The sequence below is a fragment of the Sulfitobacter delicatus genome, from assembly GCF_900102535.1.
Lineage (GTDB): Bacteria > Pseudomonadota > Alphaproteobacteria > Rhodobacterales > Rhodobacteraceae > Sulfitobacter > Sulfitobacter delicatus.
Map to the genome: position 1 here is coordinate 301,914 of NZ_FNBP01000003.1, position 111,639 is coordinate 413,552.

Below are 111,639 nucleotides of genomic sequence, written 5' to 3' on the forward strand. Positions count from 1 at the left end.
CGCTGGCGGGCGTGGGGCTGAACATCGCCCTCGGCCTCGGCGGGCTGGTCAGCTTTGGCCATGCGGCCTTTTTCGGCCTCGGCGGCTATGCCATGGGCATCCTCGCCGCCCATGCGCAAAGCTACACGCCGCTGATGGAAAGCCCCTTCCTGATCGAAGGCACCAAGTCGATGCCGGTGATCTGGCTGGTGGCGCTTGTGGTCTCGGCCCTCGCGGCGCTGCTGATCGGCGCGCTGTCGCTGCGCACCTCGGGCGTCTATTTCATCATGGTCACGCTCGCCTTCGGCCAGATGCTCTTTTACTTCGCGATCTCCTGGCCCGCCTATGGCGGCGAGGATGGACTGTCGATCTATGTGCGCAACGGCTTTCCGGGGTTGAATACGCTCGACCCGCTGACCTTCTTTGGCATCGCTTTTGTCATTCTCGCGGCGGTCCTGTTCTTTGCGGGCCGTCTCGCCCGCGCGCCCTTCGGGCTGGCGCTTTCGGCGGCGCGGCAGAATGCAGAGCGGGTTGAAAGCGTCGGCCTTGCACCCTTCCGCTTGCGGCTGGTGGCCTTTGTCATTTCGGGCGCTGTGACCGGGCTGGCAGGCGCGCTTTTTGCCGACCTGAACCGCTTTGTCAGCCCGACGATGTTCAGCTGGCAGACCTCTGGGGAGATAATGGTCTTCGTGATCCTCGGCGGGGTGGGGCGGCTCTTTGGCCCGGTGGCCGGGGCTGCGCTGTTTATCTTGCTGGAGCACGTCTTGGGCGGGCTGTCGGAGTTCTGGCACATCTATCTGGGGCTGCTGCTCTTGCTAGTTGTGCTCTTTGCCCGCGGCGGCATGATCGGCCTGATCGCGGGACGGGAGGTGGCTCATGACTGAAGCGCTTTTGGATGTGCGCAATCTGCACAAAAGCTTCGGCGCGTTGAAGGCGACCGATGACGTGTCGATCACGCTGCGCAAGGGCGAGATCCACGCTCTGATCGGGCCCAATGGCGCAGGCAAATCGACGCTGATCAAACAGATCGCGGGCGGGCTGCGCTCGGACAGTGGCACGGTGCATTTTGCCGGGCAGGACGTGACGCCGCTCAGCACCGTACAGCGGGCGCGGGCGGGGCTGGGGCGGACGTTCCAGATTTCCTCGCTGGCGATGGAATATACCGTGCTGCAAAACGCGGTGCTGGGCGCGCTTGGGCAGTCGGGGCGGGTGATGCGGTTTTTCGCCCCGGTGATGCGGCAAGCGGAACTGCGGGACGAGGCGATGCGGGCGTTGGAACTTGTCGGTTTGGCGGAGCACGCCAGCAAGCGCACCGCCGATCTGTCGCATGGCCAACGTCGCCAGTTGGAGGTCGCCGTTGTGCTGACGCTCCGGCCAAAGGTGTTCTTGATGGATGAGCCAATGGCGGGGCTCGGCGCCAGTGGCTCCAAGGAAATGACCGGCTTTCTCGACACGCTGCGGGCCGAGGCGCCGATCCTGCTGGTGGAGCATGACATGGATGCGGTCTTTGCCCTTGCCGATCGGATTTCGGTGCTGGTCTACGGCCAGATCATCGCCAGCGGCACGGCGGCGGAGATCAAGGCCGACCCACAGGTCCGCGTGGCCTATCTGGGCGAGGAGGACGCGGCATGAGCTTGCTGGAACTGAAAGGCATCACCGCCTCTTACGGGCCGACGCAGGCGCTTTTTGGCGTCGATCTGGCGCTCGAGCAAGGCGAGGTCTGCGCGTTGATGGGGCGCAACGGGATGGGCAAATCCTCGACCATCAAGGTGATTTGCCGGATGCTGAAACATGATGGCGGCAGTCTGCATTTCGACGGGCGCGACATCGCGGCGCTGCCCTCGTTCCGCGCGGCCCAAGCGGGGCTTGGACTGGTGCCCGAAGGCCGGCGTTGTTTCGCGCCGCTGACGGTGCATGAAAACCTCATCGCCGCCGCGCGTCCCGGTGACTGGGACGAGGCGCGCGTGGTCGATCTGTTCCCCCGTCTAGGCGAACGCCGCGATCAGGCCGCAGGCTCGCTCTCAGGGGGTGAGCAACAAATGCTGGCGATTGGCCGGGCGCTGATGACCAACCCGAAACTCTTGCTTCTGGACGAGGCGACCGAAGGCTTGGCCCCGGTCGTCCGGCAAGAAATCTGGGCCGCTGTGGCCCAGCTCAAACGTGACAGCGGGCTGGCGCTGCTGGTGGTGGACAAATCCCTCGCCGAGCTGCGCCGCATCGCGGATCACGCCGTCATTCTCGAACGCGGCCGCTCGGTCTGGTCCGGGCCGATGCCCGCGCTCAATGCGCCGGTTGCCGATAAATTTCTGGGTGTCTAACCCGATTGTTAAAAGGAAGATCACATGTCTCATCAAGTCATCCAGCCCGAAGGTTGGGCCCCCGCGAAAGGCTATGCCAACGGTATGCTCAGCGCCGATGGCCATCTCTTTGTCGGCGGCCAGATCGGCTGGACCGCCGAACAGAAGTTCGAATGTCATGACTTCATCGGACAGATGAAACAGGCGTTGCAGAACATCCGCGAGGTCGTCGAAGCCGCGGGTGGCACGCCCGAAGATATCACCCGTCTGACGTGGTATGTCACGGATAAGAAAGAATATCTTGCCGCGCAAAAGGACGTGGGCCGGGCCTACCGCGAGGTGATGGGCAAGCATTTCCCGGCGATGGCCATGGTTGTGGTCGCCGGGTTGGTCGAAGATGAAGCCAAGCTTGAGATCGAAGCCGATGCGGTGATCACGCGCTAACGCGGGTCACACAGCAAAAAAGACGGTCTCGTTCGGCCCCTGTAGGTGAATGTCCAAGCGATAATCACCCGCAGATTGGGGCCGGGCGAGCAGGGTAGCGGCGCGGTTGTCTGCGATCTCGGCCAGAACCGGGTCTTGGGCATTGGCGACATCTTCATCTGCGAAATAGACGCGGGTGTGCAGCCCGATATTGATCCCCCGCGCCACGATCCAAAGCGTGATATGCGGCGCTTGTTGTCCCCCTTGGGGCCATGCAACGGGGCCGGGTTTCACTGTTTTAAAGCGGAACTCACCTGTCTCGGCATCACAGGGGCAGCGGCCAAATCCGCTGAAATGCGGGTCGGCGCCCGGCTGCCCCGCGTGGCGGCCTGCTGCATCTGCCTGCCAGGCCTCGACCAAGGCATCGTGGATCAGATCACCGGCACCGTCAAAGATGCGCCCCGACAGGGTGATGCGCGCCCCTTGGGCCTTGTCGGTGGCCATATCAGCGCCAAGGTCATTCTCATAAAGCCCTGTTAAACCCGCGAAATTCGGTGTGCAGCCGATATGGACGTAAGGCCCTGCGGTCTGGCTGGCGGTTTCGGGATGCTTTGACATCACAGCCCCTCCATACGGTTTTCAAAGAGTGTCTGTTCGCGCCCACGCAGGGTGATATCAAAGCGGTAGGCCAGCGCGTCCATCGGGGCAGTGTTGTCCATGTCCAGCGGTGCGATCAGCCGCTCGACGGCCCGTTTGTCGTCAATCGCCCCGACAATCGGACAGCGCCAAATCAGCGGATCGCCCTCAAAATACATCTGGGTAATCAGCCGCTGCGCAAAGCCCGCGCCGAAGACCGAGAAATGGATATGCGCAGGCCGCCAGTCGTTCGGGCCGTTGGGCCAAGGGTAGGCGCCGGGCATCACGGTGCGAAAGCTGTAGCGCCCCTCGGTATCGGTCATCACCCGGCCACAGCCGCCGAAATTGGGGTCGAGCGGGGCGATATAGCCTTCCTTGGCGTGACGGTAGCGGCCGCCCGCGTTGGCCTGCCAGACCTCCAGCAGCGCGCCTGCGACGGGGCGGCCAAACTGGTCTTGCACCCGGCCATGCACAATGATGCGCGGGCCGATCGCGGATTGGCCGTCTGGGCCGAAGTTGTGCAGCAGATCATTGTCCAGCGGGCCAAGCAGGTCACCGGTGAAAACCGGGCCGCTTTCCTCGCTTGGGGTTGAGGGAAAAGTAATCGGTTCGGCCTGTGGGCTGCGCAGGCGGGAACTGCGATAGGGCGGATGCAGGGCCGCGGGATGGCTTGCAGCGTTGCGCGGCAGATAGGGCCCCGCGTTTTGATCGTCATCTTGCATCTGTGCGTCCTTGCTCTGGTCCCGGATCATGCGTCAGCCTCCGCGCCGGGATCAACCCCTGCGGCGCAGGGCCGGAAGGGCCGATGCAAAGGCCGAGGACACCGCAAAGAGGGCCGCCGCGATGCTCACGATGCTCGGCCCCGTGGGCGTGTCAAATTCCAGCGAGGCCATAAGCCCCCCAAGTGCTGCCACAGCGCCCAGACCCATGGCCCAGATCGCCATGGTTTCTGGCGTCCGGGCAAAGGGACGGGCGGTGGCGGCTGGGATGATCAGCATGGCGGCAATCAGCAGCGCGCCCACGACCTTGATCGCCACGGCCACCATGATCGCCAGCGCCAGCGTGAGGATCAATTGCTCGCGTTTGGGGTTGCCGCCCGAGGCTTGGGCAAGGTCCGGGTTCAGTGTCGCTGCCAGCAGCGCCGACCAGCGCCATGCCAGCAGCAGCGCCACGGCGACGGCACCGCCCCATATTACCGCAAGGTCAAAGCGGGTGACGGCAAGGATCTCGCCAAAGAGATAGGACGACAGGTCGACCCGTTGGCCGGGCAGGAGCGAGACCGCGACAAGCCCAAGCGCCAAGGCCGAATGCGCCATGACGCCCAAAAGCGCATCGGCGCTGACATTGCGGCCCGAGAGCGTGCTAATGACCAGCGCCATTACCAAGGCCACCAAGAGCACGCCCGCAGTGATCGGCAGGTCCGTCGCCAGCGCCAGTGCGACGCCCAGAAGGGCCGCGTGGCTGGTGGCGTCACCAAAATAGGCCATACGGCGCCAGATCACGAAACAGCCCAAGGGTGCTGCGGCCAATGCGACGCCAAGCCCGGCAAGGGCGGCGCGCACAATAAAATCGTCAAGCATTCTCGGTCTCGCGCGTAGTGGTTTTGTCGTGATCTCCATCGCAGGCATCGCCGTGATGGTGGTGGTCGTGATCGTGCCGGTAAAGCGCCAGTGCGCCCTGCGTGCCGGTCCCGAACAGCGCGCGATATTCCGGCGCATCAGCCACGGTTTCCGGCGTGCCCTCGCAACAGACGTGACCGTTAAGACAGAGCACCCGGTCGCTAGCGGCCATGACCACATGCAGATCATGGCTGACCATCAATACGGCGCAGCCCAAGTCTTGGCGCACCTCTTCGATCTGGCGATAAAAGGCTGCAGAGCCGGGCTGGTCGAGACCTTGGGTCGCCTCGTCGAGGATCAGCAGATCGGGTCTTTCGAGCAAGGCACGGGCGAGCAGCACGCGCTGGAACTGGCCGCCGGAGAGGTCGACCATCTGGCGCTCGGCCAGATCCGGTACTCCGGCAGTGGCGAGCGCCGCGCGGATCGCGTCGGGCGTCTGGCGGCGCGGCAGGTTGACGAAACGGCGCACGGTCAGGGGCAGCGTGCCGTCGATCTGCAGTTTTTGCGGTACATAGCCGATGCGCAGACCGGGTTTGCGCGTAACTTTGCCCGCCGCTGGTTTCAGCGCGCCGATCAATGCGCGCAGCAGGCTGGATTTGCCGGAGCCATTCGGTCCGACGATCGTCACGATCTCGCCCGGATCAATTCTGAAATTCACGTCACGCAGAGCGACCTGCCCGTCGTGCCGCAGTGTCAGGCCGCGGGTCTCAATCAGGCTCATGCATCGCTCTCCTGACAGGCGGGGCAGAGGCCTTCGGCCTCGACCACGCTGCGCTCGATCCGGAAACCGGCGGCGCGGGCGGCTTCGCCAAGGCGGCTTTGCGCGGGTTTGGTTTCGGCCTCAGCCACCGAGCGGCAGCCGCGGCAGATGAGGAAGGCCGGGGCGTGGTCTTCGCCCGGTTGTACGCAGCCGACATAGGCGTTCAGCGCTTCGATCTTATGGGCAAGGCCCGCTTTCACCAGAAAATCCAGCGCGCGGTAGGCGACAGGGGGTTGGGTGCCAAGACCCTCTTCTGAGAGGCGGGCGAGCAGGTCATAGGCACCAAGCGCGCGATGCTCGGCCAGCAAAATCTCCAGCGTGCGGCGGCGTACCGGGGTCAGACGCAACCCGCGCGCGGCGCATTGCGCTTCGGCAGCCTGCATGGTGCTGCGCATACAGGCGGCGTGGTCGTGGTCGCTAAACTCGATGGCGCTCATGGGGGACCTCAATTCGTTTCGGTATTGATATATTATAACAGGGGTGTTAGCAAGGTGATATTATAACATTATGAAGGCCCGCCATGTATCGTTTCTCCCTCTCTGCCGCCGCTCTTTCCGCTGTCGCCGCTCCGCTTTGGGCGGATGTGCCTGCCGTCGCCACCGACATCGCCCCGGTGCATGCTTTGGTGTCGCAGGTAATGGAAGGCGTGGGTGAGCCCGCGCTTATCGTGCCGCCACGCGCGTCGCCCCACGGCTATGCCATGCGCCCCTCCGAAGCGCGGGCGTTGAGCGGTGCGGATCTGGTGGTTTGGGTCGGCCCGGCGCTGACGCCTTGGCTGGCCGAGCCCTTGGAGACGTTGGCCGGGGAGGCAAGCCATCTGGCGTTGATGGCGCAGGCCGGAACGCGGGTTTTGGAATTCCGTGAAGGCGCAACATTCGAGCCGCATGATCATGGGGATGAAGAAGAACACGGCGCGGAAGGGCACGATGGCCATGATCACGACGCGCACGACCATGATGCGCACGACCATGATGCGCATGATCATGAGGGCCATGACGATCATGCAGAGGACGATGATCATGAAGACCATGCCGACCACGACGATGATGCTCACGAAGACGAAGCACATGAAGAAGACGCCCATGAAGAGGCGGACGGCCATGCCCACGCCCATGGCGGCGACGATCCCCATGTCTGGCTCGACCCGCGCAACGGGCAGCTTTGGCTGGGCCAGATCGCTGTCGCCCTGGCCGAGCTAGACCCCGAAAATGCCGCAAAGTACCGCGAAAATGCTGCAGCGGCGCAGGCGGAATTGGCCGATCTGGAAGCTGAGATCGCTGAGAAACTTGCCCCGGTCCAAGGCCGCCCCTTCATCGTTTTCCATGACGCCTACCACTATTTCGAGGCGCGTTTTGACATCGAAGCCATCGGGGCCATCAGCGAAAACGACGCCCGTGCACCGGGTGCGGCGCGTGTGGCGGAGCTCCGGGCGTCGGTGCAGGAAAGCGGTGCCAAATGCGTCTTTGCCGAGCCGCAGTTCAACCCCGGTCTGATCGCCGCGGTGAGCGAGGGGCAGGGGGTCAAGACCGGCACGCTGGACCCGATTGGCGCGGAACTGGCGCCGGGGGCCACGCTCTATGCCGAGCTGCTGCGCGGGATGGCCGACAGCATGGCGGAATGCCTGTCGGACTAAGCGCCGACGCTAGACGGGGTTGCTGCGAAACCCGACAATCAGCTGGCGCAGTCCAAAGGCGGCGCCAGCAACGATTGAGGCCAGCGTGACCGGCCCGCTAAAGGCCAGCACTGAAATCGCGGAAATGCCTTGGCCGATGGTGCAGCCCATTGCGATCACCGCGCCGGTCCCCATCAGCCCCGCGCCAAAAATCTGGCGGCGCAACTCGCGCGGGTCTTCGCAGGCTTCCCAGCGGAAATGCCCTTGCCAGAGCGATCCGACAAAAGCGCCGACCCAGACACCCGCAACCGAGCCAATGCCAAAGCTCAGCGGGCGCACCGATCCCTGCATTGCATAGAGCAGCGATTCCCCAACCGGCGCGGCGTAGCTGTGCGACATCAGCGTCTGCGTGCCAAAGCCGTTGCGCGCAAGCCATGCGGTGCCAGCCCAGCCCGAAACCACGGCAAGCCCGGCGACGCTGCCCCAAAGTACCGCCCGCAGGTCGCGCCGAAAATCTCGTACGGCTAACATTAGCGCAATGAGGATCACCCCCAGCCCCATCCCGATCAGCGGGACCGAGCCGCCTGTCAGAGCGGCGAGCACATGGGCGATGCCGTCAGGCGGACCGTTGTTCAGGCTGCGCGGAAACAGCAACAGCCGCGCCGGGGCCAGCGGGCCGCTCAGCACCGCATAGGCGGTGAGCCCCATGACCAGCACGATGACAAAGGCCCGCAAGTCGCCGCCGCCAAGACGCGCCAGCGCGCCAAATCCGCAGGTGCCTGCCAATGCCATGCCATAGCCAAAGAGCAGCCCGCCCCCGATGGCCGGGGCCCAGGCAAAGCTGACACCAAGGTAGAAAGCGCGGTCGATGTTGATGAAGCCCAGAGCCGCCAAGGCAAAGCTGCCCAAGATCGCCACCCCAATGGCCAGCCCCCACATCCGCATGCGGTGGCCTGAGCCGCCGTAGAGCATATCTTCGATCGCGCCCAAGGTGCAAAACCGCCCCAGACGGGCAGCAAGGCCAAGCAACATGCCCCCAAATCCGCCCAGCAGAGCGGCGGTGAGCGGTTGGCCAAAAAGCTCAATCATCTTTGCAGAACAACTCGTAAACCAGTTCGAGCATCTTGCGCGGACGGTCGTCGGCCAGACGGTAGAAGATCGTCTTGCCTTCGCGCCGGGGCTCGACCAATCCTTCGAGCCGCAGCCGCGACAACTGCTGTGACACCGCTGCTTGGCGGCTGGAAAGCAGCGCTTCCAACTCGCTCACGGATTTTTCGCCCGACACCAGATGGCACAGGATCATCAAACGTCCCTCATGGCTGATCGCCTTCAGGAAGTTGGATGCCGTCACGGCATTGGTGAGCATCCGGTCCATGTCCTCATCAGACATATCGGCGGTGATGACGGGCAGGGCGGTCATTCGGTCTTGTCCTTATAGTCGGTCTTGTCCGTTAGCAGACGGTCGAGCAGGGGCCAAAAGAACTCCGGCCCCGGGTAGCCTTCGAGGCGGCCCAGTTCGGCACCCTCTTCGACCACCAGAAACGTCGGAGTAAAGACAACGGCACGGGCGGTGTCGACCGCGTCGCTCACGTCAGAGATGTCGACCCGGCGCAGCGGCGCGAATGCGCCTTCGGCGGTCTTGGGGTAGGCAGGCGCGATCTCTTCGTTCCAGCGCTGACAATAGACACAGCCGGGCTGTTCGACCATCACCAGTTCCACCGCCCAAGCGGGCAGGGCAGTCAGAGCCGCGAGGCTCAGGGCGGATAGTGTGCGGATCATCGGCTTGCCTGATTGACGTTTGGAGAACGCTCAACGTAATTTGAATATGAAATTTGATCAAGCGCTACGCGACATGACGCCGCGCCACGGGGGAAACCATGTTCGATATCACCTATGCAGGCGCCGTGCTTGCTGGTTTGCTCAGCTTCTTTACGCCCTGCATCCTGCCGATGGTGCCCTTCTACCTCAGCTATATGGCGGGGCTGAGCGTGACCGAATTGCGCGGCGCGGGGGCCATCGCGCCCGGCGCGCAGCGGCGGCTGGTGTTGTCGTCGCTTCTGTTTGCACTCGGTGTGACGACGATCTTTGTGCTCTTGGGCATGGGGGCTACGGCTTTGGGGCAGCTCTTTACCCAGTATCTTGAGCCGCTCAGCTGGGTGGCGGCGGCGATCCTTCTGGTGTTCGGTCTGCATTTCCTCGGGGTGATCAAAGTCCCGCTGCTCTACCGGGAGGCGCGGCTTGAGGGCGGCGGCAAGCCCACGTCGATCTGGGGAGCCTACATCATGGGGCTGGCTTTCGGCTTTGGCTGGACGCCCTGTGTGGGTCCGGCGCTGGCGGCCATTCTGATGATCGCGTCTGGCATGGGTGAGGTCTGGCATGGTGGGCTGTTGCTCGCCTTTTATGGGGCGGGGATGACTGCGCCCTTCGTCCTGGCCGCATTCTTTGCCAAACCGTTCCTGAACTGGGCCTCACGCCATATGGCGCTGGTGCAGAAGGTTGAGAAAGTGATGGGCGCGATGTTGATACTTTTTGCTGTGCTGATCGTGACCGGAGGGGTACAATTGATCGCAGATGCGATGATCCGTTGGTTCCCCAGCTTCACCAGCTTGGGCTAACCACATAAGGGAGGACGCTGATATGACTTTCACGAGACTGGTAACCGCGGCACTGGCCGCGACGCTGGCGCTGCCATTGGCTGCGGCAGAGCTGGGCGACGACGGGCTGCACAAGACCCCTTGGATGCGCGAGACCTTCAAAGACCTGCGCGAAGACCTTGATGAGGCCAATGCCGAAGACAAACGCTTGATGCTGATGTTTGAACAGCGCGGCTGCGTCTATTGCACCAAAATGCACGAAGAGGTTTTCCCGACGCCGGTGATCGCCGACTACATTAACGAGAATTACTTTGTCGTGCAGTTGAACCTCCATGGCGACATTGAGGTGACGGATTTCGACGGGGAGACACTGTCGGAAAAGCAGATGGCCCGGAAGTGGGGGATTCTGTTCACACCCACTATGATGTTCCTGCCGCAGGAGGTGCCAGAGGGGGCCACCGCACCGCAGTCCGCAGTGGCGGTGATGCCGGGGGCCTTTGGTGTGGGCACCACGCTGGACATGCTCACTTGGGTGAAGGAAGAGCGCTATACCCTTGAGGGAACAGAAGATTTCCAGCGCTACCACGCGCGGATGATCCAAGAGCGTGACAACGGCAGCACGGATTGACCCCCTTGGCCGGGCGGCGAAATCAGATAGCTATTCAAAAGTTTGAATTTGTTGTTGCGCCCTGCCGCCCGCCTGCCTTAGGGTCTTTGTAACCGGATCACACATCAACGTGATCGGCACTGGGAGGAAGTTTTCGATGATGAAATGGATTGTCGCTGCAATCGTGTCGGGCGCGCCGGTTCTGGCCGCCGCTGAAACCGTGGCACCCGCCGATGTCACCTTTGACGATTATGGCGCGGTGGAGCAATCGCTGACCGGGACACCGGGCGATCCGGCCAATGGCGCGGCCATCGTCGGCAATAAAAAAGCGGGCAACTGTGTGGCCTGCCACCAAATCAGCGCGCTGAGCGATGTGCCTTTCCAAGGTGAGGTTGGGCCGATGCTCGACGGTGCCGGGGACCGCTGGAGCGAAGCTGAACTGCGCGGCATCGTCGCCAACAGCAAGATGACTTTCGAAGGATCGATGATGCCGTCTTACTACAAGACCACCGGCTATATCCGGCCGGGCGATGGCTTCACTGGCAAGGCAGCCGAAGAGCCGCTGCCGCCGCTGCTCGAAGCCCAGCAGATCGAAGATATCGTCGCCTTTTTGGTGACGCTTAAAGAAGAGTAACGCGGACAGCCCGGCGCTCTGATGGGGGTGCTACGGGATGACCGGTGCAAGAAATCGCGGTGCTTGTGTGCCGTGGAATGGAATGACGGCGCGCTGCGCCGCAGACGAACAAGGAGAGTGAGAAATGAACTTCTCAAGACGTGAAACACTGGGCCTCGGCCTTGGCGCCATGGCGCTGACCATTCTGCCAATGGGCGCTTCGGCGGCAACTGTGGACGAGCTGATCGCGGAATTCACCGGCGGGGCCGATATGGCCGACACCGGCGTGACCCTGACCGCCCCTGAAATCGCTGAGAACGGCAACACGGTGCCAATCTCTGTCGAAGCAGAAGGCGCATCCGAGATCATGGTTTTGGCCACTGGCAACCCAACACCGCCCGTTGGCACGTTCAAATTCGGCCCGCTGGCCGGTTCGCGCAGCGCCTCGACCCGCATTCGCTTGGCCACGACTCAAGAAGTCGTCGCCATCGCCAAGCTGGAAGACGGTACATTCGCCCGCACCAGCGCAGAGATCAAAGTCACAATCGGCGGCTGCGGCGGTTAATTCCGCGCGCCCCATATACAGGAGTTTAAAAAATGGCAGAAGGTGTAACCCCTCGCGTCAAGGTCCCGAAAAAAGCTGATGCAGGTGAGGTCATTACGATCAAAACCCTGATCAGCCACCCGATGGAATCGGGTCAGCGTAAGGACAGCGACGGCAATGTCATTCCGCAGTCGATCATCAACCGTTTCACCTGCGAGTTTAACGGTGAGAATGTGATCGACATCAAGATGGAACCGGCAATGTCGACCAACCCCTATTTCGAATTTGACGCCAAAGTGCCAGAGGCCGGCGACTTCAAGTTCACATGGTATGATGACGACGGTTCGATCTACGAAGAGGTCAAATCCGTCGCGGTGGGCTGACCGACAGGTCAGTCACTTCGCGAGTGGTACAGGGAGGAAAGACATGAAATTTAAGGCAATGACCGCTGTGGCGGCGCTTTTGGTGGCCGCCCCCATTATGGGGATGGCGGACGAGGAAGCCGAGCTTGTCGTCAATGGCGAGATTGAGATGGTGACCAAGACCGAGCCGCCTGCGCATCTTGAGGGGGCGTTGCCGGAAATCATGTCTGGCTGGCGTTTCCGCTCGGATGAGACGCAGCAAACCCAGATGGATGACTTCGACAACCCCGGCATGATCTTTGTGGACCAAGCCCAAGCGGCTTGGGACACGGCCGAGGGCAGCGAAGGCAAGTCCTGCGCGTCCTGCCATAATGAGCCCGCTTCTTCGATGGAGGGCGTCCGCGCCGTCTATCCGAAGTGGAATGAAGAAGCAGGCGAAGTGCGCACGCTGGCGATGCAGATCAACGACTGCCGCGAAAACCAGATGGGTGCCGAGCCTTGGAAATACACCGGCAACGAGATGACCGCGATGGAGGCTCTGATCTCTATTGAATCGCGTGGCATGCCGGTGAATGTGGCCATCGACGGCCCTGCCCAGAGCGTTTGGGAAGAGGGCAAGGAGATGTACTACACCCGTTACGGTCAGCTGGAGCTGAGCTGCGCCAATTGTCACGAAGACAATTACGGGAACATGATCCGCGCCGACCACCTGAGCCAAGGCCAGATCAACGGCTTTCCGGTGTATCGTTTGAAAAACGCCAAGCTGAACGGCAGCCATGCCCGTTTCAAAGGCTGTGTGCGCGACACCCGCGCCGAGACTTTCAAGCCCGGGAGCCCCGAGTTCGTGGCGCTTGAGCTTTACGTCGCCAGCCGCGGCAACGGCCTTTCGGTCGAAGCACCTTCGGTGCGCAACTAAATTCAAAGCCGGGCTTACTGCCTGACATGATCCCGCCCCTCAAAAGGGGCGGGGCCTTTCCTTGTTTCTAACAGACGGAGCCTGACATGCTGTCTCGCCGTGATTTTCTGCAAATGTCCATGGCCGCGGCCTCCATCTATGGCGGTTCGGGCTTCGGTAACTGGGCGCGGCTGGCCGCGCAGGACAAGTTTGACCAAGACGCGCTGCTGGAGTTCGAGAAGTTCGGCAATGTCACCTTGATGCACATCACCGACATCCACGCGCAGTTGAAGCCGATCTATTTCCGCGAGCCGTCGGTCAACATCGGTGTGGGCGAGAACCGCGGCAAGGTGCCTCATATCACCGGCGAAGATTTCCGCCGTGCTTACGGCATCGGCGGCGGCACCCCGCTGGACTATGCGCTGACCTATGATGATTTCGTCTCGCAGGCACAGGCTTATGGCAAGGTTGGCGGGCTGGACCGCGTCGCCACCGTGCTGAACGCGATCCGCGCCGACCGCCCCGATGCGCTGCTGCTGGATGGTGGCGACACGTGGCACGGCTCGATGACCTGTCTCAAGACCGAAGGTCAGGACATGGTCAACGTAATGAACGCGCTGAAGCCCGACGCGATGACCTTCCACTGGGAATTCACACTGGGCTCCGAGCGGGTGCAGGAGATCGTCGAAGGGCTGCCCTTTGCCGCCCTTGGCCAGAACATCTTTGACGCGGAATGGGACGAGCCTGCCGAATTGTTCAAGCCTTACGAATTCTTCGAGCGCGGCGGTGTCAAGATCGCCGTCATCGGTCAGGCGTTCCCCTATATGCCGATCGCCAACCCCGGCTGGATGTTCCCGGAATACTCCTTCGGTATTCGCGATGAGCACATGCAGCAGATGGTCGACGAAGTCCGCGCGCAGGGTGCAGAACTCGTCGTCTGCCTGAGCCACAACGGCTTTGACGTCGACAAGAAGATGGCCGGGATCGTCAAAGGGATTGACGTGATCCTGTCGGGCCACACCCATGACGCGCTGCCGGAGCCTGTGCTGATCGGCGAGACCCATATTATCGCCTCCGGCTCGAACGGGAAATTCGTTTCCCGCGTCGATCTGGACGTGCGCGATGGCAAGATGATGGGCATTCGACACAAATTGATCCCGATCTTCTCTGATCTCATCACGCCCGACGCCGAGATCACCAAGCTGATCGACGCACAGCGCGCGCCTTATCTGGACGAGTTGACCCATGTGGTCGGCAAGTCTGACGCGTTGCTCTACCGCCGTGGTAACTTCAACGGCACGTGGGACGACCTGATCTGTGACGCGCTGCTGAGCGAGCGGGACGCCGAGATCGCGCTGAGCCCCGGTGTGCGTTGGGGGCCGTCGATTCTGCCGGGCCAAGACATCACCCGCGAGGACATTTTCAACGTCACCTCGATGACCTATCCAAACGCCTACCGCACGGAAATGACAGGGGAATTCCTGAAAGTCGTGCTGGAAGACGTGGGCGACAACCTGTTCAACCCGGATCCCTATTACCAGCAGGGCGGCGACATGGTGCGCGTCGGCGGCATGGGCTTCAAGATGGACATCGCCAAGCCGCAGGGTGAGCGCATCAGCGAGATGACCTTGCTGAGTTCCGGTGAGCCGATTGATCCGCAGCGCAGCTATGTGGTCGCAGGTTGGGCCTCGGTCAACGAGGGCACCGAAGGGCCGCCGATCTGGGATGTGGTGGAAAGCCATATCTCCAAACTGGGAACGGTTTCCGATGGTGCCCGCACCCCGGTGAAATACGTTCTGCCGAAGTAAGAAAAAGCAGAATGGGGGTTCTCATGAGGGAACAAATTCAATAAACTGAATTTGAACTTTTGAGGGCCACGACATGACTGACGAGAACCAAAATGGGCCATCGCGCCGTGCCTTTCTGACAGGCGCAGGCGCGGTGGCCGCGGGCACACTGGCTGGCAAGGCCAGCGCACAGGATGATCCCGCGATTGCGATTAAACCTTGGATGCAGGAACTGGGCGACGGCGTCGATGTCTCGCCCTACGGCATGCCATCTCCCTATGAGGAAGATGTAAAACGCCGCACCGTGGAATGGCTGACCGCCGACCCGGTAAGCTCGATCAACTTCACCCCGATCCATGCGCTGGATGGCACGATCACGCCCAACGGCATCTGCTTTGAGCGCCATCACTCGGGCGTGGCCAAGGTCGATCCGGCGGAACATCGCTTGATGATCAATGGCTTGGTGGACCGCGAGTTGGTCTTCACCATGGAAGACCTGATGCGCTTCCCGCGCGAGAACCACGTCTACTTCCTTGAGTGCGCGGCGAACTCCGGCATGGAATGGCGCGGTTCGCAGCTCAACGGCGTGCAGTTCACCCACGGCATGATCCACAACGTCCAATACACCGGCATCCCGCTGCGGCTGCTGCTCGAAGAGGCGGGCGTTCAGGCCGAGGGCAAGTGGCTGCTGGCCGAAGGCGCTGACGCTGCCGGTATGAGCCGCTCGATCCCAATGGAAAAGGCGCTGGACGATTGTCTGGTCGCCTTCAAGATGAACGGCGAAGCGCTGCGGCCTGAGCAGGGCTATCCGGTGCGCTTGGTCGTGCCCGGCTGGGAAGGCAACATGTGGGTCAAATGGCTTCGCCGTCTCGAAGTCGGCGATCAGCCTTGGCATCACCGCGAAGAAACCAGCAAATACACCGACTTGCTGGACGATGGCACAGCGCGTCGCTTCACTTGGGAGATGGACGCGAAGTCGGTCGTCACCAGCCCAAGCCCGCAGGCACCGATCACCCATGGCCCGGGGCCGACTGTGCTGACCGGTTTGGCATGGTCTGGCCGCGGCACGATTCCGCGGGTCGATGTGACCATCGACGGCGGCATCACCTGGCATGAGGCGCGGATGAGCGGACCAAGCACGCCCAAGGCGCTGCACCGTTTCTATTACGACTTTGAATGGGACGGCAGCCCGCTGCTGGTGCAAAGCCGTGCGCATGACAGCACCGGCTATGTCCAGCCCACCAAAGACCAGCTGCGCGAAATGCGCGGGCTCAACTCAATCTACCACAACAACGGCATCCAGACCTGGGCTGTTGATGCTGACGGAAAGGCCGAAAATGTCGAGATTTCTTAAACTTGCACTGCTGGCCAGCACGCTGGCCTCACCGCTCGCGGCGGAGCCCTTGGGCCTTGGCCGCCCCGCGACCCCCGAAGAGGTTGCCGTCTGGGACATCGACATTCGCCCCGATGGTCTGGGCCTACCCGAAGGCAGCGGTGACGTGGCCACAGGCGACGGCATCTACACCGAGAAATGCTCGGCCTGTCACGGCGTATTCGGCGAAGGCGCGGGCCGCTGGCCGGTGCTTGCGGGCGGGCAGGGCAGCCTGACCGACGCGCGCCCCGTCAAGACCGTGGGCAGCTACTGGCCCTATCTGTCGACCGTCTTTGACTACGTCCACCGGGCTATGCCCTTTGGTGACGCGCAGTCTTTGACCGATGATGAGGTCTATGCGATCACGGCCTATCTGCTCTATCTCAACGATGAAGTTGATGATGATTTCGTGCTGTCGTCCGAGAACTTTGCCGAGGCGCGTTTGCCCAATGAGGACGGCTTCAAGCCGGATGACCGGATGGAAGTCGAATTCCCCGCGTTCAGCGAAGAGCCTTGCATGACGGACTGTAAGCCTGAGGTTGAGATCACCATGCGCGCTGCCGTATTGGATGTGACACCTGAGGAGACAGCGGCCAAGGAAGCGGCGGAGAAGGCCGAGGCCGAAACCCCTGAGCCCGCGGCGGAAGAAGCGGCGTCTGAAGCGACCACCGAAGAAGCGCCCGCAACCGAAGAAGCGCCCGCAACCGAAGAGGCAGCCGCCCCTGAGGAAGCCCCCGCTGAAGCTCCTGTCGAAGTCGCCGAAGCCCCCGCTGCCGATCCTGCGATGATCAAGGCGGGCTCCAAAGTCTTCCGCAAGTGCAAATCCTGCCACCAGATTGGTGCCAAAGCGAAAAACCGTGTCGGCCCCGTGCTGAACGGCATCGTTGATGGCCCGGCAGGCGCGGTCGATGGGTTCCGCTATTCCAAAGCGATGGAAGCGGCGGCTGAGGAAGGTCTCGTTTGGTCTCACGACGAATTGAGCGCCTTCTTGGCCGATCCCAAAGGCTACATGAAAGGCACCAAAATGTCCTTCCGTGGTGTGCGCAAAGAGGAAGATATCGAAGCGCTGATCGCCTACCTGCGTGACGCGTCGGAGTGATCTGACAGATTAGGGAAAACTGACGTGCCTGCCCCCCTTGAACCCCCATACCGGGGGGACTAATCTCTGGGTAACAGTTTTGCGGGTATGGTCCCGCGAACAGGAACTGAGGCAGGCACGCATGAACGACCCGATCAATACTTACATGAATACGCTCGTCCCAATGGTGGTTGAACAGACCAGCCGGGGCGAGCGTTCTTACGACATTTTCTCGCGGCTGCTGAAAGAACGGATCATCTTCGTCAACGGGCCGATCCACAGCGGGATGAGCCATCTGGTCGTCGCCCAGCTTCTGCACCTTGAGGCGGAAAACCCTTCCAAAGAAATCAGCATGTATATCAACTCGCCCGGTGGCGAGGTGACGGCGGGTCTGTCGATCTATGACACGATGCAATACATCAAGCCCAAGGTTTCCACCCTGATCTGCGGCATGGCGGCCTCCATGGGGTCGGTCATCGCGATTGGTGGCGAGAAGGGGATGCGGTTTGCGCTGCCCAATGCCGAGGTGATGATTCACCAGCCTTCCGGCGGCTCGCAGGGCATGGCCGAAGATATCCTGATCTCGGCGCGCCATATCGAGCGCACCCGTGAGCGGATGTATCAGCTTTACGTCAAACACTCCGGCCAGCCGCTCAAGACGGTGCAAAAGGCATTGGACCGTGATCTGTGGATGACGCCCGAAGAGGCCAAAGAGTGGGGTCATCTTGACGAGATCGTTGAGAGCCGGGGCAAGGCGGATGATGCCGATGCTGCGGGCAAGGGCAAGAAAGACAAGTAATTGACGGACCCGGCGCTGCATATTTTGCGATTGTAGCGCCGGGATCACTGGCCTAAGCTTGAGGCCAAACATCGCGGCCCTAAGTTTAGGGCGGACATACACGACAGACCTGAAAGGTTTGAGATGGCGAATACTTCCGGCAACGACAGCAAGAACACGCTCTACTGCAGCTTCTGCGGCAAGAGCCAGCACGAGGTGCGCAAGCTGATTGCGGGGCCGACCGTGTTCATCTGCGACGAATGCGTCGAGCTGTGCATGGATATTATCCGTGAGGAAACAAAGGCTTCGGGCCTCAAGGCGACTGACGGCGTGCCGACACCCCGCGATATCTGCGGCGTGCTGGACGACTATGTGATCGGTCAGGCCATGGCCAAGCGGGTGCTCTCGGTGGCTGTGCATAACCACTACAAGCGTCTGAACCACGCCCAGAAGGGCGGCGATATCGAACTGGCGAAATCCAACATCTTGCTCATTGGCCCCACCGGCTGCGGCAAGACGCTGTTGGCGCAAACGCTGGCGCGGATCTTGGATGTGCCCTTTACCATGGCCGATGCCACCACGCTGACCGAGGCCGGTTATGTGGGTGAGGATGTTGAGAACATCATCCTCAAGCTGCTGCAATCGTCTGAGTACAACGTCGAGCGGGCGCAGCGCGGCATTGTCTATATTGACGAAGTCGACAAGATCACCCGCAAGTCGGAAAACCCCAGCATCACCCGTGATGTGTCGGGCGAAGGCGTGCAGCAGGCGCTCTTGAAGTTGATGGAAGGCACCGTGGCTTCCGTGCCGCCACAGGGCGGGCGCAAGCATCCGCAGCAGGAATTCCTGCAGGTGGACACCACGAACATCCTCTTTATCTGCGGCGGTGCTTTTGCCGGTCTCGACAAGATCATCGCGACCCGCGGCAAGGGGTCGGCCATGGGCTTTGGCGCCGATGTGCGCGACCAAGACGCACGCGGCATTGGCGAGATCTTTACCGATCTGGAGCCGGAAGATCTGCTCAAGTTCGGTCTGATCCCGGAATTCGTGGGCCGTCTGCCGGTTCTGGCGACGCTCGAAGATCTTGACGAAGACGCGCTGGTGACGATCCTAACCGAGCCGAAGAACGCGTTGGTCAAACAGTACCAGCGTCTGTTTGAGCTGGAGGACACGCAGCTGACCTTTACCGATGACGCGCTGCAGGCGATTGCGAAACGCGCCATTGAGCGCAAGACCGGTGCGCGTGGTCTGCGGTCGATCCTCGAAGACATCCTGCTCGACACGATGTTCGAACTGCCGGGTCTGGAGACTGTGACCGAAGTGGTTGTGAACGAGGAGGCCGTGACCTCTGAGGCCAAGCCGCTGATGATCCACGCGGACAGCGAAAGCAAAGAGCCCGCAACCGCAGGCTAAGACCTGCGACGGGTGAAAGAGAGTAGGGCGGGCCGAAAGGCTCGCCCTTTTTCGTTGAGTTTGGCGGATGCCCTACGGGTTGGCGTAGCGGGGCGTTTCGTGAACTTCCGCAGGGAAGTATCCTGCCATCATGTCCTGCGGCCCTAGCCCAAGGGACAGGCACACCCCGGCCCGCTGCAGTTTTGCCATCTCCGCTCGGTCGAAACGGAACGTTATCTCGTAGATGCTGCGCAGGGCTGGTTCCGGATTGTCGGACTGAAGCACCTCTTGCAAAATGGTCCTCAACTTGCCGCGATAGCCGCGGGACGACAGGCGCCACTCCAGCTTTGCACGCCAGTTCCCATAGCCTTGGTCGATGAAGTGCAGAAGATAGGCACCTTGCTCCCGTCCCAAGATCACATCAATGACAGCCTCATTATCCGGGGTCTGCAAGAAGTGCTGGCGGACCGTGTGGCCGATTAGGCCAGTGCGGGTGACAGACTTGCCATTCCAATGACCGCTCAGCCCACGCCGCTTCTGCATCGCGTCCGCAAGCTCGCCATAGACGGCGCGGCGGCACCAAGGCGGCATCTCGGTGCGGAAATGCATTTGACCTTGGACCTGAAGACACTGGATGCGTTCAGCAGGGCGGATCAGCAGTGCCCTGACGTGCGCGGGCTGGGCCGAGACTTCGTCTTTCAGGCTGCGCCCTTCGAGATAAAGCAACTCATCCGCGTCGAGGTTCAAAAACCAGCCGGGCGGAAGCCGGTCATAGACATATTGCATCGCCGCGTTCTGCCGCAGGGTGAAACGGGCGTCTGGCGCGACATTGGCTTCGGCCCAAAATGCTTGGGTGCAGGGGATCGTCAGGACTTTCTCATGCGATTTGAGGATGTCGATCGCCGGATCGAAAGGGTCATCAAAGCAGAGAGCGAGACGGTCGACGCCCTGAGCAAGATGCCAGTTCACAAAGCGCATAGTGGTCTCAAGCGGCTCGCGCAGAATGGCACCCAGCACTAGCATTTAGCGTGCTCTAATTGGGTTGCTTTGCCTGCCAAGCTGCTCATAGCGCTCAGTCCTTTCTTCGGTGGACTTTGGCTATTGTTGTACGCTTGTTCTGTTTGACGCGCAGGGATTGGCGGCCCCACGCGACAGTTTAATTAACGTTGTTGTCTTCTAGTTACAGTTGAATATCGGGTGCCTCGTACTGCTGCCTCACGCCTTCTCCGGCACAACCTCGAACTTGGCGCCCAAACGAGCAAGGACATCCTTCTGGTCCAATTCCGCCCAAGGCTTCCCACCGCTATCGATAAAGCCCGACTGCGCAAGATCCTCCTGCAACGCGGGCATGTCCAACTCGCCCATCCACAACCGCGACTTGGCCTTGCCCAGCGGCTTCCATGACCGGGTAAGATGGCAGAGCGTCGCGGGGGTGATCCCGGCGAAACTTTGCAAATGCTGTTCCAACCCCCGCGTGGCCGAGGACGGGCGGCGCACGACAATAGCGACTTGCTGTTCGGGGCGGGCGACCATTGCAAGCAGATGCAGGGCCGAGCCCTCTGCCGCGATGATCTGGCGCGCGGCTTTGTAGACTGCGATCTGCTCGCGCAGCCCATGTTTCTCGGGGTGGAAGATCGTATAGCCCTGTTCCGCCAAAGCGGCTTCCAGCGCCTCTTCCCCAATCAGATTGCCGCGCCCCGCAGGGAGTTTGCTGCGGCTGATATAGAGTTTCTCCGGTCCCTCAGGCGCAATGTCTTTCGCAAAGCGCCGCGCGATGGTGTCGCGGAAGGGCTGGGTGCCGGGGATCAGGCTGCCGAGGCCGAAACCTTGGCCGGGCACGATCAGCCGCTCCACACGGGCGGGGGCGTCGAGGCTGACCACAGGCTTGTCGCACCCAAGCAGTTCAACGAAGTCGCGTTGATAGCCCGCAACTTCGCCACCGTTTCGGGCGCGTTTGGGGATAAAGAGAATGCCGTCGATCTCTTCATCGAGATGATCCAGAGCCCAAAGCCGCGAGCTGCTCTCCACCAGAAAATGCCCAAAATGCATCCACAGCACGCCGCCCCAAAGCCACGTGCCAGCACGTTCGGCCACATCACCCTGCGGCATCTCCGGCGGCGTGGTCAGCGCCCGGCCATTGCGCCAGAGCGCTGCCTGAGGGCAGGGGCGTCCGTCGCTTTGCAAAACCCCCGCAGGCTGCACCAGCCCGCCGGTTTGTGGTGGCATAACCAGGGCGTTGTCGAATGTCTTGATCTCGGTCGTCCAACCGCCTTCGGGCACAGGCGGGCGTTCTGCGGGGTCGAAGCTGCAGGCCCAAACACGGCGCGTGCAGAGACCCGGTTCCTTGCGGAAGCCCGCGCTTTCGAGAATACGTTTGCACTCGCGCATCCCTTCGCGGCCATAGGCCTCGGGGTGGAACTCAATCACCACCGCGCGCAGCCCGTCCAGGGAGGCATGACGCAGAAACTCCAACTCGCCGCCCTCAATGTCCATCAACAGCACATCCGGCGCAAAGGCGCGGGTGATTTCGCTGTAGGCGATGGTGGGAACTTGCACTTCGGTTGTGGCGCGGCTGTCGCTGTCGATAAGGGAGGAGCCGAGGAAGGAATTGCGCACGTGGAAAGGCATGGTCTCAGGACGCTCTGGCGCACTGATGACGACCTGATTGTGCACGGCAATGGTGTCTTGCAGCCCGTTCAGTTCGTAGAGGGCGCGGATATGGGGGATGAGGGCAGGGTTGGCCTCAAACGACAGCACAGCCTCGGGCGCGCCGTTGTGCGCGGCGATGGCGCCGACAAGGCCCAGACCGGCGCCCATTTCCATCACCCGGTCCCCGGGGCGGATGACAGCCAGCGCGCCGTCGATCTCTTGCCCCTCGTAGCGGCCTGCGTTGATCCGCTCGATGCGCTTGTCATTAAGAAAAGGCGAATGCGGCACCTGCACACCGTGGCATTCTGCGGCCGCCTGCGGGATCTGTTCTGCCTGTGTCATTGCTGCCCTCTCGTTTTGGCAAACCCTAGCCGCCTGCGCTCTCTGCGCCAAGCACCTTCGCGCCGAGGCTGGACGCCACGGCCCCCATGGTGCATATAACGGACAACAGGAACGGAGACCTCGATGGGCATTCTCAATTCACTTTTGCGCAGCGTGACATGGTGGAACGGCCAGACGTTGAACACCCAGTTTTTCACCTGGCGCAAGGGCAGCAAAGTCGGCGAAGACGCGCAGGGTAACATCTATTACCGCAACGCGGATGACAGCAAACGCTGGGTGATCTTCAATGGTGAGGCCGAGGCAAGCCGGGTGAGCCCCGATTGGCACGGCTGGCTGCACCGCACTTGGGATGAACCGCCGACCGACAAGCCGATGGTGCATAAGCCTTGGGAAAAGGCCCATGTCGAGAATCGCACCGGTACGGCCATGGCCTATGCGCCTGCGGGGTCTTTGCGCCGGGCCGAGCCGGTTGAGCGCAAGGACTACGAAGCGTGGCAGCCTGAGTAAGGCACGGCCAGCACTGTAGATTTCAGAACAGCAGGTAGGGTGATGAGACAGCTATTTCTGGCGACAGCCCTCTTGGCCGCATCGGCCTTTGGGCCGGTGCAGGCGCAGGATGCCGCAGAGGTGGCGAGCGCTTCGGGCGGCGTGTTGCGCGCATTGGATAAGATTTCCGGCGATACCGTCGATCTTGAGGTCGCGACCGGGGCGTCGACGACTTTGGGCAACCTGCAGATTGCACTGGTTGATTGCCGCTATCCCGTGGGCGACCCGGCGGCCAATGCCTATGCGGCGCTTGAGATCACGGAGACGGGCAAGCCCGGCGCGTTGTTCTCCGGCTGGATGATCGCCTCATCCCCCGCACTGAACGCGCTAGAGCATTTCCGCTACGATGTCTGGGTCATTCGCTGCACGACGTCATGAAGGCTTCGCTGGGGCGGGGCTGTGAAATCGGCATGTCCGAGTTTCGCGTCTTCTAGCTGCGCGTGATAAGCGGCGCGGCTGATCTCTATCGCGCCCAAGGACGCCAGATGGTCCGTCAGGAACTGCGTGTCGAACAGGGTAAAGCCCGCACGGTTGAGCCGATCCACCACAGCCGCCAGCGCCATCTTGGATGCGTTGGTCCGGCGCGAGAACATGCTCTCGCCAAAGAACGCCCGGCCTAGTGTGACGCCGTAGACCCCACCGACCAGCGCGTCGACCTCCCAGACCTCCACCGAATGGGCATGGCCTGCGCGGTGCAGGGCGCTGTAGAGGGCGGTGATCTCACTGTTGATCCAGGTGTCGGCGCGGTCGGCGCAGCCCGCGACGACCCCGGCGAAGTCGCGGTTGATGGTGGTGGTGAAGGGGGTGCGCCGCATTGCGCGGGCGAGCGAGCGCGAGAGGTGAAACCCGTCCAGCGGCATCACCCCACGCCTGCGCGGATCGACCCAGAAAATCTCCGGGTCGTCCCGATGTTCGGCCATGGGGAAAATCCCCATGGCATAACCGTGTAGCAAGATTTCGGGCGTCAGCTCCGACATCGGCGCGGCGTCAGGCGTTGCCGAGGTTGGTTTCCAGCCAGTGCTCCAGCCAGTGGATGTTATAGCCACCCGATTGCACATCTTCCTCAGCCAAAAGCGCGTGAAAGAGCGGCACCGTGGTGTCGACACCGTCGACGATCAACTCACCCAAGGCCCGTCCCAGACGCGCCAGCGCCTCGGGCCGGTCGCGGCCATGGACGATGAGCTTGCCGATCAGGCTGTCATAGTAGGGCGGGATCGAATAGCCGTCGTAGAGCGCGCTATCCATCCGTACACCAAGACCGCCCGGCGCGTGATACTGCGTGATCCGGCCCGGGCAGGGCGCGAAGTTCGGCAGTTTCTCGGCGTTGATGCGGACCTCAATAGCGTGGCCGTTGATGGTCAGATCGTCTTGGGTAAAGAACATCGGCAGGCCTTCGGCCACGCGAATCTGTTCGCGCACTAGATCGACGCCAAAGATCGCTTCGGTCACTGGGTGTTCCACCTGAAGACGGGTGTTCATCTCGATGAAATAGAACTCGCCGTTTTCATAGAGGAACTCGATTGTGCCCGCGCCGATGTAGTTGATGTTCGCCACGGCGTCCGCACAGACCTTACCGATCCGGGCGCGCTCTTCTTCGGTGATGGAGGGGCCGGGGGCTTCCTCAAAGACTTTCTGGTGGCGGCGCTGCAGCGAGCAGTCGCGCTCGCCCAAGTGGACTGCATTGCCCTTACCGTCGCCAAAGACCTGAATTTCGATGTGGCGCGGGGTGGTGAGGTATTTCTCGATATAGACTTCGTCATTGCCGAAGTTCGATTTGCCCTCGGCCCGCGCAGTCTGGAAGGCTTTTTCCATGTCCTTGGCGGTCTGGGCGACTTTCATGCCCTTGCCGCCGCCGCCTGCCGTGGCTTTGATGATGACCGGATAGCCGATCTCTTCGCCCAAGCGCTTGGCTTCTTCCAGCGACGCGACGCCGCCTTCGGAGCCGGGCACGCAAGGCACGCCGAGCTTTTTCATCGTGTCCTTGGCGGTGATCTTGTCGCCCATGACGCGGATGTGCTCGGCGGTCGGGCCGATGAAGGTCAAGCCGTGGTCTTCGATGATCTGCACGAAGTTGGCGTTTTCCGACAAGAAACCATAGCCGGGGTGGATCGCTTCGGCCCCGGTGATTTCGCAGGCCGCGATGATCGCCGGGATCGACAGGTAGCTTTGCGTCGAGGAGGGCGGACCGATGCAGACGGATTCGTCGGCCATGCGCACATGCATCGCGTCACTGTCGGCGGTGGAATGCACCGCGACCGTCTGGATGCCCATTTCGCGGGCCGCGCGGATGACGCGCAGGGCGATCTCTCCACGGTTGGCGACTAGGATTTTGCTGAACATGATCTGCCCTTATTCCATGATCACCAGCGGTGCGCCGAACTCAACCGCATCGCCGTCACCGACGAGGATGCGCTTAACGGTGCCAGCGCGGGGGGCGGGAATGTGGTTCATCGTCTTCATGGCTTCGACGATCAGAAGTGTGTCACCTTCGGAGACGGACGCACCGACAGTGATGAAGGGCGGCGCACCGGGCTCACCCTGCAGGTAGACCGTGCCAACCATGGGCGAGGTCACCGCGCCGGGGTGATCCGCAGGATCGGCATCCGCAGAAGCAGGCGCGCTTGCAGGGGCGCTGGCCGGTGCAGCGGCAGGTGCGGCTGCGGCAGGGGCGGCTTGATACTGCTGCTGCGGGGCGGCCATGATCTGCTGCGGCGGCTTGCGGCTGACGCGCACGTTCAGGCTGTCGTCCTCGGCGTAATCGCGTTTGACCTGAAGCTCAGTCAGGTCATTTTCATTCAGCAGCTCGGCGAGGGCCTTGATGAAGGCCACGTCACTGTCATGGGTGTTTTTTGTCATTGGATCCTCGAAGATTTCGACAGGCCAGCAGCCCGTCGCTGCGCGATTGATTGTGCTCGCTTATAGGGCATGGGCAAAGCCATGAAAAGCCAACTGTTGTCTAGGGGCTTAAGGCTTGGCATCTTCGCCGAAACGCGAGGGAGGGCGGAGCGATGAACCTGGCACATTGGCTGGAGCGCCGGGCGGTCTTAGCGCCGGACCGGGCAGCGCTGTTTAACGGTGGGGCTGTTTTTACTAACTATGCAGGCTTTGCCGCGCGCGCCCGTGCCGTGGCAGGGTGGTTGCAAGCGCAGGGCCTGCGGCCCGGCGACCGGGTGGCGATTTTCATGCGCAACGCGCCGGACTATCTGATTGTGCTTTATGGCATTTGGTATGCCGGGGCCGTGGCGGTGCCGATCAATGCCAAGCTGCACGGCAAGGAGGCCGCCTTTATCCTCAGCGATTCCGGCTCGGGTTTTGTGTTCGCCAGCGCGGCGCAGGCGGAGGCTTTGGCCGCGGCGGAAGTGGAGGCCCGCGTGCTTCACGTGCCGGGCGCAGACTATGACAGGGTTCTTTCGGCGCCGCAGGTATCTCAGATCGCCCCCCGCGCGCCTGACGATATGGCGTGGCTCTTCTACACCTCAGGCACCACCGGGCGGCCCAAGGGGGTGCAGATCACCCATGGCATGCTGATGTCGATGGCGCTCTGCTATGAGGCGGATGTGGACCAGACCCATGCAGAGGACGCAGCACTCTATGCCGCCCCAATGAGCCACGGTGCCGGACTTTATGCCCTGATGCATGTGCGCGTCGGCGCGCGGCATGTCTTTCCGCCCTCGGGTGGGTTTGACCCAGTCGAGATCCTCGATCTGGCCGAGGCGTTGGACCGCGTTCATATGTTCGCCGCGCCCACCATGGTCAAACGACTGACGGAATATGCCCAAACGGCAGGGCGCGACGGCAGCGGGTTGCGCACAATCGTCTATGCCGGCGGGCCGATGTACAACGCCGACATCATCGCGGCAGAGGCGCATTTCGGGGCGGTCTTTGTGCAGATCTACGGGCAGGGTGAATGCCCGATGGGAATCACCGTGCTGCCGCGTGCGGATGTGTCGGAGCGCAGCGCCTCCGGGTGGCGGGACCGGCTTGCCTCGGTTGGCTACGCGCAATCGGCTGTGGAACTGCGGATCGGCGATGCCGAGGGCCAGCCGCTGCCCCCCGGCGAGGTGGACGAGATCATGGTGCGCGGGGCGACGGTGATGCCCGGCTATTGGAACAACCCCGAGGCGACCGAGAAGACGTTGCGGGATGGCTGGCTGATGACCGGCGACATGGGGTCGCTGGACGCGCAGGGCTATCTGACGCTGCAAGACCGCAGCAAGGATGTCATCATCACTGGCGGCTCGAACGTCTATCCGCGTGAGGTGGAGGAGGTGCTGTTGTAGCACCCGCAGGTGCGCGAGGTCTCCGTGGTGGGACGCGTGCATTCCGATTGGGGCGAGGAGGTCGTGGCCTTTGTCGTCGGCGACGCGCCCGAGGCGGAACTGGACGCGCTCTGTCTCGCGCAGATTGCGCGGTTCAAACGGCCCAAGACCTATCTGCGGCTGGCGGAGCTGCCCAAGAACAACTACGGCAAGGTGCTGAAGACGGCCCTGCGTGAGAGGCTCTGACGGCGGTCAGATCGCCAGATACTCCGCCCGCAACTCGGCATTGTCGAGCACCTCTGCCGCCGTGCCGTCAAAGACGATGCCCCCGGTGTCGAGGATCACGGCCCGGTCCGCCAGTTTCAACGCGCGCACGGCGTTTTGCTCGACCAAGATCGTGGTGATGCCCTGTGCTTTGATCAGCGCCAGCGTCTTTTCGATCTCGTCCACGATTACTGGGGCAAGCCCTTCGTAGGGTTCATCTAGAAGCAGCACCTTGATGTCCCGCGCTAAGGCCCGCGCAATCGCCAGCATCTGTTGTTCGCCGCCCGAGAGGGTGGTGCCCTCTTGGTTCTTGCGCTCGCCCAGACGGGGGAAGAGGTCATAAAGCCGGTCCAGTGACCAGCCGATGGGCGGGGCGATCTGGGCAAGCTTGAGGTTTTCCTCCACCGTCAGCCCCGCAATGATGCGCCGATCCTCTGGCACCAGCGCCAAGCCCGCCGCCGACGCCTGATGGCTGGCCATATTGTGCAGCGGCTGGTGGTCGAGCCAAATCTCGCCGCGCTTCAGTTCCGGGTCGCTCACCCGCGCAATGGCACGCAGGGTCGAGGTCTTGCCCGCGCCGTTGCGGCCCAAAAGCGCAAGAATCTCGCCCTCATGGACGTTAAAGCTCACCCCCTGCACGATATAGCTTTCGCCGTAATAGGCGTGAATGTCCCAGACCGAGAGGAAGGCCGGGGCGGTTTGGGCGTGGTTGGCGTTTTTGTGAAGCGTGTCGGTGCTCATCAGGGTGTCCTTGCGGTTCGGCGACTGGGGCCAAGAGGGGAGTTGGTATCAGGCGGCGTCTTGGCTCTCGCCCAGATAGGCTTCGCGGACTTTCGGGTGGCCCTTGATCCGGTCCGGCGTGTCTTCGACCAGCGGGGTGCCTTGGGCCAGCACGGTGATGCGTTCGGCGAGCGAAAAGACCACATGCATGTCATGCTCAATGATGGCGATGGTGATGTCGCGCTCATCTTTGATCTGTTTCAGCAGGTCGATGGTGTTGTTGGTATCGGCCCGCGCCATCCCGGCGGTGGGTTCGTCCAAGAGCAGCAAGCGCGGGTCTTGCGCGAGGCACATGGCAATCTCCAACCGCCGCTTGTCGCCGCGTGACATGGCCGCCGCGTGCATGTGGCGTTTGTCGATCATATGCATGTCGCGCAGCATTTCCTCGGCCTTGTCGATCATGTCCTGCTGGCCCACGACCCGCGACCAGCCATTGAGCTGAAACGCCCCATCGCGCTTGGCGAGGCAAGGAATCAGCATGTTCTCCATCACCGTCAGATCGCCAAAGATTTCCGGCGTCTGGAACACGCGGGAGATGCCCATCTGGTTGATCTCATAGGGTTTGCGCCCCAGCACCGATTGCCCGTCGAACATGACAGAGCCGGTGTCGGGAATAAGCTTGCCCACCAGACAGTTTAGCAGCGTGGATTTGCCCGCCCCGTTGGGACCGATGATCGCATGGACAGAGTTCTCCGCCACGCTGAGATTCACATCGCTGAGCGCCTGCAACCCGCCAAAGCGCTTGCCGACATTTTTGACTTCGAGAATGGCCATCAGGGCGCTCCTATTCTGCGGCTTCGTTGCGCTGTTTGGCGGCGTCGGCTTCGACCGAGCCTGCGTTGCTGTCTTTGCGGCGGAAGACACGCCCCAGACGTTGGCCGCCTTCAACCAACCCACCGGGGAGGAAGATCACGACCAGCATGAACAGAAGGCCGAGGGTCAGATGCCAGCCCTTGCCGACGAAGGGGTGGATGATCGCGACCATCGCATCTTCGATCCCGTCGGGCATGAAGGCGAACCAGCCATGCAAGACGTTGTCGTTGATCTTGGCAAAGATGTTTTCAAAGTACTTGATGAAGCCCGCACCCAGCACTGGGCCAATCAAAGTGCCCGCGCCGCCAAGGATCGTCATCAGCACGACTTCGCCAGAGGCGGTCCACTGCATCCGCTCGGCCCCGGCAAGCGGGTCCATCGCAGCCAGCAGACCACCGGCCAGCCCGGCATACATGCCAGAGATGACAAAGGCCGCCAGCGTATAGGGCCGCGTATTCAGACCGGTGTAGTTCATCCGCTGCTGGTTCGACTTCACCGCCCGCAGCATCATGCCAAAGGGCGAACGGAAGATGCGGATCGCCAGATAGAAGGCGAGGATCAGAAAGACCGCGCAGAAGTAGTAGCCAACCGAGAAGGTGAAGGTCCAACTGCCGAAAAACAGCGTGGTCGACGAGTTCATCGCCGCGCCAAAGAGATTGGGGAATGAAGGCGCATCCACGGACTGGAGATACTGCGGATCGGAGGTGTAGATCTGCAAGCCGGTCTCCCCATTGGTGATGGGGGTCAGCACCGAATAGGCGAGGTTGAACGACATCTGCGCAAAGGCCAGTGTCAGGATCGAGAAGTAGATGCCCGACCGCCGGAGGCTAATAAAGCCAATCAGCGCTGAAAACAGCCCCGCCATGATCACCGCCAGCACGAGGGCAGGCACGACGTTGTAGCTCAGCAGTTTGAACATCCAGACAGCAGAGTAGGAACCGACACCGAGAAAGGCTGCGTGACCAAAGGAGAGATAGCCGGTTAGCCCAAAGAGGATGTTGAACCCGATGGCGAAGATGCCAAAGATCACAAAGCGTTGCATCAGGTCCGGATAGCCCGCGTTAAACTGTGCAAGGCCCGAATCCGCCGGGAAGGGATTGAGGATGAAGGGGGCAAAGAGCGTCAGTAAGATCACGACCCCCAAGAGAAGCGTATCGCGTTTTTCCAGTCCGAACATGTCTTATTCCTCCATCACGCCGCGGCGGCCCATCAGACCGCGGGGACGGACCAGCAAGATCACGATGGCCACGACGTAGATGATGATCTGGTCGATACCGTAGATGATGCTTTTGATTTCATTCATGGAGGCGAGGCTTTCGAGGATGCCCAAGAGGAACCCCGCCAGCACAGCGCCGGGTAGCGAGCCCATGCCGCCGACCACCACGACAACGAAGCTCAGCACCAAAAAGTCCATGCCCATGTGATAATTGGGTGAGTTAATCGGCGCGTACATGACGCCTGCCAGACCTGCCACGGCGGCGGCGATGCCGAACATGATGGTAAAGCGGCGGTCAATGTCGATGCCCAAAAGGCCCACTGTCTCACGATCCGCCATACCGGCGCGGACAACCATGCCGAAGGTGGTGAACTGCAAGAAGGCAAAGACCGCGGCGATGATGACGGTAGAGAAGCCGAAATAGACCAAACGCCAGTAGGGGTAGGCCAGCGAGGTGTCCAAGCCCAAGAGCGGCGCGAAGTCGAAGCTGCCTTTGAAGACTTCGGGCGCGGGCGTGGGGATCGGGTTGGCACCGTAGAAATACTTGACCACTTCCTGCAGCACGATGGCGAGGCCGAAGGTCACGAGGATCTGATCCGCATGGGGGCGCTTGTAGAAATGCTTGATCAGCCCGCGTTCCATGACGAAACCGATGAACAGCATCACCGGGATCGCAAAGAGGATCGCCAGTGGCACTGACCAGTCGATGATAGACGCCCCGACCTCCGGCCCGAACCAGTTCTCGACATAGGGGGTTTTTACTTTCAGCGGGTTGCCCAGAAAATCCTTCTGGGTCTCGTCAATCGTCTCGACGCTCAGCGTTAGCAGCCGTTGCAGCGTGACCGAGCAGAAGGCCCCGATCATGAACAGCGCGCCGTGGGCGAAGTTGACGACGCCAAGCGTGCCAAAGATCAAAGTGAGGCCAAGCGCAATCAGCGCATAGGCCGAGCCCTTGTCGAGCCCGTTGAGTATTTGCAGAAGAACAGCGTCCATGGACCCCACCTGTAAGGGATGCGTTCACATGAGGGCGGGCCTCATGTGGTGAAAAGGGGCGCGCTGGGGAGCGCGCCCGCAAGGTTCAGTAGATCAAGCGCCCGGGTTGCACTTGCCCAGCTCGCCACCGGCGAACATTGGGTGGTCGGGGGCATATTCGACCTGCGCACGCGGAGTGACTTCGACGATTTCCAGCGTGTCATATTCGTTGGTCGGGTTTTCCTTGCCCTTCATGACCAGCACGTCTTTAAAACACTGGTGGTCGTCGCCGCGATAGAGCACCGGACCGTTGCCGAGACCGTCGAACTCAAAGTCCTCCAGCGCTTCGACCACACCGCAGGGGTTGAAGGTGCCCGCACGTTCCACCGCATCCGCATAGAGCAGCGTCTGCACATAGCAGGTGTGCGCGGAGTTGGAGGGCGGACGGCCGTACTTCTCACCAAAGGATTTCACAAAGGCTTTGGAACCCTCATCCTGCAGCTGCCAGTTCCAATTCATTGAACCGATCACGCCTTGCACGTTGGCACCGGCACCGGCGGCCATGAGCTCGGAATAGAGCGGCACGACGATCTCGAACTTCTTGCCGTTCACCTCCTTGTCCAGTAAGCCGAACTGAACCGCGTTGGTCAGCGAGTTCACCATGTTCCCGCCGTAGTGGTTTAGGACCAGCACATCGGCACCGGAGTTCAGCACCGGCGCGATGTAGGACGAGAAGTCCGTGCTCGCCAGCGGTGTCAGCACGTTGTTGACGGTCTCCCAACCCATCGCCTCGGTCGCGGCGGCGATGGATTCCTGCTGGGTCCAGCCCCATGTGTAATCCGCCGTCAGGTGGTAGGCGCGGCGGTCTTCGCCGTAGGCGTTCTTCAACACCGGGGCGAGGGCGGCGGCGGACATGTAACCATTAAAGAAGTGGCGGAAACCATTGGCTTTCTTGTCTTTCCCGGTCGTGTCGTTCGAGTGCGTCAGACCGGCCATGAAGATCACGCCCGCTTCCTGACACAGACCCTGCACAGCCACAGCCACGCCCGAGGACGAGCCGCCGTTGATCATCACAGCGCCATCTTTTTCGATCATCGCCTTGGCCGAGGCGCGGGCCGCGTCGGATTTGGTTTGGGTGTCGCCGGTGACATACTCGACCTTCTTGCCCAGAATGCCGTTCCCTTTCAGCGCCTTGGAGCTGAAGGTGTTCATCATGCCGCCGTCGCCCTCACCGTTGAGGTGCTCGACTGCCAGTTCCTGAGCGCGCAGCTCATCCAGACCTTCTTCGGCATAGGGGCCGGTCTGGGGCACGTTGAAGCCCAGCGTGACGGTGCTGCCCGTGGGGGCATTGGTAAAGCCCGCGTGATTTTCGGCGCGCAGATACGTCGGCAGCGCCAGCCCGGCACCGGCAACAGCGCCGGTCTGAATCAGCCCGCGGCGTGTCAGTTTCGTAAACGACATGAAGTCCTCCCAAATTTTTATGAGCCATGGCAACGGAACCTCCCCCCGATGCCACGGCGCGCAAGAATGCAAAGAAACTATGGCGCGGAAACTGAAAACCGATCAATAAGCTGCTTGATCAGAACGATATTTCTGTAAAGATATTCGCAACAATTGCGTGGAGTTTGTAAATAACATGATGTTGCGACGCAGAAAGACGTTGAAACCACGTATGAAAAACAGGGCAGGTCCGCTGCATGCGTGAGACACTGACCGGCAGCCGGATCCGCGAGCGGCGGGTGATGGCGGGGCTGAAACAGGCCGAACTGGCGCAGCAGATCGGCATCTCCGCCAGCTACCTGAACTTGATCGAACACAATCGCCGCAGAATCGGCGGTAAGCTCCTACTGAACATCGCACAGGCGCTGCAGGTCGAGCCGCAAGCGCTGACCGAGGGAGCCGAGGCCGCGCTGATTGCGGCGCTGCGAGAGGCTGCGGGGGATAGCGGATTGGCCGGGCCGGAGGCAGAGCGCGCCGATGAATTTGCCGGGCGTTTTCCGGGCTGGGCCAAGGTCTTGGCCTCTAGCCAGCGCCGGATCGCAGCGCTTGAGCAGACGGTGGAGGCGCTGTCAGACCGTTTGGCCCATGACCCGCAATTGGCGACATCGATGCACGAACTGCTCAGCACCGCCGCAGCGATCCGTTCGACTGCTGCCATTCTGGCCGAGACAGACAGTCTGCAACCCGAGTGGCGGGACCGCTTTCAGGCAAATATTCACCAAGACAGCCGCCGTCTGTCCGACAGTGCGCAGGCCTTGGTGACCTATTTCGACAATGCGGCAGAGACGCGGGAGGTCACGCATTCCCCGCAGGCAGAGGTCGAAGCCTTCCTCGCGGCGCATGACTACCGCTTCGAGCCGCTCGAACAGGCCCGCGCTCCGGAGGAAGCTATCGCCCAGTTGGTGGCGGGGGCGGAAGCGCTGAAGACCAAGGCTGCGCAACATATTGCGACCGGCGTGCTCCAACAGATCGCGCGCGATGCGACGGCCTTGCCGCTCGTGCAGCTAGAGCAGGCTGTGGGGGCGCAGGGGCATGACCCGGCGACGCTTGCACAGGCCCTGAACCAGCCGGTCGGACGGGTGCTGCGCCGTCTAGCGTCCCTGCCGGACCTCGGCGCGGGGCTGGTGGTCTGTGACCGATCCGGCAGCGTGACCTTTGCGAAATCCATCGAAGGCTTCACCGTCCCGCGTTTTGGCGCCTGCTGTCCGCTCTGGCCGCTGTTTGCCGTTTTGGGACAACCGGGGTTGGTGATGAAGTCCCGCGTGGCCCAGATGGGGCGGGGGCAGGCGCAGTTTGACGCGATTGCCACCTGCGAAGTGCAAGCCGCACCCGCCTATAACATACCCCCGCTAAGCCAATCGGTCATGCTGCTGCTGCCAGTGCCCTCAGGCACCACACCTGCGCAGCCTGTGGGAGCGACCTGCCGCATCTGTCCGATCTCGGCGTGTCGGGCACGACGCGAGCCTTCGATCCTGCGCGACGGTATTTAACGGGGCCGGCAGGCAGTTTTTGACAGGGCTGGCAAACCGTTGCATGCTCCCTCTCGTGCGCAGGATCCCGCAACAAGACGGGACGGCTGCGCCGAGGGGGAGACAATTTGCCAATGAGCAAACTCGTAGTGTTGGTGGAGGACGAGGTGAACATCGCCGAGGCCATCCGCTTCTTGCTGTCGCAAGAGGGGTGGCGGGTTGAGACTTTGGCCAATGGGGCGGGGGCGGCGGATGTGATCCGAAAGGCCGCGCCGGATCTGGTGATGCTTGACGTGATGCTGCCGGGCAAGAGCGGCTTTGAGATACTCGATGAGTTGCGCAGCGATCCGGCAACGGGTGATCTGCCGGTGCTCATGCTCACCGCACGCGGGCAAAGCCGCGACCGGGCGATGGCCGAAAAGGCCGGGGTCAGCCGTTTCATGACCAAACCTTTCTCCAATGCCGAGATGCTGGACGCGGTGCGCGACCTGATCGCCAGTTAACCCGCCATGCCCCGGACACCGATCTTTCTCGAAAAGCGCAGCTACCGACAGCGGCGCATGATGGATGCGGTGCGGCTGCTGCCGTTCTTGGGCCTGATGCTCTGGATGGTGCCGCTGCTTTGGCCGGTGCCGGTGGCGGGCGTGGTTGCCGAAGCCGCCCCCGCCATGCCGATGAGCGTGGCGCTGCGCTATCTCTTTGGCGTTTGGTTGCTGCTGATCTTCGCCAGTTGGGCGCTGTGGCGGCGCACGCGGGACATTGTGTCGGGTGAGGCCCGAGACCCGGCGGAAGAGGCGCGCTGATGGTCTCGCTGAACCAGCTTATCGTGGTCTGCCTGATGTATGTGGCGGGGCTGTTCATCGTGGCCTTTGCCGCCGAACGCGCCGCGTTGCGGGGGCGGGGCGGCTGGCTGCTGCGCTCGCCGCTGGTCTATACCCTGTCACTGTCGATCTATTGCACGGCTTGGACGTTCTACGGCGCTGTTGGCTATGCCGCGCGGTCAGGGTTGGAGTATGTCACGATCTACCTTGGGCCCTCGCTGGTGATGATCGGCTGGTGGTGGGGGCTGAGACGGCTCGTGCGGATCGGGCGGAGCCACCGGGTGACGTCGATCGCGGACCTGATCTCGTCGCGCTATGGCAAGTCCAACACGCTGGCGATCGTGGTGACGCTGATGGCCGTGATTGGCGTGACGCCCTATATCGCGTTGCAGTTACAGTCGGTTATCCTGTCTCTGTCGATCTTCGCCGCGCCTGATATGCCGCTGGCCGAGGCGGGGGGCGATGTGATCAACCGGGGCCAAGCCGCGCTTTGGGTCGCGGCGGGGCTGACGATTTTTACGGTGCTGTTTGGCACGCGCAATCTGAACGTGAACGAGCGCCACCACGGTGTTGTCATCGCCATCGCGGTGGAGGCTGTGGTGAAGCTCTTGGCCCTCATCGCCGTCGGTGTCTATGTGATCTGGGGCCTCGCCGGGGGCTTGAGCGAAACGCTGGCGCGGATTGATGCGTCGGACATTGGCCAGTGGGAGGTGCAGGGCAGCCGTTGGGCCGCGCTGACCATGCTTTCGGGCGCGGCGTTGCTGTGTCTGCCGCGCATGTTTCAAGTGATGGTGGTCGAGAATGACGACGAGCGGCAGTTGCAGATCGCCAGCTGGGCCTTCCCGCTTTACCTGATGTTGATGAGTCTTTTCGTCGTGCCCATCGCCGTAGTGGGGTTGGACCTGATGCCCGAAGGCTCCAACCCCGATCTCTTTGTGCTCAGCCTGCCGCTCAGCCAAGGGCAGAACGGGCTGGCGATGCTGTCTTTCTTGGGCGGTTTTTCTTCGGCGACGTCGATGGTCATCGTCGCCACGCTGGCGCTGTCGACGATGGTGAGCAACCATATCGTCATGCCGATCTGGCTGGCGTTCCGGCGCGAGGGGGCGACGCAGTCGGGCGATGTGCGCAATATCGTGATCCTTGCGCGGCGGCTGTCGATCTTCTGCGTTGTGGGGTTGGGCTACCTCTATTACCGCGCCTCGGGGGGCAGCGGTGCGCTGGCAGCGATTGGGACGATCTCGTTCGGCGGGGTGGCGCAGTTTCTGCCGGCGATGTTGGGCGGTGTGCTCTGGCGCGGGGCCACGCGGGCCGGGGCGCTGTGCGGGCTTGGCACGGGCTTTGCGCTGTGGGTCTTTACCATGCTGCTGCCGAGTTTTGGGGCGGATGTGGCCTTGTCCAGCGCCACGCTGGAGCAGGGGCTTTGGGGGCTGGCGTGGCTGCGGCCGGAGGCGCTTTTCGGGATCAATGGGATCGACCCGACGGTTCATGCGGTGGTTTGGAGCCTGTCGCTCAACACGCTGGTGTTTGTCGTCGTGTCCCTCTTTAGCTTCCCCGCGCCGCTGGAGCGTTTACAGGGCGCGCAATTCGTTAATGTCTTTGACCATTCCGGGCCTGCGCGGGGGTGGACAGCCTCAGCAGCAGGCAGCGAAGACTTGATGATCATGGCGCAGCGTATCCTCGGGGCAGCAGAGGCGCAGGCTTTCTTTGCGCGCGAGGCGGCGCGGCAGGGCCATGGCGCGCGCCTGCCTGAACCGACCCCGCGATTCGTACAGGCGCTGGAGCGGGAATTGGCCGCCTCAGTGGGGGCGGCGACGGCCCATGCTATGGTGGCGCAGATCGTGGGCGGCGCCTCCGTTTCGGTGCAAGACCTGCTCGCCGTGGCCGACGAATCGGCGCAGATGCTGGAATACTCTAGCCAGTTGGAGGCCAAGTCGCGGGAACTGACCGAAACCGCCGCCCAATTGCGTACGGCCAATGAAAAGCTCACGCAATTGTCGTTGCAAAAGGACAGTTTCCTCAGCCAGATTAGCCATGAGCTGCGCACGCCAATGACCTCAATCCGCTCGTTCTCGGAAATCCTGCGGGACGCGCCGGGGGTGTCGGATGCGGATAAGAACCGCTACGCCTCGATCATCCACAGCGAGACCATTCGTCTGACCCGGCTGCTGGACGATCTCCTTGACCTATCGGTGCTCGAAAATGGCCAAGTGACGTTGAACCAGCGCGAGGGAAATTTGCGCGATTTGCTGGACTTGGCCGTTACCACCGCACAGGCCGGGGCCGTGCGTCCGCTGGAGGTGATCCGCGACCCTGAGGCCGAAGATATCCCCCTTCACAGCGATCTCGACCGGCTCGCACAGGTCTTTATCAACCTTGTGACCAATGCGCGGAAGTATTGCGCCGCCGCGGAGCCGCAGCTTGTGATCACGCCACGGCTCGGGTCGGAGGGGCTGGTGATCGACTTCGTCGATAATGGCCTTGGCATCGACGCAGGTTCAGAAGCGCTTATCTTCGAGAAATTCTCGCGCATCACGGGCGAGGGGGACGGCGCGGGGCTGGGGCTTGCGATCTGCCGCGAGATCATGCTCCGCCTTGGGGGAGAGATCAGCTTTTTGGGTGATGTGCCCGGCACCGCCTTCCGTGTGGAATTGCCCTTATCTGCAGTGGTGCGCGAAAGAGTGACGGCATAAAGCCGATGGTAACCAATTAACGGCTAAACCTCCCCGAAAGGGCCGCGCAAGGCCGGGTGGAGGCGATGGCAGAAGACCAACTCGATACACAGACGGACGAAACGGCAGTCTCCGCTGGCGCCGCGCCGGCTTTGCTGCGCCGCAAGGCACAGGCGGGGCGCGAGGAGCAGCAGGCGCGCGCGATGTCCTTGCAAAAGGCGATGCGGCTGACATTGGCCAAAGTGGCGGATGACCTGTTTGGCATGGCAATGGCGACATTGGCGGTGCGCGTTGAAACACGCGCGGGCGATGCGTTGGACGGGCTGTTTGACGGCGCGCCATTGATGATGCTTTTGGACGGCCCGAACGGACAGCGCGGCGCGATGACTTTTGATCCGCTTTTGGTTGGCGCGCTGATCCAGCAGCAGACGATGGGCCGCGTGCTGGCCGATCATGGGGGCGGGGACCGGGTGCTGACGGCGACAGACGCTGCAATCTGCGTGCCCTTCTTGGACGATCTGCTCAGGCGCACCAGCGCCTTGCCCGAAGCGCCGGAAGACCGGCAATGGCTTGAAGGCTACAGTTTTGGCACGCGAGCAGAGGATCCCCGCTTGGTGCTGATGGCACTGGAGGCTGCAGAATACCGTGTAATGCATGTTACCATCGACATCGCCGGCGGGGTACGGCAGGGGCAGTTGACGCTCTGCCTGCCGCTCGCGGATGCGGTCGGGGTGGCCCCGAGCGCGGTGGCCGAGGGAGAGGGCGCAGACACCCCGGCGCCGGCGCTGCTGATGGACAACGTGCTGAAACTGAACGCTGACCTCAACATCGCACTGGCCCGGCTGAAAATGCCCCTGCGCGACCTTGGGGCGTTGAAAGCGGGCGATCTGCTGCCGCTGCCGGGCAGTAGTTTCGATGTTGTGACGGTGCTGACGATGAAAGGACGCGGCGTGGCGCAGGGGGCTTTGGGGCAAGTGTCCGGCCAACGCGCTGTCCGGTTGACCCGCAGTGCCGCCCCGCTGACCCAGCCACGCCGTCGCGCCAGCGACCGCGCAGAGTTGGATTTGCCAGAGGTTCAATTTGACCGGCGCGAGGCCGCACAGGCCAATGCGGCGCAGGCTGCTCCCGCGCACGAAGCAACGGCGCCCGCTCTGCCGCCAGACTTGCCAGACTTGCCCGATCTACCAGAGTTGCCCGAATTGCCGGATATGTCGGACCTGCCGGGCTTTGGCGATGGTGATCTGCCTGAACTGTCCGAGCGGGAGGCGGGCTGACCGCCCGCCGGCGACGCCGTTAAGCGTAGCTCTGACCTAGCATGGGACGCATGTTTTCGAGGTCGTAGCCAGCCTTGGCGGCCGCTTCGACGATCTTGTCGCTGTCCATCTCACCTGCCTGGCCCAAGGCCCAAGCGATGGTCGAGCGGGTGCCGGAGGCGCAATAGGCCAGCACCACGTCATCAGTCTCGGCCCCAAGCGCGCGGTTGTTGGCGATAACCTCCGGGGTCATAGTCTGATGCGTGAGCGGCTGTTCGGCAAAGGCGATCCCGGCGGCCTCGGCCGCAGCACGAACGGCGGCAGCCTGATGGCTCGGCGGCACTTCGGCATCGGGGCGGTTGCACAGAATGCGGGTGATGCCCTGCACACGCAGGTCTTCCATGTCGCCCGGATCAATCTGCGGAGCAACGAAATAGCGGGGGGTGATTTGGCGAATATCCATGCAGCGATTTAAGCAGATGCAGCCGCTCTGTCCAGCGCCCCCGGGTGGCGCGGCGCGATCAGGCCAGCGAAATGCCCATGATCACCATCATCAGACCGATGACCGACAAAAACAACGCGCCCATGTTCAGCGGCACGACCTTGCGCAGCACCGCACGCATTGCTTCATCGTCCAGCCCTGCGCGTTTGGCGCGGCTCACCTTGATGATGCACCAGCCAAGCCCCAAAAGCCCAAGCAGGGACAGGGCGGCTCCGAGCCAGACCAGAAGGTCGAAAATTGTTGTATCTGCGCTTTCCATGGCGGCCGGATTACGCCAATCGCGGGTGGGGGGCAAGTCCCGCTTGCGGGCGCGCCGTGCAGCCTGTAGTCAAACCCGCCAGAGCCAGCCAATCCGTGAGGACTTCCCATGAGCGATACCAGCACCAATCCCGACGTTGTCGAATCCGAGGGCGATGCCACCTACCGTGTGACCGCCAATGAGCTGCGCCAGTTCGTGGAGCGGATCGAGCGGCTGGATGCCGAGAAGAAAGACCTCGCAGAGCAGCAGAAAGAAGTCATGTCCGAAGCCAAGGCGCGGGGTTACGACACCAAAGTGCTGCGCAAGGTGATCGCACTGCGCAAACGCGACAAGGACGACATCGCCGAGGAAGAAGCGGTGCTCGACATGTATAAAGAAGCCTTGGGCATGTAAGCCTGCCAAGAGGCCGCCGGTGCAACTTTGCCCGGCTGCCCTTGTAAATTGCGTAGCAGCGCCCATCTGCATGGGGCGCTGCGCGGCCTCCGCAACGCCTGATGGTATGAGGCCGGTGAGACGTTTTTCATGGACATTCTGTTTGTGCTCGGTGGCCTTATTGGGCTGGTCTTGGGCGGTGAGCTTCTGGTGCGCGGCGCGGTGGCGCTGGCCCAGCGTCGGGGCATTTCGCCTCTGGTCATCGGCTTGACCATTGTAGGCTTCGGCACCTCGACCCCCGAGCTTGTGACCTCTGTGCAGGCGGCGTGGATCGGCGCGCCGGATATTGCGCTTGGCAACGTCGTCGGCTCCAACATCGCCAACATCTTTCTGATCCTCGGCCTTGCCGCCGTGATTGCGCCGGTCGTCATAGACCGTGGCAGCTTTTTGCGTGACGGGTCAGTGCTACTGGGCGCGAGCCTGCTTTGCCTTGCGGTCGTATTGGCCGGTGAGGTCAGCCGTATGGCGGGGCTTGTCTGTTTGGTCGGGCTTGGCGGCTATCTAACCTATACGTTTCGGGCCGAGCGGTCCTCGGGTGAGGCTCCGACAGGCGCGCTGCCTTTGCCGGTAGTCCACCCCAGTTCCATAATGGCATTGCTTTGGCTGGTGGGCGGGTTGGCTGTCACGCTGCTGTCGGCCCGGTTTTTGGTGATTGGGGCTGTGCAACTGGCGGAACTCGCCGGGCTGTCCGAGGCGGTGATCGGGTTAACCATTGTCGCGGTCGGCACGTCCATGCCTGAATTGGTGACCTCGGTTATTGCCGCACGGCGGGGGCAGAGCGACATCGCTTTGGGTAACGTCGTTGGCTCGAATATTTTTAACATCCTAGGGGTCTTGGGTGTCACGGCGGCCATCCAGCCGGTGGCGGTCGCGCAGCAGATCGCGACGCTGGACATCTGGGTAATGCTCGCGGCGACAGTGGCGCTGGTGGGCTACGCTTTGCGCGGCGGGCGCGTCACGCGGGGGCAGGGCGCGGTATTTGTTTTGGCCTACGCAGGCTACGTCGCGGCGTTGATCCTTATAGGGGCAGGGGGCGGATAACCGCATCTTAAGACCCCTTTGCCTAAGGTCGCCGCGACAGTCAGTTGGCGCGGAGCGTGGGATGAGAAAATCACAGTTTGGGAAATGGGTCGCAGGCGCTGCGATATGGGCGCTGACCCTTGCGGCGGTGCTGGCGTTACCCGCCTTTGCACAGGTGCAGCCGACAACCGTTGCGGGCAGCGCGGCCAACAAGATCAAACTGGCCGACCGTCAGCGTCTATTGACCGAGCAGATGGGCCGCTCTGTCTGTCTCGTGATGGGGGGCATCGACCCGGGTGCAGAATCGGATAAGGCGCGGGGGTCGGCTGATCTGTTCCATGCCACCATGCTGGCCCTGCGCACAGGCGACGAGAATATGGCGATTCTGCCTGAGGAGGACCCCGGCGTGCTGACCGCTCTTGAAGCAGTGGGGCCGATGTTTGCGACCTACCGCGCGGCGACCCTGCAGGTTGGCGCCGGGGATATGCACAGCGTTCCGGTCTCTCAGGTCATGATGCTCAGCGATCCGCTGCTGGATCTGTCGAATGCGCTGGTCGAACGGGTCCGCGCCGCGCATGGGGGCAAAGCAAACCGGCAACTTGCCGACACGGTAGAACTGGCCCGCCGCCAGACCATGCTGTCGCAAAAGCTCACGAAAGAAATCTGCTTCGTCGCGCTGAATATTGATCGGGACCGGATGCTGCCGCGTTTAACAGAAACGCTGCGCGCCTTTGAGACGGCGCAGAGCGCGTTGGAGCGGGGCAATGCGGCGCAGGGGATCCTCAAACCAACCCCAGCTATGGCTGGCAAGCTGAAGGCGGTGCGGGAACTCTGGACCCCCCTGGCCGAAATTGCCGAACGTGTCGCCACGGGCGGGGCGTTGGAAGAAGCTGCATTGAAGGACATGATCGTGCTTAGCAACAAGCTCCTGTTCAAGACCAAACAGGCCGCGCGCAGCTATGCCAAGCTGTGAGATAACGCCCTTGGACGAGTTGCTCCCGGCTTTTCCCCGCGATGTGGCGCGCAGCCGGGCAAATCCCCTTGCGCGTGGGGTTCAAGGCACATAGAAGGGCGGAAATTTTCGCCCGCGCCGTCAGTCTGCGCGGCCCTAGCCTATGGAGCACACATGCAGGTCAACGAGACGCTGAACGAAGGTCTGAAACGCGGTTACAACATCACCGTTACCGCCGCCGAACTCGAAGCCAAGGTCAACGAGAAGCTGGCCGAAGCGCAGCCCGAAGTCGAAATGAAAGGCTTCCGCAAGGGCAAGGTGCCGATGGCCCTGTTGAAAAAGCAGTTCGGTCAGAAGGTCATGGGCGAAGCGATGCAGGAAAGCATCGATGGCGCCATGAACGAGCATTTTGAAAAGTCCGGCGACCGTCCCGCGATGCAGCCCGAGGTCAAAATGACCAATGAGGACTGGAAAGAAGGCGACGACGTCGAAGTTTCCATGTCCTATGAAAAGCTGCCCGAAATTCCGGAAGTTGATCTGAGCAAGATCGAGCTGGAAAAGATGGTTGTGAAGGCCGATGACGCCGCCGTTGAAGAAGCGCTGGCGAACCTCGCCGAGACCGCGCAGGACTTCAAAGCGCGCAAGAAAGGCTCCAAAGCCAAGGACGGCGATCAGGTCGTGATTGACTTCAAAGGCTCCGTCGACGGCGAAGAGTTCGAAGGTGGCGCTGCCGAAGACTACCCGCTGGTGCTGGGTTCCAACTCCTTCATCCCCGGTTTCGAAGAGCAGCTGGTTGGCGTGAAGGAAGGCGAGGAGAAATCCGTCGTCGTGAACTTCCCCGAAGAGTATCAGGCCGAGCATCTTGCCGGTAAAGAAGCGACCTTCGCTTGCACCGTCAAAGAAGTGAAAGAGCCCGTCGCGGCTGAGGTCAACGACGAGATGGCCAAGAAATTCGGTGCCGAGGATCTCGAAGCGCTGAAAGGCCAGATCGCTGAGCGTCTGGAAGCCGAATATGCCGGTGCTTCGCGCGCTGTCATGAAGCGTAACCTGCTCGACGCGCTGGACAAGCAGGTCAGCTTTGACCTGCCGCCGTCGCTGGTTGATGCCGAAGCCAAACAGATCGCGCATCAGCTGTGGCACGAGGAAAACCCTGACGTTCAGGGCCACGACCACCCCGAGGTCGAGCCCACAGAAGAGCACAAGACACTGGCCGAGCGTCGCGTGCGTTTGGGCCTGTTGCTGGCCGAGCTGGGTCAGAAGGCCGACGTTCAGGTGACCGACGCCGAGATGACACAAGCGATCATGAACCAGGCGCGTCAGTACCCGGGTCAGGAGCGCCAGTTCTTTGAATTCGTGCAACAGAACCAGCAGATGCAGCAGCAGATGCGTGCGCCGATCTTTGAAGACAAGGTTGTCGATCACGTGGTTGAGCAGGCCAAAGTGACCGAGAAAGAGATCTCCAAGGACGAGCTGCAGAAGGCCGTTGAGGAACTGGAAGACGAATAAGTCGTACCAGACCGGATTACGGGGCAGGGGCGACGGGCAACCGTCGCCCCTGTTTCGTTTTGGACTCACGAGCGTTCAGTATGCCCCGCCCGGTGGCACACCGGGCATCGCCCTCCCTCCCCCAGGAGGGCGATTTTGCGACGTTTCGGCATTCCGAGTCATTTGCGCATTTGACACGGGTTCGGGTTCGACTGAGCGTCAGCATCGCCCACCAGGGAGGGCGATACCCTTAGCGTTAATCCTGGGACCTGTTACCGCCCCCCGAAAGAGGGCGATACTCTTAGCACCTGATCAAAGCGTGATGCGGAATTGGGCAAAGCCCTCCTCGGTATCGCCGACCTGTTCCATCTCGACGCTTTCGACCTCATTAACGTAATCCGATGCCTTCGGTCCTGTGGTAAAGAGCACGCTGGTCTCTTCCATCGGCGCGAACTGCCAATTGGCGTCAGCGCGGGGGCTTACCGTGCCCTGCTCGACGATATAGCGCACGATCACGTCGCGGTTGGTGTCGGGGCCTTCGAAGACGATCGTATCGCCCATGGCACCGGGGAAGGCACCGCCGCCGGAGGCGCGGTAGTTGTTTGTGGCGATGATGAACTCTGCTTTTGGGTCAATCGATTCACCCTCGAACTTGAGGTCGACAATGCGGCTCGCGTCCGGGTTCTCTACCTCACCCTTGGGGCCGAATTTCGACGGTTGGCTGAGGTCGATCTGATAGGTCACCCCGTCGATCACATCGAAGTTGTAGCTGGGGAAATCCGGGTTCAGCAGCGGCTGGTCAGCCTCGCCGGGTGTGATCTGGTTGAACATGCCCGCCGAACGTTCAAGCCAGTCTTTTACCTGCTCACCGGTCACCCGAACGGCGCGGACTGTATTGGGATAGAGATAGAGGTCAGCGACATTCTTAATCGCGACATCGCCCTTCGGCACATCGGTGTAATACTCCGGCCCACCCCGGCCTCCGGCCTTGAAGGGAGCGGCGGCAGAGAGGATCGGCAGACCCTCGTGCTCGGTGCCCTGCATCATCTGTTCAATGTACCAGCGCTGCGCGTTGGAGACGATTTGCACCGAGGGATCATCGGCCACCAGCGCGAAATAGCTGTGCAGGTTGGCGTCGGTCTTGCCCACCGCGCGGCGGACATAGGCGAGGGTCTCTTCGTGCTCTTGTTGCACCGAGGCGAGCACTTCCGGATCGCTTTCGACCAGCGGCATGACCGAGCGGTCTTCGTTGCGCTGTGAGATGGCGCGGGCTTCGGCGCTGTGGGTGGCGATGCGCCAGCCGCTGCCGTCGCGCTCCAGCATCAGGTCGATCAATCCAAGGTGGCTGCCCCAGAAGCCGCCCATAGTGGCGGGTTTGCCGTTAATCGTGCCCTTGTTCACGTCGACCGCCTCGTAATCGGCATAGGTGCCCGAGGGGAAGACGAGGTGGCTATGCCCGGTCATGATCGCGTCGATCCCGTCTACGGCCGCCAGCGGGACGGAGGCGTTTTCCATCATGTCTTCGGGCTTAGCCGCACCAATACCCGAGTGGGACAGGGCGATGATGATATCGGCACCGGCCTCTTTCATCTGCGGCACCCAAGCGCGGGCGGTCTCGAGGATGTCGCGGGCCTGCACCTTGCCTTCGAGGTGGCGGCGGTCCCAGTTCATGATTTGGGGCGGGACAAAGCCGATGATGCCGATCTTGATGGGGTGCGTCTCACCCGCGCCGTCGGTCAACTCGCGGTCGAGGATCACATAGGGTTTCAGCAGGGTCGTGTCCTGCGTGGGCTCAGCCCCGACCTCTTTGACAACATTGGCGCTGACCACGGGGAAATCCGCCCCGGCGAGGGATTTCATCAGAAAATCGAGACCGTAGTTAAACTCGTGGTTGCCCAGAGTGGAGGCGTCAAAGCCCACAGTATTCATCGCTTGGATGACCGGATGCATGTCGCCTTCCTTCATCCCGCGCTCATAGGCGATGTAGTCGCCCATCGGGTTGCCCTGCAGGAAGTCACCATTGTCGAGCGTTAGCGTATTGGTCGCTTCGGCGCGTATTTCGTTGATGATGCTCGCGGTACGGGCGAGGCCTACCGTGTCGCGCTCTTTGTCCGCGTAATAGTCATAGGGGAAGACATGCACATGCAGGTCCGTCGTCTCTAACAGCCGCAAATGCGCTTGATTGGCGGCAGCGCGGAGCGAGAACGGGTGCAGGGCGAGCAAGCCAGCGGAGCCGGCGAGGAAATGGCGGCGGTTCAGGCGCAGGGTCATGGGCGGCGTTCCTTCTGTATCGGTACAACCGCAGCTTGATCTATCGCCCCGCGCCCTTGCAAGCGCCAATTTTGCTCATCCGCCCCGCAGGCCGGTTTCCACCAACATGCCGCGCCGCTTGGCCTCATAGTAATAGCCGCGGGCATACCATTTAATAGCGGTGCCGTGGTCGCCATTTGACAGCAACCAAGCGCCACGCAGGTATTTTAGGGCGTATTGCAGGTTGGTGTCGGCATCGAGCAGGTCGGTGGGTTTGCCCTGAAACCCCATTGAGCGGGCAGTGGCGGGGAGGATTTGCAGCAGCCCGTAGTAGGGGCCGTTGCGGGCTTTGGGATTATGGGTGCTTTCGCGGATTGCCAAGCGGTGCACAAGCGGGCGTGGCAGTTCGTAGTGATCGGCCCAGTAGTTGATCTTGCGCCGCAGTTCCAAGGTTTCATTGGGATGCAGTGGCAGGGCAGGCGCTTGGGCCGTATGGGCCTGAGCGGGTTGCGCGATTGGAACAGTATTGCAGGCAGCCAAGGTCGTGGCAGCGATACAGATGAGCGCGAGGCGGCGCGGGAACTGAAACATGGAACACCCAAGGATAATTGAACGTCCGCAAAGTCCCTCAGACCGGCGCCCCAAGCAAGCATCGTGGTTTACATGCGCGACGGTTCGCCATCGGCAAGGGTCACATAGGCGGCACGAGGCCGATGCTAGACGTCGGCGACAATCTCGCCGCGCATTTCGCCCGTCATACGTGTCTGATCGTCGCGTTTGACCGAGCGGCGGACCTCGTCGATCTTGAGCTCGGCCGCATCGCGGGTGGCTTTGTCCGGCCATTCGGTGATCGCGGCACTGGTCCGCTCGCTGGTGCGCACCACGGTGATGCGGCTGGCACCAAAGCCCTTTAGCGCGGGCAGGCGCTTTTCCTCGATCGCGCGCAGGGCCACGTCATAATCTGCCCCGTCGGCAATTTCCCAAGTGGTAATGGTGATGTAGCGCATGTGTCGTCCTCCATGCTGAATGAGGACAGCTTAGCACAAAATGGGCTGATATTGCAGGGTTTTCCGGGGCGGTGCGGGGTGCCCGCATTTGCCAACGAAAAACGCCGCACGGTTTCCCGCGCGGCGCTTAATCTGGTTCCGAAAGACGGCTTAGCTGTTGCTGTCGTCTTTGGCGTCGTCCTCAGGGGTCTGAACCACTTCGGCGAGGTCATCGTCGTCGCCAGCGGCAGAGCCGATGTCGTCGAAGAGTTCGGAGATTTCGAACTCAGCAGCGGCTTCTTCTTCGGCGGCCAGTTCCTGGATCGATTTGCCGGATGCCTGGAGCTCGGCCTCTTCGGGCGAACGTGCGACGTTCAGCTCGATGACGGCGTTCACTTCGGGGTGCAGAACGACCTGCACTTCGTGCACGCCCAGTTCTTTGATCGGGTTCATCAGAACAACCTGCTTACGGTCGACCGAGAAACCTTCTTCGGTGGCAGCTTCAGCGGCGTCACGGGTGGTGACGGAGCCGTAAAGCGCACCAGCGTCGGAAGCGGAGCGAATCACGACGAACTGCTGACCGTTCAGCTTCTCGGCGAGTTTTTCGGCTTCTTTCTTGGTCTCGAGGTTTTGCGCCTCAAGCTGAGCTTTCTGACCTTCAAAGGCTTCGACGTTAGCCTTGGAGGCCGACAGCGCCTTGCCCTGCGGCAGCAGGTAGTTGCGAGCGTAGCCCGACTTTACGTCGACGACTTCGCCCATCTGGCCCAGTTTGGCCACACGTTCCAGAAGGATAACTTGCATGTGCTCTCTCCTTACTTAACGGCGTAGGGCAGCAGGGCGAGGAAACGAGCGCGTTTGATGGCACGGGCCAGCTCACGTTGTTTCTTGGCCGATACGGCGGTGATACGGGAAGGAACGATCTTGCCACGCTCAGAGATGTAGCGTTGCAGCAGACGTGTGTCCTTGTAGTCAATCGCAGGTGCGTTGTCGCCCGAGAAAGGGCACACTTTACGACGACGGAAAAATGGTTTTGCAGCCATGATTTAAGTCCTTTTCTTCAAGCGTTGATCAACGGCGTTCGCGGCGGTCGGGCCGCTCGTCACGCTTTTGCATTTGCACGGACGGCAGTTCTTTGTGCTCGTCGACCTTGATGGTCAGAACACGCATTACGTCGTCATGCAGGCGCATCAGGCGTTCCATTTCCTGCACGGCGGTCGCGGGTGCGTCCGAACGCAGGAAGGCATAGTGGCCCTTGCGGTTTTTGTTGATCTTGTAGGCCATCGTTTTGACGCCCCAGTACTCGCTGTCGACGAGCTTGCCGTCGTTGTCCGCGAGGACGGTGCCAAAGTGTTCGATGAGGCCTTCTGCTTGCGTGTTGGACAGGTCCTGACGCGCAATCATAACATGCTCATATAGCGGCATGTGCACTCCTATATTTATATCAAGGCGCATTTCATAGGCGGGGCAAAATCCTTGCGACCCCACCACGAGAGTCTGCGCGGTTCATATGCTTTGCAAGGAAGCGCCCGTATACACGGTTTCAGCCCTGCGGCAACCCTTCATAGGCGCGTGCCGTGCGGGTGGTGGGGAATGGCTGTAGGCTTGTTCGGCGCACGGGAGCGCGCTACATCGGACAAAACCGCGCAAGAGAGGCCGTAACCATGAGCATTGCATTCGTTTTCCCGGGCCAGGGTGCCCAGACCATCGGCATGGGCCGCGATCTGGCTGACGCCTATCCTGAGGCTCGCGCCGTCTTTCAAGAGGTCGATGACGCTTTGGGCGAAAAGCTGTCGGAACTGATCTGGGAGGGCGACATAGAGACGCTGACCCTGACGCAGAACGCCCAACCAGCGCTGATGGCGACGTCTATGGCGGCGATGGCGGCGTTGAAGGCGGAAGGGATCACGGTGGATAAGGCCGCCTATGTCGCGGGCCATTCGCTTGGTGAATATTCGGCGCTCTGTGCCGCCGGGTCGCTGTCGCTGGCGGATACCGCGCGTTTGCTGCGGATACGCGGTAAGGCGATGCAGGCTGCGGTGCCAGTGGGCGAGGGTGCCATGGCGGCGATCCTTGGGCTGGGTATTGAAGAGACCGAAAAGCTGGCCGAAGCGGCGGCTGAGGGCGAGGTCTGTCAGGTCGCCAATGAGAACGACCCGAGCCAGAACGTGCTCTCGGGGCATAAGGCCGCTGTGGAGCGCGCCGTGGCGATGGCGAAAGACGCGGGCGCCAAGCGGGCGCTGCTTCTGCCGGTTTCGGCACCTTTTCACTGCCCGCTGATGGGGCCAGCCGCTGACGAGATGGCGCGGGCTTTGGGTGAGGTCACCTTTAACGACCCCACCGTGCCGCTGGTCGCCAATGTCACCGCCGAGGCGGTGAGCGATGCAGCGAAGATTCGCGATTTGTTGGTCGAGCAGGTCACAGGCCGGGTGCGCTGGCGCAGTTCTGTCGAATGGATGGCCGCGCAGGGCGTGAGTGAAGTCTGGGAGATTGGCGCGGGCAAGGCGCTTTCGGGCATGATCCGCCGGATCGACAAGACGCTGGCCAGCCGCAACATCGGCACGCCGGATGAGGTTGCCGCCGCGCGCGACGGCTGAACCTCGGGAGGGCAAGCATGACGATCCAAGAAACGCTGACGCTTTTGCCGGACTGGCTGATCTGGTGGTTCAACTGGCTGGTCTTTGCTGTGGCCGTGCTGCCATTGGCGCTGCTGATCTGGCCGCAGAGCCGTAAGGTTGGGGTGATCACCGTTCTGGCGAGCATTCTCACCGGCGCTGCGGTCTACGGGATGTTTCGCCAGATGGGGTACGTCAAACTGCTGGGCCTACCGCATCTGCTAATCTGGGGGCCGCTGGCGGTCTATCTGTTTCGCAAGCAGGCCAAGGATGCGATGCCGATTGCGGCGCGGTGGATCATTCGCGTGGTGCTGGTGACCTTGCTGATCTCACTGGCCTTCGACGTGGTGGATGTGGCGCGCTATGTTCTGGGCGAGCGGACGCCGTTGGGCGCATGATCCGCGCCTTTGCCGCTCTCGCAGTGCTGCTCTTCATCGCTGCCTGCGGGACGATTGAGAACGCAAGCGATGGCACACGGATGCAGGTGCAGGGGCCTTATCTGTTGATGTCTGGCACGATCACCAGCCGGACTCCGGCAGGTTTTGAGCGCAGGCTGCGGGAGAACCCGCGGATTGATACCGTGGTTTTGGGCCAAATCGACGGCTCGATCGACGCTGCGGCCACTCATCGCATGGGGCGCAGCATTCGCGCGATGGGGCTGGCGACCGAATTGAGGTCGGGCAGCGTTGTCGATTCTGGCGGGGTGGAGCTTTTCATTGCCGGGGCCAAGCGGCGCATGGCGCTGGGCGCGGTGCTGGGGGTGCATTCTTGGCGCAACGGATGGCGCGAGGGGAGCAGCTACCCGCCGCAATCCTTGGAACACGAGATGACCCGCCGCTATGTCGCCGAGATGCTAGGCAGTGACGCCTTTTACTGGTTTACCTTGCAGGCAGCGCCTTCGGACGAGATACACGAAATGACGGCGGCCGAAATTCGCCGCTATGGGCTGCTGACGCGGCCCTGACAGATAAGATAAAGGAAGACTTATGTTCGATCTCACAGGAAAGAATGCTCTCATCACCGGCGCTTCGGGCGGCATTGGTGCAGATATCGCCCGCAAGCTGCACGCCCAGGGCGCCACCGTGGGCCTGTCGGGCACGCGGACCGAACCGCTGGAGGCGCTGAAGGCCGAACTGGGCGAGCGCGCGCATGTGCTGCCCTGCAACCTGAGCGATATGGAAGCTGTCGACGCGCTGCCGAAAGAGGCCGCTGCGGCGATGGGCTCGGTCGATATTCTGGTCAACAACGCCGGGATCACCCGCGACAACCTGTTCATGCGGATGTCGGATGATGAGTGGAACTCGGTGCTGAACGTGAACCTCACCGCGACCTTCAAGCTGTGCAAAGGCGTGATGCGCGGGATGATGAAGGCGCGTTGGGGCCGGATCGTGAATATCTCCAGCGTGGTGGGGGCCACGGGCAACCCCGGTCAGGCGAATTACGCGGCCTCCAAAGCGGGTGTTGTGGGCATGTCCAAGTCGCTGGCTTATGAGGTGGCGAGCCGGGGGATCACGGTCAACGCCGTGGCGCCGGGGTTCATCACCACCGCCATGACAGACAAGCTGACCGACGAGCAAAAGTCTGGAATCATGGGGCAAATTCCCGCCGGTCGTATGGGCGACCCGGATGAGATCGCTGCCGCCGTGGTGTATCTTTCCAGCGCCGAGGCCGCTTATGTGACCGGAACCACCTTGCATGTGAACGGCGGTATGGCCATGTTGTGACCCTGCGTCGCAATAGCGTTTGCCAACCCTACGGCATGTGCTAAAGGGGGCGCAGAATCTGAACGATGGGAGCTTGATTGCCCCCACTGCCTTGTGCGAACAAGGAAAATAGCCGCCCCTTTTGGGGCATCCTCCAAACGTCGATCATCGGCGGGCGGAAACCAAAAGGGGCCTTGAATGGCCCGAAGACATGAGGACTTATTATGAGCGACGTCGCAGACCGCGTGAAAAAGATCGTTGTGGAACACCTGAGCGTGGAAGAGGACAAAGTGACTGAGAATGCGTCGTTCATCGACGATCTTGGCGCAGACAGCCTCGACACCGTGGAACTGGTGATGGCGTTCGAAGAAGAGTTCGGCATCGAGATCCCCGATGACGCCGCTGAGAACATCCAGACCGTTGGCGATGCGGTCAAGTTCATCAAAGAAGCCTCCTAAGGCCTCTGCCGGGCAACCGGCGAACGACAGATTTGAAGGCGGCGTTGTTCCTAGCGGAATGACGCCGTTTTCGTTTTTGGGGCAGGGTCGGGCTTGTCCATTTGGGCGCCAAGCGGCATGTCTGCGGTGAGCCAATCTCAAGCGTGAAAGCAATTCACCCCCATGTCCCGCACGATCCCGACCATCAACACAGCCCGACTGACTCTGCGTGCCATGCGGGCCGAGGATTTTCCGCGCTTTGCTGAAATTTGGGCACTGCCCGAGGTGGCGTCGCGTATCTTGGACGGGCCACGGAGCAAGGCGCAGTCTTGGGATGCGTTTCTGCGCAATGCGGGGCATTGGCAGATCACCGGTTTCGGGCAATGGGCGGTACAGTTGCACCGCCAGCGCGAGGTGTTGGGACAGACCGGGTTCTTCTTTGGTTCGCGGAATTTCGACGAAGAATTCGACACTTACCCCGAAGCCCGGCTCGTGCTCGCGCCCGAAGCGCAGGATCAGCGTTTGGGGTTTGAGGCCGCGCGGGCAGCGCATGAATGGTTCGACCGGGTGATCACCGGGCGCACCGTTTGCATGATCGCGCCGGGCAATATCGCGGCGCTGAAGATTGCTGGAGCGCTTGGCTATGAACTGCTGCGGGAAGCTGAGATTTCTGGCAGCCCTGTGCGCCTGCTGACGCGCCGCGGGCCGCCGGTCTGAGAGAGTGAAAAACACATCGGCGTTTTTGTGCCTTGCCTGCGATCAAGCCCACAGATGCTTGTGTCTACAGGCTTTTGCAGGGTATGAGGTTCGCCGAGAGATTATCGGCAAGGGGCACTAAGATGCGCAGAGTTGTAGTAACGGGTTTGGGGTTGGTCACTCCGCTCGCCGACGGTGTGGAAGAAAGCTGGAAACGGATTCTGGACGGTCAGTCCGGCGCAGGTCCGATCACCGGGTTCGACCCCAGTAAATTGGTGACGCAATATGCCTGCGAGGTGCCCCTCGGTGATGGCAGCGACGGCACCTTTGATGCCAATAAATACATGGAGCCGAAAGAGCAGCGGAAGGTCGATACCTTTATTCTGTTCGGCATGGCGGCCGCACAGCAGGCGGTGGAAGATTCTGGCTGGACCCCAACTGACGAAGAAGATTTGGAGCGCACCGGCGTTTTGATCGGCTCGGGTATCGGCGGGCTGAACTCCATCGCCAATACCGCCGTGATGATGGCCGAGAAAGGCCCGCGTCGCGTGAGCCCCTTCTTTGTGCCCGGCGCGCTGATCAACCTGATCTCGGGTCAGGTGTCGATCCGCTATGGATTTAAGGGGCCGAACCACTCGGTCGTAACGGCCTGTTCGACAGGCGCGCATGCCATTGGCGATGCGGCGCGGTTGATTAAGTATGGCGACGCCGATGTGATGGTCGCGGGCGGTGCCGAGGCGGCGATTTGCGAGATCGGGATTGCCGGGTTCAACGCCTGTAAAGCGCTCAGCACCAAACGTGGCGATGATCCGACAACGGCCAGCCGCCCCTACGACAAAGACCGCGATGGTTTTGTCATGGGCGAGGGTGCGGGCATTGTCGTGTTGGAAGAATATGAGCACGCCAAGGCGCGTGGGGCCAAGATCTATGCCGAAGTGCTGGGCTATGGCCTTTCGGGCGACGCGCATCACATCACAGCCCCTGCTGAAGATGGCGCGGGCGGCGAACGCTCGATGCGGGCGGCGCTCAAGAACGCGGGAATGGAGCCTGCGGATGTCGATTACATCAACGCGCATGGCACCTCGACCATGGCCGACACCATTGAGTTGGGCGCGGTAGAGCGCATGATGGGCGATGCGGCCAGCAAGGTGACCATGTCCTCGACCAAATCCGCCACGGGGCACCTTTTGGGTGCTGCGGGGGCGATTGAGGCGATCTTCTGCATGTTGGCGATCCGCGATCAGGTCGCACCGCCGACGATTAACCTTGATAACCCGGCGGTTGAGACACCGATTGATCTGGCGGCGAACAAGAAGGTTGAGCGCAAGATTGATGTGGCGCTGAGCAACTCGTTCGGGTTTGGCGGCACCAACGCATCGGTTCTGTTCGGGAAAGTCCGCTAAATGTGGCGTCATATTGCGTCCAACGCTGTCACGTTTCTGGTGGTCGGCCTGTTTCTGCTTGGGGGCGTCGTGCTCTGGGGCAAGTCGGAGTATGTCTCTGAGGGGCCGCTGGAGCAGGCAATCTGTGTGCAGGTTCAGCGCGGCTCGAACATGCGGCAGGTTAGTCAGGAGTTGGAGGCGCAGGGCGCTGTGACCTCGCCTGCGATCTTTCGCATGGGCGCGGATTATGAGGACAAGTCGAGCCGTTTGAAGGCCGGGAGTTTTCTTGTGCAGCCGGGCACCTCGATGCAGGGTATCGTGGATGTAGTGACACAGGGCGGGGCCAGCACTTGTGGGACCGAAGTGGTGTACCGCGTCGGTGTGAACCGTGTGTCGGTACAGGTGCGTGAGCTTGATCCGGTGACCAACCGCTTTGTCGAGCGCGCAGAGTTCACACCCGGTGCGGAAGAGGCGCCTGAGGCCTATGAGGAACTGTCCACGAAGGCCGATACTCGGTTCCGCGTGGCGCTGGCCGAAGGGGTTACCAGCTGGCAGGTCGTTGAAGCGCTGAAGCAGGTTGATCAGTTGACCGGCTCCGTGGATGAAATTCCCGCCGAAGGGAGCCTTGCGCCTGACAGCTATGAAGTGCGTCCGGGCGATGACCGTGATGCGTTGATCGCGCGGATGGAGGCGGCGCAGGAAGTGCTTTTGGCTGCGGCGTTTGAAGCGCGTGATCCCGATTTGCCGATCTCGACGCCGGAGGAACTGCTGATCCTCGCGTCGATCATCGAGAAGGAAACCGGGGTTGCGGCGGAGCGTGAGCAGGTGGCAAGCGTCTTTGTGAACCGCCTGAACCAAGGCATGCGTTTGCAGACGGACCCGACGGTGATTTACGGCGTAACCGAGGGCAAGGGCGTCTTGGGTCGGGGGCTGCGGCGCTCAGAACTGCGGGCGGAGACACCTTGGAACACCTATGTGATCGATGGTCTGCCACCGACCCCGATTGCCAATCCGGGCCGTGCAAGCCTGATGGCAGCGGCCCAGCCTGCGGAGACGGACTTTGTGTTCTTCGTGGCAGACGGGACGGGCGGACACGCCTTTGCCGAGACGCTGGATGAGCACAACGCCAACGTCGCGAAGTGGCGTAAGATCGAGGCAGAGCGCGGCGCGGAAGCTGCGGGAAATGCCTCTACCGGCGGCAATTAAAGACCCCTAGGCCCTGCCAGAAATGGTGGGGCCTTTTGCCATCTAAGGCAGGGCGGGCGGTGCTGTAAGGTCTTGTTAATACTGTTTTTCTTGACTTTGCGCACGGTCTAACGTAGAACTAGTGGCACGCTAGAAGATGTGGGCGAACGGCCTCGGGGTATCCCCGATGGTCGTTTTTTTGTGTCCCGTCGGTTGGAGTTTCCAATCGAGAGGTAGAGAGCAATGACAATAATTACCCCGGAGCAGAGCGTGCAAGACAGCGCAGACATCCTGCGCGGTCTCCAAGACGCACTCGGCGCGTTGCGTCGTGAAATCGAAGGCCTGACGGAACAGGCCCAGTCCGGGGGGGAAATCAAGGAAACTGCGGTGTCCGGCAGGACCTCGAAGATATCGAGCCTGCTGACGCATTGCCTGAAAGCGGAGAACACGCTGAATGACTGTCGAAACCGACAAGCTGGAATCGCGCGCGGGGGCTATGCCCTCGACCTGGACAAAGCGCGGTCTGACATCCGGTGCAAGCTGGATCGCCTGCGCCGATGCTCAGACCCAGGCGCAGTTTCTGAATGACCTGGATGAGGGAGAGCTTCTGGCTCTCCCTTTTTTGTTCGAGTTCTGGGCGCTGGACCATCAACTGCCGCCCGAGGGCGATTGGCGCACATGGGTGATCATGGGCGGGCGCGGTGCGGGTAAGACGCGGGCCGGGGCCGAATGGGTGCGCCGCAAGGTGGAGGGGAGCCGTCCGTTGGATGCGGGCGAATGCAGTCGCGTGGCGCTGGTGGGCGAGACCATCGAGCAGGTGCGCGAGGTAATGATCTTTGGCGACAGCGGGATTCTGGCCTGTAGCCCGCCGGATCGGCGCCCCGATTGGGAGGCGACGCGCAAGCGCTTGGTTTGGCCCAATGGCGCGATTGCCACGGTGCATACGGCGCATGATCCCGAAGGGCTGCGCGGGCCGCAGTTTGATGCGGCGTGGGTGGACGAATTGGCGAAATGGAAGCGCGGGCAGGAGGCGTGGGACCAGTTGCAGTTTGCGCTGCGCCTAGGGGAGCGGCCTCAGGTCTGTGTGACGACAACGCCGCGCAATGTGGATGTGCTGAAGGCGCTGCTGAAATCGCCCTCGACGGTGACGACCCATGCGCCGACGGAGGCCAATGCGGCGAACTTGGCGGGGTCGTTTCTGGAAGAGGTGCGGGCGCGGTATCGCGGGACACGACTGGGGCGGCAGGAGTTGGATGGGGTTTTGCTGGCGGATGCAGAAGGGGCGCTGTGGACCTCGGCGCTTCTGGAGGCGGGGCGGCTGCGCGAGGCGCCGGAACTGGATCGGATCGTGGTGGGCTTGGACCCGGCGACGACCAGCGGGGCGGGCTCGGATGAATGTGGGATCGTCGTGGTGGGGGCGCAGACCAAGGGGCCGCCGCAGGACTGGCGGGCGGTGGTCTTGGCTGATTGCACGGTGCAGGGGGCCACGCCCAACGGCTGGGCGCAGGCAGCGATTGCGGCGATGACGCGCTATGGGGCGGATCGGCTGGTGGCCGAGGTGAACCAAGGCGGGCAATTGGTGAGTGAGGTCTTGCGGCAGGTCGATCCGCTAGTCTCGCTCAAGACCGTGCATGCAGCGCGGGGCAAGGTGGCGCGGGCGGAGCCTGTGGCGGCGCTTTATGAACAGGGGCGGGTGAGCCATTTGCCGGAGCTGGATGCGCTTGAGGACCAGATGTGTCTGATGACGGCGCGCGGCTATGAGGGCAAGGGCAGCCCGGACCGTGTCGATGCGCTCGTCTGGGCGCTGCATGAGTTGATGATCGAGCCAGCGTCGCAGTGGCGCAGCCCGGGGGTGCGGAGCCTTTAACGGGGTGTTGCAGACAGCAGCGCACGGTGGGTTTCGCGGGTTTTAAGGTTTTATTGAGAAAGTCTGACAACGCCGGGCAGCATGGGGTGCAAGCCGCCGCTGCCGGGGCCGAGCAGAATGAGGAGCGACAGATGGTATTCGATTTTCTACGGCGCGGCGCGGCTGAGACGGTTGAGCAGAAAGCTTCGGCGACCGGGCCGGTTGTGGCCTATCAGACCTCGGGTCGCGTTGCCTGGAGCCCGCGGGACAGTGTGAGCCTGACGCGCTCGGGGTTTTGTGGCAATCCGGTTGGGTTTCGCTCGGTCAAGCTGATTGCCGAGGCGGCGGCGGCCTTGCCGCTGGTCGTGCAGGACGCGGCGCGGCGCTATGACGATCATCCGCTGATGTCGCTGATGCGCCGCCCGAATGCGGGTCAGGGCCGGGCCGAGTTGTTTGAGGCGCTTTACGGGCAGATGCTGCTGAGCGGCGACGGCTATGTCGAGGCCGTGGGCGGCGAGGGCGGTTTGCCGATTGAGCTGCATGTGCTGCGCTCGGACCGGATGAGCGTGGTGCCGGGGGCAGATGGTTGGCCGGTGGCCTATGAATATGCGGTGGGCGGGCGCAAGCATCGCTTTGACGCCAGCGGGCCGGTGACGCCGGTTTGTCATATCCGCAACTTTCACCCACAAGACGATCACTATGGGTTCAGCCCCCTGCAGGCGGCGGCGATGGCGATGGATGTGCATAACGCGGCGAGCCGCTGGTCGAAGGCGCTGCTTGATAACGCAGCGCGGCCTTCGGGGGCGATTGTGTATCGCGGGGCTGAGGGGCAGGGCAAGCTGAGCGAGGACCAGTATGACCGGCTGGTGAGCGAGATGGAGAGCCATCATCAGGGCGCGCGGAACGCAGGGCGGCCGATGCTGCTGGAAGGCGGGCTGGACTGGAAGCCGATGGGGTTCTCGCCCTCGGACATGGAGTTTCAGAAGACCAAGGAAAGTGCGGCGCGTGAGATTACGCTGGCCTTTGGGGTGCCGCCGATGCTGATCGGGGTTCAGGGGGATGCGACTTACGCGAACTATCAAGAGGCGCATCGGGCGTTTTACCGCCTGACGGTGCTGCCGCTGGCGACGCGGGTGACGGCGGCGCTGGCGGATTGGTTGAGCGGTTATCTGGGCGAGGCGGTGACGGTGAAGCCTGACCTTGATCAGGTGCCTGCGCTCTCGGCGGAGCGCGATGCGCAATGGGCGCGGGTGTCGGCGGCGGAATTTCTGACCGATGCGGAAAAGCGCAGCCTGTTGGGGCTGCCGGTGGTGGCGGATGATGCATGAGCCTCGGGAAATTGAACGGTTTGAATGTGCGCCGGGGCTGCGGTTGCAGGCGCATGAGAACATCAGCGCGGTGCACCGCGAGAACATGCAAATGCGGTTTGATCGGATCGAGCAGATGATGGAGCGGCTGGAGCGGCGGTTGTGGCTAACGGTTTACGGCGTGGTGGCGGTGATTTTGGCGCAGGCGGTCCAATCCTTTCTGGTGGTGGCGCCGTAGCGGGCTGAACAAGAGGAAATACGATGGGTTATCAGGTGATTGACCCCGGTGCTTGGCCGGGGAACGGGGAAGCTTTGTCTGCCGGGGCGGCGGGGCTGGAGCATAAGTTCGCCAAGTTTGGCTACGTGGCCGAGGTTGATGGCGGGGTCGAGATCAGCGGCTATGCCAGCCTCTTTGGCGCGGCGGATCAGGGTGGCGATGTGGTTGAGGCGGGGGCCTATGCGGCCTGTTTGACACGCGCCGAGGCGGCCGGGCGCAGCATCAAGATGCTTTGGCAGCATGACCCGGCCCAGCCCATCGGCGTTTGGGACGAGGTGCGCGAGGACAAGCGTGGGCTTTGGGTCAAGGGGCGCATTCTATCGAGCGTAGCGCGGGGCCGGGAGGCGGCGGCGCTGATTGAGGCGGGCGCGATTGACGGGCTGAGCATCGGTTACCGCACCGTGAAGGCGGGCAAGAACACCAAGGGTCAGCGGCTGCTCTCGGAATTGGAGCTATGGGAGGTGTCGCTGGTGACATTCCCGATGCTGCCCACCGCACGGGTCGCGGCCAAGGGCGAGTTCAGGGCTGTCGGAGAGGTCCTGCGCGAGATGGCGTCGGTCTTTGAAGAGGCGCGGGCCGAGATGACGCGCAGCGTGGACCGCGCCCAGTGATCTGCACAACTACAGAGGAAATGTGATGAGCAAAAGCGATGCAAACGTCAGCACGAAGTCAGGCGCAGACCTGTCCCCGGCGGAGGAAGTGCGGCAGGCCGTGAGCGGTTTTGTCAGCGACTTCAACGGCTTTCGGACCGAAATGAACAGTAAACTTCAACAATCAGAAGAGCGAATTGCCATGATGGATCGCAAGATGACCCTGCCTGCCCGTAGCCCTCTTGGGGGCGCGATTGACCACGATGCGCCGCATAAGAAGGCCTTTGACGCCTATCTGCGCAATGGCGATGACGACGCGCTGCGTGGGCTGGAACTGGACGGCAAGTCGATGTCGACGGCGGTGAATTCGGACGGCGGCTATCTGGTCGATCCGCAGACCTCGGAGCGGGTGCAATCGGTGCTGAATTCCGGTGCGTCGATCCGGGCGATTGCGGCGGTCGTGCAAGTTGAGGCGACGTCTTATGACGTGCTGGTGGACCACACGGATGTCGGCGCGGGCTGGGCCACGGAGAGCGGCGCGCAGGCCGAGACGGACACGCCGCAGATCGACCGGATCACCGTGCCGCTGCATGAGTTGAGCGCGCTGCCTAAAGCCAGCCAACGGCTGCTGGACGACAGCGCCTTTGACATCGAAGGCTGGCTTGCGGGGCGGATCGCGGACAAGTTCGCCCGTGCCGAGGCGGCGGCCTTTGTCAGCGGTGACGGGATCGACAAGCCGACGGGGTTCCTGAGCCACCCGGTGGTCGAAAATGACACCTGGAGCTGGGGCAATCTGGGCTATGTGGCCAGCGGCACCAATGCCAACCCCGAGGCCGATGCGATTGTGGAGCTGGTCTATGCCTTGGGGGCAGCCTACCGCAAGAATGCGGTTTTCGTGATGAACTCCAAGACCACGGCGAAGGTGCGCAAGCTGAAGGACACCGACGGGCGGTTCCTGTGGTCCGACGGGTTGGCTGCAGGCGAGCCGGCGCGGCTGATGGGCTATCCGGTGCTGGTGGCCGAGGACATGCCTGATCCTGCGACGGATTCGATGTCGATCGCCTTTGGTGATTTCTCGACGGGCTACACCGTGGCCGAACGGCCCGACCTGCGCATCCTGCGCGATCCCTTCAGCGCCAAGCCGCATGTGCTTTTCTATGCCACCAAGCGCGTGGGCGGCGACGTCAGCGACTTCGCGGCGATCAAGCTAATGAAATTCGGCCTGGCGTAAGCCGGTGCCGAAGCCGGGGCCGGGGCGACTTGGCCTCGGTCCGGGCGTGCGCCGCGAAGGTTGTGTTGTCTAGCTGCTCCCCTCCAACCGAGCAACGCAACCGGTGCACGTCCGGTTTTTCGCAAGAGGTCCGACGCCGGGCCGAGGGGCGTAAATTTGGAGACGTTCGATGATGTTGATCGAGGAAACAAATGTCCCGGATGCGGCGCTGCCGGTGGAGGCGTTCAGGGCGCATCTGCGTCTCGGCAGCGGGTTTGCACAGGACAGCCTTCAGGATGCGGTGCTGCGGGGTTTTCTGCGGGCGGCGATGGCAGCGGTAGAGGCGCGGACGGGCAAGGCGCTGTTGGTGCGGCGGTTCGCGCTTTCGCTGACGTTCTGGCGGGATGCGGGGGCGCAGGTCTTGCCGGTTGCACCGGTGCAGACGATCGAACGGCTGGCGCTGGTGGCGCGGGATGGGGTTGAGACGCTGGTGGATCCTGAACGCTATTGGCTGGAGCGCGATGCGCAGGCGCCACGGTTGCGCAGTACAACGGCCACCTTGCCGCGGATTCCGAGTGCGGGAGCGGCGTTGATCGGTTTTGACGCGGGGTTTGCCAGCAGTTGGGACGGGCTTCCCGATGATCTGGCACAGGCGGTCATGTTGCTGGCGGCGCATTACTATGAATACCGTGATGACACCGCGCTTGGTGAAGGGTGCATGCCGTTTGGCGTGAGCAGTCTCATTGAGCGGCACCGCAAGGTCCGTGTGGGCTTTGGGGGTGGGGCATGAAGCGGCCCCATCTGAACCGGGCGTTGACGTTGGAAGCGCCGCAACGGGTGAGCGATGGCGCCGGGGGCTTTGTCGAGAGCTGGACGCCATTGGGGACGCTGTGGGCGGAAGTTACCGCTCGGACCGGGCGCGAGACGGCGCGGAGCGGGGTGGCGGTGAGCCGTACGCCGCTGAAGATCACCGTACGCGCCGCACCGCCCGGAACGCCTGAGCGCCCGACAGCGCATCAGCGGTTCCGCGAGGGCGCACGCATTTTCACCATTCAAGCCGTCGCTGAGGCGGATGGCGCAGGTCGCTACCTGACCTGCTTTGCCGAGGAGGAGATTGCCGTATGACCTATGCGCTTTCAGGAGCCTTGCAGGGGGCGGTTTATGACCTGTTGCAGAATGATCCGGGGCTGACCGCATTGGTGGGCGACGCCGTCTATGACGCAGTGCCGAGTGGTACGTTGCCTGAGACCTATGTGCGCCTTGGCAGTGAAAAGGCCGTGGGGGCATCGGACCGTTCCGGTATGGGGGCGGAGCATCGCTTTACCGTCACAGTGATCACGACAGCGCCGGGGTTTGCCTTTGCCAAAAGTGTCGCGGCAGCGGTCTGTGATGCGCTGCGCGATGCCGCGCCGGTGTTGAGCCGGGGGCGTGTGGTCGATCTCTATTTTCACAGTGCCAGTGCCGAGCGGATCGACGGCGGGGCGACGCGGCAGATTGACCTCCAGTTCCGCGCGCTTTTGGCGGACGAGTAAACCTTACAACCTTTTCAGTTAGTTGCAGGAGAAAACGAATGGCTGTTCAAGCAGGTAAAGATCTTTTGATCAAGGTAGATATGACCAGCGATGGTCAGTTTGAGACCATCGCGGGGCTGCGTGCCACGCGGGTGAGTTTTAACGCCGAGACGGTGGATGTCACCACACTCGATTCCCAAGGGGGCTGGCGTGAGTTGCTAGTGGGCGCTGGTGTGCGCTCGGCGGCGATCAGTGGCTCGGGGGTGTTTCGCGATGCGGGCACGGATGAGCGGGCGCGGCAGTTGTTCTTTGACGGGCTGACGCCGGATTTCCAGATCATCATTCCCGATTTCGGCGTGGTTGAGGGGCCGTTTCAGGTCGCCGCAATCGAATACGCCGGGTCGCTGAATGGCGAGGCTACGTTCGAACTCAGCCTGCAGTCAGCGGGGGAGTTGGTCTTTACCCCTGACGTGGTGGTGTGAGCATGGCCAACCCTTGGCGCGGCGAGGTCTCGATTGTCATCGACGGGCAGCGGCATGAGGCGCGGCTGACCCTCGGTGCGCTGGCGGAACTGGAGGCGCAGATGCAGGCCGACAGTCTGCTGGCGCTGGTGGAGCGGTTCGAGGGGAACCGGTTTAGCAGCCGCGATGTGCTGGCGCTCTTGGCGGCAGGGTTGCGCGGGGGCGGCAGCGGGATCGACGCCAAGACGTTGGAGCATGCGCAGATCGAAGGTGGGCCAATGGCAGCCGCACGGGCGGCGGCTGAATTGCTGGCGCGGGCCTTTGCGGTGCCGGAATGAGCGGTCGGCGGCCCTTTGATTGGCCGGGGCTGTTGCGGCTTGGGCTGACGCGCATGGGGCTGCGGCCTGCGGAATTCTGGGCGCTGACCCCGGCGGAGTTGCAGCTGATGCTTGGCCCGCTCGGCGAAGGCGCGCCGCTGTTGAGTGAGGGTCTGGCCGCCTTGATGGCGGCCTACCCGGACACAAAGAAAGGGGCCGGAGATGGCTGAATTTGATGATTTCGAGAACCTTGAGGGCAATGCGTCGGGCCTGAATGAGACACTGGGGGAGACCAGCGCGCTTGTTTCGGGTTTTGACAGCGAATTGCGCCGCATGCGGGCGTCGTTGTCGGCGACGGGTAAGGATGTGGCAGCGTTGGAGAAGGGGTTGAGCCGGGGGCTTCGGCGGGCCTTTGACGGGGTGGTGTTTGATGGGGCGAAACTGTCGGACGCTCTGAGCGATCTCGCCAGTTCCATGATCCGCACAACTTATAACGCGGCGATGCGTCCGGTGACTGACCATTTCGGTGGGCTGATCAGTGAGGGCATCGGCAGTCTGGTGAAGGGAGTGCTGCCCTTCGCCGATGGGGCGCCCTTTTCGCAGGGTAAGGTCATGCCCTTTGCACAGGGTGGCGTGGTCAGTTCGGCCACGGCCTTTCCGATGCGGGGCGGTATCGGCGTCATGGGCGAGGCAGGGCCGGAGGCAATCATGCCGCTTGCACGCGGGGCGGACGGCAAGCTTGGCGTGCGCGGCGCGGGGAGCGGTGGCACGACCATTGTGATGAATATCACGACGCCGGATGTGCAGGGGTTCCAACGTAGCCAAAGTCAGATCGCAGCGCAGGTGAGCCGTGCGCTTAGCAGTGGCAATCGCAACCGCTGAAGGCGACAAAGAGAGGTGCAGGACATGCAATTTCACGACGTAAGATTTCCACCATCGCTAAGCTTTGGCTCCCTCGGGGGCCCGCAGCGGCAGACCGACGTGGTCACGCTCGCCAACGGATTTGAGGAACGCAACACGCCCTGGGCGCACTCCCGACGCAGCTATGATGCGGGGCTTGGGATGCGGTCGATTGACGATCTGCAGGCGCTGATCGCGTTTTTCGAGGCTCGGATGGGTCAGATGTATGCGTTCCGCTGGAAGGATTGGGCCGACTACAAGTCTGGCAAGGCAGATGTGCCTGTGGCTTTTGATGACCAGAGCATCGGCTTTGGCGACGGGGAAACAGCCGCCTTTCAGATCTATAAAACCTATCGGTCTGGGGAACAGAGCTACAAGCGCCCGATCACGAAGCCGGTCGCTGGCACGGTGCGTGTGGGGCTTGAGCAGGATGAACTGCAGGAGGGCGTCGAATATGAGGTCGATGCGGCCACTGGCGTCATCACCTTCGCGCATCCGCCCGATCCTGATGTCGAGATCTTTGCGGGTTACGAGTTCGACGTGCCGGTGCGGTTTGACACGGACCGCATTCTGGTCTCGGTCGAGAGCTTTCAGGCGGGGCAGGTGCCCGATGTGCCGGTGATCGAGGTCCGGGTCTGATGGCGGGGCTGGAGGCTGATTTCGCGGCGCATCTAGCGAGTGGTTTGACGACTCTCTGCCATTGCTGGCAACTGACGCGGCAAGATGGAGTGGTGTTTGCGTTTACCGATCATGACATGCCGCTGAGTTTTGACGGGGTGACCTTTCGCGCTGACACGGGATTGAGCGCACGGGCGCTCGCACAGACGACAGGTTTGTCTGTTGATAACACGGAAGCCCTTGGTGCTCTGAGCGACCATGCGATCCGCGAGGATGAGATTGAGCAAGGTCGCTTTGACGGGGCCGAGGTGCTGGCGTGGCTGGTGAACTGGGCCGATCCGACACAGCGGCTCTTGCAGTTTCGCGGCAGCATTGGCGAGTTGCACCGCGCCGGCGGGAGCTTTCGCGCCGAGCTGCGGGGGTTAACTGAGCCTTTGAACCAGCCAATGGGGAGGGTTTATCAGAAACCATGTTCGGCGGTGTTGGGGGATGGAAACTGTGGGTTTGACCTGACTGCGCCGGGCTATACCGACACGCGTGCGGTCGAGCGCGTCGACGATGCGCAGTCCTTTCAATGGCAGGGCTTCAATGGCTTCGATGAGGGCTGGTTCACCCGCGGGCGGCTCGATGTGCTCGACGGGTCCGCCGCGGGGCTGTGGGGGATGGTCAAGCAAGACCGTTTTGACGGTGAACGGCGTGTTATTGACCTTTGGGAGCCCATCCGCGGCGCGGTGACTGCCGGGACGGTGGTGCGGCTAACTGCTGGCTGCGACAAACGGATGGAGACCTGCCGGCTAAAGTTCAACAACCTTTTGAACTTTCAGGGTTTTCCTGACCTGCCAGGTGAGGATTGGGTCATGGCGGTACCGAAATCCGATGGCGCCAACACAGGCGGGTCGCGCCGATGAACGGCGCTGAGAGATTGGTTTCGGCAGCGCGCGGCTGGATTGGGACGCCTTATGTGCACCAAGCCGCGACGCGGGGCGCGGGGTGCGATTGTCTGGGGCTGCTGCGGGGTCTGTGGCGTGAGTTGCACGGCGCAGAACCAGAGGCAGTCCCGCCTTACTCAATGGATTGGTCAGAGGCGCAGGGCGAAGAGCGGCTGTGGACGGCCGCGCAGCGACACATGCGACCCAAGGCGATAGCGGCCGCAGCGGCAGGAGACGTGCTTTTGTTTCGGATGCGGCAGGGAGCGGTAGCGAAGCATCTAGGGGTGCAGGCCGAAGCCGGTGCTGCCCCGACATTTATCCATGCCTATTCCGGGCATGGGGTGGTTGAAAGCCCGCTGAGTGTGCCTTGGCAACGGCGCATTGTGGCGCGATTTGAATTTCCTGAGGAGGTCACCTAATGGCGACGATTGTTCTTTCGGCAGCGGGGGCGGCGGTGGGCGGCTCTATCGGTGGCACATTGGCAGGGCTCTCTTCGGTGGCCGTTGGCCGCGCGGTTGGTGCGACCCTGGGGCGTATCGTGGATCAGCGATTGCTCGGCCAGGGCGGGCAGGCAGTCGAGACGGGTAAAGTCGATCGTTTTCGGCTGACCGGTTCGGGTGAGGGCGAAGCGATCACGCAGCTTTATGGCCGTATGCGGCTGGGCGGGCATGTGATCTGGGCTTCTCAGTTTCAGGAAGAGGTGAACGTCAGCGGAGGCGGCAAGGGCGGGCCGCCCAAGCCGCAAACCACCAGCTATAGCTATTCGGTCAGCCTCGCCATCGCGCTTTGTGAGGGCGAGATCACTAGCGTCGGGCGCATTTGGGCGGATGGCGAGGAAGTCGCGCCGGATGACCTGAACATGCGCGTCTACACCGGCAGTCGTGATCAGCAGCCAGACCCGACCATTGCGGCAATCGAAGGCGCGGATCAGGTGCCGGCCTACCGGGGCACGGCCTATGTCGTGTTTGAAAACCTGTCGCTCGCAGCCTTTGGCAATCGAGTGCCGCAATTCTCTTTCGAGGTGATGCGGCCCGAGCAGCCTGGCGCGCCCGGTTGGGAACACGCACCTGCCTTTGGCGTGCAGGGGGTGGCTCTGATCCCGGGCACGGGGGAGTACAGTCTGGCGACAACGCCGGTGCATTACAGCAACGGGCCGGGGGCAAATTGGTCAGCCAACATCAATACGCCCGCCGGGAAGACTGATTTTTCAGTGGCGCTGGAAAGCCTGACCGAGGAACTGCCGCGACTGGAGGCGGCGTCGCTTGTCGTGTCGTGGTTCGGGAGCGACCTGCGTTGTGGCGAATGCCGCTTACGGCCCAAGGTCGAGGACCCGGTGATCGAGGGGGAGAACATGCCTTGGGGTGTTTCCGGCCTGACGCGGGCCGAAGCAGAGGTGATTGCCCAGCTTGACGACCGCCCCATCTATGGCGGCACTCCTGCGGATGCAGCGGTGATTGAGGCCATTCAGGCGCTAAACACTGCGGGTAAGGCGGTGATGTTCTACCCGTTTATCCTTATGGACCAGACCGAGGGCAATGAACTGCCTGACCCCTACAGCGATACAACCTCCCAGCCTGCTTTGCCTTGGCGAGGCCGGATTACACTGTCCGACGCCCCGGGGCGTCCGGGCAGTCCGGATGGGACAGGGGCGGCAGAGACGGAGGTTGCGACGTTCTTCGGTACGGTGAAGGCCGCGGATTTCACGGTCGTTGACGGATCGGTAAGCTACAACGGGCCAGCGGAATGGACGCTTTCGCGGTTCATCCTGCATTACGCAGCGCTTTGTGCGGCTGCGGGCGGCGTGGAGGCGTTCTGCATCTCGTCTGAGATGCGCGGCCTGACACGGATCCGCGGCGCGGGGAACAGCTTTGTGGCCGTGGTAGCCCTGCGGGATCTGGCGGCTGAGGTGCGCGCTCTGCTCGGGCCTGAGGTCAAGATCAGCTATGCGGCAGATTGGTCAGAGTATTTTGGCTACCAGCCGCAGGATGGCAGCGGGGACCTCTACTTCAACCTTGACCCTTTGTGGGCAGACGACAACATCGATTTCATTGGAATCGACAATTACATGCCGTTGGCGGATTGGCGCGATGAGGAAGGGCATCTCGACGGGCAAGATTGGTCTGCGATACATGATGTCGACTACCTTAAATCCAACATCGAGGGCGGCGAAGGTTATGATTGGTATTATCATTCACCCGAGGCCCGCGCGGCGCAAATCCGGACGCCGATCACCGATGGCGCGCATGATGAGCCTTGGGTCTATCGCTACAAGGACCTGCGCAACTGGTGGGCCAATGCGCACCACGATCGGGTGGGGGGCACACGCTCGGCGACGCCGACAGCCTGGGAGCCGATGTCGAAACCGATCTGGTTCACGGAGTATGGCTGCGCGGCGATTGATAAGGGGGCGAACCAGCCGAATAAATTCCTTGATTTGAAGAGTTCTGAAAGCGCCTTGCCGCGGTATTCCAACGGGGCGCGTGACGATCTGATGCAGATGCAATATCTGCGTGCGATGTCGGAGTATTGGAGCGATCCGGCGATCAATCCACTGTCGGAGGAATACGGTGGCCGCATGCTCGACATGTCGCGGGCCTTTGTCTGGGCTTGGGACATGCGGCCCTTTCCCTTCTTTCCGAACAATGTCGATCTCTGGAGCGATGGTGAGAATTATCCCCGCGGGCACTGGCTGAACGGGCGCGCTTCGGGACGGTCGCTGGCCTCTGTCGTGGGAGAGATTTGCCGCCGCGCAGGCGTGCAGCATTATGACACGTCGCAGCTTTTCGGGCATGTGCGCGGCTATGCCGTCACGCAGGTCGGCCAGGGGCGTGCGGCTTTGCAGCCCTTGATGCTGCGCTATGGATTTGATGCGATTGAGCGGGAGGGGGTGTTGACCTTCCGCATGCGCGACGGGGTTGATGCGGTCGCGCTCGACGCGGAACGGCTTGCTGTCAGCCCCGATCTCGACGGCATCACCGAGCAGTTGCGCGACGCTGAGGCCGAAGTGTCCGGGCGCGTCCGCCTGCGTTTTGTCGAGGCCGATGGTGATTTCAACGTGGTGGCTGAAGAAGCGGTTCTGGCCGATGAGGCGACCCATGCTGTCGCGGGGTCAGAGTTGAACATGGCGCTTACGCGCGGCGAGGGGCGGCAACTGGCTGAACGCTGGCTGACCGAAGCGCGGGTGGCGCGCGAGACAGTGCGGCTGGCCTTGCCACCTTCACGCATGGCGCTTGGCGCGGGGGATATCATTGAGCTGCCTGGTGAGGGCGCAGAGGGGCCCGGGCGCTACCGGATTGACCGGGTCGAGCAAGCAGGACCGTTGCTCGTCGAAGCGGTGCGGATCGAACCTGAGGTTTATGACACGGTGCCCTTTGACGAGGAACTGCCCAGCCCGCGCCCCTTTGTGCCGCCGGTGCCGGTCTTGCCGCATTTCTTGGACCTGCCGCTGCTGCGGGGGGATGAGGTTCCCCATGCTCCACATCTGGCGGTCACCGCAGAGCCTTGGCCGGGTTCGGTCGCGGTTTACCGGTCGGGAACCGACAGCGACTATACGTTGAACGCTGTCCTACCGGCACGGTCGACCGTAGGGGTCACGCAGACGCCACTGCTCGCCGCGCGGCCGGGATTGATGGACAACGGCCCGGTTTTGGAGGTGAAATTGACGAGTGGGACGCTTGCTTCGGTGGAGAGGGAGACATTGCTGAACGGCGCCAACCTCGCTGCAATTGGCGATGGCACGGCGGGGAATTGGGAATTATTCCAATTCGAGGAAGCCGAGCTTGTAGCTCCGCAGACCTATTGGCTGCGCGGGCGTCTGCGCGGGCAGGCGGGCACGGATGCGCTGATGCCGGAAGCTTGGCCAGTGGGGTCGGTCTTTGTGTTAATGAACGGCGTCCCACAGCAGCCTGAGCTTGGCCGCCATCTGCGGCGTGTCGCTCAGCACTACCGTATCGGTCCGGCCCAGCGGCCTGTGGATGATCCGTCATATGTGCATGAGCTGCATGCTTTTGACGGAAACGGCTTGCGGCCGTACAGCCCTTGTCACCTGCGCAGCGTGACCGACCAGAATGGCGACATATTGCTGAACTGGATTCGCCGCACACGGGTCGATGGTGATCCATGGGACAGCCCGGAGGTGCCGTTGGGAGAAGAGAGCGAGAGCTACCTGCTGCGGGTGTTGGTTGGGGGTGAAGTACGGCGTGAGGTCATGCTAAGCAGCCCCAGTTGGGCCTATAGCAGCAGTGCGCGGGCGGCAGATGGCGTCGCAGGCCCCTTCGCGGTGGAGATTGCGCAGGTTTCTGCGGTCTACGGGCCAGGTATGGCCGCGCGTTTAGAGGTCACGCCCTGACTGGCAGAGGGGCGGCTGAGCAGCGATACGCTTTCACGATTTTGCGCGGGATGGATTTACAATTGGTCCCGCGCCGTTGCATGAGCTACCTTGGCCTTAAAGCGAAGGACATGTGACATGGCACAGACACGCAGAAGTATCTCGAAGATGGACCCGGTTTGGGACCGCATTCAGCATGAGGCAGAAGCCGCCGTGCAGGATGAGCCGCTGATCGGCGGCTTTGTGCATGCCTGTATCCTGCACCACAAATCCATTGAGAACGCGCTATCCTACCGCATTGCGGCAAAGCTGTCGTCGAACGAAATGTCGATGATGGTCGTGCGCGAAATGGTTGAAGAAGCCTATGCCGAGGATGCGGGGCTTGTCGCTGCCGCGCGGGCTGATCTAATGGCGATTTACGACCGTGATCCGGCCTGCCACCGGTTGCTGCAGCCGATCCTTTACTTCAAGGGATATCAGGCGGTGCAGGCCTACCGGGTCGGGCATCACCTTTATACGAAGGGCAAGCGCGATCTGGCCTATTTCATTCAGATGCGAGTGAGCGAGATTTTCGGTGTCGATATTCATCCCGCGGCGAAGATCGGCAAGGGCATCATGATCGACCACGCGCATTCCATCGTCATTGGTGAGACGGCGGTTGTGGGCGACAATGTTTCTATGCTGCATTCGGTGACGCTTGGCGGGACAGGCAAGGAGGAGGAAGACCGGCATCCGAAGATCGGTGATGGTGTTCTGATCGGAGCTGGCGCGAAAGTGTTGGGCAACATTAAGGTTGGCCATTGCAGCCGGATCGCTGCAGGTTCGGTTGTTCTGGAAGAGGTGCCGCCCTGCAAGACCGTGGCCGGTATTCCTGCGCGGATAGTGGGCGAGGCGGGCTGCGATCAGCCTTCAATGTCGATGAACCATCTGTTCGGGCCGGATTGCGAATAGAGTTCGCGCGTATAGGGTAAAATGAAAAAGCCGGGGCAAGGCCCCCAGCCGTTAACTAAATAGTGGGTATATCCAGAACATATCTGGAACGAAGGCAAGAAAAGTGTTACTGGGCAATGGTTAAGCCGTTGCCCATTTTCCGTTGTGGGCACGAAGATATCTTCGGGAGCCTCCATGTCCCTAAAATCAGATAAATCAAGATATAGAGACTCGGGTGGAAACCTACGACTTCCGCCGGCTCACGAAGGGCTTCAGGTCAATTCATGCAGGAATCCAGCGTGCTCCGGGTTTGGGGTGGAAGCACTCACCCAAGTCGATCGGGGGCGGCCTAAGTCTGACGGGTCATCGAAGCTCGACCACTATCGCGCAAACGGGACCGATGGAAATACCGCAGACCAGAAGCTCTTCTGCAAATTGTGCGGCAAGACCAGCCCGATCAAAAGCAACCGTGCGATCCAAGAAGAGCGCACGAGGATATCCGGATACTTGGAGCCAGTCCCAGAACCGTCTTGTCCCAACGCCGATTGCCAGCACGCGACTAAAGGGGTCTTTTCGCATCCGGTGTCTTACTCCTGCCATGCCAAACTGAAATCTTCACAGAGGTTGAAGTGCCGATCCTGCGGCATCGCGTTCTCCATTGCGACAAAAGCGACCCATGGTCAGCGAAAGCCGCATGAAAACAAGACTGTATTTGCAGAGATAGTTTCGAAGAAGCCAATCCGCGGGATTTGTAAAGTCACTGGCCTTACCCCGAAGGCAGTCTATGACAAAACCGATTTCATATATGAGCAATGCAGGAGGTTTGTCGGCGCACGGGAGGCAAAGGCCCACAGGATAAACCGCAAATACGTAAGGCTATGCACAGATAGGCAGGACTATTTAATCAACTGGAAGACAAAGCGTCGTAGGAAGAATGTGCAATTCACCTCGACTTGCACAGTAGAGGGTATGTCCGGCTATGTTCTCGGCCACCACCTAAATTACGACCCCTTTGTAAACCAGATCGAGATCGACGATACGGCTCGGATGAACGGAGATGGCCTTCAGGGCGCAAGGTCTTACTTCTCCGCGCAGCCTCAGTATTGGAAGAGCGATGAGTTCTACGCAGTGGCTCGAATGCAAGAGACAGATATTCGGCCGAGCTTGGAAGAGGGCGAACTAACTGTTGAGGAAAGGATTGCATCAAAATCACGCATGGAGCGCAACTACCCCAAGCAGGAGATGGCTGACTATCCCGCCAAGGAAAACCAATTGCCACCCGACGGGGCGATGACCCACTTGGACTACACTTCCTATGCACATGCGCTTCTCGTCCGTCGGTTGATTGGCAACCCTGGGTATCTAACAATCTACTCCGACCAGGACGAAGTCCTGAGAGGGGCTTTTACGGCAGCTTTTTCTTGGCAGATATCCCAGGGCAAGGCGGAGATGGCCTATGTTCAATTCCAGAAACGAATGAACATCGACGAGAAATTGGCTCTTTCCAACATCAGTCGCGGCAGGATTGCCAGGATGGGAAAGGAATGGGCCTGCCATCCTGAAAAAGCCATAGCGCGGCATATGGCTTGGGAATACGCCGAACTGTGCGCACGTCACCAGGACTGGCGCAATCGATGGGTGCCTCATCCGAAAGACACAGTAAATGAACCTCGAAGGAGGATTCAGTATCTCACCGATACGGGACGCAAAAGTCTCCTAAACATCGGATGGACCCTCTCTGGCGCCTCACTTGCGCCAGTTGATACCTACTTCATGCAGATCCGGCGCCAGCTATATTATCTCGAAAGACCTATCCCGACCCAGACTAACGCGGAGAAGCTCTACTACGGCTATTCGGCCTACGACCCGCTCAGAGTTGTGCAGCACCTGGAAATATTTAGAGTCTTCTCGAACTATGTATGGACCGACAGCAATGGGATGACCCCAGCCATGAAATTTGGGTTGGCGAAGGGGCCGGTCCGGATGGAGGACATTCTTTACTACTGGCCTTTCTGATCCATGGGAACCGACCAAGGTGCTTAAGAACCTTGTTTTCCCGTTAGAGGTGAAGCTACGCTCGCCGAAATGCACTTTCTGAATAGCCGGTGACTCACCCTAACTAACAAGGGGACAGCCCGCAGAGATTTATTATGAACCCGACTGAGATTTCCGACGCACTCGAATCCATTTCCACCGCGCCGTTCGACCCCGCCGAGTTTGGCTACGCTTTCGCAGCGGCAACGGGCAATGCTAAGGCGACAGTATCCAAGTTGCGTGCGGGCAAGCGATCGCTGAACAAGTCGAAAATTCCCGGTGCTGTTCTGATGAACCGCCGCTTCTACTACATACCTGCGGAAGTGGGTGGAGCTGATGCGGCTTTGAAGCTGATCCTCTCCGACAAGAAGACCACCCAACACAAGCCGGAAATCCTGATCTCGACCGACGGTGAAGAAGTGGTCGGGCATCACCTTTCCTCGGGTGACACGATCCGTTGCGCATTCCAGGACCTTCATCATCATTTTGGTTTCTTCCTGCCAGCGGCCGGGGTGAGCCGCTACAAAGCGGCTGAAGAGAACGAAATCGACGTCAAGGTCACTGGTAAGCTCGCTAAGCTCTACGACGCGCTGTTGAAAAAGAACCCGGATTGGGCGACCGAAGAGCGCCAACACGATCTAAACCAGTTCATGACCAGACTGATCTTTTGCCTCTTCGCCGAAGATGTCGGGATTTTCCCGAAGAACCAGTTTATTAGACTGATCGTCGACCATTCAGGTGAAAAAGGCATCGAAGCACATTTGATGCTTCGCGATGCCTTTGCTGCGATGAACCTGCCGAAAGGCGCGCGTGGTCACCTACCCGCATGGACGCAGGAACTGGAATACGTCAACGGCGGTCTTTTCGCTGACAGGCCAGACTGTCCGACCTTCACCCCAATTGCCTGGGGCTAATTGCAAGATGCGGCAGGTGAAGACTGGCGGAAAATCAATCCCGATATTTTCGGGTCTATGATCCAGTCAATAGCCGACGCCAAACGGCGCAGCGAACTCGGCATGCATTACACCTCCGTGCCCAATATTCTAAAAGTTTTGGGCCCGTTGTTTCTGGATGAGCTGGACGTTGCCATCGAGAAGGCATGGAGTCAGCCTAAGGCATTAGAACGGCTGTTGGGCCGCCTTGGTCGGATCCGAGTGTTTGACCCTGCTTGTGGATCGGGGAACTTTCTCGTGGTTGCCTATAGACAGCTCCGAGAACGAGAAATGCGCGTGATGAAACGCCTTGTCGAACTGACTGGTCAATCATTCATGAAGCTGAGCTCAACTCTTACTTTGGCAAATTTCCATGGCATTGAAATCACTGATTTCGGAGCCGAAACAGCCAAGCTGGCTCTTTTCATCGCTGAATACCAGGCAAATGCAGAAATGTCGGAGTTGTTCGGTCAGGCCACGCGGACAATACCGCTTGAAGACGGCGGACATATTGTTTGTGCCAACGCGCTGCGCATAGACTGGGAAAAGGTTTGTCCTCCCCAGGCGGGTGATGAGGAAATATACATCGCCGGTAATCCGCCTTTTCTGGGGAAGGCGCAACAGGAGGCCCACCATAAGGCTGACAAAGAGGCACTCTTCGAGTCTCTCGGAAAGAATTTTAAGGCCTTCGATTATGTAGTCGGATGGTATTACAAGGCTGCACGCTTCATAGAGAATCGAAACGCTAAAGCAGCTTTGGTTTCCACGAACTCGGTTGCACAGGGCGATGCTATATCGACTGTATGGCCCATGTGTCTTGGTAAAAACCTTGAAATCGATTTTGCCCACCGAACCTTCAAGTGGCGCAATAATGCGTCTGCAAATGCTGCGGTCATGTGCGTGGTTGTGGGGCTCCGCAATAGAAGTTCGGCAGCCAAGCGTTTGTTCGACGGTGAGCATGAGGTGACTGCGTCAAATATTAACGGCTATCTCCTAAATATGGCGAATATTGAAGTCCGGCGATCCAGTTATTCGTTGTTCGGGCTGCCTGATATGCAGTTTGGCAACATGCCGTATGACGCCGGTAATTTACTTATGGATCGGTTCTCGAGAGATGAGTTGATTGATAAATATCCGGAAGCGGGATCTTTTGTGCGGCGTTTCATGGGCTCACAAGAGGTCGTGAAGGGCATCGAGCGCTACTGTCTCTGGATAGATGACAGTCAATTGGATGCCGCAATGCTTATTCCTGGAATTGCAGAGAAGATCGAGACAACGCGGATCGCCCGAACTAAAATGAAAGATAAGGCAGGCAAGATACTCGCAGAGAGACCGCATCAATTTCGTGAGCACTATGCACCTGAGAATTCCGCAATTCTGGTCCCAAGTGTCACTTCTGAGCGCCGTCCCTACTTACCGGTAGAGCTTGTCAATGCAGACGTCATTTCTTCTAATCTGAACTTTGCGCTCTACGACGCACCTGAATGGTGCCTTGCCCTTATCGCTTCTCGCCTTCACCTGGTCTGGATAGGCACCGTATGCGGTAAGCTGAAGTCTGACTTTCGCTACTCCAACAGCTTGGGTTGGAATACTTTTCCGGTGCCGCGCTTCACCCAAGGACAGCGCGACCAGCTTAACGCGTCAGCACGGGCCATCTTGAAAACCCGCTACATGCACCACCCCAAGACGATTGCCGAGCTATACGACCCCGACAAGATGCCAGATGATTTGCGTGAAGTGCATCGTCAGAACGACGAGCTTCTTGAAAAAATGTATATTGGGCGCGCCTTCCGCAACGACACGGAGCGGCTGGAGAAGCTCTTCAAGCTCTACGCCGCTCGTATCGACAAAATGAAATCTGAAACAGCTAAAAAGGGAGCCGCTTGATGGTCGACCTCATCCGCATGACCTATGGCTCCACTGGGGGAGCCAATTCCAATGCCCTCGGAATGCGCCCTTTGCAGGCTCGGGTATATGAGGCTCGAGCAGCATAATTCATTCTGCTTAAAGCACCACCAGCGGCTGGTAAATCGCGTGCACTGATGTTTGTGGCTCTCGACAAGCTCGAGAACCAGGGAGTTAGGAAAGCTATCGTTGCGGTGCCAGAGACCTCGATTGGCGGTTCGTTTAAGACCACGGATCTTACCAGCTACGGCTTCCACCGCGACTGGAAGGTCCAAGAGCAATGGAACCTCTGCCTCTCTGGTGAGGAAGGCAAGCCCAACTCCCGGAAAGTGAAGGCGTTCGAAGCCTTCATGGATTCCGACGACGAGGTGATCGTGTGCACACATGCGACCTTCCGTTTCGCCTTCGAGGAGATTGCCAAAAAGCGGGGTGTCGAAGCGTTCGACGACTGTCTTATTGCCATTGATGAATTCCACCATGTGGCCGCCAGCGATGAAAATCGGCTCGGGGAGATCCTGCGTCGTTTGCTGACCCGCGAACAAGCGCACGTTATGGCGATGACCGGTTCCTACTTTCGGGGCGACAGTATCCCTGTGCTGCGCCCGGAGGATGAGGCCAAGTTTCGTTCGATCACCTACTCCTACTACGAGCAGCTCGAAGGATATGAGCATCTCAAGTCCCTTGGCATTTCCTATGCATTTTATCGCGGCCGTTACATATCGGCGATCAAGGACGTGCTGGACACCGATCTAAAGACCATCGTTCATATCCCGCACCGTGGTTCTGCCGAGGCATTCGGTGAAAAACATGACGAGGTGGGGCAGATATACGACGCCATTGGTGAACATGTCGGCCAAGATCCTGAAACTGGATTTGATCTGGTTAAGCGACCTGACGGGCGCGTTCTGAGGATCGCGGATTTAGTGGATGATGGACCGGGGCGAGACGGAGTCAAAGCTGCGCTGCAGGCCGAGATCTGCGGCCCAGATGGGAAGCGTGACAACGCAGCCGATCGAGCGAAAGTCGATATGATCGTGGCACTTGGCATGGCAAAGGAAGGGTTCGACTGGGTCTGGTGCGAGCATGCCCTGACAATCGGCTATCGCAACAGCCTCACTGAGATCGTGCAGATCGTCGGACGCGCCACACGAGACGCTCCCGACAAGCGACATGCGCAGTTCACGAATTTGGTCGCAGAGCCCTGAGTGGAGACAACCGTAGTCGCTGACGCCGTGAATGACATGCTCAAAGCCATTTCCGGAGCACTCCTGATGGAGCAGGTGCTGGCGCCGAACTTCAAGTTTTACCGTCGGGAAGATGGCGATATTCGCGAACCAGTTCATATCGACAAGGAGGGTCGTGTGAATATCGGCATCGGAGGGCTGATGGAACCACCGACACCCCGAGCTCGAGCCATCGTCGAAGATGATATGCAGGACCTTGTGGCCAAAGTATGCCAGGCCATGGATCGCCGTGTGGTAGCCGATGATGTAGCACCTGAAGTAGCGACGCAGATGGTGCTGACAGAAATCGTGGAGAACAGTTACGAGGATCTCACTCCCGATGAGGCGGAAGCAATTAGGCAGGATCTTGCGGCGCGCATGAATATTATTGGACTGGCCAAGCGGAATGCCCACGGCGATAAGCTTGGTGGAGAGAGTGAAGGCACTCAGGGTGCCGGCAAAGATGGCGAGGACGAAGACGATACTCCCAATCTCTCCCTGATGAGCATGGTGAAGAAATTCATCAACGTGAGGGAGCTGGACATTGACCTCATCGACTCCATTAACCCGTTCCGGGAAGGATTTGATGTCGCTTCGCGTGCCTTCGATACGCCCCTCTTGAAGAACATCCAGAATGCGATGGTCGCTCAACGTATCCAGATGAGTGAAAAGGAAGCCCTGGTGCTCTGGCCGCGCATTCAACGCTTCCGCAAGCAGGAAGGGCGCCCACCTAATCCGCACTCCGAAGATCCCTTGGAGAAGCGGCTGGCAGAGGCGCATGCCTACGTTAGGACAAAGAAGGCCGAGCGCGCTCGTGCCGCGGCTGAATGAGGTAAGCTCATGAAAAGATATCGGTCGCTTGATGACATTTTCGAGGAAGACGACGAGCTCGGCTTGTTGGCCGACATAAGGCCCCGCCGATCAAACACCAGCTCACCCGAAGGAAGAAATGCCGAGATCGTCGTAGAAGTGAACGACTTTTACGAAGCTCACGGCCGCCTGCCTGACGAAAGCGGCGCGACGATCGAGGAGATGAAGCTTGGAACGATATGGCGGTCGATCAGGAGCGAGCCATCAGAGACGATGGTCGCCGCAGACAGGAATCGCCTTCTTGGCTATGGCCGCCCATTTGTTTCATCGGCAGTTGATGGAACGACAGCGACGAAATCGCGAGAGCCTTCCTGGCGGGACGATCCGGATGAAGTAGATGTGCCTCTGAGTTTAGACGACATATTTGATGAGGATGACGACGATATTCCTGAGGCCATGATAGGAATGCGGCATGTCACGCCTGCGGCGGAGCGAGAAAAGCCTGCCCACCGTGCCGATATGATACCCTGTGCGGATTTCGGCGTTTTCGAGCAAGGCTTCGTCGACATGCAGGCAAAATTGGATGCCGGCGAGCGTGAGGCAAGCCCCGTGGAGGATCGCCAGGAACTCCGGCCGAAAGAAGGGGACTTCATGATCCACCGGGGCCTGCTCGCCTATGTCGCTGAGATAACCGAGCATACGAGGCGCGGTGGGAAGCCGGACCATCGGCTAAGGATCATCTTCTCGAACGGTATGGAGAGCGACCCGTTGATGTCCTCGCTTCGCAAGGCTCTTTGGGCTGATAGGACTGCACGCGCGATACACAGGCCCGGCCTTGGCCCGCTGGATCCGGATTGGAACGCAGATGCTTTGCAGTTAACTGGCACAATCTACGTGGCGCGAAGCAAATCCGAACGGCCCGAGATCAAGGAAGTCAGGAACATTTTGCATAAGATCGGCGTGACATCTCAAGATGTGAAACGTCGTGTGGCTGACGCCAAGAATGATCCGACCTTTTTGTTGGCGGATGTGGAAATTGTAGCCACGTATGAACTACGCAACCTTTCTCGCATGAAGATAGAGGATTTACTTCACCGGTTCTTCGACGTCGCACGGCCATCAGGCCTTACGATCACTGATCGGTTCGGGAAAAAGGTCTTCCCACGAGAGTGGTTCTATGTTTTGCCTGACCATATAGCCGAAGCGGTGCGCCTCATCGAGGCGGGCACGCTGCATCTCTATCGGTATGACACGTCTGTGCAACAGATCATCAGGTTAGAATGATTTAGCGTCACAGTCCGCATATCCATCAAAAAGATTGGGAAATTCCCCGAAATCTCAGAAACTGACGCGCTTTGCATCGGTGGCGCCGCAACTTGTTGTGGGTCTTTGGTAGGCACAAACATGATGTGGGCGCAATGTTCTCATTGCGCCCACTTTCAAGTTAACGGCTGGGGCAAGGCCCTGGCTTTTGTTTTATGTTTGCCGCCCTTCGGGCGGGATGAGGGCTTTCTGCCCTCAAAATCTCGAAAGTGTTTTTTGCCAAAAAGAATGGGCCCTTAGGCTAGCATCACCATTGGATTTTCGAGGTTTTCGGCAATTGCATTGAGCAACTGAGCCCCAAGTGCGCCGTCAATCACCCTGTGGTCGACCGAGAGGGTGACCGACATGACCGTGGCGGCGGTGATCTCGCCGTCTTTGCCAATGATGGGTTTTTTCACGCCAGCGCCGACCGCAAGGATCGCACCATGCGGCGGGTTGATGACCGCGTCAAAGTTGTCGATGCCGAACATGCCCAAGTTGGAGATCGCAAAGCTGCCGCCTTGGTATTCATGCGGCGCGAGTTTGCGGTCGCGGGCGCGGGCGGCGAGGTCTTTCATTTGGGCCGAGAGAGCGGAAAGCGATTTGCTTTCGGCATCTTGCAGGACCGGGGTGAAGAGGCCGCCTTCGATCGCTACTGCGACAGCCACATCCGAGGGCTTCAGCTTCAGGATGCGGTCGCCGGCCCAGACGGCGTTCGCGTCGGGCACGGATTGCAGCGCCAAGGCACAGGCTTTGATGATGAAGTCGTTAACCGACAGTTTCACGCCGCGTGCTTCGAGTTGTTTGTTCAGGTCGCTGCGGAAGGCCAGCAGGTCGTCGAGTTGGATTTCGCGGCGCAGGTAGAAATGCGGGACCGTTTGCTTGGCTTCGGTCAGGCGCGCGGCGATGGTTTTGCGCATGCCGTTAAGCGTGACTTCTTCGAAGTCGCGCTCTGCGTACATCTTGATGACCGCGTCCGCCGAGGGGCCTGCGGGGGCGGGCTGGGTGACCGGGGCGGCGTCTTTGGCGGTGTCTGCGCTGTCGGCCTTTGCAGCTGTCGGTTTGGCACTCTCGACGTCGGCTTTGACGATCCGGCCACGTGGGCCGCTGCCGTCGATCTGCGACAGGTCCAGACCCTTGTCCGCGGCGATGCGGCGGGCGAGGGGCGAGGCGAAGATGCGCTCGCCCTTGTCCGATTTTGGCGCGGCGGGGGCTTTGCTGTCGCTTTTGCCGTCGGAGGGGTTGGCGTCGCTCGCGCCACGGCCATAGCCTGCTTCCGGGGTTTCGGCCTCAGCGGCTCTTGGTGCTTCCTCGGCCTGCGGTTTCTCTTCCTTGGCGGGGGCAGAACTGTCGATATCGTCTGCGTTTTCGCCCTCTTCGAGCAGCACGGCGATCGGGGTGTTCACTTTCACGCCCTCGCTGCCTTCGTCGATCAGGATTTTGCCGATGGTGCCTTCGTCGACGGCTTCGAATTCCATCGTCGCCTTGTCGGTTTCGATCTCGGCCAAGATGTCGCCAGAGGAGACTTCGTCCCCCTCCTTGACCAGCCATTTCGCCAGCGTGCCTTCTTCCATCGTGGGGCTGAGGGCGGGCATGAGAATTTCTGTGGGCATGATCCGCTCCTTACCGGTAGGTGACTTGTTTCACGGCCTTGACCACCTCGTCGGTGGTGACCAGCGCGTGTTTTTCGAGGTTGGCGGCATAGGGCATCGGCACGTCTTTGCCGGTGCAGGTGATGACCGGCGCATCGAGGTAATCGAAGGCCTCTTGCATGATCACGCCGCTGATGTAGCCGCCGACCGAGCCTTGCGGCCAGCCTTCTTCGACGGTGACGCAGCGGTTGGTTTTCATCACCGATTTCAGCACCGTGTCGGTGTCCATCGGGCGCAGGGTGCGCAGGTCGATGACCTCGGCCTCGATACCCTCTTCGGCCAGCTTTTCAGCTGCTTCCAATGCATAGGTCATGCCGATGCCGAAGCTGACGATGGTGACGTCGCTGCCTTCGCGCCAAATGCGGGCCTTGCCGAAGGGGACGGTGTAATCCTCGACATCTGGCACGTCAAAGCTGCGGCCATAGAGAATTTCGTTCTCAAGGAAGATCACCGGGTTCGGGTCGCGGATTGCGGACTTCATCAAGCCTTTGTAATCGCTCGCCGAATAGGGCATCGCGACCTTGAGGCCGGGGATCTGCATGAACCAAGCGGCGTAGTCTTGGGAGTGCTGTGCGCCAACGCGTGCCGCCGCTCCATTTGGGCCACGGAAGACCATGGGCGCGCCCATCTGGCCGCCGGACATGTAAAGCGTCTTGGCTGCCGAGTTGATGATCTGGTCCATCGCCTGCATGGCGAAGTTGAAGGTCATGAACTCGACAATCGGGCGCAAGCCGCCAAAGGCCGCGCCGACGCCGATGCCGGCAAAACCATGCTCGGTGATCGGGGTGTCGATCACGCGTTTGGCGCCGAACTCGTCAAGCAGACCTTGGGAAATCTTATACGCACCTTGGTACTCGGCCACTTCCTCGCCCATGAGGAACACATCATTGTCGCGGCGCATTTCTTCGGCCATGGCATCGCGCAGCGCTTCGCGGACGGTTTGCTGCTTCATTGGAGTGCCTTCGGGCCAGTCGGGGCTGGTGTCGGGCTGGGGCTGTTTCTTGCCCTCGGCGGGGGTGGCGCGGTCGCTGTCGTCGCTGTCGTCCGAAGACTTCGCGTCACTGTCATCGCTCTTGGCCTGCGCCGGGGCGGACTTCGCGCTGTCGATGTCGTCCGCCGTTTCGCCTTCTTCCAGCAGGACGGCGATGGCGGTGTTGACCTTGACGCCTTCGGTGCCTTCCTCGATCAGGATCTTGCCGATGGTGCCTTCGTCCACGGCCTCGAACTCCATCGTGGCTTTGTCGGTCTCGATCTCGGCCAGTATGTCACCGGAGGAGACTTCGTCGCCCTCCTTGACCAGCCATTTCGCGAGCGTGCCTTCTTCCATAGTGGGGCTGAGGGCGGGCATGAGAATTTCGGTTGCCATTGCTTCAGGCCTCCTGCGGAACTTCGGTTGCGTAGATGTCGGTCCAGAGCTCGTCGAGATGCGGCTCCGGGCTTTCCTTGGCGAAATCGGCGCTTTCGTTCACGACCTTCTTGATCTCCTTGTCGATGGCCTTGAGATCGTCTTCGGTGGCGTGGTTGCCCTCCAGAAGCAAGGTGCGCACGGCTTCGATCGGGTCACGCTCGTCGCGCATTTTCTGGACCTCTTCGCGGGTGCGATATTTGGCAGGGTCCGACATCGAGTGGCCGCGGTAGCGATAGGTTTTGATTTCAAGAATATAGGGGCCGTCCTTGCGGGCGTGGGCCACGGCCTTTTGACCGGCTTCCTTAACCGCCAGCACGTCCATACCATCGACCGCTTCGCCGGGGATGCCAAAGGCTTTACCGCGCTCCCAAATCTCCGCCGAGGAGGTCGAGCGCTGTTGCGAGGTGCCCATGGCGTATTGGTTATTTTCAATCACAAAGATCACTGGCAGCTTCCACAGCGCCGCCATGTTGAAGGTCTCATAGACCTGACCTTGGTTCGCCGCCCCATCGCCGAAATAGGTGAAGGTGACGCGGCCGTTGTCCTTGTACTGATCCGCAAAGGCGAGGCCCGCACCGAGCGGCACCTGTGCCGCGACAATGCCGTGGCCGCCGTAAAAATGCTTCTCTTTCGAGAACATATGCATCGAGCCGCCTTTGCCCTTGGAATAGCCGCCTTCACGGCCCGTAAGCTCAGCCATGACGCCATTGGGGTCCATGCCGCAGGCCAGCATATGGCCGTGGTCGCGGTAGGAGGTGACGCGTTTGTCGCCTTCTTCGGCGGCGGCTTCGAGCCCCACAACAACAGCTTCCTGACCGATATAAAGGTGGCAGAAGCCCCCGATCAGACCCATGCCGTAAAGCTGCCCGGCTTTCTCTTCAAAGCGTCGGATCAACAGCATGTCGCGGTAATAGCTGGTCAGCTCCTCCGCCGAGACATTGGGTTTCTTGCTCGATTTCTTCGCGGCCATGGACGTCTCCTCCGTCGGCTCTGGTCAGGTGCCAAAAGTAGTTTAGCGTTAAACTATTCCCTAGCGCATTCCGCAGCGGATTGCGAGAGGCTTTGTCAACTGGCGCGGGCACCTGTTCTGGCAAGCCAAAGTGGGCCAGAAGCGCGGAAGAATTGCAACCCCGGAGACGGGGCAGGGGGAGGTTTAGCGAATGACGATCTCGTCGGTGCGGACCATGCCCAGCACCTTGCGGGCGCGCTCATCCAGCAGGTCAAGGTCGAGGTAGTCGTCAGACAGACGCTTGGTGAGGTTTTCCATACGGGCGACCTCGGCGCGGACTTCTTGCAGACGCGCGCTCAGCTTTTGGTTCTCGGCCACGATCTCGGTCCGGCGGAACAGGCCGAAATCCCCTTGCACGGCGGCAAAGGTAAAATAGAGGCTCAGCGCGAAGGCAATCGCGAAGAATAGTAAAGTACCAAATGCGGGGCGGGTGGTGCGCGTCATGTGTCTGCCTCTGTCGCCTCTTCCCGGGCGTACAATCTTTATGGCACAGGCGATTCGCTTGAGGGAACCCCTCGCACGCCTATGCCATAGGATATTAACCAGTTTTTCGGCAGGCGTGACTTATCCGCCAAGGGCCGCGACGCCGGGCAGGGTTTTGCCCTCCATCCACTCCAAGAAGGCGCCCCCGGCGGTGGAGATATAGGTGAAGTCCTCGGCCACGCCCGCTTGGTTGAGTGCTGCGACGGTATCGCCACCGCCTGCGACCGAGGTCAGCGTGCCATCGCGGGTCTGTTTGGCGGCTGCACGGGCGGCAGCGACGGTGGCGGTGTCGAAGGGCGGGATTTCAAAGGCGCCCATCGGGCCGTTCCAGATGAGCGTGCGCAGCCCCGCAAAGGCACTCTCGACCAGCGCCACCGTATCGGGTCCCGCGTCCAGCACCATTTGATCCTCCGCCAGTCTGGCGTCAGGGCAAAGCTGGGCCACTTCATGCGCCGCCCCCTTGGCGAAGTCGCGCGCGACCAGACCATCGACGGGCAAGATCACCCGGCAGCCTGCCTTCTCGGCCTGCGCCATGATGTCTTTGGCGGTGTCGTAATAGTCCGGCTCTTGCAAAGATTTCCCCAAATCAGCGCCGAGCGCCGCGAGGAAGGTGTTCGCCATGCCGCCGCCGATGACCAGCACATCGAGCTTGTTCACGAGGTTTTCCAAGAGCGCGATCTTGGTCGAAACTTTGGCCCCGCCGACCACGGCACCCACGGGGCGTTCCGGCTTGGCGAGGGCGGCTTCCAGCGCTGACAGTTCCGCCTGCATCAAGCGGCCCGCGCAGGCAGGCAAAAGGCGCGCCAGCGCTTCGGTCGAGGCATGGGCGCGGTGGGCGGCAGAGAAGGCGTCGTTGCAATAGATGTCGCCGAGGGCGGCCAGTTGGCGGGCGAAGCCTTCGTCATTGGCCTCTTCGCCGGGGTAGAAGCGGATGTTCTCCATCAGTTGCAGATCGCCCTGCGCCTCTGCCGCTGCATCGAGCGAGGGAACAAAAGTCACATTACGGCCTAAGGCTTTCTCCAACGCGGGCAGCACCTGCTTGAGGCTCATGTCCTCCACAACCTTGCCCTTGGGCCGACCGAAATGCGCCAGCAGCGTGACCTTGCCGCCATGCGCCAGAATGTCCGTCACCGTGGGCACGATCCGCTCGATCCGGGTGGCGTCCGTCACGCGACCCTCCTCAACCGGCACATTAATGTCCACGCGCAGCAGCACGCGTTTGCCGTTCAGGTCCATGTCGTCCAGCGTTTTCCAGCCCATCGCTTCTCTCCCATTCAATCTCTTGCGCTGTGTTTTGCTGTTATCGCGCCCCACGTCAATGCGCGCCTTGGCAATCGCGGCCAAGCCGCCTAGGTATCTGCCAAAGATAAGCAGAAGGATTGCCCAATGGCCGATATCAAAGACCCCGAAAACACCATCCTGATGGAGCTCAAAGGCGGCACCGTCACCATCGAGCTGATGCCTGACCTCGCGCCCAAGCACGTCGAGCGCATGAAGGAACTGGCCCGCGCCGGGAAATACGACAACGTCGCTTTCCACCGCGTGATCGAAGGTTTCATGGCCCAAACGGGCGATGTCGCCAATGGCAATATGGAAGACAACTTCAACCTGCGCGCCGCCGGCACAGGTGGGTCGGACATGCCGAACCTGCCAGCCGAGTTTTCTAAGGTTCCCCACGCCCGCGGCACCATCGGCGCGGCCCGTTCGGCCAACCCCGACAGCGCCAACAGCCAGTTCTTCATCAACTTTAAGGACAATGACTTCCTCAACGGTCAGTACACCGTCTACGGGCAGGTTATCTCCGGCATGGAACATGTCGATGCGCTGACACGCGGCGAGCCGCCTGCGAACCCCGACCGCATGATCTCGGTCAAGGTGGCCGCAGATGCGTAAGGTCCTTGGCACCAGCGCCGTTCTGGCGCTCCTCGGCACGGCGGCTGCGGCCACCGGGCTTGAGGTCGAGATCGCGGGCGAGGCCAATGGCACCGTCAAGATCGACCTGCTGGAAGATGTGGCGCCGCAGCATGTGGCGCGGATCACCGAACTGGCCGAAGCCGGCGCCTATGACGGGGTGGTCTTTCACCGCGTGATCGACGGTTTCATGGCTCAGACCGGTGACGTGCAATTCGGCAAATCCCGCGGCGATATCTCGCGCGCTGGCATGGGCGGCTCTGATAAACCGGACGTCGCAGCTGAATTCTCGGACATCGCGTTCGAGACCGGCGTCGTCGGCATGGCCCGCAGCCAGAGCCCCGACAGCGCCAATAGCCAGTTTTTCATCATGTTCGACGAAGCACCTTTCCTTAACGGCCAATACACGGTCGTCGGCAAGGTGACCGAAGGGCAAGACGTGGTTGACGCCATCAAACGCGGCACCGGCCCGAACGGCTCTGTCGTCGGCACGCCCGACGTGATGAAAACGGTCACCGTGACCGAGTAACATCTGATCCCGATCGCGTGGGGTGGGCTTGCTTGCTCACCCCCGCATGCGCCAAGCTGATTCGATGATCAGATTGAGCGCCATCGTTTTGACCCTTGGCCTGTTGGCCAATATTGTCGCCGCCAACCCCGCCCGCTGGCAGGGCGAATGGCAGGACACGGATTTTTCCAAAACCAGTATCGGCGATTGGTCGCAGATCATCTCTGGCGGCCCGCCCAAGGATGGCATCCCGGCGCTGGACAGCCCCCAGTTTCGCACCGTCGCTTCCGAATCCCGCATCGCCTCGCGTGAGCCTGTTATCACGGTCGAGATCGCGGGCGCTAAGCCACGCGCCTATCCGATCCGCTATCTGACATGGCATGAGATCGTGAACGACACGGTCGCGGGCCGCCCCATCGCCGTGACCTTCTGCCCGCTGTGCAACTCTGCGCTGGTCTTTGACCGCCGGGTCGCCGGGCAGGTGCTGCGCTTTGGTGTCTCGGGCAAGCTGCGCCATTCCGACATGGTGATGTATGACCGCGAGACCCAAAGCTGGTGGCAACAGGCCGAGGGCCGCGCCATCGTAGGGGCGTTGAGCGGGACCGAGCTCACCCATTTGCCAAGCTGGCTGGAAAGCTGGGGCGATTTTAAATCCCGCCACCCCGAGGGGCTGGTGATGGAGGAGCCCGCCTTCAACCGCGCCTATGGGCGCAACCCGTACCGCGGGTATGACAGTTCGGCCAAGCCCTTCCTCTATGACGGATCGCAACCTCCCCATGGCATCGCGCCGCTGGAGCGTGTGGTGCGCGTGGGGGACCGGGCGTGGCGTTTGACGCGGCTGGCTGAAGAAGGTGAGGTCACAGAGGCCGGTGTCACCATCACATGGCGCGCGGGGCAGGCCTCGGCGCTGGATGCGGGGGCGATCGCCGAAGGCCGCGACGTGGGGTCGATCCGGGTGCGTGATAAGGCTGGCCGTGACGTGGTGCATGACGTGATGTTTGCCTTTGCCTTCGATGCTTTCTGGCCAGATGGCGAATGGATGCTGGGCCGCTAATCCTGCTTGGGCTGCCGGATGCCGAAGAAGGCCACCGCCGCGCTTGCCAAACACAGACCAGCGGCGAGATAGGCCAGTCCGGCAAATGCGTTGTTCATCGCCGCGACATGGCCTGCGCTGTCCGACGGCAGGCCAAAGCTCGCCACACCGCCCGCCCGCGCGTAAAGCCCGGCGACCAGTCCGCCGACGGCCGCGACCGAGATCAATCCGGCCATCCGCGTTACCGCGTTGTTCACCCCCGAGGCCACGCCCGACTGATCCTCGCGCACAGCCCCCATGACAGCAGTCGAAAGCGGCGCCACGACAAGGGCCATGCCCAAGCCCACGAGCCCCATCGCGGGCAGGGCACGCGCCCAAAGGTCTTGCTCCGGCGCGAAATAGCCCATGGCGGCATAGCCCATCCCTGCGATGAGGCTCCCGGTAACCAGCAAGGGCGCAGGGCCGATTCGATCTGCAAGGCGCCCGGCGCGGGCCGAGAGCAGAGAGATGAAGACCGACATCGGCGCAAAGGTGGCGGCGGCGTCGATCTCGCTATAGCCCCAGCCTGCGATAAAGGTCATCGGCATGAAGAAGAACATGATGTTGAGCGCGGAATAGAGGACGAAGGCCATGAGGTTGGCGGCTGAAAAGATGCGGTTGGCAAAAAGGCTCAGCGGCATCATCGGAGCGGCGACCCGTGTCTCAATCCACAGGAATACGCCGAGCAGTAAGACACCCGCGACGAGCCAGACGGCGACAGCGCTGCCCCCCTGATGTCCCAGTTGCGTTAAACCCCACGCGATGCAGAGCAGCGCCAGCGTTGCAGTGGCCGCGCCCAGCAGGTCCGGCGGGGTGTCCGAGCGGGCAGGGTCCGCGCCGACCTTGGTCCAAAGCAGCCAAAGCGCCAGACCACCCAGCGGCAGGTTGATCGCAAAGATCGCCCGCCACATCTCTGGCCCGCCAAGGCTCAGCGCCAGACCGCCAATGATCGGGCCCGCAGCCGTGGTCAGCGCTGAAGCCGCCGCCCAGATGCCAATCGCGCGACCCCGTTCAGCACGCGGATAGGCCCGCGCAATGATCGCGAGGGAGCCGGGGACCATGATCGCCGCCCCCATGCCCTGAACCATACGCGCACCGATCATAAAGCCAGCGGTAGGGGCTGCGGCGCAGGCCAGGGAGGCCAACACGAACAGTGCGATTCCACCGCCGAAAACCCGCGCCAGGCCCAACCGGTCGCCCAAAGCACCACCCGCAAGGATCAGCGCCGAGAGGGTCAGCATATAGGCGTTGTGGATCCACTGCGCCTGCACCAGATCGGCCTCCAGCGTGCTGCGCATGGCGGGCAGGGCAATGGCAACCACCGTCCCGTCGATAAAGCCAAGCGCCGAGGCGAGAATCGCCGCGATCAGCACGAAGCGCCGGGCCGCAGGCGCACAGAAGTCTGGAACGAAAACAGGCGCCGCAGGGGACTGCGACGCCTTGGTTCTGGTCATTCTACCAGCGCCTTAGGAGGCGGGGTTCGGCTTTTGCGCCGGGGCCGATTTCGCGCCGGGGTTCAGCGGATCGTCCTGACGCTGCACCGAGCCTTCGAAATGCGCGCCGGATTCGATCGCGATGGTCTTGTGGATGATGTCGCCTTCGACCCGTGCGGTCGAGGTCAGGCGCACTTTGAGGCCACGGACGCGGCCCACGATGCGGCCATTGATGACCACGTCATCGGCAATCACTTCGCCTTTGATCGTTGCGGTTTCGCCAATTGTCAGCAGATGCGCGCGGATGTCGCCCTCAACAGTGCCTTCGACCTGAATATCGCCGGTCGTCTTCATGTTGCCGGTGACGTGCAGATCAGAGGACAGAACGGAGGCAGGCGGCTTTGCCTTAGGGGCGCTGGCCTTGAATTCGCTCTGCTTGGGCGCGGCAGGCGCCGCGGTGGTGCCGGAGGACGCCGGCTTGTTCGCATCGGCATCATTGGGGGCAGGATCGTTGATTTTGCTCTTAGAAAACATCGTTTGCAGCCTTGATATAGATCATGGGATTGACAGCCTTGCCACCTACGCGGACTTCATAGTGGAGATGAACACCGGTGACGCGTCCTGAGGCACCCATATCACCGATATGCTGCCCGCGCGAGACTCTTTGACCAACTTTCACGCGAAGCTTGGACATATGCGCATAGCGCGTCTCGATGCCAAACTCATGTTGGATTTTGACCAAGCGACCATAGCCCGAGGACCAGCCCGCATGTGTGACCACCCCATCGGCGGTCGAGTAAAGCGGCGTGCCCATGCCAGCGGCAAAGTCCACCCCTTTATGCATACGGCGTCCGCCGGTCTTGGGGTCGCGGCGATAGCCGAACTGGCTGGTAAAGCGGAAGGCGTTTTTGACCGGATTGGCAAAGGGCGCTTTTTCAGCGGCGATCCGGTAGAGGTTCAACCGATCCATCTGGTCCAACAGCCGGTTGGCGCGGCGGGTGTCGGCGCTCAGCTCTTCGCCCCGGGTGGTGAAAGACAATGGCGTCATCGGGCCGCCCTGGCCGGAATAGCCGCGACGCACCGTGGCGAGGATGCGATCGGTCGGCATGCCCGCGCTGCGGAACATCTTGTCGAGGGGGGCGACCGAGACGCTCATCGCCTCTTCCAACTGACGGAAGATCGCATCGTTCTGATCGCGCATCAGGGCAATCTCTTGAGCCATCTCATCGGCCTGCAACAAGGCATCCTGCGCATCGACAACAACCTTGTCGCGTTCAGCCGCCGTGCGGGCGAGGGCTTGGGCGAGGAAATCTACAGGCGCCTGATCGGCGTCCGCCCGCAGGCTGCCCGCTTCGCCATTCTCAAGACTGCCTTGCAGTTCGGACAGTTGCAGCCGCGCTTTCTGGCGGTCTTTCATCGTGTCGCGCAGGGTGGACTGGATGACTTCGATGCCGGTTTCCAGCTCACGGCGGCGGGTCTCTGAGGACAGCAGTTCAGATTGCATCACCGAAATCTGTTTCAGCGCCGCGTTAAAGCGGTCTTGCGCAGCAAGCGCTTCTTCGGCGCGCAGATCGCGTTGGGCGGAGAGTTCGTTCAATCGGGCTTGGTAGGTGCGTTGGTCACGTTTGGCCTGCTCACGGAAATTGCCGGAGCCGATGCTGTCCATCAAAATGATCGCGGTGGCGATGATCGCCCAGGACACAAGGAAAGCCGACCCGGCGAAACCAATCAACTGAGTCGCCGGACGCAACCGGATGAATCGGGTGTCGCTGTCAGATTTCAGAAAGACTCGGCGTTCGGGAAAGTAATGCTCAAGCAGAGCATGGGTCTTGATGGCAAGCCGTGTGCGCACGTTGTCGTCCTTTTCCCGTCCCGTCGCCGCGGAGGGCCGTCCACGCCCGGGCCCGCGTCCCGGACGTCAATAGCCAGTGAGTCACTAAGGGGCAACCCTGTTGACCCTCAGCAACAGTTGGCATCAGCCGTGATCCCGCCGACGTGGGGCCGGATTGGCAAAAATTCGCCGATACCAAGCACTTGGCATTTAGCGCTAACCTGCGTCGGGTCCGCCGGTGGCGGTGAGCGGCCAGTAGAAGTCCGGCGGAATGCCAGCCTCAGCGCGCTTTTCCTCATTGAAGGGCGGCTTCAGATCGCCGTGGAAATACTTGCGCACAAGGGCGTGAAAGCGGTCCTTGGGGTCTTCGTCATGGCGGCCACAGAGGAAGTGAAACCACTTGCTGCCATAGGCGACATGGGCGATTTCTTCGGCGTAGATCGTTTCAAGTGCGGCCACAGCGCTGTCGGCTTTGGCGTTGCGGAATATCTTGATCATGCCCGGCGTGACATCCAGCCCCCGCGCTTCAAGCACCATCGGGACAACGGCAAGGCGGCCCATCAGATCGTCCACCGTATCTTCGGCGGCGCGCCACATGCCAGCGTGGGCGGGCATCGCGCCATAGTGGCTGCCCATCTCTTCGAGGCAGTCGCACATCAGGTTGAAATGTTTCGATTCGTCATCGGCGGCTTTGACCCAATCATCAAAGAACCCCAGCGGCAGCGGTACATGGGAGAACCGCGCAATCACGTCCCAGTGCAGGTCCACCGCGTTCAATTCGATATGCGCCACCGCATGGAGCAACGCCGCACGGCCTTCGGGCGTGCCGGGGCGACGGCGGGGCACTTCGCGGGGGGAGAGCAGTTCGGGGTGCTCAGGCCGGGCCGGGTGCAGCGGCGGATCGGCGCGGCCCACTTCGGGGCGTTCGCCTGCGGCGCGGGCCGAAAGCCACTGCGCCGCATAGTCGCGCGACAGGGCGGTCTTCTTGCGCCCATCTGCCGTGCGCAGCACCGCCTCGGCCATCTCTGCCAGCGGCATCATGCGCCGCGCACCGCGTCGAGCACCGCATCCACATGGCCCGGCACCTTCACCTTGCGCCAGACCTGCGCAATCTTGCCCTCCGCGTCGATCAAATAGGTCGCGCGTTCAATGCCCATGGATTTCTTGCCGTACATGTTCTTCTCGACCCAGACCTCATAGGCCTCCGTCACCGCGCCATCGGTGTCTGACAGGAGCGGTACGGTCAGCGCGTGTTTGGCGGCGAACTTGTCGTGTTTGTCCATGCTGTCGCGGGAAATGCCGAAGACCTGCGCCCCGGCTTCGGTAAACTTCGCCAACCGCTCGGAAAACCCGATCGATTCCTTGGTGCAGCCGGGCGTGTCGTCACGCGGATAAAAGAACAGCACCACAGGGCTGCCGCGCAGGGCCGACAGGGTGATCTCACCGTCGCCGGTGACGGGCAGGGTGAAATCTGGGGCCGGTTGGCCGGGCTGTGGGCCGATCTGTGACATGACGCAGTTCCTTTGGCTTGTGGAGCATCGTTCAGGGCTGTCATACTGCACATGATTTGACAACGTCAAAGCCGCCCCAGCCGAACCGGAGCCCGATGAGCGACGCGCCCCCTTCCAGCCCGCCCGAACCGAGAGGCAAGGGGCCTCAGCCTCGGCGGCCACTGCGGCGGGCGGGGATGGCGACGCTTTATGTCCTGGTGCTGCTGGCGGCCTTTGCCACGGGGGCGGCGATCTATTTCACCGGGCGGACGATCCCGGCGCCGCTTTGGGTGCAGGAGCGGATCGAGACACGTATCGCCCAAGAACTGCCGCAGGCGCGGGTCGACTTCGGAGCCATGGAGTTCGTCGTGGACGAAGGCTGGCGGCCCCGCGTGCGGCTGCAGGATATTTCCGTGGCCACGCCCGACGGCGATGAAATCGTCAGCTTCAATGAGTTCAAGGCAAGTCTCTCTATGCGCTCGCTCCTGCGCGGCGTCGTGCAGCCGCGTGAGATTGCGCTCTCCGGCGTGGTCGCCAACCTGCGACGCGGGACAGATGGGCGGGTGAGCCTGAGTGCGGGGGCGGGCATCGCCCCGCCGGAACGTGAGGCCGCGACCCTGCCGCAGTTGATCGGCCAGATCGACGAGGTGCTAGCAGCCCCTGCGCTCTCAGCCCTGCGCTCGGTCGAATTGCGTGCATTGACCCTGCGCTTCGAAGACGCCCGCGCGGGCAGGGCTTGGACGGGCGATGGCGGACGCCTGCGTCTGTCACGCGAAGGGGATGAGTTGGACCTGTCAGCCGACCTCGCCGTGCTTAGCGGTGGCGCAGGCGTGGCGACGCTTTCGGCGAATTACAGCAGCCGCATTGGCCAAACCGCCGCCACCTTTGGTGCGACGTTTGACGACGTCGCAGCCCGCGACATCGCGGCACAGGGCCCGGCGTTTTCATGGCTCGAAGTGCTCACCGCGCCAATCTCGGGCGCCGTGCGCAGCGGGATCGACAGCGTGGGCCGTTTTGCGCCAATCAACGCTTCCCTGCAAATCGGCGCAGGGGCGGTGCAGCCCAACGCCCAAACCAAGCCGATCCCCTTCGAAGGCGCGCGCAGCTACTTTAGCTACGACCCAGCCCGACAGTTGTTGCGCTTTGACGAGATGACGTTGGACAGCAAATGGGTCTCTGGCCAGATGACGGGCACCGCGCAACTGGGGGCGGTGACAGGGGGTATCCCCGGCAAATTGACAGGCCAGTTCACCCTGCGCGACCTAAAGGCGAATCCGGATGACCTCTATCCCGAACCGGTGGCGCTGGATCAGGCGGATATTGATTTCCAACTCAGCCTTGATCCCTTCCGGCTAAAATTGGGCCGATTGGAAATCCGCGACGGCCCGCGCGCCTTGCGCTTTGGGGGCGAGCTCTCTGCGGAACCTCAGGGCTGGAAACTGGCGCTGGACGGGCGGCTGAATGCGCTGAAGCCCGATCGTTTGCTGGCGCTTTGGCCGGAAGGGGTGAAGCCCAAGACCCGCAAGTGGCTGTCTGAGAACCTCCACGCCGGGCAGATGCAAAACCTCGACGTCGCTCTGCGCGCCGCACCGGGGCAGGGACCGCAGACCTATGTTGCCTTCGACTACAGCGGCGCAGAGGTGCGTTTTCTCAAGACCCTGCCGCATATCACCGGGGGGCGCGGGCATTTCAGCCTGCTCGACAACCGCCTTGTGGTGACGGTGGACGATGGCGAGGTCATCGCGCCCCAAGGCGGCGCGGTGAACTTGAAAGGCACGTCCTTTATCATTCCGGATGTGCGGGTGAAGGATGGCAGCCCCGCCGTGGTCCGCCTCAACACCCGCTCCACGCTCACTGCCGCGCTTTCCTTGCTCAATCAGCCGCCGATGCAGGTGATGGACAAAGCCGGGCTCCCGGTCACTTTGGCCGATGGCGAAGCGGTGCTGAGCGGTACGCTGGCGATGCCGCTGAAGAAGGGCGGCAAACCTTCGGACGTGCGCTATCACGTGGCGGGGGATCTGCTGTCGGTCGCCAGCGATACGTTGGTCAAAGACCGCAGCCTGCGGGCCAGCAAGATGTCGATCACCGCTGACAATGACCGGGTAAGTATTGGCGGGCCGGGATTGATCGATGGCGTGGCGTTTGACGGGCAGTGGTCGCAGGCGATTGGGCCGGGGTCGGATGAGAGCCAGTTGACGGGGCGGGTGACACTCGACCCGGCGGCGCTGGATGCCTTTGGCATTGCCCTGCCGCCGGGCAGCATTCGTGGCAGTACCGCGGGGCAGATCACACTCGACCTCAAAAAGAACACCCCCCCGCGTTTTACGCTGGAGAGCAATTTGGCCGGGATGTCGGTCACTATTCCGCAACTGTCGTGGTCAAAGGCGGCGTCTACGAAGGGCGAGTTGCGTATCGCGGGGCGCTTGGGGCAGACGCCAGACATCGAAGCGCTGCAACTGACGGCGCCGGGGCTCCGGCTGGCGGGCTCGATTGCGCTGAACGCCGATGGCTCGCTTGAACGGGTGCGCATAGATAGGTTGCGGCGGGCGGACTGGCTCGACATTCCGGTTGATCTGGTAGGCCAAGGCAAGGGCAACCCGCTGCAAGTCGTGCTGGGCGGCGGCTCTCTGGACATGCGGCGGGCGGAATTTGGAGCTTCGGGCGGAGGGCAGCCGGGGCCGCCCATGCAGGTGCGGCTGGACCGGTTGCAGATCACCGACACGATTTTCCTGACCGATGTGGCCGGCACCTTCGACACCGCCAAGGGGATGGACGGCTCGTTCCGCGCGCGGCTCAATGGCGGCACTCCGGTGCAGGGCCGGTTGTTGCCCCAAGGGGGGCGCAGCGCGGTGCGGGTGGTCTCCGAAGACGCGGGCGGGGTGCTGCGTTCGGCGGGGCTGGTGAAACAGGTGGTGGGCGGCAACCTGTCGCTGACCCTACTTCCTGTGGGCTCGGGCGGGGCTTTTGATGGGCAACTCAAAGTGGGCGATGTGCGGATCAAAGACGCCCCGGCCATCGCGGCTTTGCTCAATGCGGTCTCAGTTGTCGGGCTGGTCAATGAGTTGAACGGCGACGGAATCTACTTTGACGATGTGGAAGCAAGCTTTCGGCTGACGCCGAACCGGCTGGTGCTGACCGAAGCGAGTGCTGTGGGCGCGTCGATGGGCCTGTCGATGGACGGGATTTACGCGCTGGACGACGGGATGATTGACATGCAGGGGGTGATCTCTCCGGTCTATCTCTTCAACGGCATAGGCTCGCTGCTGACCCGCAAGGGCGAGGGGCTAATCGGGTTCAACTACCGTCTCACTGGCCCGGCCAAGAAACCTGCCGTCTCGGTCAATCCGCTCTCGGCCCTCACGCCCGGCATGTTCCGCGAGATCTTTCGCAGGCCCGCGCCGACGGTTCCCAATGTGCAGGGCCAGGCGAATCCGGTTGCCCGGGTGCCGGAGGACCGCTAAGCGCCGGGGCGACAGACGCCGCCAGCCAGCCGGGATGCCGCCATGAAACTCTCTGATTTCGATTTCGACCTGCCCGAAGACCTGATCGCCACACGCCCCGCCAACCCGCGTTCTTCTGCGCGGCTATTGGTGGCCGAAGGCGAGGTGCTGCACGACCAACGCGTGACCGATCTAACCAACTGGCTGCGCCCTGGTGACCGTTTGGTGCTCAACGACACCCGCGTGATCCCGGCGCGGCTTTCGGGCCTGCGCCACCGCGCTTCGGCCCAAGGCAATGTGCAGGCCAAGATCGAAGTGACCCTACTGGAGCCACGCGGCGACGGGACGTGGTCGGCGTTGATCAAACCGTTGCGCAAGCTGAAGATCGGCGAAGAGGTGATCTTCTCCGACGACCTGCGTGCCACCTTGGAGGCGGTGGAGGACGGGCAAGGGCATCTGCGGTTCAACTGCACGGGCGATGATTTCGACGCCGCGCTGAACGCCGCCGGAGCCATGCCGTTGCCACCCTATATCGCCGCCAAACGGGCGGCGGATGCGCAGGACATGATGGACTACCAAACCGTGTTCGCCCGCCATGCCGGCGCGGTTGCTGCGCCCACGGCCTCGCTCCATTTCGACGCGCCACTGCTTGAGGCGCTGGCCGCGAAGGGGGTCGCGTTCAGCCATGTGACCCTGCATGTGGGCGCGGGGACTTTCCTGCCGGTCAAGGTCGACGACATCTCCGAGCACAAGATGCACGCCGAATGGGGCAAAGTCAGCGCCAAAGCCGCCGAAGAGATCACCGCCACCCGCGTCGCCGGGGGCCGGGTGATACCGGTGGGCACCACGGCGCTGCGGCTGATTGAGACGGCGGCACGGGGCGGTGAGATCGCGGCTTGGGAAGGCGACACCGATATCTTCATCACGCCGGGGTTCACCTTTAACGTGACCGACGGTCTGATGACGAATTTCCACCTGCCGAAGTCCACCTTGATGATGCTTGTCTCGGCGCTCATGGGCGTGCAGGCGGTCAAAGACATCTACGCCTATGCCATCGCCGAGAAATACCGCTTCTTTTCCTACGGCGATTCCTCCCTTCTGCTCCCGCAGGCGCAAAAACCCGCTTGAATGTCGTATCTGGGGGTGACTAGCCTGCAATAGGGGTTCATGGGAGGGCCGAAGCGAACAAGGAAGCGGCCAGATGATTCAAGTGGTTTCAAGCGCATGGGCGCTCTTGCTGGGCATGTGCCTGCTGATGGTCGGCAACGGCATGCAGGGCACATTGCTGGGTATCCGCGGCGGCATTGAAGGGTTTTCGACCCTGCAAATGTCGATCGTTATGTCAGCCTATTTCGTAGGCTTTCTCGGCGGATCGCGCCTCGCCCCCGGCATGATCCGGCGGGTGGGCCACGTGCGGGTCTTCGCGGCGCTGGCCTCGCTAATCTCTGCCGTGATGATCATTTATCCCACGTTTCCTAACACCATTGTCTGGTCGCTGGGCCGTGTGCTGATCGGCTTTTGCTTCTCCGCCGTATATGTGACTGCAGAAAGCTGGCTGAACAACGCCGCCACGAACGAGAACCGCGGACAGGCGCTCTCGGCCTATATGATTGTGCAAACGCTCGGCATCGTCATCGCGCAGGCGCTGCTGCTGACCGCCGACCCTTCGGGCTTCGTGCTCTTTGTCATCCCCTCGGTGCTCGTGAGCATCGCGGTGACGCCGATCCTGCTTTCGATCAGCCCCACGCCACCCTTTGGCACCACCAAGCCGATGAGTCTGCGCACCCTAATGGAATTCTCGCCTCTGGGCTGCGTCGGCATGTTCCTTTTGGGCGGGGTGTTCTCTGCACAGTTCGGTATGGCCGCTGTCTACGGCGCCGAAGCGGGTTTAAGCGTCGGGCAGATTTCACTTTTTGTCGCCATGTTCTTCGTGGGTTCCGTCGTGTTACAATACCCCATCGGTTATATCTCTGACCGGATGGACCGACGCAGCCTGATCGTCATCACTGCGCTGCTTGGCGGGGCAGGTTCGATCGTAGGCATGATGCTAGGACATATCTTCCCCATCCTGCTCGCCACGGCCTTTGTTGTGGGGGGCATGTCGAACCCGCTCTATTCCCTGCTCATGGCCCACACCAACGACTTCTTGGAACATGAAGACATGGCCTCGGCCTCCGGCGGTATGATATTTATCAACGGCTTAGGGGCGGTTCTTGGTCCGGTCATCACCGGTTGGATGATGGGTACAGCGCTTGGCCCCGGCGGCTTCTACCTCTTCACCGCCGTGCTCTTTGCCGCGCTTGCGGGCTATGCCTCCTATCGTAAGACACAGCGTGCTGCGGTGCCTGTGGATGAGACCGGCAACTACGTGCCGATCTACCCCTCTGCCACCCGTGTGGCCGTTGAGATCGCGCAGGAATATGCCATTGAATCGGAACAAGAGGACGATGAGACCGTAGAACCTGAGAGTGAGGATGCGGCAAAAACGTCACCCGATAGCGGTAACTATGTCGCTGATGATACAAAACGTGACTAGGTTTTTGGGTTAAGACGTTCTTAACCTTGGAGATAAGCCCGAAGCACGGCATAGGCCCGAAGCACGGCAAAGGAGAGTGCAGGATGACTGGCGCAGAGATCAAACCCGATGACGTACTGAAGTTCTGGTTGGAAGAGGTGAGCCCCTCTGACTGGTACAACAGTACGCCAGAGTTCGACGCAAAGATAAGCAAGCGTTTCGAGAGCGCATGGGAGGCTGCGCAGGCCGGTAAGCTGGCCCATTGGCTGACCTATCCGACCGGCGCGCTGGCCTTTATCATCCTGACCGACCAGTTCCCCCGCAATATGTTCCGCGACATGGGCAAAGCCTTTGCCAGCGACAAGCAGGGTCTGTCTGCGGCGAAGCTTGCCATCGACAAGGGCTGGGACATGCGCGTTGAAGAACCGGCGCGGCAGTTCTTCTACATGCCGTTGATGCATTCCGAAAACCTCTGCGATCAGGACCGCTGCGTGCGTCTGATGTGCGAACGCATGCCGGAAAGCGGCAAGAACAATATGCTGCACGCTCGTGCGCACCGCGAAGTCATTCGCCAGTTCGGACGCTTCCCCTACCGCAATGAAGCCCTTTCGCGCAATTTCACCGCACCCGAGACGGCCTACCTCAAACAGGGCGGGTACGGCCATACGGTCAAGGAGTTGCAGGCGAAAGCCGCGGCCTGAACCTTTCGCCGGATCAGACACGCCGCGCTGTTGTGGCGATTGCTAATATGGTTTAACGGTAAACTATATTAGCAAATCCGAATGCGAGGTCCTTGCCATGGCTGCCAAATCCTTTGATCTGATCGTGATCGGCGCGGGGCCGGGCGGCTATGTCGCGGCAATACGTGGCGCACAGCTGGGACTGAAGGTCGCGGTCGTGGAGCGGGAAAACCTTGGCGGCATCTGCCTGAACTGGGGCTGCATCCCGACGAAAGCATTGCTGCGCTCCGCCGAAGTATTCCATCTGATGCATCGGGCCAAGGATTTCGGACTGAAAGCGGATCAGATCGACTATGATCTCGAAGCCGTCGTCAAGCGCTCGCGCGGCGTGGCCAAACAGATGGAGGGCGGGGTCAAACACCTGCTGAAGAAGAACAAGGTTGAGGTCTTCATGGGCGAGGCCTCCATCCCCGCCAAGGGCAAGGTCAGCGTAAAAACCGACAAAGGCAGCGAAGATCTCACCGCCAAGAACATTGTGCTGGCCACCGGCGCCCGCGCCCGCGAATTGCCGGGGCTTGAGGCCGACGGCAAACGTGTCTGGACCTACCGCCACGCGTTGCAGCCCGCGCATGACCCCAAGAAACTGCTGGTGATCGGCTCGGGTGCCATCGGCATTGAGTTTGCCAGCTTCTACAACACGCTCGGCGCCGACACGACCGTGGTTGAGGTGATGGACCGCGTGCTGCCGGTCGAGGACGAGGAAATCTCGAAATTTGCCAAGAAGGCGTTTGAAAAGCAGGGCATGAAGATTATGCAAAAGGCCACGGTCAAGAAGCTCGACCGCGCCAAGGACAAGGTCACCGCCCATATCGAGCGCGACGGCAAGGTCGAAAAGCTTGAGTTCGACACGGTGATCTCTGCCGTGGGCATCGTCGGCAACACCGAAGGGCTGGGGCTGGAAGAGTTGGGCGTGAAAGTCGACCGCACGCATGTGGTGACAGACGAATACTGCCGCACCGGGGTCGACGGGCTCTATGCCATCGGTGACATCGCAGGCGCGCCTTGGCTTGCGCATAAAGCCAGCCACGAGGGCGTTATGGTTGCCGAGTTGATCGCGGGCCAAAAGCCGCATCCCGTTAAACCCGAAAGCATTGCGGGTTGCACCTATTGCCACCCGCAGGTCGCCTCCGTCGGGCTGACCGAGGCCAAGGCAAAAGAGCAGGGCTATGACATCAAGGTCGGGCGCTTCCCCTTTATCGGCAACGGCAAGGCGGTGGCTCTGGGCGAGCCCGAAGGCATGATCAAAACCATCTTCGACGCCAAGACGGGCGAATTGCTTGGTGCGCATATGGTCGGCGCGGAAGTGACGGAGCTGATTCAAGGCTATGTCGTGGGCCGCCAGTTGGAGACCACGGAAGAAGACCTGATGAACACCGTCTTCCCGCATCCGACCCTCAGCGAAATGATGCATGAATCCGTGCTCGACGCCTTTGACCGCGTGATCCACATGTAGCGCCAGCCGGGCAGGGCGCGCTTGCCTTGCCCCCCTGTTGCTGCCAGCGTGGCCTCATTTGAGCAGGAGAAGCCCGTGGTCAGCCTCAACCGTGTCGTCATGCACCGCAGCAGCCGCCGGATGATCCAGCGGCTGAAGCCCGAAACCTTGGATGTGGCTGAGATTTCAGGGAAATACGGCAAGCGCTTTGACTTCCAAAGCTATACGCAATTCGGCTACCCGACCTATGACATCTGTGCCGGGCCCTTCGCTGATCCGGAAAGCGGGGCCGTGCTGCAATTCGATCTGATCCTCGCCAATCAGGTCTGGGAGCATCTCGACCGGCCCTATACCGCTCTGCGCCACGTGCGAGACATGCTGCGCCCCGGTGGGTATTTCTGGATCGCTGTGCCGTTTTTCATCCCCTTTCACGCAGCACCCAACGACTGCTCTCGTTGGTCGGCGCGCGGGTTGAAAAACTTGCTCATCGAAGGCGGTTTTGACGAAGAGCGTATCGACGCGCAGCAATGGGGCAATCGCGCCGCCGCCGCGCGGAACTTGGAGCCTGAATGGCCGCCGAAATACGACAAAGAAACCGATGATCTGACCAACGACCCAGAGATGCCCCTCTGCGCTTGGGCGCTGGCTCAGAAGACCTGAAGGCGCAAATGACCGAAACCACTTCTTTCCTGCGCGTCTTCGCGCTCTGGGCGGCCGGGCTGGGGGCTGCGGCGCAATATGGCAAGATGAGCGTGATCTTTGACCTGCTGCCGGGGCTTTACCCACAAGCGGGGGCGTCGCTCGGTTTCTTGGTGTCGCTTGTGGGGAGCGTGGGCATCTTGCTCGGCGTGGTCGCAGGCCTGATGGTCGCCCGCATTCGCTACCGTCGCGCGTTGCTTTCAGCGCTTTGGCTCGGGGCGGGTGTTTCGGTTTTTCAAGCGCTGACGCCCGGTTTTGGCTGGATGCTGACCAGCCGCGTGGTCGAAGGCCTCTCCCACCTAGCTATCGTCGTTGCCGCACCGACTTTAATCGCACAACTTAGCGCGCCGAAAGACCGTGGGTTCACCCTCACGCTCTGGGGGACCTTCTTTGGCGTGGCCTTTGCCATTCTGGCCCTCGCAGGACGCCCACTGGCGCTTTCCTTAGGGCTACCCGCGCTCTTTGCTGCCCATGCGCTCTATATGGCCGCCTGCGCGCTCGTACTCGCCGCTAGCCTGCGACGGCTGCCTTCGGAAGAACCACAGCCGCCGTTCTCCCTACCGCAGATCTTTCGCGATCACCTAACGATCTACCGCTCTCCTTTCCTCTCCGCGCCCGCGGCAGGCTGGCTGTTCTACACCTTCAGCTTTGTCTCGATCCTCACAGTGCTACCGCCCTATCTTGACGAAGCTTGGCGCGCGCCGGTTATGGCCGCCATGCCGCTAACCAGCATCGCCGTTTCGATGACTCTCGGCGTGCTTCTCCTGCGCCGACTGCCCGCCGTGCAGGTGGTGCAGATGGGTTTTGGCCTCTCAGCGCTGAGCATGGCGTGGCTATGGCTCAGCCCTGGCGCCCCATTGGCCTGCATCGCCCTCGCAGGCGCGATGGGGCTGATCCAAGGGGCCAGCTTCACCGCCGTTCCGCAGCTTAATCAGGGTGCCGCCGCACAGGCGCAGGCCAATGGCGCGGTTGCGCAAATGGGAAACCTCGGCAACAGCATTGGCACTCCGATCATGGCCTTCGGCCTCGCCACTCTCGGCGCCTCTGCACTGCCGCTATTAGCGGGCGGCGCTTTCCTCATGGGGCTTGGTGCACATGTCCTCCTCGCTGCGGCGCGACGTCGCAGTCGGCGCGTTCCTGTTTAGTTCTCACTTTTCCGTTGGAAAATAAGACATCAGCACCTATGTACAAATCGTTAAGAGGGGCATGTGATGGCTGAGCTAAAGAATATCGAAGTGCGCGGCGCGCGCGAGCACAACTTGAAGAACATCGACGTGGATATTCCACGCGACCAACTCGTTGTGATCACGGGGCTTTCGGGGTCGGGCAAGTCAAGCCTTGCCTTTGACACGATCTATGCCGAGGGCCAGCGTCGCTATGTGGAATCGCTCTCCGCCTATGCGCGCCAGTTCCTCGACATGATGCAGAAACCGGATGTGGACCACATTTCCGGCCTCAGCCCCGCGATTTCGATTGAGCAAAAGACCACGTCAAAGAACCCGCGCTCCACCGTCGGCACGGTGACCGAGATCTACGACTACATGCGTCTGCTCTTTGCCCGCGTCGGCACGCCCTATAGCCCCGCCACCGGCAAGCCGATTGAGGCGCAACAGGTGCAAGACATGGTCGACCGGATCATGACGATGGAAGAGGGCACGCGCGCCTATCTGCTGGCCCCGATGATCCGTGACCGCAAGGGCGAGTACCGCAAAGAGTTTGTCGAGTTGCGCAAGCAAGGCTTCCAGCGCGTGAAGGTCGATGGCGAGTTCTACGACCTCGACGAGCCGCCCACGCTCGACAAGAAGTTCCGCCACGACATCGACGTTGTTGTCGACCGGATCGTCGTGCGGGAAGGGTTGGAGACGCGACTGGCGGACTCCCTGCGCACCGCGCTTGATCTGGCCGATGGCATCGCCATCCTAGAAACCGCGCCGAGCGAAGGTGAGGCTGAACGCTTTACCTTCTCCGAAAAATTCGCATGTCCAGTAAGTGGCTTCACCATTCCAGAGATTGAGCCACGGTTGTTCTCCTTCAACGCGCCATTCGGTGCTTGTCCCTCCTGCGACGGATTGGGGGTCGAGTTGTTTTTTGACGAGCGGCTGATTGTCCCGGATCAGAACCTGATGATCTACGATGGCGCTCTGGCACCGTGGCGTAAGGGCAAGTCACCTTACTTCAAGCAGACCATCGAAGCTATTGCGAAACATTACAAATTCGATCAGAAGACCCGTTGGAAAGACTTGCCAGAAAATGTGCAGGAAGTATTCCTTCGGGGCTCCGGCAAAGAAGAAATCACCTTCCGCTACGACGAAGGCGGCCGCGTATACGAGGTCAAACGCGTCTTTGAGGGCGTGATCCCCAATATGAAGCGCCGGTACCGCGAGACTGACAGCAATTGGGTCCGCGAAGAGTTTGAACGCTATCAGAACAACCGCCCCTGCGGCACTTGCGGCGGCTATCGTCTCCGGCCCGAGGCGCTTGCTGTGCGGATTGGTCCGTCGGATGGGGGCGAGAATGAGTTGCTCCACATTGGTAAGGTCGTCGAAATGTCGATCCGCGAAGCCTATGACTGGTGCAAATCTGTTCCGGAACATCTGACCGAGCAGAAAAATGAGATTGCGCGTGCTATTTTGAAGGAAATTCGGGAGCGCCTTGGATTCCTAAATAACGTTGGACTTGAGTACCTTACGATGTCTCGTTCAAGTGGTACATTAAGTGGCGGTGAAAGCCAGCGCATCCGTTTGGCAAGTCAGATCGGCTCTGGCCTAACCGGTGTGCTCTACGTGCTAGATGAACCGTCCATCGGTCTACACCAGCGTGACAATGACCGACTGCTCGACACGTTGAAGAACCTGCGCGATCAGGGCAATACCGTGATTGTTGTCGAACATGACGAAGAGGCGATCCGCGAGGCGGATTATGTCTTTGATATCGGTCCGGGTGCGGGGGTTCACGGCGGACAGGTGGTAAGCCACGGTACGCCTGAACAAGTCGCCAATGACCCAAATTCGGTTACGGGCCAGTATCTTACGGGCGTGCGTGAAATTGCCGTGCCTGCCAAACGGCGTAAGGGGAATAAGAAGAAAATTCAGGTGGTTAAGGCGACCGGCAATAACCTGCAGAATGTCACGGTTGATTTTCCTCTGGGTAAATTCGTTTGCGTGACAGGGGTATCGGGCGGCGGCAAATCCACGCTGACGATTGAGACGTTGTTCAAGACGGCGTCGATGAACCTTAACGGTGCTCGCCAGACGCCAGCGCCTTGTCAGACCATCAAAGGGTTGGAGCATCTGGATAAGGTTATCGATATCGACCAGCGTCCCATCGGCCGAACGCCGCGTTCGAATCCAGCAACTTACACCGGGGCCTTCACCCCGATCCGCGATTGGTTTGCCGGTCTGCCGGAGTCCAAGGCACGTGGCTATAAGCCGGGGCGTTTCAGCTTTAACGTGAAAGGCGGGCGCTGCGAGGCCTGCCAAGGTGACGGGGTCATCAAGATCGAGATGCACTTCCTACCGGACGTCTATGTTGAATGCGAAACCTGTAAGGGCGCGCGTTATAACCGGGAGACCCTCGAAGTCCGCTTTAAGGGCAAGAGCATCGCCGATGTGCTTGATATGACTGTGGAAGATGCGCAGTCGTTCTTTGCGGCGGTGCCCTCGATCCGCGAAAAGATGGATGCGTTGATGCGTGTCGGGCTGGGCTATATCAAGGTTGGCCAACAGGCGACGACGCTTTCTGGCGGCGAGGCGCAGCGGGTGAAGCTGAGTAAAGAACTTAGCAAACGCTCGACTGGGCGGACGCTTTATATTCTGGATGAGCCGACCACTGGTTTGCACTTTGAAGATGTACGCAAGCTATTGGAAGTGCTGCACGAACTTGTGGATCAGGGTAACTCTGTCGTGGTGATTGAGCACAACCTCGACGTGGTGAAGACCGCCGATCATATCATCGACATTGGTCCCGAGGGCGGAGACGGCGGGGGGCGTGTGGTCGCGACGGGCACGCCTGAAAAGGTTGCCGAAGTGGCCGAGAGCTATACCGGCAAGTATCTTAAGCCTATGTTGGTTAAAGAAAAAATGGCGGCGGAATAACCGCCGCCATCTTCTTGCATCTTCATTGGTGAATTACAGCACTGCGCGGGCTACGCGGATGAGTTGCAGTGTTTCATAGGCGTCATCGCGCAGGGATACGACCTGACCGTTCAGCACGGCGTAGTTATAGCCCTCTTCCAGCGCCGGCAGGCGGTAGAGATTGATCAGATCCGCTTGCGTCAGTGCTGCGGTCGGCGCCACTGTGACCTCGCGGCCGAGCACGGGGACATTCGCCAATTCGTTAATGCGCAGGAGGGCGGTGTAGTCCTCGGTCGTGAGCAGAACCGGTTGCCCGTCAATGAGCGCATAGCGGTGCCCATCAGGCGCGGGGTTGAGGCCGTAGAGGTTGGCGATCTGGTTCGACCCAAGTAGCAACAGGTCGCGCTCGGTCAGTGGTTCCGCTTCGACATAGGGCTCGCGACGCTCGACCAAAAGATCGTCGAGTTCCTCATCCGAATAGCTGGCCCATTGCTCATAGGTGACGCCTTTCTTGGCAAGGCCCGGAGGAACACAGGGTGGATCCTTCTTGGCGAGGCCCGGAGGGCAGTTGCGGTAGGTGATGACCTCATCTTCGGAAGCTTCCGCGATGTTCAGACTGGGGGCGGCGAGGGCAAGCGCTGTAGCGCTTAGGATTTTCACCATGTCGCGCCCCTCGGGCGCCGGGGTCCTCAACAGGCGTTCGACGGTCTCATCCCGGTCCTGCACAAAACGCTCGACCCTTTTTTCGAAGTCAGCCGGTTTAGACTTAGAAATCTTCTTAGCTTTTTCAGCCTTCTTAGGCTTATCGACCTTATCCGCCTTCTTGGGCTTATCGTCTTTGCCGCCCTTTTTAGGCTTCTCTGCCTTATCAGCTTTCTCGGACTTGCCTTCGCCCTTCGCTTTTTTACCCTTTTCACGCTTATCCTTTTTCGCCTTCTTTTCTTTCCTTGGCTTATTGCCCTTGTCGTCTTTCGCGAGCCAAAGCGTTTCAGGGCCGAGGTCTGACTGGGTTAGGTTAAAGCCGGAAGTGCTGGTGCTACTGCCAACGCTTGTGGCAGTCATTGCACTCGTCGCGCAGACGGAGCTGAGCAGGGTCGTTAAAAGCAGGCGTCGCATAGCAGTTCTCCTAATAGAAGTTCTGAAACTAACGCCTGCTAGACTGTTGGGTTCCCGAGGCCTTATCCCTGCCAGCCGCGCTTCTCAAAGCGTGGGAGCATGGCGGAGAAGTCCTTGCCCTTGCCGCCTTCTTCTTCGACGAAACGGGTGTAGAGTTCGCGGGCCAATGCGCCCATCGGGGTGTCAGCATTGGCCATTTCTGCGGCCTGCTGCGATAGGCCAAGGTCTTTAAGCATCAGTTCAGCCGCGAAACCGGGGGTGTAGTCGTTGTCAGCGGGGGATTTCGGGCCGACGCCGGGGGCCGGGCAGTACGCGTTCATCGACCAGGAGTAGCCCGAAGAGGTGCTGACGACATCGAACATCCGCTCGCGGTCGAGGCCGAGTTTGTCGGCAAGCGCAAAGGCTTCGCAGGTGGCGATCATCGTGGCGCCTAGGATCATGTTGTTGCAGATCTTCGCCGCTTGGCCCGCACCCGCATCGCCGCAATGCACGGCCTTTTGGCCCATGATGTCGAAAAGCGGTTCGGCCTTTTTGAATGCGGCTTCAGTCCCGCCCGCCATGAATGTCAGCGTGCCGCCCTGTGCACCGCCGATGCCGCCGGAAACGGGCGCGTCGACGAAGAGCAGCCCAGCTTTCTCGGCAGCCTCGGCCACATGGCGTGCGCTTTCGACGTCGACGGTGGAGCAATCGACCAGCAGCGCGCCGGGGGCCATATTGGCGATCGCTTCTTCGGCCACTTGGCGCAGGATCGCGCCGTTGGGCAGCATGGTGATAACGACATCGGCGCCCTCAACGGCCTGCGCGATGGTGGCGGCCTCGGCCACGCCTTCGGCTGTGGTGCCAGCCACGTCATTGCCGCGGACGGTATGGCCTGCAGCGGCGAGGTTGGCCGCCATCGGGCCACCCATATTGCCCAGACCGATGAACCCGATTGTAAAATTACTCATGTATTTTCCTCCAACTTCAATTCGTTATCGCCCAAGGGGCCGAGCATGGCCTCGACATCGGCCTGCGGCACGTCGCCTTGGTGTTGCCACTGCGGGCTGCGGTCTTTGTCGATGATCGCGGCGCGGACGCCTTCGACGAAATCGCCGCTCTCCATCGCGCGATAGGTAAAGCGGTATTCCTGTTGCAGGGCCGGGACCATGCCGATGCCGGGGCCGCGTAGGTTGCGGAGCATCTCGATGGTGCAGGCCATCGACAGGGGCGAGCCGTGGCGCAGGGTCTTGAGGGTATCGGCGGCGAAGTCGCCCTCGGCTTTGGCGAGCGCATCGGTGACCTCTTTCAAGGTCTCGCCTGCGAAGAGCTGGTCTACTTCGCTCTGCAAGTCAGCGAGATTGCCCGAGGGCGCGGGTGTCGCAGCTTTGTCGAGAACGAAGGGATCGCCGTTCGCCTCTAGCTGTGCGATGAGCGACGGCCAGTCGGCTTCAGGGATAAAGTAATCGGCAAAGCCCGCGTGCAGCACATCTGCCGGACCCATCCGCGCACCGGTGGTGCCGAGGTATTCGCCCATCCGCCCCGGTGCCTGCGCCAGCAGCAGCGTGCCGCCGACATCGGGCACCAGGCCGATGCCGCATTCCGGCATGGCGACCTTGCTGCTCTCGCCCACGACCCGGTGCGAGCCGTGGCAGCCGATGCCGACACCGCCGCCCATGGTGAAACCCTGCATGAAGGAGATCACCGGTTTGGGGTAGCTGTGCAGCTTGTTGTTGAGTCGGTATTCGTCGGCCCAGAAGCGACGGGCGAATCCGTAGTCGCCGTCCTTGCCAGTCTGGTAAAGCTGCGCCACATCGCCGCCTGCGCAGAAGGCTTTTTCGCCTTCCGCGTCCAGCACGATCACCGCCACCTCGGGGTCATCGCGCCATTTGTCGACGGCGTCCTCAATGGCGAGGCACATGTCATAGCTCAGCGCGTTCAGCGCCTTGGGCCGGGTCAGGGTGATACGGCCTGCACGGCCCGTTTTGCGGATGTTGATATCACTCATGACGGGCTCAGCGGTTTTTCAGCATGTCGCGGGCGACGATCACGCGCATGATCTCATTGGTGCCCTCAAGGATCTGGTGGACCCGCAGGTCGCGGACCAGTTTCTCGATGCCGTAGTCCGCGAGGTAACCGTAACCGCCGTGCAACTGCAGACATTGGTCTACGACCTTGCTGCCGGTCTCGGTCACAAATTTCTTCGCCATGGCGCAGAATTTGGTCGCATCGGGCGCGCCGGTGTCGAGCTTCCATGCCGCTTGGCGCAGGAAGGTGCGGGCGGCTTGCAACTCGATCTCCATATCGGCGAGGCGGAACTGCAGCCCTTGGAACTGGTCAATGCTTTGGCCAAAGGCCTTGCGGTCACCCATATATTCTAGCGTTTTGGTCAGCGCGGTCTGGGCTGCACCCAGCGAGCAGGCCGAGATGTTCAGCCGTCCGCCATCAAGCCCGGCCATGGCGTATTTGAAGCCCTTGCCTTCTTCGCCGACGAGGTTCTCGGCCCCGATCTTGCAATCATCGAACTGCACCAGCGCCGTCGGTTGGCTGCGCCAGCCCATCTTGTCTTCCAGCCCGCCGAACGTGAGCCCCGGCGTGCCGTCTTCGACAAACACGGTCGAGACGCCCTTGGCCCCGTCGTCAGAGGTGCGCACCATCGTGACATAGGCATCCGAATAGCCGCCGCCCGAAATGAACGCCTTGGTACCGTTGAGCGTATAGCCCTCGTTGGTGCGCTCGCAGCGGGTCTTGAGCGCTGCCGCGTCAGAGCCGGAGCCGGGTTCGGTCAGACAGTAGGACAGCACGGTGTTCATGCTCAGCACGCCGGGCATGACGCGCTCTTTCATTTCGTCGCTGGCGAAATTGTCGAGCATTTTGGCGCACATGTTGTGGATCGACAGGAAGGCCGCGACCGAGGGGCAGGCCATCGAGAGCGCCTCAAAGACCAGTGTTGCGTCCAACCGCGACAGGCCGGAGCCGCCCGACTCTTCCGACACATAAAGCCCGCCAAAGCCCAGCTCCGCGATCTGAGGCCAGAGCTCTTTGGGAATGGTCTCTTCCTTTTCCCATTGGTGGGCGTGGGGGGCGATATTGTCCTGCCCAAAGGCATAGGCCATGTCGAATATGGCGGTCTGTTCTTCGTTCAATGCGAAATCCATCGCGGCTCTCTCCCTGAATGTCTCGGTGTTCGTGGAACTGAACACTTGTTTAATTCTAACAGCCGAGCCGCGCCGCAACAAGCGTCACAGGTCGGCGTGGTATTCTTCGATCAAGTGGCGCACGACGGCCTCGCCACCTTGGCCTTCGGGGGCGTCGGCCCAGACCCTGCGCTGGCGGTCGGCAGAGGTGCCGTGCTGCACGACATCACGCAGGGCGCAGACTTCGTCCAGACAGCCGAGTGCTTCGGCGTCTTCGGCGATCATCCCGATGATCTCTTCAAACATCTTGTCGAAGGGTTTTAGCGTGCGGTCTCCGAAGTCAATCAACGTCTCATTCACCCCGTAACGCTGCGCGCGCCAGCGGTTTTCCTCGATCAGGAACCGGTCATACTCGCGCCAGCGCAGATTGCTGTCGCGCAGGCGCAGCAAGAAGCGGGCGAGGGACTGGGTCAGCCCGGCCAGCCCGAGCGCATGCGAGAGGCGCGGCTGCACGTCGCAGATGCGGCTTTCGAGCGTCGGGTAATGGGTTGAGGGGCGCAGGTCCCACCAGATTTTTGACGGGTCGGGGATGATATCAAGGTCGATCAGCGTCTGTGTGCTGCGCTTATATTCGCCCCAGCTATGCAGCAGCGGCGGCAGGCCGGTGCGGGGCATGCTCTCCATGACAGCGAGCCGGTAAGACGCGAGCCCAGTGTCTTCGCCCTGCCAGTAGGGCGAGGAGGCCGAAAGCGCCAGCAGATGCGGCAGGAAGTAGGAGAACTGCGGCATCAGATCGACGCGCAGGTCATCGCCATCGATCCCCACATGCACATGCATCCCGCAACTCAACATCCGGCGCGCGACATCGCCCAGCTCGATCTCAAGCTGGTCATAGCGTTCCTTATGCGTCGTCTCTTGGTTCTTCCAATCGGAGAACGGATGGCAGGAGACGGCCACGGGGGACAGATTGTGCTTGGCGGCATGTTTAGAGATCGTGCTGCGCAAGCGCTTCAGGTCCTCGCGGGCTTCGGCAACGGTCTTGCAGGGTTTGCTGCCGATCTCGATCTGACATTGCAGCAATTCGGGGCTGACCTGATCGCCGAGGTCCTTGCGGCACTCTTCCATCAGCCCTTCGGGGGTGTCAGCCAGCGCCAGTGAATCCTTATCGACCAGAAGGTATTCTTCTTCGATCCCGATGGTGAATTCTTTTTGCATGGCGCTGGCCTCACTGTGCAGGGCCGACTGCCCGGGGGCAGCCGGCGTGATGGTTTACTCCATCACCGGGATGGAGAACTCGCCACCCTCTTTGATGCCCGACGGCCAGCGGGCCGTCACGGTCTTGGTGCGGGTGTAGAACTTGAACGCATCCGGGCCGTGCTGGTTCAAATCGCCAAAGACGGATTTCTTCCAGCCGCCAAAGGTGTGATAGGCCAGCGGCACGGGGATCGGCACGTTGATGCCGACCATGCCGACGTTGATCCGGTTGGCAAAGTCACGCGCTGCGTCGCCATCGCGGGTGTAGATCGCGGTGCCGTTGCCGTACTCATGGTCCATCGCAAGGCCGATCGCCTCTTCGTAGGTCTGGGCACGCACACAGGTCAGCACGGGGCCAAAGATTTCCTGCTTGTAGATGTCCATGTCCTTGGTGGCGCGGTCAAACAGATGCGGGCCGACGAAGTAGCCGTTTTCATAGCCTTGCAGTTTGAAGTCACGCCCATCGACGACCAGTTCAGCGCCTTGATCGATGCCGGATTGAACCAGACGCTCGATGTTAGCCTTGGCGGCGGCGGTCACGACGGGGCCGTAGTCCACGTCTTTGCCCGACGTATAGGGGCCAACTTTCAGGCTCTCGATGCGCGGCACCAGCTTTTCGATCAGACGGTCGGCGGTGTCGTCACCCACCGGCACGGCCACGGAGATTGCCATGCAGCGTTCGCCAGCCGCACCGTAGCCTGCACCGATCAGCGCGTCGGCGGCTTGGTCCATGTCCGCGTCGGGCATGATGATCATGTGGTTCTTGGCGCCACCGAAACACTGCACGCGCTTGCCATTGGCACAGCCAGTTGCGTAGATGTATTCGGCAATCGGGGTCGAGCCCACAAAGCCCACCGACTGGATCACGTCATGGTGCAGGATCGCGTCGACGGCTTCTTTGTCGCCGTTCACGACCTGAATGATGCCCTTGGGCAGACCGGCTTCTTCCAGCAGTTCGGCCAGCATCAGCGGCACGGAGGGGTCACGCTCGGACGGCTTGAGGATGAAGGCGTTGCCGCAGGCGATGGCCGGGGCAAACATCCACATCGGGATCATGGCGGGGAAGTTGAAGGGCGTGATGCCCGCGGTCACACCAAGCGCTTGGCGCATGGAATACATGTCGATGCCGGGGCCGGCGCTGTCGGTGAAATCACCTTTCAGCAGTTCCGGCGCGCCAATGCAGTATTCCACCACTTCGAGGCCACGCTGAACGTCACCAGCCGCATCGGGCAGGGTCTTGCCGTGCTCGCGGCTCAGCGCCTCGGCCAGTTTGTCCATGTCGCGGTTCAACAGGCCCACGAATTTCATCAGCACGCGGGCGCGGCGCTGCGGGTTGGTCGCGGCCCATGCGGGCTGGGCGGCGGCGGCGTATTCAACGGCTTTGTTCAGCTCGTCGCCGTTGGCCAGCGGCACTTTCGCCTGCACTTCGCCGGTGGCGGGGTTCATCACATCGGCAAAGCGCCCGGAGGTGCCTTTGACGTGTTCGCCGTTCAGGTAATGGGTCATCTCTTGCATGATCGGTCTCCTCATTGGTTGGCGGCACGATAGCCTTGCAAAAAGCAATGGAACAGAGGAAGGATGGCAAAACCGTCTTGCATTTTTGCAAAGTACTGTGGGGGCCGTTGAATGGATCAAAATTGGGACGACTTACGGTTGTTTTTGGCGGTGGCGCGAGAGCAGAGCCTTTCCGCGGCGGGCAAACTGCTGCGGCTTGATCCCGCAACGCTGGGGCGGCGTATGGCGCGGCTGGAGAAGACCTTGCAAACGGTGCTCTTTGTGAAATCCCCGCAAGGTTACGCGCTGACCGAGGCGGGCAGCGATTTGATGCAACGCGCCACCAAGGCCGAACAGGCGATGCGCGCGGCAACGGCGGGTGTGCCGGTGCAGAGCGACCGTCTGTCGGGGCAAATCCGCGTGGGTGCGCCGGATGGGGCGGCGAATTATCTGTTGCCACAGGTCTGTGCGGCGATTGCGGCGCAGAACCCCGACCTCGATGTGCAGATCATCGCTTTGCCGCGGGTCTTTAACCTGTCGCGGCGCGAGGCGGATATGGCGATTGGCGTCAGCGCGCCCACGGCGGGGCGGTTGGTGGTGCAAAAGGTGACGGACTATAAGCTGCATCTTGCTGCCGCCGAAGGTTACCTCTCGGCCCATCCGCAGATCGCTTCGGTCGCTGATTTACAACAGCATCGGATGGTGGGCTACATTCCTGACATGATTTTTGACCGC

General features: G+C 61.3%; 112 protein-coding genes and 1 pseudogene (2 of these 113 running past the window's edge). 71 read left to right on the forward strand and 42 right to left on the reverse strand.

The features are described 5' to 3' along the window. The 4 genes in view from BLS57_RS07830 to BLS57_RS07845 are tightly spaced (at most 24 nt apart) and all read left to right on the forward strand, a layout consistent with a single transcriptional unit that may run on beyond the window. On the forward strand, window positions 1-863 hold the 3' portion of the coding sequence (locus BLS57_RS07830; RefSeq protein ID WP_093740910.1) for a branched-chain amino acid ABC transporter permease. Its footprint begins 121 nt before the window's first position; the window shows 863 of its 984 coding nt (coding positions 122-984); the start codon falls outside the window, past its left edge; the stop codon is at window positions 861-863. Then, on the forward strand, window positions 856-1,611 hold the full coding sequence (locus BLS57_RS07835; protein ID WP_093740912.1) for an ABC transporter ATP-binding protein: 756 nt from the start codon (window positions 856-858) through the stop codon (window positions 1,609-1,611). The genes BLS57_RS07830 and BLS57_RS07835 overlap by 8 nt, the downstream gene beginning before the upstream one ends. Beyond that, entirely contained in the window at window positions 1,608-2,297 is a 690-nt protein-coding gene (locus BLS57_RS07840) for an ABC transporter ATP-binding protein (RefSeq protein WP_093740914.1), read from the forward strand. Before BLS57_RS07835 ends, BLS57_RS07840 begins: the two co-directional genes overlap by 4 nt. 24 nt (window positions 2,298-2,321) lie before the next feature. Further along, window positions 2,322-2,720 carry a RidA family protein gene (locus BLS57_RS07845; RefSeq protein ID WP_093740916.1) on the forward strand — a complete coding sequence of 133 codons (399 nt, stop codon included), beginning with the start codon at window positions 2,322-2,324 and terminating at the stop codon, window positions 2,718-2,720. A 6-nt stretch (window positions 2,721-2,726) separates the two neighbouring features. On the opposite strand, the gene pcaG is transcribed toward BLS57_RS07845, so the two are convergent. Genes pcaG through BLS57_RS07870 form a run of 5 tightly spaced genes read right to left on the reverse strand, consistent with a single transcriptional unit; the run spans window position 2,727 to window position 6,151 of the window. Continuing rightward, entirely contained in the window at window positions 2,727-3,317 is a 591-nt protein-coding gene (pcaG, locus tag BLS57_RS07850; protein WP_093740919.1) for a protocatechuate 3,4-dioxygenase subunit alpha, read from the reverse strand. Next, window positions 3,317-4,057, reverse strand: coding sequence for a protocatechuate 3,4-dioxygenase subunit beta (gene pcaH, locus BLS57_RS07855; protein ID WP_093740922.1), 741 nt, complete (start codon window positions 4,055-4,057; stop codon window positions 3,317-3,319). Before pcaH ends, pcaG begins: the two co-directional genes overlap by 1 nt. A 51-nt stretch (window positions 4,058-4,108) precedes the next feature. Then, entirely contained in the window at window positions 4,109-4,915 is an 807-nt protein-coding gene (locus BLS57_RS07860; protein ID WP_208597535.1) for a metal ABC transporter permease, read from the reverse strand. Then, entirely contained in the window at window positions 4,908-5,675 is a 768-nt protein-coding gene (locus BLS57_RS07865) for a metal ABC transporter ATP-binding protein (protein WP_093740926.1), read from the reverse strand. Before BLS57_RS07865 ends, BLS57_RS07860 begins: the two co-directional genes overlap by 8 nt. Beyond that, entirely contained in the window at window positions 5,672-6,151 is a 480-nt protein-coding gene (locus tag BLS57_RS07870; protein ID WP_093740927.1) for a Fur family transcriptional regulator, read from the reverse strand. The genes BLS57_RS07865 and BLS57_RS07870 overlap by 4 nt, the downstream gene beginning before the upstream one ends. A gap of 83 nt (window positions 6,152-6,234) precedes the next feature. On the opposite strand from BLS57_RS07870, the gene BLS57_RS07875 reads away from it, so the two are divergent. Then, complete coding sequence (locus BLS57_RS07875) at window positions 6,235-7,347, forward strand: zinc ABC transporter substrate-binding protein (RefSeq protein WP_093740929.1); 1,113 nt, start codon at window positions 6,235-6,237, stop codon at window positions 7,345-7,347. 9 nt (window positions 7,348-7,356) lie between these two features. Here the strand turns inward: BLS57_RS07875 and BLS57_RS07880 are convergent, their stop codons facing one another. The 3 genes from BLS57_RS07880 to BLS57_RS07890 are packed head-to-tail and all read right to left on the reverse strand — an operon-like array spanning window position 7,357 to window position 9,105. Beyond that, the gene (locus BLS57_RS07880; protein WP_093740931.1) at window positions 7,357-8,415 is read right to left on the reverse strand and encodes a YeeE/YedE family protein; all 1,059 of its coding nucleotides are present in this window, start codon (window positions 8,413-8,415) and stop codon (window positions 7,357-7,359) included. After that, window positions 8,408-8,746: an ArsR/SmtB family transcription factor gene (locus BLS57_RS07885; protein WP_093740933.1), complete on the reverse strand. Its 339-nt coding sequence runs from the start codon at window positions 8,744-8,746 to the stop codon at window positions 8,408-8,410. Before BLS57_RS07885 ends, BLS57_RS07880 begins: the two co-directional genes overlap by 8 nt. Further along, window positions 8,743-9,105: a thioredoxin domain-containing protein gene (locus BLS57_RS07890; protein ID WP_093740935.1), complete on the reverse strand. Its 363-nt coding sequence runs from the start codon at window positions 9,103-9,105 to the stop codon at window positions 8,743-8,745. Before BLS57_RS07890 ends, BLS57_RS07885 begins: the two co-directional genes overlap by 4 nt. Window positions 9,106-9,203: 98 nt before the next feature. Here BLS57_RS07890 and BLS57_RS07895 point away from each other — a divergent pair, with 98 nt between their 5' ends. The 11 genes from BLS57_RS07895 to clpX all read left to right on the forward strand — a co-directional run bounded on the left by BLS57_RS07895 (window position 9,204) and on the right by clpX (window position 19,369). Continuing rightward, window positions 9,204-9,941, forward strand: a complete 738-nt coding sequence (locus BLS57_RS07895) for a cytochrome c biogenesis CcdA family protein (protein ID WP_093740937.1) — start codon at window positions 9,204-9,206, stop codon at window positions 9,939-9,941. 22 nt (window positions 9,942-9,963) lie between these two features. Then, window positions 9,964-10,548 (forward strand): thioredoxin family protein, encoded by a 585-nt coding sequence (locus BLS57_RS07900; RefSeq protein ID WP_093740939.1) that lies wholly within the window; start codon window positions 9,964-9,966, stop codon window positions 10,546-10,548. 139 nt (window positions 10,549-10,687) lie between these two features. After that, window positions 10,688-11,161: a sulfur oxidation c-type cytochrome SoxX gene (gene soxX, locus BLS57_RS07905; protein ID WP_093741218.1), complete on the forward strand. Its 474-nt coding sequence runs from the start codon at window positions 10,688-10,690 to the stop codon at window positions 11,159-11,161. 124 nt (window positions 11,162-11,285) lie between these two features. Continuing rightward, the gene (gene soxY, locus BLS57_RS07910) at window positions 11,286-11,705 is read left to right on the forward strand and encodes a thiosulfate oxidation carrier protein SoxY (RefSeq protein ID WP_093740941.1); all 420 of its coding nucleotides are present in this window, start codon (window positions 11,286-11,288) and stop codon (window positions 11,703-11,705) included. A gap of 32 nt (window positions 11,706-11,737) precedes the next feature. After that, a complete protein-coding gene (soxZ, locus tag BLS57_RS07915) occupies window positions 11,738-12,067 on the forward strand; it encodes a thiosulfate oxidation carrier complex protein SoxZ (protein ID WP_093740943.1) in 330 nt (109 codons plus the stop codon). 43 nt (window positions 12,068-12,110) lie between these two features. Beyond that, window positions 12,111-12,962, forward strand: a complete 852-nt coding sequence (soxA, locus tag BLS57_RS07920; RefSeq protein WP_093740945.1) for a sulfur oxidation c-type cytochrome SoxA — start codon at window positions 12,111-12,113, stop codon at window positions 12,960-12,962. An 86-nt stretch (window positions 12,963-13,048) separates the two neighbouring features. Next, window positions 13,049-14,749, forward strand: a complete 1,701-nt coding sequence (gene soxB / locus BLS57_RS07925) for a thiosulfohydrolase SoxB (protein ID WP_093740947.1) — start codon at window positions 13,049-13,051, stop codon at window positions 14,747-14,749. A gap of 73 nt (window positions 14,750-14,822) precedes the next feature. Next, entirely contained in the window at window positions 14,823-16,082 is a 1,260-nt protein-coding gene (gene soxC, locus BLS57_RS07930) for a sulfite dehydrogenase (RefSeq protein WP_093740949.1), read from the forward strand. After that, entirely contained in the window at window positions 16,066-17,199 is a 1,134-nt protein-coding gene (locus tag BLS57_RS07935) for a c-type cytochrome (protein ID WP_093740951.1), read from the forward strand. The genes soxC and BLS57_RS07935 overlap by 17 nt, the downstream gene beginning before the upstream one ends. Before the next feature lie 121 nt (window positions 17,200-17,320). After that, on the forward strand, window positions 17,321-17,977 hold the full coding sequence (locus BLS57_RS07940; RefSeq protein WP_093740953.1) for an ATP-dependent Clp protease proteolytic subunit: 657 nt from the start codon (window positions 17,321-17,323) through the stop codon (window positions 17,975-17,977). Between the two features lie 123 nt (window positions 17,978-18,100). Then, window positions 18,101-19,369, forward strand: a complete 1,269-nt coding sequence (clpX, locus tag BLS57_RS07945; protein ID WP_093740954.1) for an ATP-dependent Clp protease ATP-binding subunit ClpX — start codon at window positions 18,101-18,103, stop codon at window positions 19,367-19,369. A gap of 72 nt (window positions 19,370-19,441) precedes the next feature. Here the strand turns inward: clpX and BLS57_RS07950 are convergent, their stop codons facing one another. Both BLS57_RS07950 and BLS57_RS07955 read right to left on the reverse strand, forming a co-directional pair. Continuing rightward, window positions 19,442-20,371: a glycosyltransferase family 2 protein gene (locus tag BLS57_RS07950; protein ID WP_093740956.1), complete on the reverse strand. Its 930-nt coding sequence runs from the start codon at window positions 20,369-20,371 to the stop codon at window positions 19,442-19,444. A 192-nt stretch (window positions 20,372-20,563) separates the two neighbouring features. Beyond that, window positions 20,564-22,339 carry an FkbM family methyltransferase gene (locus tag BLS57_RS07955; RefSeq protein WP_093740958.1) on the reverse strand — a complete coding sequence of 592 codons (1,776 nt, stop codon included), beginning with the start codon at window positions 22,337-22,339 and terminating at the stop codon, window positions 20,564-20,566. Window positions 22,340-22,462: 123 nt separating this feature from the next. Between BLS57_RS07955 and BLS57_RS07960 the strand changes: the two genes are divergently transcribed. Next, window positions 22,463-22,846, forward strand: a complete 384-nt coding sequence (locus tag BLS57_RS07960) for an NADH:ubiquinone oxidoreductase subunit NDUFA12 (protein WP_093740960.1) — start codon at window positions 22,463-22,465, stop codon at window positions 22,844-22,846. A gap of 42 nt (window positions 22,847-22,888) precedes the next feature. Continuing rightward, on the forward strand, window positions 22,889-23,263 hold the full coding sequence (locus tag BLS57_RS07965; protein ID WP_093740962.1) for a DUF2155 domain-containing protein: 375 nt from the start codon (window positions 22,889-22,891) through the stop codon (window positions 23,261-23,263). On the opposite strand, the gene aat is transcribed toward BLS57_RS07965, so the two are convergent. From aat to accB, 3 genes are read right to left on the reverse strand one after another with little or no spacing between them, the layout of a single operon-like run. Continuing rightward, complete coding sequence (gene aat, locus BLS57_RS07970) at window positions 23,227-23,862, reverse strand: leucyl/phenylalanyl-tRNA--protein transferase (RefSeq protein WP_093740964.1); 636 nt, start codon at window positions 23,860-23,862, stop codon at window positions 23,227-23,229. The genes BLS57_RS07965 and aat overlap by 37 nt on opposite strands. Window positions 23,863-23,872: 10 nt before the next feature. Next, a complete protein-coding gene (accC, locus tag BLS57_RS07975) occupies window positions 23,873-25,225 on the reverse strand; it encodes an acetyl-CoA carboxylase biotin carboxylase subunit (RefSeq protein WP_093740966.1) in 1,353 nt (450 codons plus the stop codon). 9 nt (window positions 25,226-25,234) lie between these two features. After that, window positions 25,235-25,741, reverse strand: coding sequence for an acetyl-CoA carboxylase biotin carboxyl carrier protein (accB, locus tag BLS57_RS07980; RefSeq protein WP_093740968.1), 507 nt, complete (start codon window positions 25,739-25,741; stop codon window positions 25,235-25,237). A gap of 152 nt (window positions 25,742-25,893) precedes the next feature. Between accB and BLS57_RS07985 the strand changes: the two are divergent. Further along, a pseudogene (locus BLS57_RS07985) lies at window positions 25,894-27,390 on the forward strand (class I adenylate-forming enzyme family protein). Window positions 27,391-27,396: 6 nt separating this feature from the next. Here BLS57_RS07985 and BLS57_RS07990 read toward each other — a convergent pair. The 5 genes from BLS57_RS07990 to BLS57_RS08010 all read right to left on the reverse strand — a co-directional run bounded on the left by BLS57_RS07990 (window position 27,397) and on the right by BLS57_RS08010 (window position 32,650). Then, window positions 27,397-28,149, reverse strand: a complete 753-nt coding sequence (locus BLS57_RS07990) for an ABC transporter ATP-binding protein (protein WP_093740970.1) — start codon at window positions 28,147-28,149, stop codon at window positions 27,397-27,399. A gap of 48 nt (window positions 28,150-28,197) precedes the next feature. Further along, window positions 28,198-28,962 (reverse strand): ABC transporter ATP-binding protein, encoded by a 765-nt coding sequence (locus BLS57_RS07995; RefSeq protein WP_093740972.1) that lies wholly within the window; start codon window positions 28,960-28,962, stop codon window positions 28,198-28,200. Between the two features lie 10 nt (window positions 28,963-28,972). Next, window positions 28,973-30,178: a branched-chain amino acid ABC transporter permease gene (locus BLS57_RS08000; protein ID WP_093740974.1), complete on the reverse strand. Its 1,206-nt coding sequence runs from the start codon at window positions 30,176-30,178 to the stop codon at window positions 28,973-28,975. A gap of 3 nt (window positions 30,179-30,181) precedes the next feature. After that, entirely contained in the window at window positions 30,182-31,210 is a 1,029-nt protein-coding gene (locus BLS57_RS08005) for a branched-chain amino acid ABC transporter permease (protein ID WP_093740976.1), read from the reverse strand. A gap of 93 nt (window positions 31,211-31,303) precedes the next feature. After that, window positions 31,304-32,650 (reverse strand): substrate-binding protein, encoded by a 1,347-nt coding sequence (locus BLS57_RS08010; protein ID WP_093740978.1) that lies wholly within the window; start codon window positions 32,648-32,650, stop codon window positions 31,304-31,306. A 236-nt stretch (window positions 32,651-32,886) separates the two neighbouring features. On the opposite strand from BLS57_RS08010, the gene BLS57_RS08015 reads away from it, so the two are divergent. From BLS57_RS08015 to BLS57_RS08035, 5 genes are all read left to right on the forward strand, one after another. Further along, the gene (locus BLS57_RS08015) at window positions 32,887-34,179 is read left to right on the forward strand and encodes a helix-turn-helix domain-containing protein (protein WP_093740981.1); all 1,293 of its coding nucleotides are present in this window, start codon (window positions 32,887-32,889) and stop codon (window positions 34,177-34,179) included. 113 nt (window positions 34,180-34,292) lie between these two features. Then, entirely contained in the window at window positions 34,293-34,661 is a 369-nt protein-coding gene (locus tag BLS57_RS08020; RefSeq protein ID WP_093740983.1) for a response regulator transcription factor, read from the forward strand. 6 nt (window positions 34,662-34,667) lie between these two features. Continuing rightward, complete coding sequence (locus BLS57_RS08025; RefSeq protein ID WP_093740985.1) at window positions 34,668-34,961, forward strand: hypothetical protein; 294 nt, start codon at window positions 34,668-34,670, stop codon at window positions 34,959-34,961. Then, entirely contained in the window at window positions 34,961-37,669 is a 2,709-nt protein-coding gene (locus tag BLS57_RS08030; RefSeq protein ID WP_093740989.1) for an ATP-binding protein, read from the forward strand. The genes BLS57_RS08025 and BLS57_RS08030 overlap by 1 nt, the downstream gene beginning before the upstream one ends. 65 nt (window positions 37,670-37,734) lie before the next feature. Further along, window positions 37,735-38,922 carry a FliM/FliN family flagellar motor C-terminal domain-containing protein gene (locus tag BLS57_RS08035; RefSeq protein ID WP_093740993.1) on the forward strand — a complete coding sequence of 396 codons (1,188 nt, stop codon included), beginning with the start codon at window positions 37,735-37,737 and terminating at the stop codon, window positions 38,920-38,922. 19 nt (window positions 38,923-38,941) lie between these two features. Here the strand turns inward: BLS57_RS08035 and BLS57_RS08040 are convergent, their stop codons facing one another. Further along, on the reverse strand, window positions 38,942-39,364 hold the full coding sequence (locus BLS57_RS08040) for a TIGR01244 family sulfur transferase (protein WP_093740996.1): 423 nt from the start codon (window positions 39,362-39,364) through the stop codon (window positions 38,942-38,944). Window positions 39,365-39,422: 58 nt separating this feature from the next. Further along, window positions 39,423-39,662, reverse strand: coding sequence for a hypothetical protein (locus tag BLS57_RS08045; RefSeq protein WP_167356387.1), 240 nt, complete (start codon window positions 39,660-39,662; stop codon window positions 39,423-39,425). A gap of 108 nt (window positions 39,663-39,770) precedes the next feature. On the opposite strand from BLS57_RS08045, the gene BLS57_RS08050 reads away from it, so the two are divergent. The 4 genes from BLS57_RS08050 (at window position 39,771) to tig (ending at window position 43,572) form a co-directional block, all read left to right on the forward strand. Beyond that, entirely contained in the window at window positions 39,771-40,055 is a 285-nt protein-coding gene (locus BLS57_RS08050; protein WP_093740999.1) for a DUF2312 domain-containing protein, read from the forward strand. 129 nt (window positions 40,056-40,184) lie between these two features. Then, window positions 40,185-41,135, forward strand: coding sequence for a calcium/sodium antiporter (locus tag BLS57_RS08055; protein ID WP_093741001.1), 951 nt, complete (start codon window positions 40,185-40,187; stop codon window positions 41,133-41,135). A 61-nt stretch (window positions 41,136-41,196) separates the two neighbouring features. Then, window positions 41,197-42,087, forward strand: coding sequence for a type IV pili methyl-accepting chemotaxis transducer N-terminal domain-containing protein (locus tag BLS57_RS08060; RefSeq protein WP_093741003.1), 891 nt, complete (start codon window positions 41,197-41,199; stop codon window positions 42,085-42,087). Between the two features lie 153 nt (window positions 42,088-42,240). Then, window positions 42,241-43,572, forward strand: coding sequence for a trigger factor (tig, locus tag BLS57_RS08065; RefSeq protein WP_093741005.1), 1,332 nt, complete (start codon window positions 42,241-42,243; stop codon window positions 43,570-43,572). A gap of 291 nt (window positions 43,573-43,863) precedes the next feature. Here the strand turns inward: tig and BLS57_RS08070 are convergent, their stop codons facing one another. From BLS57_RS08070 to rpsF, 6 genes are all read right to left on the reverse strand, one after another. After that, the gene (locus BLS57_RS08070) at window positions 43,864-45,822 is read right to left on the reverse strand and encodes a bifunctional 2',3'-cyclic-nucleotide 2'-phosphodiesterase/3'-nucleotidase (RefSeq protein ID WP_093741007.1); all 1,959 of its coding nucleotides are present in this window, start codon (window positions 45,820-45,822) and stop codon (window positions 43,864-43,866) included. 75 nt (window positions 45,823-45,897) lie between these two features. Beyond that, window positions 45,898-46,392 carry a transglycosylase SLT domain-containing protein gene (locus BLS57_RS08075; RefSeq protein WP_093741009.1) on the reverse strand — a complete coding sequence of 165 codons (495 nt, stop codon included), beginning with the start codon at window positions 46,390-46,392 and terminating at the stop codon, window positions 45,898-45,900. Between the two features lie 125 nt (window positions 46,393-46,517). Then, complete coding sequence (locus BLS57_RS08080) at window positions 46,518-46,808, reverse strand: hypothetical protein (RefSeq protein WP_093741011.1); 291 nt, start codon at window positions 46,806-46,808, stop codon at window positions 46,518-46,520. A gap of 150 nt (window positions 46,809-46,958) precedes the next feature. After that, the gene (gene rplI / locus BLS57_RS08085) at window positions 46,959-47,588 is read right to left on the reverse strand and encodes a 50S ribosomal protein L9 (protein WP_093741013.1); all 630 of its coding nucleotides are present in this window, start codon (window positions 47,586-47,588) and stop codon (window positions 46,959-46,961) included. Window positions 47,589-47,599: 11 nt separating this feature from the next. Then, complete coding sequence (gene rpsR, locus BLS57_RS08090; protein ID WP_005852865.1) at window positions 47,600-47,827, reverse strand: 30S ribosomal protein S18; 228 nt, start codon at window positions 47,825-47,827, stop codon at window positions 47,600-47,602. A gap of 28 nt (window positions 47,828-47,855) precedes the next feature. Then, on the reverse strand, window positions 47,856-48,209 hold the full coding sequence (gene rpsF / locus BLS57_RS08095; RefSeq protein WP_007119975.1) for a 30S ribosomal protein S6: 354 nt from the start codon (window positions 48,207-48,209) through the stop codon (window positions 47,856-47,858). Window positions 48,210-48,448: 239 nt separating this feature from the next. Between rpsF and fabD the strand changes: the two genes are divergently transcribed. The 31 genes from fabD (at window position 48,449) to BLS57_RS08250 (ending at window position 78,213) form a co-directional block, all read left to right on the forward strand. After that, window positions 48,449-49,381 carry an ACP S-malonyltransferase gene (fabD, locus tag BLS57_RS08100; protein ID WP_093741015.1) on the forward strand — a complete coding sequence of 311 codons (933 nt, stop codon included), beginning with the start codon at window positions 48,449-48,451 and terminating at the stop codon, window positions 49,379-49,381. A 17-nt stretch (window positions 49,382-49,398) separates the two neighbouring features. Next, window positions 49,399-49,797 (forward strand): hypothetical protein, encoded by a 399-nt coding sequence (locus tag BLS57_RS08105; protein ID WP_093741017.1) that lies wholly within the window; start codon window positions 49,399-49,401, stop codon window positions 49,795-49,797. Continuing rightward, complete coding sequence (locus BLS57_RS08110; protein ID WP_093741019.1) at window positions 49,794-50,363, forward strand: COG3904 family protein; 570 nt, start codon at window positions 49,794-49,796, stop codon at window positions 50,361-50,363. The genes BLS57_RS08105 and BLS57_RS08110 overlap by 4 nt, the downstream gene beginning before the upstream one ends. A gap of 22 nt (window positions 50,364-50,385) precedes the next feature. Continuing rightward, the gene (gene fabG, locus BLS57_RS08115) at window positions 50,386-51,123 is read left to right on the forward strand and encodes a 3-oxoacyl-[acyl-carrier-protein] reductase (RefSeq protein WP_093741021.1); all 738 of its coding nucleotides are present in this window, start codon (window positions 50,386-50,388) and stop codon (window positions 51,121-51,123) included. A gap of 203 nt (window positions 51,124-51,326) precedes the next feature. Beyond that, complete coding sequence (locus BLS57_RS08120; RefSeq protein WP_067261852.1) at window positions 51,327-51,560, forward strand: acyl carrier protein; 234 nt, start codon at window positions 51,327-51,329, stop codon at window positions 51,558-51,560. A 162-nt stretch (window positions 51,561-51,722) separates the two neighbouring features. Next, a complete protein-coding gene (locus BLS57_RS08125) occupies window positions 51,723-52,256 on the forward strand; it encodes a GNAT family N-acetyltransferase (protein WP_093741023.1) in 534 nt (177 codons plus the stop codon). Window positions 52,257-52,378: 122 nt separating this feature from the next. Next, window positions 52,379-53,638, forward strand: a complete 1,260-nt coding sequence (gene fabF / locus BLS57_RS08130) for a beta-ketoacyl-ACP synthase II (RefSeq protein WP_093741025.1) — start codon at window positions 52,379-52,381, stop codon at window positions 53,636-53,638. Further along, entirely contained in the window at window positions 53,639-54,823 is a 1,185-nt protein-coding gene (gene mltG / locus BLS57_RS08135) for an endolytic transglycosylase MltG (RefSeq protein ID WP_093741027.1), read from the forward strand. 475 nt (window positions 54,824-55,298) lie between these two features. Beyond that, window positions 55,299-56,669, forward strand: coding sequence for a DNA-packaging protein (locus BLS57_RS08145; protein WP_483027161.1), 1,371 nt, complete (start codon window positions 55,299-55,301; stop codon window positions 56,667-56,669). A 131-nt stretch (window positions 56,670-56,800) separates the two neighbouring features. Then, the gene (locus BLS57_RS08150) at window positions 56,801-57,976 is read left to right on the forward strand and encodes a phage portal protein (RefSeq protein WP_093741224.1); all 1,176 of its coding nucleotides are present in this window, start codon (window positions 56,801-56,803) and stop codon (window positions 57,974-57,976) included. Continuing rightward, complete coding sequence (locus BLS57_RS08155) at window positions 57,966-58,193, forward strand: GTA head formation protein, RCAP_rcc01685 family (protein WP_208597536.1); 228 nt, start codon at window positions 57,966-57,968, stop codon at window positions 58,191-58,193. Before BLS57_RS08150 ends, BLS57_RS08155 begins: the two co-directional genes overlap by 11 nt. A gap of 23 nt (window positions 58,194-58,216) precedes the next feature. After that, a complete protein-coding gene (locus tag BLS57_RS08160) occupies window positions 58,217-58,843 on the forward strand; it encodes an HK97 family phage prohead protease (protein ID WP_093741031.1) in 627 nt (208 codons plus the stop codon). 25 nt (window positions 58,844-58,868) lie between these two features. Then, a complete protein-coding gene (locus tag BLS57_RS08165; protein ID WP_093741033.1) occupies window positions 58,869-60,053 on the forward strand; it encodes a phage major capsid protein in 1,185 nt (394 codons plus the stop codon). 169 nt (window positions 60,054-60,222) lie between these two features. Further along, entirely contained in the window at window positions 60,223-60,822 is a 600-nt protein-coding gene (locus BLS57_RS08170) for a head-tail connector protein (protein WP_093741035.1), read from the forward strand. Beyond that, window positions 60,819-61,157 carry a phage head closure protein gene (locus BLS57_RS08175; protein ID WP_093741037.1) on the forward strand — a complete coding sequence of 113 codons (339 nt, stop codon included), beginning with the start codon at window positions 60,819-60,821 and terminating at the stop codon, window positions 61,155-61,157. The genes BLS57_RS08170 and BLS57_RS08175 overlap by 4 nt, the downstream gene beginning before the upstream one ends. Then, window positions 61,154-61,564 (forward strand): DUF3168 domain-containing protein, encoded by a 411-nt coding sequence (locus BLS57_RS08180; RefSeq protein WP_093741039.1) that lies wholly within the window; start codon window positions 61,154-61,156, stop codon window positions 61,562-61,564. The genes BLS57_RS08175 and BLS57_RS08180 overlap by 4 nt, the downstream gene beginning before the upstream one ends. A gap of 38 nt (window positions 61,565-61,602) precedes the next feature. Then, complete coding sequence (locus BLS57_RS08185) at window positions 61,603-62,025, forward strand: phage major tail protein, TP901-1 family (RefSeq protein WP_093741040.1); 423 nt, start codon at window positions 61,603-61,605, stop codon at window positions 62,023-62,025. A 2-nt stretch (window positions 62,026-62,027) separates the two neighbouring features. After that, window positions 62,028-62,342: a gene transfer agent family protein gene (locus tag BLS57_RS08190; RefSeq protein WP_093741042.1), complete on the forward strand. Its 315-nt coding sequence runs from the start codon at window positions 62,028-62,030 to the stop codon at window positions 62,340-62,342. Continuing rightward, the gene (locus tag BLS57_RS08195) at window positions 62,339-62,551 is read left to right on the forward strand and encodes a rcc01693 family protein (RefSeq protein ID WP_093741043.1); all 213 of its coding nucleotides are present in this window, start codon (window positions 62,339-62,341) and stop codon (window positions 62,549-62,551) included. Before BLS57_RS08190 ends, BLS57_RS08195 begins: the two co-directional genes overlap by 4 nt. Beyond that, window positions 62,544-63,203, forward strand: coding sequence for a phage tail tape measure protein (locus BLS57_RS08200; protein ID WP_093741045.1), 660 nt, complete (start codon window positions 62,544-62,546; stop codon window positions 63,201-63,203). The genes BLS57_RS08195 and BLS57_RS08200 overlap by 8 nt, the downstream gene beginning before the upstream one ends. A 24-nt stretch (window positions 63,204-63,227) precedes the next feature. Then, window positions 63,228-63,860, forward strand: a complete 633-nt coding sequence (locus BLS57_RS08205; protein WP_093741047.1) for a DUF2460 domain-containing protein — start codon at window positions 63,228-63,230, stop codon at window positions 63,858-63,860. Further along, window positions 63,860-64,747 carry a DUF2163 domain-containing protein gene (locus tag BLS57_RS08210; protein WP_093741048.1) on the forward strand — a complete coding sequence of 296 codons (888 nt, stop codon included), beginning with the start codon at window positions 63,860-63,862 and terminating at the stop codon, window positions 64,745-64,747. The genes BLS57_RS08205 and BLS57_RS08210 overlap by 1 nt, the downstream gene beginning before the upstream one ends. Then, a complete protein-coding gene (locus BLS57_RS08215) occupies window positions 64,744-65,187 on the forward strand; it encodes an NlpC/P60 family protein (protein ID WP_093741050.1) in 444 nt (147 codons plus the stop codon). The genes BLS57_RS08210 and BLS57_RS08215 overlap by 4 nt, the downstream gene beginning before the upstream one ends. Continuing rightward, window positions 65,187-69,116, forward strand: a complete 3,930-nt coding sequence (locus tag BLS57_RS08220) for a baseplate multidomain protein megatron (RefSeq protein ID WP_093741052.1) — start codon at window positions 65,187-65,189, stop codon at window positions 69,114-69,116. Before BLS57_RS08215 ends, BLS57_RS08220 begins: the two co-directional genes overlap by 1 nt. 117 nt (window positions 69,117-69,233) lie before the next feature. Beyond that, on the forward strand, window positions 69,234-70,046 hold the full coding sequence (gene cysE, locus BLS57_RS08225) for a serine O-acetyltransferase (RefSeq protein ID WP_093741056.1): 813 nt from the start codon (window positions 69,234-69,236) through the stop codon (window positions 70,044-70,046). Window positions 70,047-70,994: 948 nt separating this feature from the next. Then, the gene (locus BLS57_RS19590) at window positions 70,995-72,041 is read left to right on the forward strand and encodes a hypothetical protein (protein WP_139186618.1); all 1,047 of its coding nucleotides are present in this window, start codon (window positions 70,995-70,997) and stop codon (window positions 72,039-72,041) included. A gap of 134 nt (window positions 72,042-72,175) precedes the next feature. Continuing rightward, entirely contained in the window at window positions 72,176-72,973 is a 798-nt protein-coding gene (locus tag BLS57_RS08235; protein ID WP_093741059.1) for a type IIL restriction-modification enzyme MmeI, read from the forward strand. Beyond that, window positions 72,974-74,878, forward strand: coding sequence for a class I SAM-dependent DNA methyltransferase (locus tag BLS57_RS08240; protein ID WP_139186619.1), 1,905 nt, complete (start codon window positions 72,974-72,976; stop codon window positions 74,876-74,878). Between the two features lie 113 nt (window positions 74,879-74,991). Next, a complete protein-coding gene (locus BLS57_RS19930; protein WP_341868827.1) occupies window positions 74,992-76,101 on the forward strand; it encodes a DEAD/DEAH box helicase in 1,110 nt (369 codons plus the stop codon). Beyond that, the gene (locus BLS57_RS19935) at window positions 76,102-76,950 is read left to right on the forward strand and encodes a hypothetical protein (RefSeq protein WP_244153628.1); all 849 of its coding nucleotides are present in this window, start codon (window positions 76,102-76,104) and stop codon (window positions 76,948-76,950) included. Window positions 76,951-76,959: 9 nt separating this feature from the next. Next, on the forward strand, window positions 76,960-78,213 hold the full coding sequence (locus BLS57_RS08250; protein WP_093741063.1) for a GIY-YIG nuclease family protein: 1,254 nt from the start codon (window positions 76,960-76,962) through the stop codon (window positions 78,211-78,213). A 275-nt stretch (window positions 78,214-78,488) separates the two neighbouring features. Here BLS57_RS08250 and BLS57_RS08255 read toward each other — a convergent pair whose 3' ends face one another. From BLS57_RS08255 to BLS57_RS08275, 5 genes are all read right to left on the reverse strand, one after another. Next, on the reverse strand, window positions 78,489-79,844 hold the full coding sequence (locus BLS57_RS08255) for a pyruvate dehydrogenase complex dihydrolipoamide acetyltransferase (RefSeq protein ID WP_093741065.1): 1,356 nt from the start codon (window positions 79,842-79,844) through the stop codon (window positions 78,489-78,491). Between the two features lie 10 nt (window positions 79,845-79,854). After that, entirely contained in the window at window positions 79,855-81,249 is a 1,395-nt protein-coding gene (locus tag BLS57_RS08260) for a pyruvate dehydrogenase complex E1 component subunit beta (RefSeq protein WP_093741066.1), read from the reverse strand. Window positions 81,250-81,253: 4 nt separating this feature from the next. Beyond that, window positions 81,254-82,261, reverse strand: a complete 1,008-nt coding sequence (pdhA, locus tag BLS57_RS08265) for a pyruvate dehydrogenase (acetyl-transferring) E1 component subunit alpha (RefSeq protein ID WP_093741068.1) — start codon at window positions 82,259-82,261, stop codon at window positions 81,254-81,256. 183 nt (window positions 82,262-82,444) lie between these two features. Further along, complete coding sequence (locus tag BLS57_RS08270; RefSeq protein ID WP_093741070.1) at window positions 82,445-82,744, reverse strand: FtsB family cell division protein; 300 nt, start codon at window positions 82,742-82,744, stop codon at window positions 82,445-82,447. A 120-nt stretch (window positions 82,745-82,864) separates the two neighbouring features. Next, on the reverse strand, window positions 82,865-84,043 hold the full coding sequence (locus tag BLS57_RS08275) for a phosphoglycerate kinase (RefSeq protein WP_093741072.1): 1,179 nt from the start codon (window positions 84,041-84,043) through the stop codon (window positions 82,865-82,867). Window positions 84,044-84,169: 126 nt separating this feature from the next. On the opposite strand from BLS57_RS08275, the gene BLS57_RS08280 reads away from it, so the two are divergent. The 3 genes from BLS57_RS08280 (at window position 84,170) to BLS57_RS08290 (ending at window position 86,256) form a co-directional block, all read left to right on the forward strand. Continuing rightward, window positions 84,170-84,676 carry a peptidylprolyl isomerase gene (locus BLS57_RS08280; RefSeq protein WP_007119942.1) on the forward strand — a complete coding sequence of 169 codons (507 nt, stop codon included), beginning with the start codon at window positions 84,170-84,172 and terminating at the stop codon, window positions 84,674-84,676. Continuing rightward, the gene (locus BLS57_RS08285) at window positions 84,669-85,223 is read left to right on the forward strand and encodes a peptidylprolyl isomerase (RefSeq protein WP_093741076.1); all 555 of its coding nucleotides are present in this window, start codon (window positions 84,669-84,671) and stop codon (window positions 85,221-85,223) included. The genes BLS57_RS08280 and BLS57_RS08285 overlap by 8 nt, the downstream gene beginning before the upstream one ends. A 64-nt stretch (window positions 85,224-85,287) precedes the next feature. Further along, a complete protein-coding gene (locus BLS57_RS08290; protein ID WP_093741078.1) occupies window positions 85,288-86,256 on the forward strand; it encodes a DUF3179 domain-containing protein in 969 nt (322 codons plus the stop codon). Here BLS57_RS08290 and BLS57_RS08295 read toward each other — a convergent pair. From BLS57_RS08295 to BLS57_RS08315, 5 genes are all read right to left on the reverse strand, one after another. Then, complete coding sequence (locus BLS57_RS08295) at window positions 86,253-87,728, reverse strand: MFS transporter (protein WP_093741080.1); 1,476 nt, start codon at window positions 87,726-87,728, stop codon at window positions 86,253-86,255. The genes BLS57_RS08290 and BLS57_RS08295 overlap by 4 nt on opposite strands. 12 nt (window positions 87,729-87,740) lie before the next feature. After that, window positions 87,741-88,241, reverse strand: coding sequence for a bactofilin family protein (locus BLS57_RS08300; RefSeq protein WP_093741082.1), 501 nt, complete (start codon window positions 88,239-88,241; stop codon window positions 87,741-87,743). Next, the gene (locus BLS57_RS08305; protein WP_093741084.1) at window positions 88,231-89,559 is read right to left on the reverse strand and encodes a DUF5930 domain-containing protein; all 1,329 of its coding nucleotides are present in this window, start codon (window positions 89,557-89,559) and stop codon (window positions 88,231-88,233) included. The genes BLS57_RS08300 and BLS57_RS08305 overlap by 11 nt, the downstream gene beginning before the upstream one ends. A 195-nt stretch (window positions 89,560-89,754) precedes the next feature. Continuing rightward, window positions 89,755-90,579: a ferritin-like domain-containing protein gene (locus BLS57_RS08310; RefSeq protein ID WP_093741086.1), complete on the reverse strand. Its 825-nt coding sequence runs from the start codon at window positions 90,577-90,579 to the stop codon at window positions 89,755-89,757. After that, window positions 90,576-91,049 carry a peroxiredoxin gene (locus BLS57_RS08315; protein ID WP_093741088.1) on the reverse strand — a complete coding sequence of 158 codons (474 nt, stop codon included), beginning with the start codon at window positions 91,047-91,049 and terminating at the stop codon, window positions 90,576-90,578. The genes BLS57_RS08310 and BLS57_RS08315 overlap by 4 nt, the downstream gene beginning before the upstream one ends. Window positions 91,050-91,225: 176 nt before the next feature. On the opposite strand from BLS57_RS08315, the gene BLS57_RS08320 reads away from it, so the two are divergent. From BLS57_RS08320 to uvrA, 8 genes are all read left to right on the forward strand, one after another. Further along, the gene (locus BLS57_RS08320; RefSeq protein ID WP_244153629.1) at window positions 91,226-94,489 is read left to right on the forward strand and encodes a YhdP family protein; all 3,264 of its coding nucleotides are present in this window, start codon (window positions 91,226-91,228) and stop codon (window positions 94,487-94,489) included. A gap of 42 nt (window positions 94,490-94,531) precedes the next feature. After that, a complete protein-coding gene (gene queA, locus BLS57_RS08325; protein ID WP_093741092.1) occupies window positions 94,532-95,596 on the forward strand; it encodes a tRNA preQ1(34) S-adenosylmethionine ribosyltransferase-isomerase QueA in 1,065 nt (354 codons plus the stop codon). Between the two features lie 73 nt (window positions 95,597-95,669). After that, window positions 95,670-97,004 (forward strand): MFS transporter, encoded by a 1,335-nt coding sequence (locus tag BLS57_RS08330; RefSeq protein WP_093741094.1) that lies wholly within the window; start codon window positions 95,670-95,672, stop codon window positions 97,002-97,004. An 83-nt stretch (window positions 97,005-97,087) separates the two neighbouring features. Further along, window positions 97,088-97,684, forward strand: coding sequence for a DUF924 family protein (locus BLS57_RS08335; RefSeq protein ID WP_093741096.1), 597 nt, complete (start codon window positions 97,088-97,090; stop codon window positions 97,682-97,684). A gap of 97 nt (window positions 97,685-97,781) precedes the next feature. Then, window positions 97,782-99,176 (forward strand): dihydrolipoyl dehydrogenase, encoded by a 1,395-nt coding sequence (gene lpdA, locus BLS57_RS08340; protein WP_093741098.1) that lies wholly within the window; start codon window positions 97,782-97,784, stop codon window positions 99,174-99,176. 75 nt (window positions 99,177-99,251) lie between these two features. Then, window positions 99,252-99,815 carry a methyltransferase gene (locus BLS57_RS08345; protein WP_244153630.1) on the forward strand — a complete coding sequence of 188 codons (564 nt, stop codon included), beginning with the start codon at window positions 99,252-99,254 and terminating at the stop codon, window positions 99,813-99,815. Between the two features lie 8 nt (window positions 99,816-99,823). Further along, window positions 99,824-100,999 carry an MFS transporter gene (locus BLS57_RS08350; protein ID WP_093741100.1) on the forward strand — a complete coding sequence of 392 codons (1,176 nt, stop codon included), beginning with the start codon at window positions 99,824-99,826 and terminating at the stop codon, window positions 100,997-100,999. A gap of 66 nt (window positions 101,000-101,065) precedes the next feature. Next, window positions 101,066-103,948: an excinuclease ABC subunit UvrA gene (gene uvrA, locus BLS57_RS08355; RefSeq protein WP_093741102.1), complete on the forward strand. Its 2,883-nt coding sequence runs from the start codon at window positions 101,066-101,068 to the stop codon at window positions 103,946-103,948. 33 nt (window positions 103,949-103,981) lie between these two features. Here uvrA and BLS57_RS08360 read toward each other — a convergent pair whose 3' ends face one another. The 6 genes from BLS57_RS08360 to BLS57_RS08385 all read right to left on the reverse strand — a co-directional run bounded on the left by BLS57_RS08360 (window position 103,982) and on the right by BLS57_RS08385 (window position 110,925). Then, entirely contained in the window at window positions 103,982-105,043 is a 1,062-nt protein-coding gene (locus BLS57_RS08360; RefSeq protein ID WP_208597537.1) for a transketolase, read from the reverse strand. A gap of 62 nt (window positions 105,044-105,105) precedes the next feature. After that, window positions 105,106-105,990 (reverse strand): 3-hydroxyisobutyrate dehydrogenase, encoded by an 885-nt coding sequence (mmsB, locus tag BLS57_RS08365; RefSeq protein ID WP_093741104.1) that lies wholly within the window; start codon window positions 105,988-105,990, stop codon window positions 105,106-105,108. Further along, entirely contained in the window at window positions 105,987-107,027 is a 1,041-nt protein-coding gene (locus tag BLS57_RS08370; RefSeq protein ID WP_093741107.1) for an enoyl-CoA hydratase/isomerase family protein, read from the reverse strand. Before BLS57_RS08370 ends, mmsB begins: the two co-directional genes overlap by 4 nt. A gap of 7 nt (window positions 107,028-107,034) precedes the next feature. Next, window positions 107,035-108,177: an acyl-CoA dehydrogenase family protein gene (locus BLS57_RS08375; RefSeq protein ID WP_093741109.1), complete on the reverse strand. Its 1,143-nt coding sequence runs from the start codon at window positions 108,175-108,177 to the stop codon at window positions 107,035-107,037. A gap of 84 nt (window positions 108,178-108,261) precedes the next feature. After that, window positions 108,262-109,371 carry a carboxylate-amine ligase gene (locus BLS57_RS08380; protein WP_093741113.1) on the reverse strand — a complete coding sequence of 370 codons (1,110 nt, stop codon included), beginning with the start codon at window positions 109,369-109,371 and terminating at the stop codon, window positions 108,262-108,264. 54 nt (window positions 109,372-109,425) lie between these two features. Continuing rightward, the gene (locus BLS57_RS08385) at window positions 109,426-110,925 is read right to left on the reverse strand and encodes a CoA-acylating methylmalonate-semialdehyde dehydrogenase (RefSeq protein ID WP_093741116.1); all 1,500 of its coding nucleotides are present in this window, start codon (window positions 110,923-110,925) and stop codon (window positions 109,426-109,428) included. Between the two features lie 111 nt (window positions 110,926-111,036). On the opposite strand from BLS57_RS08385, the gene BLS57_RS08390 reads away from it, so the two are divergent. Next, window positions 111,037-111,639, forward strand: the 5' portion of a protein-coding gene (locus BLS57_RS08390) for a LysR family transcriptional regulator (protein WP_093741119.1). It continues 318 nt past the right edge of the window; the window shows 603 of its 921 coding nt (coding positions 1-603); the start codon lies at window positions 111,037-111,039; the stop codon falls past the right edge of the window.

Excerpts from the sequence above, each read along its gene's own strand:
- BLS57_RS08010 (WP_093740978.1), bottom strand. The coding sequence starts at position 32,650 with ATGTCGTTTACGAAACTGACACGCCGCGGGCTGATTCAGACCGGCGCT.
- BLS57_RS08030 (WP_093740989.1), top strand. The coding sequence starts at position 34,961 with ATGGTCTCGCTGAACCAGCTTATCGTGGTCTGCCTGATGTATGTGGCG.
- BLS57_RS08330 (WP_093741094.1), top strand. The coding sequence starts at position 95,670 with ATGATTCAAGTGGTTTCAAGCGCATGGGCGCTCTTGCTGGGCATGTGC.
- BLS57_RS08255 (WP_093741065.1), bottom strand. The coding sequence starts at position 79,844 with ATGCCCACAGAAATTCTCATGCCCGCCCTCAGCCCCACGATGGAAGAA.
- soxY (WP_093740941.1), top strand. The coding sequence starts at position 11,286 with ATGAACTTCTCAAGACGTGAAACACTGGGCCTCGGCCTTGGCGCCATG.
- BLS57_RS08315 (WP_093741088.1), bottom strand. The coding sequence starts at position 91,049 with ATGTCACAGATCGGCCCACAGCCCGGCCAACCGGCCCCAGATTTCACC.
- BLS57_RS07840 (WP_093740914.1), top strand. The coding sequence starts at position 1,608 with ATGAGCTTGCTGGAACTGAAAGGCATCACCGCCTCTTACGGGCCGACG.
- soxX (WP_093741218.1), top strand. The coding sequence starts at position 10,688 with ATGAAATGGATTGTCGCTGCAATCGTGTCGGGCGCGCCGGTTCTGGCC.
- soxB (WP_093740947.1), top strand. The coding sequence starts at position 13,049 with ATGCTGTCTCGCCGTGATTTTCTGCAAATGTCCATGGCCGCGGCCTCC.
- BLS57_RS07955 (WP_093740958.1), bottom strand. The coding sequence starts at position 22,339 with ATGACACAGGCAGAACAGATCCCGCAGGCGGCCGCAGAATGCCACGGT.
- BLS57_RS08185 (WP_093741040.1), top strand. The coding sequence starts at position 61,603 with ATGGCTGTTCAAGCAGGTAAAGATCTTTTGATCAAGGTAGATATGACC.
- BLS57_RS08280 (WP_007119942.1), top strand. The coding sequence starts at position 84,170 with ATGGCCGATATCAAAGACCCCGAAAACACCATCCTGATGGAGCTCAAA.
- mltG (WP_093741027.1), top strand. The coding sequence starts at position 53,639 with ATGTGGCGTCATATTGCGTCCAACGCTGTCACGTTTCTGGTGGTCGGC.
- rpsF (WP_007119975.1), bottom strand. The coding sequence starts at position 48,209 with ATGCCGCTATATGAGCATGTTATGATTGCGCGTCAGGACCTGTCCAAC.
- BLS57_RS08235 (WP_093741059.1), top strand. The coding sequence starts at position 72,176 with ATGAACCCGACTGAGATTTCCGACGCACTCGAATCCATTTCCACCGCG.
- fabG (WP_093741021.1), top strand. The coding sequence starts at position 50,386 with ATGTTCGATCTCACAGGAAAGAATGCTCTCATCACCGGCGCTTCGGGC.
- BLS57_RS08380 (WP_093741113.1), bottom strand. The coding sequence starts at position 109,371 with ATGCAAAAAGAATTCACCATCGGGATCGAAGAAGAATACCTTCTGGTC.
- BLS57_RS07995 (WP_093740972.1), bottom strand. The coding sequence starts at position 28,962 with ATGGCCATTCTCGAAGTCAAAAATGTCGGCAAGCGCTTTGGCGGGTTG.
- BLS57_RS07845 (WP_093740916.1), top strand. The coding sequence starts at position 2,322 with ATGTCTCATCAAGTCATCCAGCCCGAAGGTTGGGCCCCCGCGAAAGGC.
- BLS57_RS08040 (WP_093740996.1), bottom strand. The coding sequence starts at position 39,364 with ATGGATATTCGCCAAATCACCCCCCGCTATTTCGTTGCTCCGCAGATT.
- BLS57_RS07965 (WP_093740962.1), top strand. The coding sequence starts at position 22,889 with ATGAGACAGCTATTTCTGGCGACAGCCCTCTTGGCCGCATCGGCCTTT.
- BLS57_RS08370 (WP_093741107.1), bottom strand. The coding sequence starts at position 107,027 with ATGAGTGATATCAACATCCGCAAAACGGGCCGTGCAGGCCGTATCACC.
- BLS57_RS08375 (WP_093741109.1), bottom strand. The coding sequence starts at position 108,177 with ATGGATTTCGCATTGAACGAAGAACAGACCGCCATATTCGACATGGCC.
- soxC (WP_093740949.1), top strand. The coding sequence starts at position 14,823 with ATGACTGACGAGAACCAAAATGGGCCATCGCGCCGTGCCTTTCTGACA.
- BLS57_RS08350 (WP_093741100.1), top strand. The coding sequence starts at position 99,824 with ATGACCGAAACCACTTCTTTCCTGCGCGTCTTCGCGCTCTGGGCGGCC.
- BLS57_RS07990 (WP_093740970.1), bottom strand. The coding sequence starts at position 28,149 with ATGAGCACCGACACGCTTCACAAAAACGCCAACCACGCCCAAACCGCC.
- BLS57_RS08050 (WP_093740999.1), top strand. The coding sequence starts at position 39,771 with ATGAGCGATACCAGCACCAATCCCGACGTTGTCGAATCCGAGGGCGAT.
- tig (WP_093741005.1), top strand. The coding sequence starts at position 42,241 with ATGCAGGTCAACGAGACGCTGAACGAAGGTCTGAAACGCGGTTACAAC.
- soxA (WP_093740945.1), top strand. The coding sequence starts at position 12,111 with ATGAAATTTAAGGCAATGACCGCTGTGGCGGCGCTTTTGGTGGCCGCC.
- BLS57_RS08205 (WP_093741047.1), top strand. The coding sequence starts at position 63,228 with ATGCAATTTCACGACGTAAGATTTCCACCATCGCTAAGCTTTGGCTCC.
- accB (WP_093740968.1), bottom strand. The coding sequence starts at position 25,741 with ATGACAAAAAACACCCATGACAGTGACGTGGCCTTCATCAAGGCCCTC.
- uvrA (WP_093741102.1), top strand. The coding sequence starts at position 101,066 with ATGGCTGAGCTAAAGAATATCGAAGTGCGCGGCGCGCGCGAGCACAAC.
- pdhA (WP_093741068.1), bottom strand. The coding sequence starts at position 82,261 with ATGGCCGCGAAGAAATCGAGCAAGAAACCCAATGTCTCGGCGGAGGAG.
- BLS57_RS07835 (WP_093740912.1), top strand. The coding sequence starts at position 856 with ATGACTGAAGCGCTTTTGGATGTGCGCAATCTGCACAAAAGCTTCGGC.
- BLS57_RS08015 (WP_093740981.1), top strand. The coding sequence starts at position 32,887 with ATGCGTGAGACACTGACCGGCAGCCGGATCCGCGAGCGGCGGGTGATG.
- BLS57_RS08080 (WP_093741011.1), bottom strand. The coding sequence starts at position 46,808 with ATGCGCTACATCACCATTACCACTTGGGAAATTGCCGACGGGGCAGAT.
- BLS57_RS07890 (WP_093740935.1), bottom strand. The coding sequence starts at position 9,105 with ATGATCCGCACACTATCCGCCCTGAGCCTCGCGGCTCTGACTGCCCTG.
- BLS57_RS19590 (WP_139186618.1), top strand. The coding sequence starts at position 70,995 with ATGTCCGGCTATGTTCTCGGCCACCACCTAAATTACGACCCCTTTGTA.
- BLS57_RS07935 (WP_093740951.1), top strand. The coding sequence starts at position 16,066 with ATGTCGAGATTTCTTAAACTTGCACTGCTGGCCAGCACGCTGGCCTCA.
- lpdA (WP_093741098.1), top strand. The coding sequence starts at position 97,782 with ATGGCTGCCAAATCCTTTGATCTGATCGTGATCGGCGCGGGGCCGGGC.
- pcaH (WP_093740922.1), bottom strand. The coding sequence starts at position 4,057 with ATGCAAGATGACGATCAAAACGCGGGGCCCTATCTGCCGCGCAACGCT.
- BLS57_RS08285 (WP_093741076.1), top strand. The coding sequence starts at position 84,669 with ATGCGTAAGGTCCTTGGCACCAGCGCCGTTCTGGCGCTCCTCGGCACG.
- BLS57_RS08250 (WP_093741063.1), top strand. The coding sequence starts at position 76,960 with ATGAAAAGATATCGGTCGCTTGATGACATTTTCGAGGAAGACGACGAG.
- accC (WP_093740966.1), bottom strand. The coding sequence starts at position 25,225 with ATGTTCAGCAAAATCCTAGTCGCCAACCGTGGAGAGATCGCCCTGCGC.
- BLS57_RS08260 (WP_093741066.1), bottom strand. The coding sequence starts at position 81,249 with ATGGCAACCGAAATTCTCATGCCCGCCCTCAGCCCCACTATGGAAGAA.
- BLS57_RS08045 (WP_167356387.1), bottom strand. The coding sequence starts at position 39,662 with ATGGAAAGCGCAGATACAACAATTTTCGACCTTCTGGTCTGGCTCGGA.
- BLS57_RS08105 (WP_093741017.1), top strand. The coding sequence starts at position 49,399 with ATGACGATCCAAGAAACGCTGACGCTTTTGCCGGACTGGCTGATCTGG.
- BLS57_RS08385 (WP_093741116.1), bottom strand. The coding sequence starts at position 110,925 with ATGCAAGAGATGACCCATTACCTGAACGGCGAACACGTCAAAGGCACC.
- BLS57_RS08035 (WP_093740993.1), top strand. The coding sequence starts at position 37,735 with ATGGCAGAAGACCAACTCGATACACAGACGGACGAAACGGCAGTCTCC.
- BLS57_RS08290 (WP_093741078.1), top strand. The coding sequence starts at position 85,288 with ATGATCAGATTGAGCGCCATCGTTTTGACCCTTGGCCTGTTGGCCAAT.
- pcaG (WP_093740919.1), bottom strand. The coding sequence starts at position 3,317 with ATGTCAAAGCATCCCGAAACCGCCAGCCAGACCGCAGGGCCTTACGTC.
- BLS57_RS08110 (WP_093741019.1), top strand. The coding sequence starts at position 49,794 with ATGATCCGCGCCTTTGCCGCTCTCGCAGTGCTGCTCTTCATCGCTGCC.
- BLS57_RS07860 (WP_208597535.1), bottom strand. The coding sequence starts at position 4,915 with ATGCTTGACGATTTTATTGTGCGCGCCGCCCTTGCCGGGCTTGGCGTC.
- BLS57_RS08295 (WP_093741080.1), bottom strand. The coding sequence starts at position 87,728 with ATGACCAGAACCAAGGCGTCGCAGTCCCCTGCGGCGCCTGTTTTCGTT.
- rplI (WP_093741013.1), bottom strand. The coding sequence starts at position 47,588 with ATGCAAGTTATCCTTCTGGAACGTGTGGCCAAACTGGGCCAGATGGGC.
- BLS57_RS07900 (WP_093740939.1), top strand. The coding sequence starts at position 9,964 with ATGACTTTCACGAGACTGGTAACCGCGGCACTGGCCGCGACGCTGGCG.
- BLS57_RS08165 (WP_093741033.1), top strand. The coding sequence starts at position 58,869 with ATGAGCAAAAGCGATGCAAACGTCAGCACGAAGTCAGGCGCAGACCTG.
- rpsR (WP_005852865.1), bottom strand. The coding sequence starts at position 47,827 with ATGGCTGCAAAACCATTTTTCCGTCGTCGTAAAGTGTGCCCTTTCTCG.
- BLS57_RS08020 (WP_093740983.1), top strand. The coding sequence starts at position 34,293 with ATGAGCAAACTCGTAGTGTTGGTGGAGGACGAGGTGAACATCGCCGAG.
- BLS57_RS08025 (WP_093740985.1), top strand. The coding sequence starts at position 34,668 with ATGCCCCGGACACCGATCTTTCTCGAAAAGCGCAGCTACCGACAGCGG.
- BLS57_RS08310 (WP_093741086.1), bottom strand. The coding sequence starts at position 90,579 with ATGATGCCGCTGGCAGAGATGGCCGAGGCGGTGCTGCGCACGGCAGAT.
- BLS57_RS08200 (WP_093741045.1), top strand. The coding sequence starts at position 62,544 with ATGGCTGAATTTGATGATTTCGAGAACCTTGAGGGCAATGCGTCGGGC.
- BLS57_RS08220 (WP_093741052.1), top strand. The coding sequence starts at position 65,187 with ATGGCGACGATTGTTCTTTCGGCAGCGGGGGCGGCGGTGGGCGGCTCT.
- BLS57_RS08190 (WP_093741042.1), top strand. The coding sequence starts at position 62,028 with ATGGCCAACCCTTGGCGCGGCGAGGTCTCGATTGTCATCGACGGGCAG.
- BLS57_RS07960 (WP_093740960.1), top strand. The coding sequence starts at position 22,463 with ATGGGCATTCTCAATTCACTTTTGCGCAGCGTGACATGGTGGAACGGC.
- BLS57_RS08360 (WP_208597537.1), bottom strand. The coding sequence starts at position 105,043 with ATGCGACGCCTGCTTTTAACGACCCTGCTCAGCTCCGTCTGCGCGACG.
- soxZ (WP_093740943.1), top strand. The coding sequence starts at position 11,738 with ATGGCAGAAGGTGTAACCCCTCGCGTCAAGGTCCCGAAAAAAGCTGAT.
- BLS57_RS08215 (WP_093741050.1), top strand. The coding sequence starts at position 64,744 with ATGAACGGCGCTGAGAGATTGGTTTCGGCAGCGCGCGGCTGGATTGGG.
- cysE (WP_093741056.1), top strand. The coding sequence starts at position 69,234 with ATGGCACAGACACGCAGAAGTATCTCGAAGATGGACCCGGTTTGGGAC.
- BLS57_RS08320 (WP_244153629.1), top strand. The coding sequence starts at position 91,226 with ATGGCGACGCTTTATGTCCTGGTGCTGCTGGCGGCCTTTGCCACGGGG.
- BLS57_RS07950 (WP_093740956.1), bottom strand. The coding sequence starts at position 20,371 with ATGCTAGTGCTGGGTGCCATTCTGCGCGAGCCGCTTGAGACCACTATG.
- BLS57_RS08275 (WP_093741072.1), bottom strand. The coding sequence starts at position 84,043 with ATGGGCTGGAAAACGCTGGACGACATGGACCTGAACGGCAAACGCGTG.
- BLS57_RS07895 (WP_093740937.1), top strand. The coding sequence starts at position 9,204 with ATGTTCGATATCACCTATGCAGGCGCCGTGCTTGCTGGTTTGCTCAGC.
- BLS57_RS08170 (WP_093741035.1), top strand. The coding sequence starts at position 60,223 with ATGATGTTGATCGAGGAAACAAATGTCCCGGATGCGGCGCTGCCGGTG.
- BLS57_RS08070 (WP_093741007.1), bottom strand. The coding sequence starts at position 45,822 with ATGACCCTGCGCCTGAACCGCCGCCATTTCCTCGCCGGCTCCGCTGGC.
- clpX (WP_093740954.1), top strand. The coding sequence starts at position 18,101 with ATGGCGAATACTTCCGGCAACGACAGCAAGAACACGCTCTACTGCAGC.
- BLS57_RS08300 (WP_093741082.1), bottom strand. The coding sequence starts at position 88,241 with ATGTTTTCTAAGAGCAAAATCAACGATCCTGCCCCCAATGATGCCGAT.
- BLS57_RS08145 (WP_483027161.1), top strand. The coding sequence starts at position 55,299 with ATGCCCTCGACCTGGACAAAGCGCGGTCTGACATCCGGTGCAAGCTGG.
- BLS57_RS08335 (WP_093741096.1), top strand. The coding sequence starts at position 97,088 with ATGACTGGCGCAGAGATCAAACCCGATGACGTACTGAAGTTCTGGTTG.
- BLS57_RS08210 (WP_093741048.1), top strand. The coding sequence starts at position 63,860 with ATGGCGGGGCTGGAGGCTGATTTCGCGGCGCATCTAGCGAGTGGTTTG.
- queA (WP_093741092.1), top strand. The coding sequence starts at position 94,532 with ATGAAACTCTCTGATTTCGATTTCGACCTGCCCGAAGACCTGATCGCC.
- BLS57_RS07885 (WP_093740933.1), bottom strand. The coding sequence starts at position 8,746 with ATGACCGCCCTGCCCGTCATCACCGCCGATATGTCTGATGAGGACATG.
- BLS57_RS08160 (WP_093741031.1), top strand. The coding sequence starts at position 58,217 with ATGGGTTATCAGGTGATTGACCCCGGTGCTTGGCCGGGGAACGGGGAA.
- BLS57_RS07880 (WP_093740931.1), bottom strand. The coding sequence starts at position 8,415 with ATGATTGAGCTTTTTGGCCAACCGCTCACCGCCGCTCTGCTGGGCGGA.
- fabD (WP_093741015.1), top strand. The coding sequence starts at position 48,449 with ATGAGCATTGCATTCGTTTTCCCGGGCCAGGGTGCCCAGACCATCGGC.
- BLS57_RS08000 (WP_093740974.1), bottom strand. The coding sequence starts at position 30,178 with ATGTTCGGACTGGAAAAACGCGATACGCTTCTCTTGGGGGTCGTGATC.
- fabF (WP_093741025.1), top strand. The coding sequence starts at position 52,379 with ATGCGCAGAGTTGTAGTAACGGGTTTGGGGTTGGTCACTCCGCTCGCC.
- BLS57_RS07870 (WP_093740927.1), bottom strand. The coding sequence starts at position 6,151 with ATGAGCGCCATCGAGTTTAGCGACCACGACCACGCCGCCTGTATGCGC.
- mmsB (WP_093741104.1), bottom strand. The coding sequence starts at position 105,990 with ATGAGTAATTTTACAATCGGGTTCATCGGTCTGGGCAATATGGGTGGC.
- BLS57_RS08005 (WP_093740976.1), bottom strand. The coding sequence starts at position 31,210 with ATGGACGCTGTTCTTCTGCAAATACTCAACGGGCTCGACAAGGGCTCG.
- BLS57_RS08270 (WP_093741070.1), bottom strand. The coding sequence starts at position 82,744 with ATGACGCGCACCACCCGCCCCGCATTTGGTACTTTACTATTCTTCGCG.
- BLS57_RS08060 (WP_093741003.1), top strand. The coding sequence starts at position 41,197 with ATGAGAAAATCACAGTTTGGGAAATGGGTCGCAGGCGCTGCGATATGG.
- aat (WP_093740964.1), bottom strand. The coding sequence starts at position 23,862 with ATGTCGGAGCTGACGCCCGAAATCTTGCTACACGGTTATGCCATGGGG.
- BLS57_RS08180 (WP_093741039.1), top strand. The coding sequence starts at position 61,154 with ATGACCTATGCGCTTTCAGGAGCCTTGCAGGGGGCGGTTTATGACCTG.
- BLS57_RS08155 (WP_208597536.1), top strand. The coding sequence starts at position 57,966 with ATGATGCATGAGCCTCGGGAAATTGAACGGTTTGAATGTGCGCCGGGG.
- BLS57_RS07940 (WP_093740953.1), top strand. The coding sequence starts at position 17,321 with ATGAACGACCCGATCAATACTTACATGAATACGCTCGTCCCAATGGTG.
- BLS57_RS08075 (WP_093741009.1), bottom strand. The coding sequence starts at position 46,392 with ATGTTTCAGTTCCCGCGCCGCCTCGCGCTCATCTGTATCGCTGCCACG.
- BLS57_RS08175 (WP_093741037.1), top strand. The coding sequence starts at position 60,819 with ATGAAGCGGCCCCATCTGAACCGGGCGTTGACGTTGGAAGCGCCGCAA.
- BLS57_RS07865 (WP_093740926.1), bottom strand. The coding sequence starts at position 5,675 with ATGAGCCTGATTGAGACCCGCGGCCTGACACTGCGGCACGACGGGCAG.
- BLS57_RS08055 (WP_093741001.1), top strand. The coding sequence starts at position 40,185 with ATGGACATTCTGTTTGTGCTCGGTGGCCTTATTGGGCTGGTCTTGGGC.
- BLS57_RS08125 (WP_093741023.1), top strand. The coding sequence starts at position 51,723 with ATGTCCCGCACGATCCCGACCATCAACACAGCCCGACTGACTCTGCGT.
- BLS57_RS08150 (WP_093741224.1), top strand. The coding sequence starts at position 56,801 with ATGGTATTCGATTTTCTACGGCGCGGCGCGGCTGAGACGGTTGAGCAG.
- BLS57_RS08195 (WP_093741043.1), top strand. The coding sequence starts at position 62,339 with ATGAGCGGTCGGCGGCCCTTTGATTGGCCGGGGCTGTTGCGGCTTGGG.
- BLS57_RS08120 (WP_067261852.1), top strand. The coding sequence starts at position 51,327 with ATGAGCGACGTCGCAGACCGCGTGAAAAAGATCGTTGTGGAACACCTG.
- BLS57_RS07875 (WP_093740929.1), top strand. The coding sequence starts at position 6,235 with ATGTATCGTTTCTCCCTCTCTGCCGCCGCTCTTTCCGCTGTCGCCGCT.